100 protein-coding genes, 1 tRNA gene, 1 pseudogene and 1 riboswitch are annotated in these 109917 nt (G+C 40.4%); of the genes and pseudogenes, 63 read left to right on the forward strand and 39 right to left on the reverse strand.

The genetic code is table 11. From position 1 onward, the window contains the following. Positions 1-265: 265 nt before the first annotated feature. On the reverse strand, positions 266-1651 hold the full coding sequence (locus FHQ08_RS02360; protein ID WP_230912880.1) for a hemolysin family protein: 1386 nt from the start codon (positions 1649-1651) through the stop codon (positions 266-268). 23 nt (positions 1652-1674) lie between these two features. Then, positions 1675-3231, reverse strand: coding sequence for a CAP domain-containing protein (locus FHQ08_RS02365; protein ID WP_230912786.1), 1557 nt, complete (start codon positions 3229-3231; stop codon positions 1675-1677). A 228-nt stretch (positions 3232-3459) separates the two neighbouring features. Here FHQ08_RS02365 and FHQ08_RS02370 point away from each other — a divergent pair, with 228 nt between their 5' ends. The 5 genes from FHQ08_RS02370 to FHQ08_RS02390 all read left to right on the forward strand — a co-directional run bounded on the left by FHQ08_RS02370 (position 3460) and on the right by FHQ08_RS02390 (position 10427). Then, positions 3460-4191: a MerR family transcriptional regulator gene (locus tag FHQ08_RS02370; protein WP_230912787.1), complete on the forward strand. Its 732-nt coding sequence runs from the start codon at positions 3460-3462 to the stop codon at positions 4189-4191. 97 nt (positions 4192-4288) lie between these two features. Further along, complete coding sequence (locus tag FHQ08_RS02375) at positions 4289-6016, forward strand: alpha-glucosyltransferase N-terminal domain-containing protein (protein WP_230912788.1); 1728 nt, start codon at positions 4289-4291, stop codon at positions 6014-6016. A 44-nt stretch (positions 6017-6060) separates the two neighbouring features. Further along, the gene (locus FHQ08_RS02380) at positions 6061-6852 is read left to right on the forward strand and encodes a carbon-nitrogen family hydrolase (RefSeq protein ID WP_230912789.1); all 792 of its coding nucleotides are present in this window, start codon (positions 6061-6063) and stop codon (positions 6850-6852) included. A 372-nt stretch (positions 6853-7224) separates the two neighbouring features. Then, complete coding sequence (locus FHQ08_RS02385; protein ID WP_230912790.1) at positions 7225-7947, forward strand: GntR family transcriptional regulator; 723 nt, start codon at positions 7225-7227, stop codon at positions 7945-7947. 98 nt (positions 7948-8045) lie between these two features. Continuing rightward, entirely contained in the window at positions 8046-10427 is a 2382-nt protein-coding gene (locus tag FHQ08_RS02390) for a phosphoketolase family protein (RefSeq protein WP_230912791.1), read from the forward strand. 121 nt (positions 10428-10548) lie between these two features. On the opposite strand, the gene FHQ08_RS02395 is transcribed toward FHQ08_RS02390, so the two are convergent. Next, the gene (locus FHQ08_RS02395) at positions 10549-11343 is read right to left on the reverse strand and encodes a class II aldolase/adducin family protein (protein ID WP_230912792.1); all 795 of its coding nucleotides are present in this window, start codon (positions 11341-11343) and stop codon (positions 10549-10551) included. Between the two features lie 181 nt (positions 11344-11524). Here FHQ08_RS02395 and FHQ08_RS02400 point away from each other — a divergent pair, with 181 nt between their 5' ends. The 5 genes from FHQ08_RS02400 (at position 11525) to FHQ08_RS02420 (ending at position 17618) form a co-directional block, all read left to right on the forward strand. After that, positions 11525-12280 (forward strand): DeoR/GlpR family DNA-binding transcription regulator, encoded by a 756-nt coding sequence (locus FHQ08_RS02400; RefSeq protein WP_230912793.1) that lies wholly within the window; start codon positions 11525-11527, stop codon positions 12278-12280. Positions 12281-12453: 173 nt separating this feature from the next. Further along, positions 12454-14241 carry an L-fucose isomerase gene (locus FHQ08_RS02405; RefSeq protein WP_230912794.1) on the forward strand — a complete coding sequence of 596 codons (1788 nt, stop codon included), beginning with the start codon at positions 12454-12456 and terminating at the stop codon, positions 14239-14241. A gap of 24 nt (positions 14242-14265) precedes the next feature. Next, positions 14266-15765 (forward strand): rhamnulokinase, encoded by a 1500-nt coding sequence (locus FHQ08_RS02410; RefSeq protein WP_230912795.1) that lies wholly within the window; start codon positions 14266-14268, stop codon positions 15763-15765. A gap of 21 nt (positions 15766-15786) precedes the next feature. After that, entirely contained in the window at positions 15787-17163 is a 1377-nt protein-coding gene (locus FHQ08_RS02415) for a sugar porter family MFS transporter (protein WP_230912796.1), read from the forward strand. Positions 17164-17180: 17 nt separating this feature from the next. Continuing rightward, positions 17181-17618: an RbsD/FucU family protein gene (locus FHQ08_RS02420; protein ID WP_230912797.1), complete on the forward strand. Its 438-nt coding sequence runs from the start codon at positions 17181-17183 to the stop codon at positions 17616-17618. A gap of 71 nt (positions 17619-17689) precedes the next feature. Here the strand turns inward: FHQ08_RS02420 and FHQ08_RS02425 are convergent, their stop codons facing one another. Further along, the gene (locus FHQ08_RS02425; RefSeq protein WP_230912798.1) at positions 17690-18805 is read right to left on the reverse strand and encodes a DUF4097 family beta strand repeat-containing protein; all 1116 of its coding nucleotides are present in this window, start codon (positions 18803-18805) and stop codon (positions 17690-17692) included. Next, on the reverse strand, positions 18783-19145 hold the full coding sequence (locus tag FHQ08_RS02430; RefSeq protein WP_230912799.1) for a PadR family transcriptional regulator: 363 nt from the start codon (positions 19143-19145) through the stop codon (positions 18783-18785). Before FHQ08_RS02430 ends, FHQ08_RS02425 begins: the two co-directional genes overlap by 23 nt. A 161-nt stretch (positions 19146-19306) precedes the next feature. Between FHQ08_RS02430 and FHQ08_RS02435 the strand changes: the two genes are divergently transcribed. Next, on the forward strand, positions 19307-20104 hold the full coding sequence (locus FHQ08_RS02435) for an alpha/beta hydrolase (protein ID WP_230912800.1): 798 nt from the start codon (positions 19307-19309) through the stop codon (positions 20102-20104). 107 nt (positions 20105-20211) lie between these two features. Here FHQ08_RS02435 and FHQ08_RS02440 read toward each other — a convergent pair whose 3' ends face one another. After that, positions 20212-20577, reverse strand: coding sequence for a hypothetical protein (locus FHQ08_RS02440; protein WP_230912801.1), 366 nt, complete (start codon positions 20575-20577; stop codon positions 20212-20214). A 72-nt stretch (positions 20578-20649) separates the two neighbouring features. After that, on the reverse strand, positions 20650-21444 hold the full coding sequence (locus tag FHQ08_RS02445; protein WP_230912802.1) for a tyrosine-protein phosphatase: 795 nt from the start codon (positions 21442-21444) through the stop codon (positions 20650-20652). A 169-nt stretch (positions 21445-21613) separates the two neighbouring features. Here FHQ08_RS02445 and FHQ08_RS02450 point away from each other — a divergent pair, with 169 nt between their 5' ends. The 3 genes from FHQ08_RS02450 to FHQ08_RS02460 all read left to right on the forward strand — a co-directional run bounded on the left by FHQ08_RS02450 (position 21614) and on the right by FHQ08_RS02460 (position 23967). After that, complete coding sequence (locus FHQ08_RS02450) at positions 21614-22756, forward strand: glycerate kinase family protein (RefSeq protein WP_230912803.1); 1143 nt, start codon at positions 21614-21616, stop codon at positions 22754-22756. Between the two features lie 78 nt (positions 22757-22834). After that, positions 22835-23314: a universal stress protein gene (locus FHQ08_RS02455; RefSeq protein WP_230912881.1), complete on the forward strand. Its 480-nt coding sequence runs from the start codon at positions 22835-22837 to the stop codon at positions 23312-23314. 77 nt (positions 23315-23391) lie between these two features. After that, complete coding sequence (locus FHQ08_RS02460) at positions 23392-23967, forward strand: DNA-3-methyladenine glycosylase I (protein ID WP_230912804.1); 576 nt, start codon at positions 23392-23394, stop codon at positions 23965-23967. Positions 23968-24144: 177 nt separating this feature from the next. Here FHQ08_RS02460 and FHQ08_RS02465 read toward each other — a convergent pair whose 3' ends face one another. Beyond that, positions 24145-24324: a hypothetical protein gene (locus tag FHQ08_RS02465; RefSeq protein ID WP_230912805.1), complete on the reverse strand. Its 180-nt coding sequence runs from the start codon at positions 24322-24324 to the stop codon at positions 24145-24147. A gap of 183 nt (positions 24325-24507) precedes the next feature. Here FHQ08_RS02465 and FHQ08_RS02470 point away from each other — a divergent pair, with 183 nt between their 5' ends. Further along, a complete protein-coding gene (locus FHQ08_RS02470) occupies positions 24508-25005 on the forward strand; it encodes a hypothetical protein (protein ID WP_230912806.1) in 498 nt (165 codons plus the stop codon). On the opposite strand, the gene FHQ08_RS02475 is transcribed toward FHQ08_RS02470, so the two are convergent. The 3 genes from FHQ08_RS02475 to add all read right to left on the reverse strand — a co-directional run bounded on the left by FHQ08_RS02475 (position 25002) and on the right by add (position 26940). Beyond that, entirely contained in the window at positions 25002-25235 is a 234-nt protein-coding gene (locus FHQ08_RS02475) for a hypothetical protein (protein WP_230912807.1), read from the reverse strand. The genes FHQ08_RS02470 and FHQ08_RS02475 overlap by 4 nt on opposite strands. A 156-nt stretch (positions 25236-25391) precedes the next feature. Continuing rightward, a complete protein-coding gene (locus FHQ08_RS02480) occupies positions 25392-25877 on the reverse strand; it encodes a glutathione peroxidase (protein WP_230912808.1) in 486 nt (161 codons plus the stop codon). A gap of 43 nt (positions 25878-25920) precedes the next feature. Then, a complete protein-coding gene (gene add / locus FHQ08_RS02485; protein WP_230912809.1) occupies positions 25921-26940 on the reverse strand; it encodes an adenosine deaminase in 1020 nt (339 codons plus the stop codon). Positions 26941-27073: 133 nt separating this feature from the next. Here add and FHQ08_RS02490 point away from each other — a divergent pair, with 133 nt between their 5' ends. From FHQ08_RS02490 to FHQ08_RS02500, 3 genes are all read left to right on the forward strand, one after another. Then, positions 27074-28369, forward strand: coding sequence for a thymidine phosphorylase (locus tag FHQ08_RS02490; protein WP_330166063.1), 1296 nt, complete (start codon positions 27074-27076; stop codon positions 28367-28369). 73 nt (positions 28370-28442) lie between these two features. After that, the gene (locus FHQ08_RS02495; RefSeq protein WP_230912811.1) at positions 28443-29606 is read left to right on the forward strand and encodes a baeRF6 domain-containing protein; all 1164 of its coding nucleotides are present in this window, start codon (positions 28443-28445) and stop codon (positions 29604-29606) included. A gap of 141 nt (positions 29607-29747) precedes the next feature. Continuing rightward, positions 29748-30338 carry a type 1 glutamine amidotransferase family protein gene (locus FHQ08_RS02500; RefSeq protein ID WP_230912812.1) on the forward strand — a complete coding sequence of 197 codons (591 nt, stop codon included), beginning with the start codon at positions 29748-29750 and terminating at the stop codon, positions 30336-30338. Positions 30339-30358: 20 nt separating this feature from the next. Here FHQ08_RS02500 and FHQ08_RS02505 read toward each other — a convergent pair whose 3' ends face one another. Continuing rightward, on the reverse strand, positions 30359-31624 hold the full coding sequence (locus tag FHQ08_RS02505) for an MFS transporter (RefSeq protein WP_230912813.1): 1266 nt from the start codon (positions 31622-31624) through the stop codon (positions 30359-30361). Between the two features lie 97 nt (positions 31625-31721). Between FHQ08_RS02505 and FHQ08_RS02510 the strand changes: the two genes are divergently transcribed. After that, positions 31722-32546, forward strand: coding sequence for an Rgg family transcriptional regulator (locus FHQ08_RS02510; protein WP_230912814.1), 825 nt, complete (start codon positions 31722-31724; stop codon positions 32544-32546). 185 nt (positions 32547-32731) lie between these two features. Here FHQ08_RS02510 and FHQ08_RS02515 read toward each other — a convergent pair whose 3' ends face one another. Then, entirely contained in the window at positions 32732-32917 is a 186-nt protein-coding gene (locus FHQ08_RS02515) for a hypothetical protein (RefSeq protein ID WP_230912815.1), read from the reverse strand. Positions 32918-32971: 54 nt separating this feature from the next. Here FHQ08_RS02515 and FHQ08_RS02520 point away from each other — a divergent pair, with 54 nt between their 5' ends. The 3 genes from FHQ08_RS02520 (at position 32972) to FHQ08_RS02530 (ending at position 37100) form a co-directional block, all read left to right on the forward strand. After that, positions 32972-34315 (forward strand): metallophosphoesterase family protein, encoded by a 1344-nt coding sequence (locus FHQ08_RS02520; RefSeq protein WP_230912816.1) that lies wholly within the window; start codon positions 32972-32974, stop codon positions 34313-34315. 186 nt (positions 34316-34501) lie between these two features. Then, the gene (asnB, locus tag FHQ08_RS02525; protein ID WP_230912817.1) at positions 34502-36412 is read left to right on the forward strand and encodes an asparagine synthase (glutamine-hydrolyzing); all 1911 of its coding nucleotides are present in this window, start codon (positions 34502-34504) and stop codon (positions 36410-36412) included. A gap of 73 nt (positions 36413-36485) precedes the next feature. After that, positions 36486-37100 carry an SAP domain-containing protein gene (locus tag FHQ08_RS02530; protein ID WP_230912818.1) on the forward strand — a complete coding sequence of 205 codons (615 nt, stop codon included), beginning with the start codon at positions 36486-36488 and terminating at the stop codon, positions 37098-37100. On the opposite strand, the gene FHQ08_RS02535 is transcribed toward FHQ08_RS02530, so the two are convergent. After that, positions 37060-37470, reverse strand: a complete 411-nt coding sequence (locus FHQ08_RS02535) for a winged helix-turn-helix transcriptional regulator (protein ID WP_230912819.1) — start codon at positions 37468-37470, stop codon at positions 37060-37062. The genes FHQ08_RS02530 and FHQ08_RS02535 overlap by 41 nt on opposite strands. A gap of 94 nt (positions 37471-37564) precedes the next feature. On the opposite strand from FHQ08_RS02535, the gene FHQ08_RS02540 reads away from it, so the two are divergent. The 7 genes from FHQ08_RS02540 (at position 37565) to FHQ08_RS02570 (ending at position 44583) form a co-directional block, all read left to right on the forward strand. After that, on the forward strand, positions 37565-38593 hold the full coding sequence (locus tag FHQ08_RS02540) for a zinc-binding alcohol dehydrogenase family protein (RefSeq protein ID WP_230912820.1): 1029 nt from the start codon (positions 37565-37567) through the stop codon (positions 38591-38593). Positions 38594-39257: 664 nt separating this feature from the next. Beyond that, the gene (locus FHQ08_RS13280) at positions 39258-39437 is read left to right on the forward strand and encodes a hypothetical protein (RefSeq protein WP_230912821.1); all 180 of its coding nucleotides are present in this window, start codon (positions 39258-39260) and stop codon (positions 39435-39437) included. Continuing rightward, positions 39431-39802, forward strand: a complete 372-nt coding sequence (locus FHQ08_RS02550) for an NUDIX hydrolase (protein ID WP_230912822.1) — start codon at positions 39431-39433, stop codon at positions 39800-39802. The genes FHQ08_RS13280 and FHQ08_RS02550 overlap by 7 nt, the downstream gene beginning before the upstream one ends. Positions 39803-39946: 144 nt before the next feature. Further along, positions 39947-41215 (forward strand): carboxylate--amine ligase, encoded by a 1269-nt coding sequence (locus tag FHQ08_RS02555; protein WP_230912823.1) that lies wholly within the window; start codon positions 39947-39949, stop codon positions 41213-41215. Positions 41216-41231: 16 nt separating this feature from the next. Next, the gene (locus FHQ08_RS02560) at positions 41232-41696 is read left to right on the forward strand and encodes a universal stress protein (RefSeq protein WP_230912824.1); all 465 of its coding nucleotides are present in this window, start codon (positions 41232-41234) and stop codon (positions 41694-41696) included. A gap of 25 nt (positions 41697-41721) precedes the next feature. Beyond that, the gene (locus tag FHQ08_RS02565; RefSeq protein WP_230912825.1) at positions 41722-43617 is read left to right on the forward strand and encodes a M13 family metallopeptidase; all 1896 of its coding nucleotides are present in this window, start codon (positions 41722-41724) and stop codon (positions 43615-43617) included. Positions 43618-43683: 66 nt separating this feature from the next. Continuing rightward, complete coding sequence (locus FHQ08_RS02570) at positions 43684-44583, forward strand: alpha/beta hydrolase (protein WP_230912826.1); 900 nt, start codon at positions 43684-43686, stop codon at positions 44581-44583. A gap of 153 nt (positions 44584-44736) precedes the next feature. Here the strand turns inward: FHQ08_RS02570 and FHQ08_RS02575 are convergent, their stop codons facing one another. Next, positions 44737-45117: an iron-sulfur cluster biosynthesis family protein gene (locus tag FHQ08_RS02575; protein WP_230912827.1), complete on the reverse strand. Its 381-nt coding sequence runs from the start codon at positions 45115-45117 to the stop codon at positions 44737-44739. 106 nt (positions 45118-45223) lie between these two features. Here FHQ08_RS02575 and FHQ08_RS02580 point away from each other — a divergent pair, with 106 nt between their 5' ends. After that, the gene (locus tag FHQ08_RS02580) at positions 45224-45868 is read left to right on the forward strand and encodes an endonuclease III domain-containing protein (RefSeq protein WP_230912828.1); all 645 of its coding nucleotides are present in this window, start codon (positions 45224-45226) and stop codon (positions 45866-45868) included. Between the two features lie 2 nt (positions 45869-45870). Here FHQ08_RS02580 and FHQ08_RS02585 read toward each other — a convergent pair whose 3' ends face one another. Then, on the reverse strand, positions 45871-47022 hold the full coding sequence (locus tag FHQ08_RS02585) for a VanZ family protein (protein ID WP_230912829.1): 1152 nt from the start codon (positions 47020-47022) through the stop codon (positions 45871-45873). Positions 47023-47182: 160 nt separating this feature from the next. Between FHQ08_RS02585 and FHQ08_RS02590 the strand changes: the two genes are divergently transcribed. Both FHQ08_RS02590 and FHQ08_RS02595 read left to right on the forward strand, forming a co-directional pair. After that, positions 47183-48400, forward strand: a complete 1218-nt coding sequence (locus FHQ08_RS02590; RefSeq protein ID WP_230912830.1) for an MFS transporter — start codon at positions 47183-47185, stop codon at positions 48398-48400. Between the two features lie 25 nt (positions 48401-48425). Then, on the forward strand, positions 48426-50417 hold the full coding sequence (locus FHQ08_RS02595; protein WP_230912831.1) for a cation:proton antiporter: 1992 nt from the start codon (positions 48426-48428) through the stop codon (positions 50415-50417). A gap of 114 nt (positions 50418-50531) precedes the next feature. Here the strand turns inward: FHQ08_RS02595 and FHQ08_RS02600 are convergent, their stop codons facing one another. The 3 genes from FHQ08_RS02600 to FHQ08_RS02610 all read right to left on the reverse strand — a co-directional run bounded on the left by FHQ08_RS02600 (position 50532) and on the right by FHQ08_RS02610 (position 54151). Further along, the gene (locus tag FHQ08_RS02600) at positions 50532-51149 is read right to left on the reverse strand and encodes a DPBB and LysM peptidoglycan-binding domain-containing protein (RefSeq protein WP_230912832.1); all 618 of its coding nucleotides are present in this window, start codon (positions 51147-51149) and stop codon (positions 50532-50534) included. Positions 51150-51464: 315 nt separating this feature from the next. Then, positions 51465-53105, reverse strand: a complete 1641-nt coding sequence (locus tag FHQ08_RS02605) for a peptide ABC transporter substrate-binding protein (RefSeq protein ID WP_230912833.1) — start codon at positions 53103-53105, stop codon at positions 51465-51467. Positions 53106-53578: 473 nt separating this feature from the next. Then, positions 53579-54151, reverse strand: a complete 573-nt coding sequence (locus FHQ08_RS02610) for a MarR family winged helix-turn-helix transcriptional regulator (RefSeq protein ID WP_230912834.1) — start codon at positions 54149-54151, stop codon at positions 53579-53581. Positions 54152-54302: 151 nt separating this feature from the next. Here FHQ08_RS02610 and FHQ08_RS02615 point away from each other — a divergent pair, with 151 nt between their 5' ends. Together FHQ08_RS02615 and FHQ08_RS02620 are read left to right on the forward strand one after the other, a co-directional pair. After that, entirely contained in the window at positions 54303-54971 is a 669-nt protein-coding gene (locus FHQ08_RS02615; protein WP_230912835.1) for a histidine phosphatase family protein, read from the forward strand. Positions 54972-54992: 21 nt separating this feature from the next. Continuing rightward, entirely contained in the window at positions 54993-55487 is a 495-nt protein-coding gene (locus tag FHQ08_RS02620; RefSeq protein WP_230912836.1) for a methylated-DNA--[protein]-cysteine S-methyltransferase, read from the forward strand. Between the two features lie 249 nt (positions 55488-55736). On the opposite strand, the gene FHQ08_RS02625 is transcribed toward FHQ08_RS02620, so the two are convergent. The 5 genes from FHQ08_RS02625 to FHQ08_RS02645 all read right to left on the reverse strand — a co-directional run bounded on the left by FHQ08_RS02625 (position 55737) and on the right by FHQ08_RS02645 (position 60655). Continuing rightward, the gene (locus FHQ08_RS02625) at positions 55737-57041 is read right to left on the reverse strand and encodes an MFS transporter (RefSeq protein WP_230912837.1); all 1305 of its coding nucleotides are present in this window, start codon (positions 57039-57041) and stop codon (positions 55737-55739) included. Continuing rightward, positions 57013-57810 (reverse strand): glycerophosphodiester phosphodiesterase family protein, encoded by a 798-nt coding sequence (locus FHQ08_RS02630; protein ID WP_230912838.1) that lies wholly within the window; start codon positions 57808-57810, stop codon positions 57013-57015. The genes FHQ08_RS02625 and FHQ08_RS02630 overlap by 29 nt, the downstream gene beginning before the upstream one ends. Before the next feature lie 287 nt (positions 57811-58097). Beyond that, complete coding sequence (locus FHQ08_RS02635) at positions 58098-59402, reverse strand: MFS transporter (RefSeq protein WP_230912839.1); 1305 nt, start codon at positions 59400-59402, stop codon at positions 58098-58100. 457 nt (positions 59403-59859) lie between these two features. Next, positions 59860-60306: a GNAT family N-acetyltransferase gene (locus tag FHQ08_RS02640; RefSeq protein ID WP_230912840.1), complete on the reverse strand. Its 447-nt coding sequence runs from the start codon at positions 60304-60306 to the stop codon at positions 59860-59862. Continuing rightward, positions 60257-60655, reverse strand: a complete 399-nt coding sequence (locus FHQ08_RS02645; RefSeq protein WP_230912882.1) for a GNAT family N-acetyltransferase — start codon at positions 60653-60655, stop codon at positions 60257-60259. Before FHQ08_RS02645 ends, FHQ08_RS02640 begins: the two co-directional genes overlap by 50 nt. 190 nt (positions 60656-60845) lie before the next feature. Between FHQ08_RS02645 and FHQ08_RS02650 the strand changes: the two genes are divergently transcribed. After that, positions 60846-61712, forward strand: a complete 867-nt coding sequence (locus FHQ08_RS02650; RefSeq protein WP_230912841.1) for an NAD(P)-dependent oxidoreductase — start codon at positions 60846-60848, stop codon at positions 61710-61712. On the opposite strand, the gene FHQ08_RS02655 is transcribed toward FHQ08_RS02650, so the two are convergent. Continuing rightward, positions 61709-62554: an endonuclease/exonuclease/phosphatase family protein gene (locus FHQ08_RS02655; RefSeq protein WP_230912842.1), complete on the reverse strand. Its 846-nt coding sequence runs from the start codon at positions 62552-62554 to the stop codon at positions 61709-61711. The two genes, FHQ08_RS02650 and FHQ08_RS02655, sit on opposite strands and share 4 nt — an antisense overlap. A 237-nt stretch (positions 62555-62791) precedes the next feature. After that, a tRNA-Lys gene (locus FHQ08_RS02660) sits at positions 62792-62864 on the reverse strand. Positions 62865-63048: 184 nt separating this feature from the next. Between FHQ08_RS02660 and yycF the strand changes: the two genes are divergently transcribed. The 14 genes from yycF to FHQ08_RS02730 all read left to right on the forward strand — a co-directional run bounded on the left by yycF (position 63049) and on the right by FHQ08_RS02730 (position 79224). Continuing rightward, on the forward strand, positions 63049-63762 hold the full coding sequence (yycF, locus tag FHQ08_RS02665) for a response regulator YycF (RefSeq protein WP_230912843.1): 714 nt from the start codon (positions 63049-63051) through the stop codon (positions 63760-63762). 19 nt (positions 63763-63781) lie between these two features. Beyond that, a complete protein-coding gene (gene walK, locus FHQ08_RS02670; protein ID WP_230912844.1) occupies positions 63782-65665 on the forward strand; it encodes a cell wall metabolism sensor histidine kinase WalK in 1884 nt (627 codons plus the stop codon). Next, on the forward strand, positions 65656-66960 hold the full coding sequence (locus tag FHQ08_RS02675; RefSeq protein ID WP_230912845.1) for a YycH family regulatory protein: 1305 nt from the start codon (positions 65656-65658) through the stop codon (positions 66958-66960). Before walK ends, FHQ08_RS02675 begins: the two co-directional genes overlap by 10 nt. A 13-nt stretch (positions 66961-66973) precedes the next feature. Further along, entirely contained in the window at positions 66974-67798 is an 825-nt protein-coding gene (locus FHQ08_RS02680) for a two-component system regulatory protein YycI (protein ID WP_230912846.1), read from the forward strand. Between the two features lie 61 nt (positions 67799-67859). After that, positions 67860-68669: an MBL fold metallo-hydrolase gene (locus tag FHQ08_RS02685; RefSeq protein ID WP_230912847.1), complete on the forward strand. Its 810-nt coding sequence runs from the start codon at positions 67860-67862 to the stop codon at positions 68667-68669. A gap of 238 nt (positions 68670-68907) precedes the next feature. Then, positions 68908-70218, forward strand: a complete 1311-nt coding sequence (locus tag FHQ08_RS02690; protein ID WP_230912848.1) for a S1C family serine protease — start codon at positions 68908-68910, stop codon at positions 70216-70218. A 612-nt stretch (positions 70219-70830) separates the two neighbouring features. Then, positions 70831-71310, forward strand: coding sequence for a 23S rRNA (pseudouridine(1915)-N(3))-methyltransferase RlmH (gene rlmH / locus FHQ08_RS02695; protein ID WP_230912849.1), 480 nt, complete (start codon positions 70831-70833; stop codon positions 71308-71310). A 114-nt stretch (positions 71311-71424) separates the two neighbouring features. After that, complete coding sequence (locus FHQ08_RS02700) at positions 71425-71760, forward strand: ASCH domain-containing protein (RefSeq protein WP_230912850.1); 336 nt, start codon at positions 71425-71427, stop codon at positions 71758-71760. Between the two features lie 225 nt (positions 71761-71985). Further along, positions 71986-72552 carry a helix-turn-helix domain-containing protein gene (locus tag FHQ08_RS02705; RefSeq protein WP_230912851.1) on the forward strand — a complete coding sequence of 189 codons (567 nt, stop codon included), beginning with the start codon at positions 71986-71988 and terminating at the stop codon, positions 72550-72552. A gap of 235 nt (positions 72553-72787) precedes the next feature. After that, positions 72788-73525, forward strand: a complete 738-nt coding sequence (locus FHQ08_RS02710; protein ID WP_230912852.1) for a helix-turn-helix domain-containing protein — start codon at positions 72788-72790, stop codon at positions 73523-73525. Between the two features lie 194 nt (positions 73526-73719). After that, a complete protein-coding gene (locus FHQ08_RS02715) occupies positions 73720-75282 on the forward strand; it encodes an ATP-binding protein (protein WP_230912853.1) in 1563 nt (520 codons plus the stop codon). 129 nt (positions 75283-75411) lie between these two features. Next, the gene (locus FHQ08_RS02720) at positions 75412-76854 is read left to right on the forward strand and encodes an amino acid permease (protein ID WP_230912854.1); all 1443 of its coding nucleotides are present in this window, start codon (positions 75412-75414) and stop codon (positions 76852-76854) included. A 51-nt stretch (positions 76855-76905) separates the two neighbouring features. Beyond that, positions 76906-78258, forward strand: coding sequence for an Nramp family divalent metal transporter (locus FHQ08_RS02725; RefSeq protein WP_230912855.1), 1353 nt, complete (start codon positions 76906-76908; stop codon positions 78256-78258). 120 nt (positions 78259-78378) lie between these two features. Further along, entirely contained in the window at positions 78379-79224 is an 846-nt protein-coding gene (locus tag FHQ08_RS02730; protein ID WP_230912856.1) for a CPBP family intramembrane glutamic endopeptidase, read from the forward strand. Here the strand turns inward: FHQ08_RS02730 and FHQ08_RS02735 are convergent. Together FHQ08_RS02735 and FHQ08_RS02740 are read right to left on the reverse strand one after the other, a co-directional pair. Beyond that, positions 79221-80327 (reverse strand): SLC13 family permease, encoded by a 1107-nt coding sequence (locus FHQ08_RS02735; protein WP_230912857.1) that lies wholly within the window; start codon positions 80325-80327, stop codon positions 79221-79223. The genes FHQ08_RS02730 and FHQ08_RS02735 overlap by 4 nt on opposite strands. Before the next feature lie 218 nt (positions 80328-80545). After that, a complete protein-coding gene (locus tag FHQ08_RS02740) occupies positions 80546-81424 on the reverse strand; it encodes a LysR family transcriptional regulator (protein WP_230912858.1) in 879 nt (292 codons plus the stop codon). Positions 81425-81532: 108 nt separating this feature from the next. Between FHQ08_RS02740 and FHQ08_RS02745 the strand changes: the two genes are divergently transcribed. Both FHQ08_RS02745 and FHQ08_RS02750 read left to right on the forward strand, forming a co-directional pair. Further along, complete coding sequence (locus FHQ08_RS02745; protein WP_230912859.1) at positions 81533-82096, forward strand: DapH/DapD/GlmU-related protein; 564 nt, start codon at positions 81533-81535, stop codon at positions 82094-82096. Positions 82097-82111: 15 nt separating this feature from the next. Beyond that, positions 82112-82863: pseudogene (locus FHQ08_RS02750) on the forward strand (SDR family oxidoreductase). 67 nt (positions 82864-82930) lie between these two features. On the opposite strand, the gene FHQ08_RS02755 reads toward FHQ08_RS02750, so the two are convergent. Continuing rightward, the gene (locus FHQ08_RS02755) at positions 82931-84292 is read right to left on the reverse strand and encodes an amino acid permease (RefSeq protein ID WP_230912860.1); all 1362 of its coding nucleotides are present in this window, start codon (positions 84290-84292) and stop codon (positions 82931-82933) included. 356 nt (positions 84293-84648) lie between these two features. Here FHQ08_RS02755 and FHQ08_RS02760 point away from each other — a divergent pair, with 356 nt between their 5' ends. Further along, positions 84649-86526 (forward strand): FAD/NAD(P)-binding protein, encoded by a 1878-nt coding sequence (locus FHQ08_RS02760; RefSeq protein WP_230912861.1) that lies wholly within the window; start codon positions 84649-84651, stop codon positions 86524-86526. Between the two features lie 107 nt (positions 86527-86633). On the opposite strand, the gene FHQ08_RS02765 is transcribed toward FHQ08_RS02760, so the two are convergent. From FHQ08_RS02765 to FHQ08_RS02795, 7 genes are all read right to left on the reverse strand, one after another. Then, complete coding sequence (locus tag FHQ08_RS02765) at positions 86634-87899, reverse strand: ABC transporter permease (protein WP_230912862.1); 1266 nt, start codon at positions 87897-87899, stop codon at positions 86634-86636. After that, positions 87892-88788, reverse strand: coding sequence for an ABC transporter ATP-binding protein (locus tag FHQ08_RS02770; RefSeq protein WP_230912863.1), 897 nt, complete (start codon positions 88786-88788; stop codon positions 87892-87894). The genes FHQ08_RS02765 and FHQ08_RS02770 overlap by 8 nt, the downstream gene beginning before the upstream one ends. A 598-nt stretch (positions 88789-89386) precedes the next feature. Further along, entirely contained in the window at positions 89387-89842 is a 456-nt protein-coding gene (locus FHQ08_RS02775) for an Asp23/Gls24 family envelope stress response protein (protein ID WP_230912864.1), read from the reverse strand. Between the two features lie 51 nt (positions 89843-89893). Continuing rightward, positions 89894-90316, reverse strand: a complete 423-nt coding sequence (locus FHQ08_RS02780) for an Asp23/Gls24 family envelope stress response protein (protein ID WP_230912865.1) — start codon at positions 90314-90316, stop codon at positions 89894-89896. A gap of 14 nt (positions 90317-90330) precedes the next feature. Continuing rightward, positions 90331-90513, reverse strand: a complete 183-nt coding sequence (locus FHQ08_RS02785) for a DUF2273 domain-containing protein (protein ID WP_230912866.1) — start codon at positions 90511-90513, stop codon at positions 90331-90333. A gap of 17 nt (positions 90514-90530) precedes the next feature. After that, entirely contained in the window at positions 90531-91076 is a 546-nt protein-coding gene (gene amaP, locus FHQ08_RS02790) for an alkaline shock response membrane anchor protein AmaP (RefSeq protein ID WP_230912867.1), read from the reverse strand. Positions 91077-91091: 15 nt separating this feature from the next. Beyond that, a complete protein-coding gene (locus FHQ08_RS02795; RefSeq protein ID WP_230912883.1) occupies positions 91092-91349 on the reverse strand; it encodes a GlsB/YeaQ/YmgE family stress response membrane protein in 258 nt (85 codons plus the stop codon). A 232-nt stretch (positions 91350-91581) separates the two neighbouring features. On the opposite strand from FHQ08_RS02795, the gene FHQ08_RS02800 reads away from it, so the two are divergent. Continuing rightward, entirely contained in the window at positions 91582-92367 is a 786-nt protein-coding gene (locus FHQ08_RS02800; RefSeq protein ID WP_230912868.1) for a glucose-1-dehydrogenase, read from the forward strand. Between the two features lies 1 nt (position 92368). On the opposite strand, the gene greA is transcribed toward FHQ08_RS02800, so the two are convergent. Next, positions 92369-92842 (reverse strand): transcription elongation factor GreA, encoded by a 474-nt coding sequence (gene greA, locus FHQ08_RS02805; RefSeq protein ID WP_230912869.1) that lies wholly within the window; start codon positions 92840-92842, stop codon positions 92369-92371. Between the two features lie 288 nt (positions 92843-93130). On the opposite strand from greA, the gene FHQ08_RS02810 reads away from it, so the two are divergent. Further along, entirely contained in the window at positions 93131-93952 is an 822-nt protein-coding gene (locus FHQ08_RS02810; protein ID WP_230912870.1) for a metallophosphoesterase, read from the forward strand. 102 nt (positions 93953-94054) lie between these two features. On the opposite strand, the gene FHQ08_RS02815 is transcribed toward FHQ08_RS02810, so the two are convergent. Further along, positions 94055-94981: an NADP-dependent oxidoreductase gene (locus FHQ08_RS02815; RefSeq protein WP_230912871.1), complete on the reverse strand. Its 927-nt coding sequence runs from the start codon at positions 94979-94981 to the stop codon at positions 94055-94057. Positions 94982-95473: 492 nt separating this feature from the next. Here FHQ08_RS02815 and FHQ08_RS02820 point away from each other — a divergent pair, with 492 nt between their 5' ends. Further along, complete coding sequence (locus tag FHQ08_RS02820; RefSeq protein WP_230912872.1) at positions 95474-96772, forward strand: MFS transporter; 1299 nt, start codon at positions 95474-95476, stop codon at positions 96770-96772. A gap of 6 nt (positions 96773-96778) precedes the next feature. On the opposite strand, the gene FHQ08_RS02825 is transcribed toward FHQ08_RS02820, so the two are convergent. Beyond that, complete coding sequence (locus FHQ08_RS02825) at positions 96779-98122, reverse strand: hypothetical protein (RefSeq protein WP_230912873.1); 1344 nt, start codon at positions 98120-98122, stop codon at positions 96779-96781. Between the two features lie 98 nt (positions 98123-98220). On the opposite strand from FHQ08_RS02825, the gene FHQ08_RS02830 reads away from it, so the two are divergent. From FHQ08_RS02830 to FHQ08_RS02865, 8 genes are all read left to right on the forward strand, one after another. After that, entirely contained in the window at positions 98221-100437 is a 2217-nt protein-coding gene (locus FHQ08_RS02830) for a beta-glucosidase family protein (RefSeq protein WP_230912874.1), read from the forward strand. A 224-nt stretch (positions 100438-100661) separates the two neighbouring features. Next, positions 100662-100751: riboswitch (TPP riboswitch) on the forward strand. 170 nt (positions 100752-100921) lie between these two features. Continuing rightward, positions 100922-101485, forward strand: coding sequence for an ECF transporter S component (locus tag FHQ08_RS02835; protein ID WP_230912884.1), 564 nt, complete (start codon positions 100922-100924; stop codon positions 101483-101485). Between the two features lie 12 nt (positions 101486-101497). After that, a complete protein-coding gene (locus FHQ08_RS02840; RefSeq protein WP_230912875.1) occupies positions 101498-102919 on the forward strand; it encodes an ABC transporter ATP-binding protein in 1422 nt (473 codons plus the stop codon). Then, positions 102916-103581 (forward strand): energy-coupling factor transporter transmembrane component T family protein, encoded by a 666-nt coding sequence (locus FHQ08_RS02845; protein ID WP_230912876.1) that lies wholly within the window; start codon positions 102916-102918, stop codon positions 103579-103581. Before FHQ08_RS02840 ends, FHQ08_RS02845 begins: the two co-directional genes overlap by 4 nt. Positions 103582-103678: 97 nt before the next feature. Continuing rightward, positions 103679-104581 (forward strand): phosphogluconate dehydrogenase (NAD(+)-dependent, decarboxylating), encoded by a 903-nt coding sequence (gene gnd / locus FHQ08_RS02850; protein ID WP_230912877.1) that lies wholly within the window; start codon positions 103679-103681, stop codon positions 104579-104581. Between the two features lie 296 nt (positions 104582-104877). Then, entirely contained in the window at positions 104878-105510 is a 633-nt protein-coding gene (locus FHQ08_RS02855) for a hypothetical protein (RefSeq protein ID WP_230912885.1), read from the forward strand. A gap of 371 nt (positions 105511-105881) precedes the next feature. Next, positions 105882-108659, forward strand: a complete 2778-nt coding sequence (locus FHQ08_RS02860) for a cation-translocating P-type ATPase (protein ID WP_230912878.1) — start codon at positions 105882-105884, stop codon at positions 108657-108659. Positions 108660-108768: 109 nt separating this feature from the next. Further along, a complete protein-coding gene (locus FHQ08_RS02865; protein ID WP_230912879.1) occupies positions 108769-109731 on the forward strand; it encodes a D-2-hydroxyacid dehydrogenase in 963 nt (320 codons plus the stop codon). Positions 109732-109917 lie beyond the last annotated feature (186 nt).

Consider the following 109917-nt stretch of genomic DNA (forward strand, 5'->3'; position numbering starts at 1 on the left):
TTTTGTCGCTTATAGAATAACATTGGAAGGCACTTCGTGCCTACATAAAAGCAAAAAATTCCTTGAGATCAGATCTCAAGGAATTTTTTACTTTAGGCTGTATAAAAAGACTTATGTCCCAGCCTCACCTATCTGTTTTGCGAACAATTTTATCTTAAACGTGTTCCAAAAGGCAGCACCCTCACCTAACAATGAATGGCTCAAATGGAAAGCACACCATTTTTCGCAATTCTTGTTAGTGCTCAGGTACTGAGCGCCTTTTGTCTCACTCTCCTTGATGGTCACTGTCATCTTCTTTAAGTTGAAGGGCACCTTCATCATGAAAGGGCTCATCGGCAACTTTGACTTGAAACCAATTGACGTAGGCATGTTCATATTCTAAAACTTTGAATTGAAAGCGGCCAATGTCAATAATGCTGTTTTGGTCTAAGTTTTGATAATTATCAATAATATAGCCGGCAACGGTCGTCACGTCTGAGGTTTGAAATTCAGGGATGCGACTGTGGAAGTAACGTTCAAAGTCGTACAGAGTGGTTTTTCCACTGACTTTAAAGGCGCCGTCGTGTTGTTTGACAATATATTCGTCAGAGACATCGTCGATTTCATCTTTAACAGTGCCAAATAATTCTTCATAGATGTCTTTATCTGTGACGATGCCACTAGTGCCGCCATATTCATCAACAACCACAACGATCGGCGTTTGTCGCTTGATCATTTGATTGAGAATGTCTTGAATTGGCATACTTTCAGGTACCGTAATGATCGAACGTAATAACCGACTAATGCCAATGTGACCGTCCACTTGGTCTTGGCGTACCAAATCATAGGCATAAACATAACCCAAGATGCGGTCCTTATCGTTATCAGCGACAACAGGAAAACGGCTATAACCCTGCTGCAGGTAGTCCTTAATCACATCATCAACCGTATCGGTAATGTCCACGACGTACAAGCTCGTTCGATCCACCATGATATCTTTCGCAACTTTATCGTTCAAGTCAAAGGCCCGCTGCATGTAAAGATAATCATTTTGATCCATTTCACCACTGGTAACGGATAGTTGCGTTAAACGTAAAATCTCAGATTGGGAAAAAACTTCATTTTCTTCGTCTGCTGGCTTGAAGCCGATCAGTTTAACAATATTCAAGGCTGATTTATTCAATAACCAAACAAAGGGATAAAATACCGTATGGAAAATTCTAAGTGGTGTTACAACAAGCATTAACACGCGAATTGGCATATCAATACTAATATTTTTTGGTACGATTTCGGTTAAGACCACTTCTAGATAAGTCAATAAAGCGACACCCAAAATAGCACCGACAAAATTCAAGCTACGGCCACTGAGCAGATGCGTCCAGCCGAAAAGCTCTACGAGTAGTGTACGCAAGGTATCTTCACCGATCCAACCAAGGATGATTCCCGTCATACTGGTACCAACTTGAGTGGTTGATAAGTACTCATTTAGATTACGCACCATGTGTAATGCATTTTTTAATTTACGACCATTACCATTTTTATTCTTGATACGATCTTCAAGCTGACTGACACGCGTTTGTACCAGTGCAAACTCAGCTGCCACGAAAAAAGCAGCGATGATAAAGGTGACTAGAATAATAATGATATTGTTGATTAGCTGGCCATCGTCCACAGTATGTCTCACTTCCAAGTTTATTAATTGATGATGTTTACGTCAGCAGCCGAAAGCCACTGACCGCCACCTAAATTATACCAGTTGATGCCACCAACATTAACAACTTGTGTGTATTTCCAAGTAGAGGCATTCGCGAAGGTCCGACCAGTCGGTTGTTGGTCATAATAAGGTGAGCTGTAGCCAATGACTTGACTATTAGGTGCTGTATCAATGGCTAGCGTACCCTGCTTAGGGCTATTACTGATTTCAGTAAAGCGGCCATTGACCCATTCATTATTACCCAAGTCATAAAAGTATTGGCCGTTAATGAATGTTTTACCAAAATAGCGCCAACTTGTGCCATTCTTGACGTATTTATTAAGGCCACGATAGTAAATCGGTGCACTTAATAACTGGGTTTGACCATCCGGTGCTGACTTAATTGTAAGGGCGCCCGTTTCAGGAACATCAATTTGTTTGAGCGCTTTAGTACTTTTTTGAGGGGTCTGATCACGAATACTGAATAGCTTGACGGTATAGCTGTAACCCTCAGGATAATTTGCTAAACCAGTAATCTTCACGGTATATTGATGATTCTTGACTAGTGCCAACCCATTAGGTGTAAATGTATAAATCGATGCATAATTTCCATATTGACTTGAGCTAGCATCCATCACATCAGAGGCTGTCACAGACTTATTGGCGGTATCATCTTGGATCGTAATGGTTGGGGTCCCTGAGGTCTGTTGGGCATCGGCAAAATAGATCGACCAAGGAATTTGCTTACTATGGGCAGTGTCCTGCTCACTTTGTAGTTCTTCAATTGGGAATACACCGGCACTTGGATAAGTCACGACATCTTTTTCAGCTCGATTCGTTAGTTGCCCAGGATCAGCCACAAGCATATCCATATATTTCCAGTCATTTTGTCCATAAGCAGCACCAATACCAATAGTTTGTAAATAAGGTGATAAGACCCAAGCCCGGTGACCAGTATCATTGCCATCAATGTTGTTGTTATCCGCAATCAATCCCGTGATCGCGTCGCCAGCCGTCTCCTCACCAGCACGGAAGTATAGATTACTGATGTTTGTAATATATTGCGCTTTTTGCCAAGTCTTAGTGGGTATAAAAGCCGGTTTGAGTGAATTAGCTAAACTGTGTTGGGATAGCATTGGGTTGGCACTGATACCAGCCATAACACTTGCCCCTAATTGAGCAGAGGCGTTGTCCCCATTTGTTGCTGTGACCTTTGGCAGACCCACGAGTTCCCGATAATAATTGATCCACTGGGTTGATGATTGGACATAATTACTTTTGATCGTCCCCACTCGAAAAGGATAGTTATATAAGTTTGTCGGTGAACCATAAATCGTTTCCGTACTATATGGGGTTTGATCAAGTTGCTGATATTGTTCCCGTAGTGTATTGATTTTTTGTTGTTCCGCTGTTGTGTAGTTACTAGCTGGTTCAGCTGGTTGTGTAGTGCTATCAGCCGGACTGTCAGTCGCCGCATTTACTGGTACAGTGGCACTTAAAGTTATTCCAAGCATGCTTAAAATCGCAATCGAATATAGATAAGGTTTATGTACTGACATTTTCCTGCACTCCCTTTTAAAAGCATTAACTAGTTTAATTATAACGAAGTTTGGTGATAAAAAGTATTATTTAAGTAGGTAATCAGGTAATAGTTGATAGAAAAAAGAATTATTGTTTATAATACAATAAAATTTATTATTTAGCCATGAGATTTGAGGTTCACGCTTGAAGCACGTTATAACGCCGATTATAATGGCAGTATAACGGTAATCCTAGGAGGAAATCAGATGTCTCAAGATTTAGATTTTGAGGAGTACAAGACGCCCGGACAGGCTGCAAAAATAATTGGTGTTAGTGTCCCAACATTACGCAAATATTCACTTTTGATTGAAAACGCAACTAAGGCGACTTATTTTGAACGCAACCAACAAAATATGCGCTTATATCGTGAGACCGATATTAAACAATTAAAACAATTGATCAAATTAAGCAAACATCCAGATTTAACTTTAAAAGATGCAGTCAATCAACTTTATGCAATTTCTTCGACTGATAAACCCGGTAAAGCTGCTGAAAAAGCGGCAGTTATTACCAAGAAGACTGAGCAAACAGAAGCAGCACCAATTGCCCAGTTTGTACATATGATGCAAAGCATGCAAGAGACGATCACGACTCAAAAGGCGTCGATCGAGGCACTGCAAAAGCAGCTCGAAACGATTCAAGCGCAAAATGCGGAAATTCTAAAACAGCTGCCTGTTGGTCAAGATGCGTATGACTATGAGACACCACTTGCTTCAAGTTATAAGCAGCACGACCCACAAAAAGTGAAAATTGACAATTCAAATACATCTGTTTCTAATCAGACAGCCGGAAACAGTGAATGGCAGGCTGATCCATTGCAGGCAGCCGAAAAAGCAGATGAGGCGATCGAACAGCAGCCAAAACAGCCGCGAACCTTAGCTGATATGCAATTACCTGCCGAGAAAAAACGGCATTGGTGGCAACGATTGCTAAATTAGAAAGTTTTTCTTACTAAAATGAAAAACATATATCTTAAAAGTTTGTTAAAATTAACCTAGCGCAAACTTAAGAATGAATTCATGGGAGACGACAGCTATGGCACTTTTCGGGAATACAAACAGCAATCAACCGCAACAAGATGGTCGTGGATCACAGAATAAACGTAATGTAGCACCGCTACAGCCAAATCAGCCGGCAACACAAAATTATAATCAAACCAATCAACAATCAACAAATACAGCAACCAAATCTGGTGGTTTATTTGGCAGTCGCCAGTTTGATGCATCAACGACCAATGCGCCACAGACATCGGCTAATTCAACGCAAATGAATCGTTACCCTAATTATTATGAAGATGCCGATTCAGAAAGGCCGAGGGTAGCTTTACCACAGCAAACACCACGCGTGGATAATAACGCCCAAGCTTACGATACTACGGCATCTAACTTGAATGAATCACCAAATATGGCTCAGTCGCGGTCGATGCCAGCAGCAACGCAAAATTCAGATGCAGCAGTGAAACCAAGCGCAAATACAGTAACCAACGATAACCGCACACCAATTGAAACAGCGGCTGAGACACAGTCAATCGGTAATTATAGTGACGGTCAAGCGCGCTCACCGTGGAAACAAACACAACGTAATTTGGTTGATCTACAAGGACAGGAGAGCCGCTTAAAGGACCAATTGAAACAGGAGCTATTAGATCAACGCAGTTTCTTGAAGCACGACTTGCGTCAACAAGGTTTAACAGTGATCAATAGTCCAGCAAATACAGGGGACCCGGCACAAAAGATTCAATCACAGATCGATGAAGTTAATGATGGCTTGATCAAATGGTTTGGAACCAAAAAAATTGCCAACCATGTCTTCTTTAATAAGCGGCGTTCCTATTTCTTGCTAGATGATAGTTTGAATTTAAACACGGATACGATTCAAAAAGGCGTTTTGATGCAATTGCGCAAATTATTCGATGATATGCAGATGCCACTGGGGCATATCTCAACCGACTATAATGACCAATTGAGCAGTGTCGTCAAGCAATTGAACACCCAGGGATTAATGACGCGCAGCACCAAAGTAATCAACAAATATCAAGATCTGCAAGAATTTAACCGAAATTTAGCAAAACAGGCAAAAGTGGACGTTCCAATGACCGCAAATATGAGTACGGTGCATGATCCAGAAAATAATGCAGATAAGGTCTACGATCAAGATCAACAATTATTGATGGCCATTTATTATCAAAATGACCACCAGATTCATGTGATCGAGCATTTTCGTGATAATACCGTTATTAGTCGGGATATTTTTGATGCTAATGGGGCCATTTCCGCAACGCAATATTTTGATCAAGTCAATAGCAAGCGCGTCATTCGTGAAAACTTCTATCGAACAGATGGCTCGTTAGTTTTGATCAAGAGTTATCAAGATAATGAACCTTATATTCAGCTGCTGAGTCGTTCGAATGTTCTAGTTTCAGTATTTAATTCTGAACTTGAGCTGACTTTATGGTGGTTAACGAACAAAGTATTCAATGGCAATACCACCATTCTGATTTCAGTAGATTCACCGCTGTATCAGCCTTTATTGGCTTTGAAAAATTTAACGGTAGAAGTTATACCTGTACTTTCCAACTACGAAGAACACACAGAGATCGTGGATCAATTAATGAATGTTCAAACGCCTGTAGATAGTATTTTGACAACTCAAAATGAAGCTAAAGCTTATATCGAGAAAAATACCCAACATGATGTGGATATTTCGGTATTACCTAAGGTTGATGAAGATACTAATGTCACTAGTGGGCAAACGCGTTTTTAGATTTATTGCTGCTTGGTAGTCGGACGCAATGTTGGAAGGATGGTATGCCAATGCCTAAATTAACGATTGCAATTGCGCAAATGGCGATTGCTTTTGGTCAGCCTGCGTATAATCGGGCAAAAGTCAAAAAGTTTGTGACACAAGCTGCAAAACAGCAGGCAGACATTGTGGTGTTCCCAGAACTCTGGGATACAGGATATGATTTGATACGTTTTAATGAGATTGCTGATTTGGAAGGGACAACCGCACAGCAATTGTTGGCTCAGTTAGCACAACAGTACCATATCTATATTCTTGGCGGATCGGTAGCTGTTGCCCATGATGGTCGGTTTTATAACACGACCTATGTTTTTGATGACCAAGGGCAGCTGTTAAGTACTTATCGAAAAGTACATTTATTTGGTTTAATGCACGAAGACCAGTACTTACAAGCGGGCAACCAAATGAGTCATTTTACAGTCAAGACGGTACCGGCTACCAATGTGATTTGTTATGATATTCGTTTTCCTGAATGGTTACGCAAATTAAGTGCAGCTGGCAGCAAATTGATTTTCGTACCAGCTGAGTGGCCTGAACAACGCACCCAGCAGTGGTTACAGTTGTTGGCTGCCCGAGCCATCGAAAACCAAAGTTTTGTCGTTGGTGTGAATCGTGTCGGCGATGATCCCGACAATCATTTTGCCGGGCATTCAGTAATTTATGATCCATTAGGTAATGTACTTTCTGAACTTGATGACACTGAAGCTCTAAAGACCGTAACGATTGATTTAAACCAAATTACTCGTATTCGGGGCGAAATCCCAGTATTTGCGGATAGACGACCAGACTTATATTAAACTAGCTTAAGTAAAGCACGGCGCAAGTAGTACCATTTGTTGCCGGGCTTTTTTTAATACATCAGCCTTGTTGGTGTTCAGTGACTGGGACAGCCTTTGCTATGCTGAAAAGGTGTGCCGAGCATCAATTTTCTCATATTTAAATTTTCAAATATGTTTAAAAATAAAAACAAATTAGAAGAAAAGTCGAAATTATATTAAAAAGGAAAAAGGCATGGTACCATTAGTGAAAGCGCTAAGTTATAGTGCAAGAAAGATGGTGATGGCTAGCTTAAAGCTTGCAGTACCCGAATAAACTGAATATTATTAGGCAGAAATAATTTTTTGTTTTGTGGTTTAATAATATTATGACTTTGCTTAGAGGAGGGCACTGTGGCTGACTTAGTTTATCAACGTGTGATCAATAAGTTACAGAAAAGTATTGATGCTAATGAATACGCTGATTTGAAATTACCGAATGAACGTATTCTGGCAGAAGAATTCAACGTAAGTCGAAGTAGTATCAAAAAGGCAATGAACGTTTTAATTCAACGTGGGGTGGTTTTTCAAAAACAAGGATCGGGCACATTTGTGAATCCGCTATACTTAAAGAATCGGCCATTGTTTAATTTTTCTGGCGATAACGTCGGTGTGACTGATACTTTTCAAAAAGATGGCGAGCGCCCAGATATTCGAGTGTTGGATTTGAATGTGGTCAAAGCGACTGAAGAAGTACAACAGGCACTATTTTTAGAACCAGGCGAATTTGTTTACGAGATCAAGCGTTTGCGGTCTTTTGGCACCCAGCCGTTCATGATTGAAGATGGTTTTGTTCCAGTGAAACTCGTCCCAGACTTGACGGAAGATATTGTCTCAGGGTCGCTGTACAATTACTTGCAAGAATCACGCAATATTGCAGTGACACGTTCATTTTTGACAATTTCGGCGGATGTTTCTACGGCTCAAGATCAAAAACTTTTGCAATTAAAACCCAATGAACCAGTGGGTACGATGGAGGGCATTTTCTTCATGGATCGGGGCACACCAATTGAATTTTCACACATGCGACTGCACTACAAATTCATGCGGTACAACACTTTTACCGTGCTTAACTAGAAAAGGTACGTACCTTTAAATTAAATGGTTGACATTCTCTTTTTTTTTCGATACACTATGTTTGAAATTTGTAAGTGATTTGTTAGGAGGATACCTAGATGGTAGATACAAAATCAAAAGTTGATTATTCTTCCCAAGAGTACTTTGACTTGATGGACAAGTACTGGCGTGCAGCTAACTATATTTCAGTTGGTCAGTTGTATTTGAAAGATAACCCACTTCTCAGAAGACCTTTAAAAGATACAGATGTTAAAGTGCATCCAATTGGTCACTGGGGTACTATTTCTGGTCAGAACTTTATTTATACTCACTTAAACCGTGCCATTAAAAAATACGATTTGAACATGTTTTATATTGAAGGCCCAGGTCATGGTGGCCAAGTTATGGTTTCCAACTCGTACTTAGACGGTAGCTATTCCGAAATCTATCCAAGAATTACTCAAGACGAACAAGGTATGCAACGCTTGTTCAAACAATTCTCTTTCCCTGGTGGGGTTGCTTCTCATGCTGCGGCTGAGACACCTGGCTCTATCCATGAAGGTGGGGAATTAGGTTACTCCTTATCACACGCTGTTGGCGCAATCTTTGATAACCCTGATGTTATCGCTGTGCCTGTTATTGGTGATGGTGAATCTGAAACTGGGCCATTAGCTGGTTCATGGTTCTCAAATGTATTTATCAACCCAGTAACAGATGGGGCTGTGTTGCCAATCGTTGATATCAACGGTTTCAAGATTGCTAACCCAACAATTTTATCTCGTAAGAGTGACGAAGATTTACGTAAATATTATGAAGGCCTTGGCTGGGAACCAATTTTTGTTGAAGGTGACGATTCCAAGAAATTACACCCAGAAATGGCTAAAGCTGTTGATACAGCCGTTGAAAAGATCCGTGAAATTCAAGCTAAGGCTCGTCAAAAGTCTGCTGACGACGCTACAATGCCAGTTTGGCCAATGATTGTCTTACGGACACCTAAAGGCTGGACTGGTCCTAAGAGTTGGGACGGCGAACCAATTGAAGATTCATTCCGTGCCCATCAGATTCCAATTCCAGTTGACCAAAATGATATGGAACATGCCGATTCCTTAGAAAAATGGTTGAAGTCATACGGTCCAGATAAATTGTTTGACGAAAATGGTAAATTATTACCAGAATTACGTGCTACAGCACCAGACGGCGATCAACGGATGGCTGCTAATCCAATCACAAATGGTGGGATCGAACCAAAACAATTGAACTTACCAGATTGGCGCGATTATGCTCTGGATAACACGAAGCATGGTGAGAACGTAGCCCAAGATATGGTTGAATTGGGTAAATTCTATCGTGATGTGATCAAGAACAATCCAGACAACTTCCGTATTTTTGGCCCAGATGAAACTGTATCTAACCGTTTACAAGAAGTCTTTGAAGTTACAGAACGTCAATGGATGGAACAAATTCGTCCTGGCAATGATCAATGGATGGATGCTTCTGGTCGTGTCATTGATTCACAACTTTCTGAACATCAAGATGAAGGTTGGCTTGAAGGTTATACTTTGACTGGTCGTCATGGTATCTTTGCAAGTTACGAAGCCTTCTTACGCGTCGTTGACTCTATGTTGACACAACACTTCAAGTGGATTCGTAAGGCTGACGAATTAGAATGGCGTAACAAGTATCCTTCATTGAATGTCATTTCTGCTTCTACATCCTTCCAACAAGATCATAATGGGTATACCCATCAAGATCCAGGTGTCCTAACGCATTTAGCTGAAAAGAAACCGAAGTATATTCGTGAATACTTGCCAGCTGATGCAAATACCTTACTTGCTGTTATGCATAAAGCATTGAATATGAAGCAAACCTTGAACTTAACGGTTACTTCAAAACATCCACGGCCACAATTCTACACAGTTCAAGAAGCTGAACAGTTAGTAGATAATGGTTTGAAGGTTATTGATTGGGCAAGCACGACACACGGTGAAGAACCTGACGTTGTTATTGCTGCTGCTGGTACAGAACCAAACTTAGAAAGTTTAGCTGCTATCAGTATTTTGCACAAACAATTCCCTGATTTGAAGATTCGTTTCATCAACGTTGTTGATTTGTTGAAGTTACGTCATCCTTCTGAAGACCCTCGTGGTTTAACAGATGAAGAGTTTGATAATTACTTTACAACTGACAAGCCAGTCATCTTTGCATTCCACGGTTATGAAGATTTAGTTCAAAGTATCTTCTTCCGTCGTCATAACCATAACTTATTCGTTCATGGTTATCGTGAAGATGGGGATATCACAACACCATTTGATATCCGTGTGATGAACGAACTAGATCGTTTCCACTTGTCTAAAGAGGTCGCAACTCAAGTATTCGGCACAAAAGCTGCTGAATTCAACTCACAAATGGACGATATTTTACAAAAACATCACGATTACATTCGTGCTGAAGGTACCGATTTACCAGAAGTTAACGACTGGAAATGGGAACCATTGAACTAAAAATATAATTACTGAACAAGTAAATCATCTCAAAGTCGCATAGTTGATCATCTCAAAAGAGTCACACTAGACCATAAGTCGCAATGGTTTAGCGTGACTCTTTTTTTGTTAGCAATAAATTTTATTTGCCCAAGGTTATATCTGGAATCATTTCTTTCTCTGGACGCTGGATCTTTTCAGGAAATGGTTGTGCTTGACTCTTCAGGGGTTCTTCTGGTAGAGGAATTGGGAAAATATCTTGGGGCGGTAGAGGTTTATCAGCATCTTGACCGCAAGATTTAAAAGTATCTAGGAGACCAAGTTTAATAAAGATAGCTTGCTGATAAGCAATCCGCGCGTTCCACTCTAGTGTTTCCATGATACGAGCAGCAATATGCAGACTTGTTGCGGTGATTAAGATACCGTGGCTGTTCAGTAAGAAGACGTTCTCCATGGCTTTATCACCGATTTTTTCTAGATTATCGCGAACAATATCTGCCAATGCTTTAGAAGTTGCTGGTGCATAAGGTAATACACGGATCTGACCCAATTCACGCGTGGCTTCAGTAACGTTGGGCATATCTAGCCCGGAGGTTGCCCAAAACATAGATTCTTTGGCATGGGAATGGTAAACACAGCGTATCCCTGGGTGCGTATTATAAGCTTCAAAGTGCATATTGATTTCGCGAGTGATATCACCCACACCATCGACTTTTTCGCGTGTTTGGGCATCTACGACTAAGATTTGAGCTGGATCTAATTCGGCGTAATAAGTTTCCGACATAAAAGTTGGCGTGATCAAAATATAAGTTCGGCCATCTTGCCCTAACACTTTAATGGACATGTTGCCACCAGCAATATTGGTGTCTAGTCGATCAAACGTCTTTTGGACGGTGTGCGCTAAATCCTTGCGCTCTGCATAAAACATCATTTCCATATGAAAAACCTCACTTTATAGATATACTTAATTTATGGCTTCAGTATAAAGCTTAAAAATGTAAGGGTTAACATTATCAGTTACTTTTGGGTTAAGTCCAGTTCAAATGGTAAATGGTGTTCATGTTTATTCATAAAAGTTCATAAAGTGAGCAAGCCGTATCGGTTGGGGGTAAAAAAGTATGTATAAAAATGATCGGTTAAATTTGATTTTAGAAGTATTGGGTCGCCGCAAAAAGATGTCAGTTAAAGAACTCCAAAGTATAACTTATGCGAGTACGTCAACCTTGCGTAGGGACATCATAACTTTAGAAAATGATCATAAAATCATTCGTAAATATGGTCAGGTTGAGTTAGTGAAATCTAAAAATATTGAGTTCCCCTATCTATTTCGAAAACAGGAAAATGAGCAGGCAAAAAAGCAGATTGCTGATTTAGCGGTGGATTTTGTCGGCGATAATATGGCGCTGTTTTTGGATTCGAGTACAACAGTAACCCAAATGATTCCATTTCTAGCGAAATATAAACACTTAATTGTAATTACAAATGGGATTTATGATGCCATTCAGCTTAATAATATGCCAAATATTAAGACGATGGTTACGAGTGGCCGCTTGGAACCAGGATCGGGCTCAATTTTGGGTAATGTTGCGGTGGAATATTTGAATAACTTTCGCGCCGATTTGTGTTTTATCTCATGCAGTAGTGTCGATAATCAGAGTATTTATATGTCTAACGAAGAGCAGGCAAGTGTTAAACGGCGCATGCAAGAATCATCCAAACAAACGATTTTATTGTGTGATGCCAGTAAAATTGGACGCACTGATTATTTCAGATTAAATGATTTTTCAACAATTAGTGCTTTTGTAACTGATGCTAAACCTGACCAATCGTTGATCACGTCGCTGGCAGAAAGTGACGTAGAATTGGTCTACTAATTTTCAAAAATGAACGATTGTTCATAAAAAAAGTGGGCTTTGTTCAAAAAAGCGAGAAGCCATTTATTTTCAAGTGAAAACGCTTAATATAATATCCGTGAAGTAATTATTAAGTTGCTATAACTACTTACTAATTACTCGGAAAATATTTTAGTTTTTAAGGAGGATGTAACATGTTAGATGTCAAATTTCCTAAAATTGGTATTCGTCCAACGATCGATGGTCGGCGTAAGGGTGTACGGGAATCACTAGAAGCACAAACAATGAATATGGCAAAATCAGTTGCTGAATTGATCCACAAAACATTGAAATATCCTGATGGGTCACCAGTTGAAACAGTCATTGCCGATACAACGATTGGTGGCGTTCATGAAGCAGCGATGGCTAAAGAGAAGTTCGATCGTGAAGGCATCTGTGGCACGATCACAGTTACCCCTTGCTGGTGTTATGGCACGGAAACAATGGATATGTCTAAGGACTTGCCACATGCCATTTGGGGATTTAATGGGACTGAACGCCCAGGAGCTGTTTACTTAGCAGCAGTTTTGGCAGCGCATATACAAAAAGGTATTCCAGCTTTTGGTATTTATGGTCATGATGTACAAGACGCTGATGACACTTCTATTCCTGCTGATGTTAAAGAAAAGCTGATCCGTTATGCGAAAGGCGCTTTGGCAACTGGTTTGATGCGCAATAAAGCTTATCTTTCTATCGGTAGTGTGGCCATGGGTATTGGAGGCTCAACAGTTGATCCTGACTTCTTCCAAGACTTCTTAGGCATGCGCAATGAATATGTGGATATGAGTGAAATTGTGCGCCGTTGGGATGAAGGTATTTATGATAAAGAAGAATTCAAAAAAGCGTTAGCTTGGGCTAAGGAGAACATGAAGATCGGTCCCGATATTTATAACAATAGCAAACCAATTCAATTTGATGATGCAGCTAAAGCAGCGCAATTTGAAGACTGCATCAAAATGATCATGATTGCCCGCGATTTGATGGAAGGCAACGAAAAATTAGCCGATGCTGGATTCAAAGAAGAAGCAGAGGGACACTTTGCAATTGCCGCCGGATTCCAAGGACAGCGACAGTGGACGGACCATTTCCCTAATGGCGATGTTATGGAAGCTATGTTGAATTCACAATTCGATTGGAATGGCAAACGTGCCCCCCACATATTTGCAACTGAAAATGATAGTCTAAATGGTGTTTCCATGTTGTTTAATTACTTATTAACAAATACCCCTCAAATTTTTGCCGATGTTCGGACTTATTGGAGCCCTGAAGCGGTAGAACGGGTTACTGGCACAAAATTAACTGGGTTAGCTGAAAATGGCTTTTTACATCTAAGTAATTCTGGCGCCCAAACACTGGATGCAACCGGTGCGGAGAAAATTGACGGGCAGCCAGCAATGAAGCCTTTCTGGGAGCTAACGGATGCAGAAGTACAAGCTAATCTTGATCAAACCGATTGGATTCCAGCAAATGTTGAATACTTCCGTGGTGGTGGTTTCTCAAGTCATTATTTGACCAAAGGTGGACCTAAGGGCATGCCAGTTACCATGACACGGATCAATTTGGTAAAGGGTGTTGGGCCAGTCCTGCAACTCGCAGAAGGCTATGCAATCGATTTGCCTGATAATGTGTTTGATATCATCAATAAACGAACTGATCCAGGCTGGCCATCCACATTCTTTACGCCAATTTTAACGGGTCACGGAGCTTTCAAATCCGTCTATGACGTGATGAACAATTGGGGTGCTAATCACGGTGCGATTTCTTATGGACATATTGGGGCTGATTTAATTACTTTGGCATCAATCTTGCGAATCCCAGTGAATATGCATAATGTACCAGAAGATAAGATTTTCCGGCCACGTGCTTGGGCTTCAATCGGGACTGAAAATCTGGAGGCCGCTGACTTTAACGCTTGTAAGAATTTTGGCCCACTATACAAATAGTTTTGGTAGAAAAGGTGTTAGAGCATGAAACTAACAAATGCGATTGCTGTTGACTTGGGTGCCAGTTCTGGCCGTTTGATTTCTGGAACCTATGACGGTAACAAGATAGATTTGAAAGAGCAATTTCGGTTTTCAAATTTGCCAGTACAGGTCATCAATGACTTACATTGGGACTACATGAAAATTTTTCAAGAAATAAAATATGGCTTAAACATGGCCAAACGTGATTTACCTTCAATTGATAGTATCAGTATTGATACTTGGGGCGTTGATTACGGGCTGATCAATCGGCACGGGCAATTATTGTTTGCGCCGCATAGTTATCGCGATGCGCGAGTCGATGACTATGAAGCGTTACTATATGACAAAATCAATAAGTTCGAGCTATTTCAATTGACGGGTAATCAGCCGGCAAAAATCAATACGGTTCTACAATTATTTGCGGACCTACAACTGAATCCATTCCTAACAAATGAAATCAAACATATTTTGTTTATGCCCAATCTCATTGGCTACTTTTTAAGCGGCAAAGCTATCAATGAATTTACGATCAGTAGTACCAGTGGTTTATTGGACGCAGTGAGTCGAAAGCTTTCTTCAGAAGTATTTGAAAGATTGGGATTTAAGCAAGAATGGTTCGCTGACTTAAATAAAGGTGGTAAAGTTTTAGGCCAATTATTACCACAAGTTAGTACAGAAATTAATTTAACAGATCTAGTCCAAGTTATTACCGGTGTTGGCCACGATACGGCTTCGGCACTATTGGCTTTACCAGTTGCACCTGAAGATCGCGAAGATATTGCTTTTATTAGCAGTGGCACTTGGTCGATCATTGGGCAACAAACGGCTGAGCCAATCGTAACTAAGGCAGCGTTCGATGCTGGGTTAACCAATGAGGGTTGTTTTGATGGCAGTAACCGTTTGTTAGCCAATTTGACAGGTCTCTGGATCATTCAAGAATTGCAACGCGAATGGTCATATAAAGGCGAATTAGTTGAATTTGGACAAATGGTTGAGGAAGCCTTAAATGAAACGGCCATTGGTAGCTATATCGATCCAAATAATGAAATTTTTGCAGCTCCAAATCAAATGGAAGAAAAGATCATGGCATATTTAAAGGCGACACAACAGAAGTTGCCAGAAAACCGCGGTCAATTGATTTTATTGGTGTTGGAAAGTTTGGCATTTTCGTACAAACGAATTATTGAGGATCTTGCTAGAGTAACGGGGAAAGATGTTCCGGTTATCTATATGTTTGGGGGCGGCATTCAAAACAGTTTATTAGTTCAGTTAACTGCTGATTTTACTGAAAAAGAAGTCATTACTGGTCCCGTTGAAGCCAGCGTTATGGGCAATATTGTGTCACAATTGCAGGTGCAAAATTTACTATCGACTGCTGATACCAAGGATGTGATGGTACACTCATACACTGTTGATCGTATTGAACCAACCCATGTGCCTGATTTAAATGCTAAATTCAAAAAGTTTCAGAGTGTTCGACTACAACATAAGGTTGATTTCTAGACAGTGTTAGGAGGTAATGAGATGGCTATAAATGCGAATCAATCAGAAATGCCAAATCAGAATGTGCCCGTAGAACCAAACCATGATTATAAAGTTAAACCAATTGTGTACCTGTTCGCAATATTGGGCGGTCTAGCCGGACTTTTGTATGGCTATGATTCTGGTGCAATATCGTTAGCACTACCCGGAGTTACCAGCTCATTTGGACTGAATGCCGCACAAAAGGGGTTAGTCGTTAGTTTCCTGCTATTTGGAGCCTTACCATCAATAGTTGTATTTACCGCACTAGAGAAAAAATTAGAGCGTCGTAATACGTTGATCATCGGTGGTATTATCTTCATTGTTGGTAGTATTTTAAGTGCGGTCGCCACCGGCATGTATTATATGATGGCTGCTAGATTCATCTTAGGCATCGCTGCTGGCATTGCCAACATGTTTGGGCTAATCTATCTTTCAGAATTAGCACCAGCGAAAATCAGAGGTCTGATGTCATCTCTTTATCAGTTGAGTGTCAATATTGGTATTTTGGTGGCTTATGCTATTGGGGCGGCTAACCAAGCACCGGGTATGTGGCGCTGGACTTTGGGAATCGGCGTGGTTCCAGCAGCAATTTTTACGATCGGTATGTTTTTAAGTCCACAAAGCCCCCGTTGGTTGATTCGCGATGGTAAATCGGAAAAGGCACGGAAAGTGCTGAACCGGGTGAGAAGTACTCAAGTAGAGATTGACCGTGAAGTTTCTGATATTGAACATAGTTTAAGTACACAAGAAGCCGGACTGCATGAATTATTTACAAGATTTCGACCAGTCTTATTGATGCTGATTATTTTGACGATTTTTCAAGTATTTACGGGTATCAACGCGGCGGTTTATTATGCACCAGAGATCTTTCACAATTTAGGACTGGCACATGCGTCGATCATTGCTGACTTTGGGGTTGGCTCGGCTTTAGTCATTTCGACTTTTATCTCGCTTCCGTTTATCGATCGTCTAGGTCGGAAAAAACTATTAGAAATCAGCCTTGGCGGACAAGTCATTCCAGCAATCACGTTATGTATTTGGTCTAATAATGCTGTGATTGCGGTTGCTTCGATCTTCGTGTATGTATTCATGTTTGGCTTTGGGCTGGGACCTGTATTTTGGTCATATGTTCCTGAGATTTTACCTTTAAAAGCTAGAGCTTTAGGCATGGGCGTGATCACTTTCACGCAATATCTACTTAACGCCGTCTTTTCATTGATCTTCCCAATTTTACTTGAAGCAGTTGGTATCAATGTATTTTATTTCTTTGCAGCGCTATCCGCATTTGCAGTTTGGTACATTCATAAGTATGTCTTGGAAACAAAAGGTAAGAGTTTGGAAGAAATTGAGCATTATTGGGAAACAAAGAACGCGTAAAGAGGGGGCAAACTTAAATGTTAAAAAAGATACCTAAGCGTCTGTCACCTGAATTAGTGAAAACATTAATGGAAATGGGACATGGCGATGAGATTCTTTTGGCAGATGCCAACTATCCAGCTGCGACCAATAATAAGCGTGTGTTGCGTACAGATGGTATCTTAATGCCTGAACTATTAAAAGATATTCTAGAGTTATTGCCGTTAGACACTTATTCTGATTATCAAGCTTGTTTGATGGCCGTTGTTCCAGGTGATCAGGCAGTACCTAATGGGCGCCCGCCAATTTGGGATAATTATGAGAGCGCTATTAAGGCGGCCTTTCCAGATTACAAACTGAAGCTGATTGAACGACAAGCATTTTATCAGTATTCACATGATTGTTTTGCAATTGTTCAAACTGGTGAAACAGCGCTATATGGTAACTTGATTTTGAAGAAAGGCGTTGTGCAATAATACGGCAATCAAAAACGTTTAGCCAACCTTGGTGGATCTAAGGCAGCTAAACGTTTTTTTATTTAAAAATTTTAATTCACACGGACAGAACCAGATTTTGCCTTAGCCGTTATGGTCGGGCTCGTTTCAGTTGCCTGATTAGTTCTGCCGATAGCAACGCCTTGAGCTTCAACTTGGTATTGAGCAGGACGTGAAACTTTAACCGTGCCGGCTGCAGTTTGCAAATTAAAGTTAAAGGCATCAGTTATTGGCGTCTGCATTTTAATTGACCCAGAGTGGGCCGACAGGTTGATGTTACCCATAAGCGCCGCCCAATCTAATCTGATTGAGCCAGAGTGCGCGGCAAAATCACCTGAACCAGTCAATTGACTGCCTCGGATACTCCCCGAATGAGCGCCAATGTAGAAATGGCTTTTGACCGCTTTTAATTGAACACTACCAGATTTGGCATTGAGAACAAGTTCCCCGATAGCAGCCTGAGTGATCGCCACACTACCAGAAGCAGCCTGAGCGTTAAGTCCACTTAATTGCGTTTGATCGATTTGCAGCCGGCCTGACTTGACCTGAGTTTTGATGGCCGTGTCTGGTGTTTGCAATTGGTCAAGATATAACAGGCCTGAACTTAGGTCTAATTGCAGCGTACCAGCGAATGTTTTGGGAAGTTGAATAACAACTTTAGAATGGGGGTAGCGAAAAGAAGTAATGATTTTTAACCAATTTGGTGTTGGTACTTGTAATGCCAATGTTTTATCAGTTTGTGCTATCTGTAATTGATAGGATTTTAATTTTGGGGTTTGAAAATGCTGGATGTGAATCGCCGCATCGGGGCTCGTTTCTAGAAGCGCATTGCCGAATTTAGCAGTTAATGTGATCCGATCAATCGCCGCTGTGGTGAAAGTTTCATTGACCGTTTGATCAGTGGTCATGGCATCAGCGGCAACTGAATTTGAAGTTGACTGTGATTGACCTGCAATCATCTGGAGCACTTCGGTCAAATCACCCAATTCTTTGACCGCTTGAGTTACAGCTAACTTGGGATCTTTTATTTGTTGGCTGGTCAGTAAATCTTCCGCTCGTTCCCGCACATCAGCTTTAACCTCGATGTAAAAATCCAAAACTTCGGGCGTACGTGGATAACCCGAGAAGATTGTTTGTAATGCATCATCAATAATTATTCCATTGATCATTTTTAAGCGCCCCCGTCACTAATTCCGTAATGATTTTTTTAGCAAAATCCCATTCTTGACGAAAGCGGTCAAGTTCCGCTACGCCTGATGGTGTGATGCGATAATACTTCCGTCGGCCGCCTTGAGTCTCGCTTCCATAATAGCTTTCAATTAAGTTATTTTTAACCAGCCGTCGAAAGACAGTATACAAAGTTGCTTCATTCACATCATATGCCCCATGGGATAACTGCTGAACTTGCTGGACCATCTGATAACCATAAGAATCGCCCTGAGATAAAATATTGAGTACGATGCCATCAGTAGCACCGCGAATCATTTCTTTAGAAATATCTTTAGCCATTTTGCCACCTGCTTTACTGTCCATATTACTGTTTCACAAATAGTAGTGTAAAACATATTACTGTGTGTGTCAAAGTAATTTTAAAAGAAGTGAGCATTTTTAGCACCTATTTAGTTCGTTTCTGCTAGAATGCAGATATCAATATGGGGAGACGATGAGACATGGATAAAATTGAAGTTTCAAAAGATATTAGTTACGTTGCTGCCCTAAACTTGAAATTAGATGTTTATCAAGATCCAACCAGCGATCCTAAGGGGGCTATTATTGACATCCATGGCGGTGGCTGGTTTCGAGGTGATAAATCTAAAGACGCAGACATTGCTCGTCAATTTGCTGCAGCAGGGTATCTCGTACTTGTGCCTAATTACCGTCTGGCACCGAAAGACTTATATCCTGCTGCCGTAGACGATATTGAAAGTGTCTTAAACTGGCTGGAAGCTTCTGATTATGAGTTTAGTCATCAAAAAGTTGGTGTTTTTGGGTCATCAGCAGGCGGAAATTTAGCTGCTGAAATGGCGATACGAACGCACCTACCAGCCGTATCTTGGTCAGGTGTCTTTGATATTGAAGATTGGTTAAAAGCACATACTGAGGTTGTGCCAGCAATGGATACAACGCAAGATTTTAATCAAGCAAGTGCTAAAATCGATCAGGGTGGGGCTAATGATGCCTTTTATAAATGGTTTATTTTAAACTATACGACTCAAGACCCGCAAAAAATTAAAGACGCTTCGCTAATTAGGCGCGTGACTTCAAGCACAGCACCCATGCTTTTGATCAATGCCTTGAATGAATTGATTCCTGTGAGTGGCGTTTTGAAAATGCAAGCAGCTTTATTAAAATACCAAGTACCTGTTTGGACGCAATTTGTATTAGGTTCGCAACATGCTAAAGGCTATATGGCGCAAGCACTGGCACCGACTTTAGCATTTTTTGATGCTTTTGTAGCTCAAGACTAACTTTAAATGTATAACGCTTAAACTAAAAAATCGTAAATAAAATAGCAGATAGAGACAAAACAAAAGTTTTATTTCCATCCGCTATTTTGTTTTAAAGATGTGTTAAGTTAATCGGTAAATTGAAGTTGACATGTTTTTGAGGAAAAATCAATATTAACGCTCAGATGTCGATTTAAATCGGCAACAACTTTTTGACTAAAGGCAACCTTATCTTCAAAAGTGGTTATATCCGCTGTTAAAGCATTAGACTGAAAGTCATAATTACTGCTAATAAAAGAAGGATCCGTTACAAACCTCAAATTATTTTCCATGTGAAAAGACCCTGGTGCTAAAACAGAATTGATGTAAGTAAATAGTTGCTTTGGTGTGTAATTTAATGGTTGCTTTAATAGAGCTTGTACTTTGAAATCTGTATAAGCGTCAATTAGGGCGCCATTGATCGTAACTTGGGTTAATGCCTGATATAATTTCATCGACTTTTCCCCCCTAAATCATATATTTTAGGTTAAACATGTTCCAATTGGCGACACGTTTTGGAACCCGCTTTAATCTAAATAAATTTTCTGCAAATCTTGCAAGTCTGAATCATTTAAACCTAAAACTTCTTTGAGATAATTTATAGGTGTTCCAGCAATTTGTTCAATTTGCGTTTCGGCAGCATGAATAAAATCGATATTTACGGAAACTAAATTATGGACACTTTCGATCATTTCTGGTGTGGCATGGTTCGCTCTAAGCTCTGCCAGAACAGCATCAATTTGCTTCTTATAGGTTTGATTGGTCAATAAATAGTCTTGTTCGATCGTCTTTTGATCGACACCCAAGGCACTTAATAAATAAAAGGCGCCCATACCTGTACGATCTTTACCAGCAGTACAATGAAAAAGCAGCGCATGATTTTCTTGGTCGTTAGCCAGTAATTCTGCAAAGAATTGACGATAAGCAGCTTGTGATCCGGCTTGGCGCACCATGTTTTGGTAGACACGTATCATCCGCTTGTAGCCGGTATTCGGCTCATAGCGCAGCTCATCTTCTAATTCTTGCGGTGTTTTGGAATTTTCAGTTTCATCAACGGCAAAAACAGGGATGTGTTTATAAGTTGCTCCTGTTGGTAATTTGTCAGGTTCTTTTACTTTTTCATCATTAGAACGGAAATCAACATCAGTGATCAAGCCATAATCATGTAGATAGGCGAGGTCATTGTTATCTAGTTCATTTAGCTTTGCGGAACGTAAGATTTTATGGTATTTTACATGCCGGCCATCCTTGGTCGTATAGCCACCAAGCTCGCGAAAATTAATGCCAGATTCTAAAGGCAAAACGCGCTGGTTGTTTAACATGAAATCAATCCTCTCACTAGAAATTTTAATTGGCATAATATGAGTTTGACGCACATGTTACCATATTATAGAATAACCGATTTTTATAAAATATAAAAATAATTTCCATCTTTTTGTAAAGGGACTAAGCTCAATACTATAAGGTGGATCTTAAATTTAAGAGGTACTTATGAATATCGTCATTGCAATGGATAGTTTTAAAAATTGTTTGCCTTCAGAAGCCGCCGGTGAAGCTGTTGCTCAAGGGATACATGCATTCAACCCGGAAATCGTGACCTCAGTCTTTACGATGGCCGATGGCGGGGAAGGTACTTTAGCGACGATTCAGGAGAACATTGGTGGAACTGTTCATGTCAAACCAATTGTTGACGACTTTAATCGTAATCGGACAGCACAATATCTGGAAACTGAAATTGATGGCGTTGCGACAGCGGTTATTGAATCGGCTCAAGCCGTTGCCTTAGCTTTTTCAGAGCATATGAATAATCAGGCACGCTATGAGGCAACAAGTTTTGGCTTAGGCCAGTTGATCTTGGATGCGATCGTTAATGGCAATCGCCGGGTTATTGTCACTCTAGGCGGTAGTGGGACTACGGATGCTGGGTTAGGCATGTTACAAGCATTAGGCGCTGTGATTTATGACGATCAAGATCATATCATTCCAAATGGTGTCAACCCGTTAATTGATTTTGGGCACATCGATCTTACCAAGGCACAAGAACTTGTTAGTGAGATTGATCTAGAGATTGCACCAGATGTTTCGGCTCCGTTGACTGGCAAGCAGGGGGCCGCCTTATTGTTTGGCAAACAGAAGGGCTTAAATGAACAACAAGTTCGTTTTTTGAATCAAAAATCGATTTTATTTGCCAACCAATTGAAACAAGATTCCGGTCAGGATGCCGCGGCACTACCAGGTGCTGGCGCGGCTGGTGGTATTGGAACGGGGCTATATGCTTTGGGGGCAATCTATAAGCAAAGTGGCTTTATGACATTAGCCGAATTAACAGGCGTTGGGGCGGCCATCCAACAAAGTGATCTGGTTATTACTGGTGAAGGCCGCTTAGATCAACAGACACAGTTAGGCAAGGTGCCAGCAGGGATGGCTGAATTAGCTCATAAATATCAAAAGCCGATCATTGCGCTTGTGGGACAGCGGCAAGCTGATTTAGGCGAATTAGAGAAACAGTTTGATGGTATTTTGACCATTCAATTAGGACCGCTTCCTTTACAAAGTGCTTTAACAACCGAAAATGCGACGAAAGGATTACAAACAACTGCTAAGGAAGTATTAAAAATTTTCACACTTCGGTAAACTTCATAGGGTCTTTGCTTGAATTGCAACGGGCAGTAGCTTATTCTTATATTGTAGGAAGAAAGCGAGATGATCACGATGTTGCAAGAATACAACAATATTTTGGTTCCCGTCGATGGCTCTAAAGAAGCGGAATTAGCCCTTCAAAAGGCTGTCCAAGTAGCTAAATTAAATAAAGCACATGTAGATATCTTAAATGTACTAGATACCAAACAATTTATTGGCGGTTATGGTGGTATGCTTTCTGGAGATGCCATTTACCAGATTTCTGAGGATGCTCAAGACTACTTGAGTAATCTGGCTGACGAGATCAGAAGTAAGAACGATTTATCCGAAGATGATTTATCGATCCACGTTCGTTTCGGCAATCCTAAAACGGTTATTTCTGTTGATTTCCCTAGAGATCATAAGAATGATTTAATTATGATCGGAGCGACTGGCTTAAATGCTGTTGAGCGAGTCCTCGTAGGTTCTGTAACAGAATATGTCAACCAGCATGCGTTATGTGACGTTTTGATTGTTAAGACGGACATTGATAACAAAACGCCAAAGAAATAGGTAATGGTTATAAAAAATAAGGTTCGATCACAGAGTGTTTTTCTGCATCGGATCTTATTTTTTTGGAGGGATTTTAAATGAATTCAAAGTTTGATCCGCGAACGATTCCATGGCCCTTGGACACGCCAGAAATTTTGGCATATTCTCGAGACGAGTGGGGGCAGCCCCTGCATGGAGATCAGAAATTATTTGAACTATTGACCTTAGAGATCTTTCAAGCAGGGTTACGCTGGCAGTTAATTTTAGAAAAACGGTCTATTTTAAATGCGGCCTTTCATCACTTTGATGTTAAAAAAGTTGGAAAAATGACAGTGGCTGATGTAACCGAATTAATGACTTGGCCTAAAATGATCAAGAATCGGCGTAAAATTATGGCGACAATTGATAATGCGAAAGTCATCCAACGCATACAAAAACAAGGGAGCAGCTTAGATGCCTATCTTTGGAATTTTGTGGGTCATGAACCAGTACGCACCAAGCCTCGCGTGGTGGCAGATGTGACACCAACCAATCATTTGTCAGTGCTGGTCGCCAAGCACATGAAAAAAGCCGGCTTCAAATTTGTTGGGCCGACGATCATTTATTCATTCATACAGGCAGCGGGTCTAGTTGATAATCACTTAGTCGTAGGTGCCGCAAAAGATGGTCAATAGGACGGTTAAGACTTGAAAATAATACGCCATGTTAGATTGGTGCTCGAAAACTAACCGATGATTCTCACGCTCTAAACGCGTTCCAAGGGTAACGACTTCACCTAACCTTAATTATTTGCTGAAGCTGGCGCTTCATCGGCATAATTCGGTTAGTGCTCCAAAGCTAAACAGCTTCACTCACGCTCTGCGTCGTTGTAATTTTAAGAGGTTAGGGACATTGGTAATGTGTTGTCCAGGGCGCAAAGCTAAAATGTAGCCATCTTTTAAGGTCATTTTATAAGTGATTTCATAGGTTAGTTTTAGTGGTTTACCACGGTAATCATAGATTGGTAAATTTTTATAGTTGGTGGTTAGCATTTTCTCACGTCCTTTCAAACAATTAATGGTAAATGTTTCATTAAGTTAAGTATAAGTTTTTCAAAAGAAGATAGCCATGATTTTGTCTAAAAGATTCTTTTCTAAAATGACATGAGGCTCAACTTTTGCTAGAAAAGCAATAATGGTATGATGAATATATTGAATAATAGGCGGAGGACAATCATGCAACAAGAAAATATCGCTCAATTAGCGGACTGGCTAGAAGCTCATAAAGACGGGATTGCCGATCGTAGTACAAAATTAGATGTTACGGAAGTTTTTGCGGTGATCGATAGCTTGGCTGTATTAAATCAGCCGGTGACCGATTATTTAGCAATGACAGAAGATGCGTATGACGAAAAAGAATCCGATCACAAATTCACGCTGGATACTGGAGACACTATACTAGCGGAATTGAAGGACCGGATTCTCATTAATCATGTGGATGGTGTGACTGATGAAGGTGAGTTAAACTTCAATTATAATCACGAAGATGCCTTTAAAAGCGGCTATCAAGTCAAAACCGATTTAAATATTTTGACTTATGGATTTGAAGTTGTGGGGGCAGCCGCAATCTTAGTTGATCCGGCAACCTTAAAACAAAATCTTTCTAAAGATGCTGTTGTCAGTCTTGGTATTGCGGCTAACAGTATTGACCGTTGGCAGCAGCGAAAAAATTAAACGACTGACAGCCAATCATCTTCAAGTAATTGATGTTTCGTTTTAGATACAGGGATCCAGATTTTGGCGTTTTTGATTTTTTCAAGGATGCGCCAGAAGAGCGGATCCTTTTTTTGTTTTGCGGTGGGTTTCACTTGGACAACATGTCCGGTTTCAGTTAGTGCGTATATATTTGGGTAATTAATATCAAATAGCTGAGTTGTAATAATACCTTTTAAGTCTGATGTCATATTGCATCGCTCCTTATGATTACTACAATACAGTTTAGATGTTATTTAATTCGGTTAAAAGCGTGAAAAGTATGAGATAAAAATCAGTCTTTATGTTGAATTTAAAGGCTGATTGTGAAGAAAAATTAGGTTATTGTTTTCAGAAAATAGAGTAGCCTATCTGGCGGCCGTTTCATTTAAAAGCTTTGTTAATACCGGTTCAATTGCTTCGGGTGTTTCTTTGGGTTCAAAGCGCTGCACGATGTTACCTTCAGGGTCGATCAAGAATTTTGTGAAATTCCATTTGATGGCCTTGCCAGTTGAGTTGTTGATCAAATAATCATAAAGCGGGTCTTTTTCTTTGCCACGGACTTTGATCTTAGCAAACATTGGGAAAGAAACGCCATAATTCATTTGACAAAATTCTAAAATTTCATTATTTGAACCGGGATCTTGGCGCAAAAATTGATTACAAGGAAAGCCCAAGATCTCAAAATTTTGAGCTTGATGATTTTGATATAATTTTTCTAGACCTTCGAATTGAGGCGTGAAACCACATTTACTAGCTGTGTTAACAATCAATAGTGTTTTACCACGATAATCTGCGAGCTTTTCCTGTTTACCATCGATGCGTGTTTCTTCAAAGTCATAAATTGATGTCATCTAGATAGCCCCTTTCACAAATAAAGTTGTTGTCAATTTAATTTTACGCGTAAGCTTGTTTAAAAGCCATGGTTAATGCTGTTTTTTCTTTTGAATCACAGAAAGCAGCGGCAATACCAGCCAAATTAAACGCTAGAAATTGTGCCTTATCCGTGCCAAAATGGTCTTGGAAGCGACTGTATTCTTTAGTCAGAGTCGTGTTAGAAACAGTGCGGTTGTCAGTATTTATGCAAGCGCTTAACTTGTTCTTGATAATCAAATCATAAGGGAATTCAGAAATGGCATTGATTGCCTTTGTCTGTAAATTGCTAGTCAAACATAATTCCAGACAAGTGTGATTGGCTTTAATAAATGTGGCCAGTTCAGGCTCTTGGTAAAGGGCTGTCCCGTGACCAATGCGTTTAGCACCAAGTTTGATGGCTTCATAAATATTATGGGCGCAATGACATTCTCCGGCGTGAAGGGTCATTGCCAAACCGTGTTGGTTCGCAAACTCAATTGCTGGTTTTAAAACATCTGGGGGAAAGTCAGCTTCATTGCCGGCAAAGTCGATCCCAGCTAAGTGGTGACTGCTTTGAAAGGGCAAAGCGGCTTGAAAGGCATCAATATTTGCTTGATTTGTTAGTTGCCGCATCCCACAAATTAATAATCGACCCTTGATAGGCAGCGATGACTCGGCTTTAGCGATCCCAGTGAGGACGGCTTGAATAGCGGTACTCAAGGTCAAGTCTTTTTCGATTGAAAAAGCAGGCGCAAAGCGAATTTCTATGTAACGGACATTTTCCGCAGCTGCTTGGCGCATGACATCGTAGGCTGCTAGCTCCAAGGCCGGTGCTGTTTGTAGTAACGGCGCAACAAAATCGAATTTTTCTAAATATTCTACGAGACTCGTGATTTGGTCATCAACTTGCGTCAGTTTGGTTAGCGCTTGATCATCGGCGGGGACCGTAATACCAGCCATTTGGGCTAACGTTCGAATCGTGTGCAAAGATAGGGAACCGTCTAAGTGACAATGAAGTTCGATTTTTGGCAGTTGTTTGAGTGTTTCGATAGATAAGGACATGTATTCGCCTCCGTTAGCATAAAATATAAAATAACCTTACAATTAATTCAACTATATCATTTAAGTTACAACGATTGTTCAAAACCAACCATTCCGATAAAAACTGAAGGATGTGCGACTTATGTCAGTATCAATGTTAGAAATTATCGCTAAGAAACGAGATCACGGCGAGCTTACAGCAGATGAAATCAATGACTTTATTGAGGGCTATACTAGTGGACGGATTCCAGATTATCAGGCTAGTGCCTTATTAATGAGTATTTATTTGAATGGGATGAACTTTAACGAGGCGAGCCATTTAGCCATGGCTATGCGTGATTCAGGTGAGCGCTTAAATTGGCCTGCTGAATTGGGTCCCTTGATTGATAAACATTCGACTGGGGGTGTGGGCGATAAGATCAGTTTAATTTTGGCGCCAGTAGTGGCAGCTTGCGGCTTGACTGATCCAATGATCGCGGGGCGTGGTTTGGGCCATACTGGCGGTACATTGGACAAGCTGGAAAGCATTCCTGGTTTTCGGGTGGATCTGACTGCTACAGAGTTACATGCGGCCCTACTTAAATCAAAAATAGTAATCAACGGTGCAACTGGCAGTTTAGCACCCGCAGACAAAAAGCTGTATGCATTGCGTGACGTGACTGGGACGGTTGCATCTATCCCATTAATTGCAAGTTCGATCATGAGTAAGAAACTTGCGGCTGGAATCAATGGCTTAGTAATGGACGTGAAGTGTGGACAAGGTGCCTTTATGAAACAGTTGCCTGCTGCCCAAGAATTGGCTCGAACATTGGTACGCATTGGTCAAAATGCCGGCGTCAAAATGACAGCTGTTATTACAAATATGGATGCGCCGTTAGGTTTAGCAATCGGGAATAGTCTGGAAGTTAAAGAGGCATTAGCTGTTTTACACGGACAAGGGCCTAAAGATATTCGGCAGTTGACACTGGCTTTAGCAGCGCACATGTTAGTGCTAGGAAACAAAGCGAAAACTTTTAAGCAAGCCTACCAGCGAGCAGGGCAAACTTTAAATGACGGCTCAGCCTTTGCTGCTTTCCGACAAATGGTAACAGTACAAGGCGGTGATACGCGTTATGTAGACCGGCCGGAACTTTTCCCAGTAAGTCAGCAGCAAGTGACGATTACTGCAGCTAAGCCAGGCTATTTAGCGGCGATCGACAGTTATCAGCTGGGGATGGCTGTAGTTAAAATGGGTGGTGGCCGCTTAATAAAAGGAACCCCAATCAAACATCAAGTCGGTATTGTTTTAGCCAAGAAAGTAAGTACCACTATACAAAAAGGCGATTTATTAGCCACCGTTCATTGTGAGGGTATAGATGATGATTTATTAATAGAGATTCAAAATGCTTTTCAGATAACGGCTGCACCAGTGACAGCAGAACCTTTGATTTTAGATACGATCAATTCTTAAAGCCTTTTCATTTCGAAAGTGGGTTGAGAATGATAGAATTATATTAGGAAATAAATAATTGGAGGTAAAGTTTATGGCATTAAATGATGATCTGAAACGTTTGGTTCAAGATGCAACGCGCTCTGAGGAAAGTCCATACGTTTCCATTTTTATGGCGATCCACCCCAATGATACGAACATTCAAAAAGATAAATCTCAGTTTAAGAACTTAGTAGCTGAGGCTGAAAAGAAATTTACTGAGCAGTATCCTAAAAAAGACTGGGCTGTTTATCAAGAAGAATTTGATTTGATTAGTTCTGAACGAACATTAGGCCGTAATGGGTACGAGGGGATGGCGGTAATTGCCAGCAAAGACCATGTCTTTCGTTACTTTTTGACTTTTGAACCAGGCAATTCCAGTTTTGTTTCCGATAATTTATATATTTTACCAATTATTAAGGATACCCACTTTAGCTTGGACTATGACTTGTTACACATTGATCGTGAAGGCTTTGGTCTATATCAAGTACGTGATGGTCTGCTGACGACAGTTGAGTTGCCAGAAACGGCACCGGCAGATTTCAAAGAAGCTATTAAAGACCCACTGTTAGTTGGAGATAATGCTCAGATACATCCAGAGCACTCCACTGAAGATCAATGGGAAGAAACTAATCGTGGCCGCGGTGGCTTAGATGCGACCGTGGACGATAACTTGGCACGTTACTACAAAATCGTAGATCAATATGTACGTCAGAATTATACCCTGCGTGAACATGTACCATTAGTTTTGCTGGGTAACGAAGAAGTCCAACATGTGTTCCGGACGATCTCAAAAAATGGGATGTTGGAAAAACATATTCACATTACCAAAGTGCCACCAAAGCTAGATCAGGCTTCATTGATGAAGCTCAAAGCGGAGATTGGCTCACAATTTAATCAGCAGACGAATGATCGTGTTTTACAAGCCCTAGATGATGCGCGCTCTGGTGGTCGTGAAGTATCTGGAACTGATAATGTGATTCAGGCTGCAATTGAAGGCCGAATTTATCAGTTATTGATTCGTGATGACACTTTTGAACCAGGAATCATCAATTTAGACATGCAAGTTGATACGATTAGCAGTCAAGCGACTGAGCATAATTTGCTCAATGATATTGCCGTAATCGTTTTAGCCTTTGGCGGTCGGGTTGATATCTTAGCTGATGAAGATATGCCATTGGGTCAAAGTGTGATCGGTTTGTTACGTGGAAAAGCTTAATTGTTTCACGTGAAACAGTAATGATCATTAATCGAATTTCTATATTTAAAAAGCAGCCTTTTGATATGTGGCTGCTTTTTATTTTGGCTTGGTGAAGCGTGTATAATTAAAAACAAACGATTAATTGAGGAGAAAGTTATTTTGAAAAATGCGTTGTTTATTATGTTAGACGAATATGCTGATTGGGAAGGTGCCTATCTTGCTAGTACTTTGAATCAACTGAGTGATTGGCAAGTTGCCACGGCTTCTCTGAAAAGTACCGTGACATCAATTGGTGGATTTAAAACTAAAGTAGATTATTTAATCCCAGAAGTCCCTCAGAATTTGAGTTTATTGGTTTTGATTGGCGGCAATTCGTGGCAGGTAAAAAGTCCAGAATTGGTACAATTGATTAAACAACAATTAATATCACAAACACCGGTCGCAGCGATTTGCGGGGCAGTAGATTTCTTAGCCCAAAACGGTTTGCTAACTGGGTATAGGCATACGGGGAATGCCCAATATCTATGGCAAGACTTTTCTAACTATACGAATGCGAATGACTTTCGTGAAGTTCAAGCAATTAGTGATAAGAACCTTGTGACTGCCAATGGGACCGCAGCTTTGGCGTTTACAAAACTGGTCTTAGAACAATTACATTTCTCACCCGAGACAATTAAACAAAGTGTAGAACTGCATCAGCTGGGATTTTATGCTTATACTGCAAAATATGGCAATCCGTATTTAAATTAAAAAGGTTTGATAGTTCATAACTAGTTCAGTGTAGTCGAGTTCGTTTGTCTATGTAAAATCAAATAGCTCAGCGATAGTAACATTAGCCCATAAACGCCCAAACAGTAGTATGAAAACGTCAGACCGAAGTTTGCTAGTACTGGAAAAATAAAACTTGTCAGTGGTGGGGTTAAGACTAATAGTGAGTTGACGGTTGTCACAATACCCCCTAGACGTTCAGCGGGATAGTGATTGATGATCATTGTGGAAAATCGAGGGGAAACAATACCGAGTAACAAAGCGGTTAAGCTTGAACCTAATAGAATAATATAAAGCTGATTCAAGATGAACCCTAAACTTGTGACGACAATGAGTAAATTTGCATAATGACAAAGGACATGAGTGGTAATATTACGCCAGATTTTTAAACTAAGGGCACTGCTGATAATCAGGCCTAGTGTGATCAGACTAGATAATAAAGAAATCGTAATGGCTCTTGAGAAAATAATTACTTTTGTCTTTTGCAAGAATAAGACAAAAATGGGTGTTATTCCACCAAAGAAACCATTGATTAAAGCAAGCTGACAAAGATCGTTCAAAGCTTTCTTATTTGTAACCAATGTTTGTAAGTTTTCGACAACGAGCCGCCAGACGGGTCTTTTGGAAGTATGGTCAATTATTTTGTTTTCTGTCGTCGCAAAGTGGGTACTTAGTAAGCCAAAGAAAACACTAACTAATAAAAAAACACCGGCATTGATTACTGCAATGGTTTTAGCAAGGAAAATAGTTAAAAGTAACGAGCCGCCTAAAGTAGCTAAAACGTTAACTAATTGTGAAGTTATGCTAACTAGGCCTTGAGCTTGAGTCATATCATCAGCTGAAACAAGTATTTTGGTGAAGGGCGCTGATAAGGCTGAACTATAGTTGCCAAATAAGTCGGAAATAAAGTTAAGCGTGGCAATAATGACTATAAGTGATAAAGTCGAGCGATAGTTTAAAAGTAAGCCAATGCTTAGGTACAAGAGTGCCCTAGTCAGTGAACTTTGAATCATCCCGCGAAATTTGCGAGGCTGTTTATCAGCTAAATTACCTAGAATGATACCCATAAGAATTGGCACTGTTTCAGAAATTGAAATGATCATTACAGCAATATTTGCTTGAGGTAACGCAGCTGCTAGTGTCAACATTGTTGTGTAGAATAAACGATCACCAATTTTAGAAAAAAGATTAATACTCGTTAGCTGAGTAAATTGCTTGTTTCTTTTGATGAAGCCGAATTTTGAGCGCTTAATCAAGAACTTTTGCATACAGAAAACCACTCCTTTTAGGCTAAGTTTGCTATATAATAAGAACAATAAATGCTATAGCAAACTTTTGTTTACCTAATTTATAGGAGTGGTATTCATGTATGGGCCAATAATCAAGCAGATTCGACAGGACAAGGATTTACCGCTTAAAGCAGTTTATACAAACGTTTGTTCAAAGACGAATGCAATTAAATTTGAAAATGGTGATCGTGTCCTAGCAGCGGATAAGTTTACCCAAGTATTAAAAAATTTATTCATCAGTATGGCAGAGTTCTTATGGATAGCAAATGGTTATAAGCCTAAAAATGAGGCGTATCAACACTATCTAATTCGTCAATCGTGGAACGCTGATAAAAAGCGTATTTTTGAAACGCAGGTGGCTAACTTAGAACTATCTGATGTGAAGATCCAAAGAATTCAGTTAGCAAGTTATTGCTTATTGAAAAACCATGAGCAAAATATTCCGTTAGATCAATCTGAACTGGAACTTGTTGTGAATTATTTTACCAATTTATCATCTTGGACATTAAGTGATGTTAAGTTTTTTGCAAATAATGGCTATGTGCTGCCTTACCCGTTGATGGTAACGCTATTGGGAGAAGTTCTTAAAGTTCAACAATGGTATCGTTTTTTTGAGAATAGCGAGGCAATATTTGCGGCAGTTTTGGTGAATTGTGTTGATCGAATGATTAGCGCAGAAGATTTTGATAAAGCAAAAGCAACACTTAAGATGTTACAAGAATTAACGGTCGGCATTCCAATGGCTGGCTACAGACTTCTTTCAAAGTATTATCGTGCTAAAATCGAGTTTTTAAATGGTGATGCAGCAGTGGGCAGAAATTCATTGATTGAAATTAGAAAAGCATCAGAATTTCTTGGTATAAAGCAAATTGTAGATGAAATAACTAGCTTGTTGCTATAGTAGACCGTTAATAAATCAAACTTACGTTTAAGGGTAGTAAGTAATATGAATATTTTAAATATCAATAAAATCAGGCCAAACTAAAAGGCCAGCGACTAATATCGCTGGCCTTTTAGTAGGTACTTATAAGTTTAAAGAAAAGTAATTTGATTCGCCGATTGTTTTTACTTTGATAAGCACAATATTCAACTGAAAAATAAGTCTCGAAGTCCGAGAGCTGCTAAAATAAAAACTAGGATACCTAATTTAGCCACCCGGACTGGTCCAATACCAAAAATACCATGGCTAAACTCGAGAAAAATCACGAAAGCACTCAACGCCGCACCAATTAAAAGTAGGATGCCGCGTAAGAAATGTTGCGAACGGCGCATAGGATCACCTGCCTAACGTTATTATAGGTAAGAAGTCATAAAGGAGTGTCTGCAATGGGGTTATTCACGAAATTGTTCCATAAAACGCAAATCGATGTGACCCAACTTGATCGAATCAAACAAGTTGGGACTTATCAAGTTAAAATCGCACAAACGAATTTAGGTGTGACGCCCGGACCATATCTATTGGAAGTTAAACCTGGGCCCATACAATTATTATACCCGATTCAACTAGCTGATGATCTGACAGGGACGCGTTATTTTCGCAGCTACAGCCACCAATTTAAACGCTATAATAGTTTTATTGATCTTAGCGATCAACAGCGCGCTTGGGTCAAGCAGTATCTGACCAAGTTAGGCTTGTCCTGGCTGGCGCAATGCACGCCGGATCAATTAAATATTGGGGTAGTCACGGATACCCATGATAAAGCCGACCAAAATAAAACTTATTACGGCACAAATGGGTTACGCCACGTTCAAGAGCTGAATATTTTAGCTGATCTAGGTTTGCTGGATTATAAAGCGCATTTGGGCGATATGATCGATGGTAGTGACGCGCCGGCAATTGCGCAACAACGATTAGTCTTGATCACTACCGCCTTAGCGCAAGGACCAACGCCGTTCTTAGTAGCAGAAGGTAATCATGACGCTAACGATAAATACGATGAGCACACCGACCATCACCGGGCCAGTTTTGAGGCAGACACGTTTGCTAATATCGTGAACCGCCGCTTATTTGCCCAGCCACAAGTACACCGGCCAAATGAAAAGGCCGATGTTTATTATATTGACAAGGGGCCTATACGGGTAATTATGATCAATACAAGTGATGTGCCTTATCAGTTGAAAGCCGACGGGACTAAAGTTTATGATTTTAAGTTAACCAAAGCGATTCGGCAGCAACAATTTCAAGATATCATCGCTATTCTAGCACACAGTCAACACAAAACAATTATTTTCATGGGCCATGCGGATCTGTTGGATCCTAAAGGTCGCAATGGACTAGCTTATAATGGTAAGACATTGCACGAGCTTTTTCGGGCATTCAATGCTCATCAAAAAGGCAAGATTCATACCCGGCATAAAAAAACTGATTTTCAAGTAAATGCGGCTTTTGATTTTACCAATAACGACAGTCACATCAGCGCTTACATCTGTGGTCATCGGCATAAAGAAGCAACTTATAATTATGATGGCATTCAATATATCCTATTGAATTGCTCGGCACTAATGGGTCGATATCATGGTCTCACAACGAAGTACAATCAGCATTGGCACCGCAAACAAGGAAAAATCACTGAATTTGCGGGGTACGTCTTGAATATTGACGGGGATCAGCGCCAATTACGGGTGTTTGGTTATGGTGCTGCTTCGCCTTTGCAAAAATTTAAGGTTTAAAGTCTTGTAAATCGTTATGAAAACAAGCGTGGTTGATTGACATGTTGCGCCAGTCTTATATAATACAGGAGTGACTGTAAAAGTATAAAATTTGTATGAAATTAAGTTGTTTGTGAATAAGCAGAGGTCGGCCACAAAACGTTCATTTTGTCCCGACCTCAAGTATAGATAGGGGATTTACTTGATATGTGTGGAATTGTCGGATTCGTTGATAAGACAATGCTCGATAAGAAACCGGTCATCAATGACATGATGGATATGATCAAACACCGGGGTCCCAATAGTTCTGGTGAATATGTGAATGACGATGTTGCATTGGGTTTTCGACGCCTAAGTATTATTGATCTTAAGGGCGGCAGTCAACCTATCTTAAATGAAGATAAAACCAAAGCCATCATTTTTAATGGCGAAATTTATAATTTCCAACCGATCCGCGAAGAATTAATCAAGGCGGGCCACGTATTCACAACTCATGCCGATACTGAAGTTTTACTCCATGGCTACGAGGAATATGGCATCGAAGGTCTGCTTAAGAAGATTCGAGGGATGTTTGCCTTTTTGATCTGGGATGATACGAAAAAGGAATTAGTCGGGGCTCGTGATTTCTTTGGGATCAAACCCATGTATTATTACCATCAAGATGGTACTTTTATGGTAGGTTCTGAGATCAAGTCTTTCCTTAAAAACCCTAAATTCAAAAAAGAATTAAATAAAGAGGCATTGCGGCCTTATTTAACTTTCCAATATTCGGCTTTAGACGAGACTTTCTTTAAGAATGTCTATCGGGTACCTGAAGGTCATTATTTCACGTTGAAAGATGACAAGTTGACGATCAAAAAATATTGGGATATTGATTTCAAAGCCAACCATCTATCGTTAGAAGATACGATCAATGCCATCGATGCCTCTATCAAAGATTCTGTGAATGCCCATCGCATCAGTGATGTAGAAGTCGGTTCACTCCTATCTAGTGGGGTGGATTCTAGTTATGTCACTTCCGTTTTACGGCCAGAGCACACCTTCTCCATTGGTTTTGATGATAAGAAATACCATGAAGGAGTTGCTGCTAAAGAATTAGCAGATCATTTAGGCTTAGAAAATAAGAGTGATGTGGTTACGGCTAAAGAAGCCTTCAAGAACTTCCCATTGATCCAGTATCATTTGGATGAACCTGATAGTAATCCATCTTGTGTCCCACTTTATTTCTTAACGAAATTGGCTAGTAAAGATGTGACTGTTATTTTGTCTGGTGAAGGCGCCGATGAATTGTTTGCTGGCTATGCAAACTACGGCTGGCACTCTCATTCTAAAGCGATCCGTGTCTTTGCCCAAGGTTTGAAAAAATTACCAAGAGGGGCTCGGGCTAAGATTTCGCATGGCTTACGCAAAATGCCGAACTTCCATGGCCGCTTACATCTATATGAAGCTACGGCACCGGCTGAAGAATTCTTTATTGGGGAAGCACGTATTTTCCATGAAGGTGAAGCAGCTCAGATCTTAAAACAAGATTACAAGCAAAGTGCTACTGTTGAAGAGATCGTGGCTAAGAGCTATAAAAAAGTACGGCATTATGACGATGAAGTTAAAAAGATGCAGTATCTTGATATTCATCAATTTATGCCAAAAGATATTTTACTTAAGGCTGATAAGTTGAGTATGGCTAACTCAATGGAATTACGGGTTCCGTTCTTAGATAAAGAAGTTGCGCAAGTTGCAGAAGGTATTCCAACGAAGTATTTATTAAATTCTAAGGATAGTAAGTATGCATTGCGCATGGCTGCTAACCGTCATTTACCAGAAGCTTGGGCACGCCGTGAAAAACTTGGTTTCCCTGTGCCAGTTAGTGCTTGGTTACATGATGAAACCATCTATAATGAAGTACGCGACATGTTTGCGGCTGACTTTGCGGCTGAATTCTTTGATCAAACCGCCATCTTGAAGATGCTTGATGATTACTATAATGATCAAGGGGCCAATGATGATCGGCGCAAGATCTGGACAATTTATACATTCTTAGTATGGTATAAAGTCTATTTCTTAGATACTGAGAAGCCTGAATTCATCCCTGATGAAGATAAAGTTGTAGCTGCTAATTAGGTAAATACAAAAAAATAACCGCCTAGCATTTTAGTCTAGTAGCGGTTATTTTTTATGAAACGAGATGAATCCTATGCAACGACCAAAATTCGAAACACTGAAAAATTATCAAGAATTTCAAAAATACTATTGGTATCGCCAAGAGTTAGTCACGATTTGTAAAAAATTAGGGATTGAGTATCAAGGCACCAAAGCTGAATTGAATCATTATGTTCAGCAGTATTTTAGTGGCAATATCATAAAACATCACCCTAAAGCAGCAACACAACTAGAACACCCGCAAACATTAAGCTTGGCACTGCCATTACTGGCTTGTGGATTTGCTTTTAATCAGCGTTTTAGGAACTTCTTTGCGCAACAAACGCAACAAGAAAATTTTCACTTCACAGCTGATATGGCAACGGCTTGGCGGCGGGTCAAACAGCAAAAAGATCGAACTTTTACCTTGCAGAATATGCTTGACATTTACCAAGGCAAAACCACGAATGATCATTATGATCATCGCATTTGCCAATGGAATAACTTTGTTAAAGCATTTTGTGCAGATCAGGCCAATCAAAAATTTCACCCGAAACTAAAGGTAGCTGCTATTCTTTGGCAAGTCGTGAAACAATCGGAACAACCCAAAGTTTATTCGCGAGACCTGATTAAAGCAAATTGGGCTTTGGTAAAGGCATATCAAGCTTAGACTTTTTATCCTCGTTAGTGTCTAGCTGTTGAGCTTCTTTTGTCATATGTGCATTATAGTAATCCCCCCAAGTTGCCATGGCCGTAATCACTGGCTTTAACGTTTTACCAAATTCAGTTAGAACGTAAATTGGCCGATTGGCTGTATTCGTGGGGATCTTAGCAATAACCTGATCGTGTTCTAATTCTGCAAGTTGAATCGCTAACATACGATGGGAACAATCTTTAATCTTTCGTTCTAAATCGCTAAAGTGACAATTGTGATCAACGAAAAGATGATATAAGATCACACTTTTCCACTTGCCTGCAATGATCTGTAAGGTACTCTCCACAGGACAGCCTGCTTGGCAATCATAAATATGTCGTTTCATCATGCCATCTCCAAATGATTAAGTTGGTAACTTTTACTTCACTATTATTCTAGCCGTATTTGTTTTAGATTAACAGTGAAGGGAGTTTTGAACGATGAAAGCAATTGGGTTTATCGAACACTTACCGATTGAAGATCCAAAAAGTTTACAAAGTTTTGAAGTGGCAACGCCAAAGATACTGCCCCACGATTTATTGGTGGCGGTCAAAGGTGTCTCTGTGAATCCAGTGGATGTGGGTGTTCGCCGTGGCGGTCACGGCACTTTGAAGCAGCCGAAAATTATTGGCTGGGATGCTATTGGGACAGTCAAGGCTTTAGGTAGCGCTGTACAAAATTTTCAGGTGGGTGATACCGTTTATTATGCGGGGAGTTTTAAGCGCCAAGGCAGCGATGCCCAGTATCAAGCTGTTGATTCAAGATTGGTTGGGCATGCCCCTAAACAATTGACGGCTGCAGAAGCAGTGACCATGCCGCTAACAAGTTTGACGGCTTGGGAGGCTTTGTTTGAAAAGTTAAATATTGATTTAAAGGCTAAAACTGAAAATCAGCAACATATCATTTTGATTATCAATGGCAGCGGTGGGGTTGGCTCTGTGGCGATCCAATTAGCAAAGCTGGCTGGTTTAAAAGTAATTGCGACAGCTTCACGGCCAGAAGCGATTAAATGGGTCAAAACTTTGGGTGCAGATCGCGTCATTGACCACCATGCAGATCTTGTCGCTCAAGTTCACAAGCTAGGTATCCAATATGTAGATTATATTTTGGGCCTTGCTAAACTAGAAGCCCATTGGCAAGAAATCGCGACTTTGATCAAACCAGATGGACAAATTGCATCGATTACTGAAAATCGCAAATTGATCGACTTACAAGCTTTAACTAAGAAGCGGGCAACTTTTGCTTGGGAATGGATGTTTAGTAAATCCTGGTTTCAAACCGATAATATGGCTACCCAAGGGGCGATATTAGATCATGCGGCAGCGTTGTTAGATACAGGTAAATTAAAGTCAACGGTCACGAAAACTTATACTGGCTTGTCTGCTAAAAACTTACGGCAAGCGACAAAAGCTGTTGAGTCTGGACACATGACTGGGAAGGTCGTTGTGACAGGAGATTGGGTGGATTAATCAGGTGGGATGTGAGACAAAAGACTGTTTTCCCGTTTGAGCGATTCATCGTTAGGCGAGGCCCTTTTCTTCTGGCACACATTTAAAATTAAATTATTCGTAACAGAACAGAGAGCCGAAACAAAATAGTCATCTTGTTTCGGCTCTTACTAGTTATTCAATTATTTTAATATGGGGCTATTTTGATGCCCATTCAACGCCATTTAAACCACCAGATCAATCCCAAAATAACAATTGTCGCCGCAATAGAAGTTATGGTCTCTCGACGTGTTGATTTACGAACACTAATCGTCACATGTCCCTTTTTTGATTTGTATAATATCATAAGTTAATTTTCCCCCCAAGAGATATATTGAATTATTGTCGATTTTGCTATTCATTGCTATGGCCGCCAAAAGGCATTGATGACAGTCATAATTAAATTAAATACTGATAAAACTAAGGCTACAATCATAATCTTACTGGTTTTTTCTTTACTTTTATGATGCCGCATAACATGACCTCCCGATATTGTAAGGACTGATATATTCAGCTAAATTATATCATGAGACCAGGCTAGCTGTGTCGTTTATTTACTTACCAAGTATTTCCAGCTGGATTATTGGTTTTTAGGGTTAATGCGCGTATATTAAGGCTATTCATTTAGTAATCGGAGGTGGCTTGGATGTGTCAAAAGTTTCATCGTGCTTTTGGTGTCTACGGCATCGTTTCTAAAAAAGAGCAACTACTAGTTATCAAGAAAAATGCTGGGCCTTACATCCTCTTTTCAATCGGAAATATCCTCGGTCTAAACGTGTTCCAAAAGGCAACGACCTCACTTAACGACGAATCACTCAAATGGTAAGTCCACCATTTGTCGTGATTCTCGTTAATGCTCAGTCGCTAAACGCCTTTTGTCTCACTCTTGCCCAACAGCTGGGCACAACTAGCTTCCGCTATCCTTGGCATTATCAGCGCTGGCACTACAATCAGCATATCTGTGTTTTTTATCAGATTTTAAAATACCAAGGGCAAGTGGCGGCACGGGTTGCTAATTTCACAGGACAAGATTCTTTAGGTGCTGGCTTTTTGCCGTTAACTGAATTGTCCTTAGATAATGCCTCACCACTTGTTCTCAAGGCGAAAGATTTTGTTCAACAAGGTTTAACGTTTGATGCTACTGATTGGACTTACCAGCATTGGCCGATCTTGTCCCAGCCTGTCTTTTGAAATCTATTTTCGGTTATGGCGTTAGGTGTGTTTTGATTACGAATATTTTTGGCACATCCTCATAACTAAACGCCTTACCTCGGGTATGTTATAATTTGTATCGTGAAATTAACAAAATATATTTTTTAAGAATAGTGGAGAGTTATGAAACAAATACCGAAATTTACACCGATTATATTAGGTAGTGACATTAATGCTTATGGTTTTGCACGTTCATTCAATGAAATTTACGGCATTAAAGTAAAAGCTTTTGCTGCTTTGCCATTGGCCCCAACGCGATACTCTAAAATTATTGATGTTGAACTGCATGATGGCTTTGAAGAAGATCCAGTATTCATCAATGTGATGACCGAAGTGGCGCAGCGCTACGCCGACCACAAAGAACCAGTGATCTTGATTGCCATGGGCGATGGTTACGCGGAACTAATTGCGAAACATAAAGACTTTTTGCAGCAGACATTTGTTTGCCCCTATATTGACTATGACTTACTCAAAAAATTAAATAATAAAGAAAACTTTTACAAGATCTGTGAGACTTATAATTTACCATATCCAAAAACCAAAATTATCACAAAAGCGATGTATAAAAATCAAACGGATTTGGATGTGCCGTTTGAATACCCCGTAGCCTTGAAACCGGCAAACAGTGTTGAGTGGCTGGATATTCATTTCGAAGGTCGTAAAAAGGCTTTTATCATTCATTCAGAGGCTGAGTACACCGATGTTGTCGCTAAAATATATGATAATGGCTATACATCTGATTTGATCTTACAAGATTTTGTGCCTGGTGATGATTCTAATATGCGGGTCTTGAATGCTTATGTGGATCAAAATCATCAAGTGAAAATGATGTGTTTAGGGCATCCATTATTGGAAGATCCCACGCCAGCTGCCATCGGTAATTATGTGGCGATCTTGCCGGAATATAACCAAGAAATTTATGAAACAGTGCAAAAGTTCTTGGAAGATATCAAATATACTGGTTTTGCAAATTTTGATATGAAATATGACCGCCGGGATAATACATATAAGATTTTTGAAATCAATTTGCGGCAAGGGCGTAGTAGCTATTTTGTGACGTTAACGGGTTACAATTTGGCTAGTTACCTTGTCAATGATTATGTAACTGGCGATTTAGCTAATCAGCCAACTGTTTATGGGAATCAGAATAAAGCAAAACATGTACTTTGGCTTGGGGTGCCTACGAAGGTATTTAAGCGCTATGCGGCCGATAATGCGGCCAAACGCGAGGCACTGAATTTGATTCATGCCGGTCGTTATGGAACGACAGTGTTTTATAAAAATGACATGTCTCTTAAGCGTTGGGTCTTATTAAAGTATATGTTCCATAATTATGTGCCCCGTTATAAGCAATACTTTGCTGAGAATAAGGGCCAAGCTGACGAACAATAAGAGGAGATGGGCTTAATTGACAACTTTAGATGATTTTACAGTACAGATTCATCGTTATAATCGGATTTTGGTCACCATTGATAGTGATGATTTTATTTCGTCTAAACCAGCTTTTGAATATGCTTGTACGACGGCAAAGATGTATCAGATTCCACTAGGTATCGTTTCAATTTTAGAAACAGGTGATTTGAATATCTTTCAGACCTTATCACCGGATGTTTTGAGTCAGCAGCGGGCAGACGTGGCTAATTTGGTAGATACTTATGCGGATAAAGCTCGGGAATTTGGGGTTTTAGACGTGACCCCTTATGTCAGTGAAGGAAAGCCAGGCCGCACGGTTGTCGATCAAGTGATTCCAGAATTCAAACCAGATCTATTGGTCGTTGGTTCTGAAAGAAAAGCCAATGCCAACGCGATCGGCTCCCAAGCGTCATACATGGTTCGTTATGCGCCATGTTCTGTAATCGTCGTTAGAAACTAATTTGTAGTATCGGAGGCAGGTAGCAATGGATAATAATGCTTATCGTCAAGATCTATATCAAGCTGTAAATGGTGCGTGGGAGAAAACAGCCGTTATTCCCAGTGATAAACCAACAACAGGCGGCTTTGCGGATCTAGCAGATGGTGTTGAAAAACAACTGATGCAAGATTTCGCGGATGCCCAAGCAGGCAAGAAAAAGTTTGAAAATCCGTTAATGAGTGAAGTCATGAAACTATATCGAGTTGCCCAAGACTTTGATAAACGTGACCAGTTAGGAGCAAAACCAGTTTTGCCAGACTTAGCTAAGATAGAACAATTGACGCAGCTGAGTGATTTGCAGGCCCAATTGACTGCTTGGTATCGCGAATTTCCAACACCATTTGGCATTCAGGTAGATGCCGATATGAAAGATACGGCTGTTAACGTTGTTTATGCCTTTGCACCAAGTTTATTTCTACCTGACAAACCTTACTATGATGCCGATAATGAAAATGGTAAGCAGCTATTAACAATTTTCAAAGATATGAGTCTGAAGTTATTAACCATGGTGGGGAAAACTGAAGCCGAAGCTAAAACAATTTTAGACCATGCCTTAGCTTTTGATCGTAGTTTAGTGCCTTATGTGAAGAGTGCTGAGGAATGGGCTGACTATACAAGCATGTATAATCCTGAAACTTTCACGACTTTTAGCCACTATTCTAGTAATTTAGCGCTGGGTCAGTTAGTTCAGGACTTGGTTGCAGATACGCCGGAACGTGTGATCGTTGCTGAGCTACGTTTCTTCGAAAATTTTGATAAAATTGTGAATCCAGCGGCTTTTGCAGATCTTAAAGCTTGGCTGTATTTGAATAAACTATTAAGCAGCGCCAATGTCTTGTCTGAAGATTTCCGTCAAGTAGGTGGCACATACAATCGGGCACTATCTGGCAGTAAGGAAGCCATGTCACAAATCAAGAGTGCTTATTATTTAGCTAGCAACCGTTTCAGCCAAGTGGTCGGCGATTATTATGGTAAAACTTATTTTGGGGATGCTGCCCGACAAGATGTGAAGCAGATGGTCGAAAAAATGATCGACGTCTACAAAAAACGGCTGCATGCTAATAATTGGTTAAGTCAGGCGACTAAAGAAAAAGCTATTTTGAAATTAAATAAAATTGTGATCAAAGTAGGCTACCCAGATCAAATTAAACCGATCTATGAAAAGATGCATGTGGATGATACTAAATCTCTGTATGAGATCGTAAAAGCTTTGAATGCGGTTGTCTTACAGGATAACTTAGACAAATATCATCGCCCAGTTGACCGTACCGAATGGGGCATGCCAGCGCAGATGGTTAATGCGATGTATGATCCTTCACGCAATGACATCACTTTTCCAGCGGCGATTTTGCAGGCGCCATTTTACAGCTTGGCACAATCGGATAGTCAAAACTATGGCGGGATTGGTGCGGTTATTGCCCATGAAATCTCCCATGCGTTTGATAACAACGGTGCTAAATTTGATGAATTCGGCAATATGAATAACTGGTGGACTGATGAGGACTATCAAATCTTTAAACAATTGACTCAAGCAATGATTGATGAATTTGATGGGATTGAATTTGCTGGCGGTAAAGTTAATGGTAAGTTGGTCGTTTCTGAAAATGTAGCAGATGCCGGTGGGCTAAGTTGCGCTTTAGAAGCGACTAAAGCTGAAGCTGATGCTGATTTGCGGGCTTTTTTCATTAATTGGGCGCGTATTTGGCGAATGAAAGCAACGGAACAGTACAAGCAATTACGTTTAGCAACTGATGTTCATGCACCGAATGTCTTACGGGCAAACGTTCAGCCTAAGAATTTAGATGATTTTTATGCGACCTTTGATGTTCAGCCGGGTGATGGCATGTATTTGGATCCAGACAAACGGGTCAAAATCTGGTAGAACAGCACCTACTATAAGTCTGACTGGTCGGTTGGCTTTCTCTTCTTAACAAGGGGTTTCCGAAAAATGAAATATTGGCAGCGTTTATGGCGTGTTGGCTTACTCTTAGTGATCCTATTGATTAGCGTGACTGCTTGCAGTAAGCATACTGATCCTCAGGCGAGCAGTCGTTCCAGTAAGTCCAAAACCACTAAAATCAAATATCAAAAAGTAGGCCCTAATGTGACACCAGTGATTTATTTACATGGTTTTGGCAGTTCACCTAAGGCAATGGCTTACTTGGTAGATCAAGCACGGCTAGCAAATAATAATACGAGTGACATCATCGCCACAGTTCAAGATAATGGGGATTTTCAATTGTCGCAAAATATTATTAAGGGTGTCCAGTATCCGCTGATTCGAGTCCAATTAGCCTCTAGCCGCTATCCTTCTGACAAAACTGCCAGAATCATGAGTCGCTTTTTGCGTAAGCTCAAGCAGACATATGGCATTCAACAATTTGACGCTGTGGGTCACTCCGCGGGTGCTGGAGCTTGGATCGATTATGCCATTAATTATGCCCATGAGTCGACACAGCCGCACTTGCAAAAAGTAGCAACGTTGGCAGTTACCGTTAATGGCTGGATCGGTAGTGGTGCCAAAGGAACAAAACCTAATACCAATCAAGTTGCTGAAAACGGCCGGCCAGCAGTGATGACGCCGGGATACAAGCAATTATGGCAACGGCGAAAGCAAATGCCGAATCAGATTCAATTTTTGAATGTTTTTGGTAATTTAGAGGACGGCTCGAATTCAGATGGTCGAGTAACTGTGGCCTCTGCGCGCTCACTCAAGTATTTGGTCAGTTCGCGAGCTCAGCACTATGAAGAAGTTGAAGTCCAGAAAACTAAAGCTCAACACAGCCAGCTTCGAGAAAATCCGGATGTGGCTAAAGTGGTCAATCAATTTTTATTTAATAAAAAATAGTAGATTGAATGATTGCTGTTTCGGTGCTAGTTCTTAACTGATGTTATAGGTTGAAAATATAATCAAACGGAATCGATAGTAATATAAAAACAGAGCTTAGAACAAAACTAATGTTTTGGTTCAAGCTCTGTTTATTTACTAAGCTTTTTTAGTTCAACGTGCAGGATTCTTTTTGATTGAAGCGGGGTCTGTAAAATCAATAAAGCCAACGTTATCATCGATGACACCAACATCACCGGACAACTGCATGGTGTCATAAGTTTTTTTGTACTTGACCGTCATATGTTCGTCTAGACTATCTGCCGAATAACCTTTAATATATACGGGGCCTAAATTGGAATCAATGGTTTGATCATAAGTGTCTAAGGACATATCGGAACCAATAATGTTAATCGAAAATTGGACCTGCATGTGAATCATGGCATGTTGTGAATAAGGCCCAACACCATCTTCAAATGTTAAAAGTAACCGATCGCCATCTTGCCAGTTTGCTTTGATTTTTGCAACAACATTTTCATCAAAATCAACACGCATTTCTAGGACCTCCCTAATCACCATTTTAAGTTCAAATTTATTGTAATTGAATATCTTAAAAAAACAATTATTTTGTCTTTAAATATCATTGAAGTAGGTGAATGCTTTGCAGACACTAACATTAGTTGAACTCTATACCAAACTAGCACAACAGATTCCCGAACAACATTGGCCAGCAGAAACGCCCTTTGAAATTGCATTGGGGGCTATTTTAGTTCAAAATACAGCCTGGCAAAACGTACCGCCGGCCATTGCCAACTTAAAGCAAGTAACCAACTTGAAACCTCAGAAACTACTTGATTTGGATCGAGCCACTTTGATGACGCTAATTCGACCGAGTGGCTTTTTTAAAAATAAAAGTTTGGCTATTGTCAATCTATTAACTTGGTATCAAAAGTATGACTTTGATTTAACTAAAGCTAAGCTAAGAACGAGTACGCAATTACGACAGGAATTATTAGATTTACATGGTATTGGTGCGGAAACAGCGGACGTGATATTGCTGTATGTTTTAGACAAACCGCAATTTATTGCTGATAGTTATGCCCGCCGATTGTTTCTAGCTTTAGGTGTTACGGAAGCTCAGAAATATGACACGTTAAAATCATTTGTTGAAGCAAAACACTTAACGCTCACTTTACGGCAATGGCAGGCTTTTCATGGCTATATTGATGAATTTGGTAAGCAATTTTTACGACGCAACCAATCTTTTGCGGCTAGTTACTTAGCTGGCTATCGGCTAAAAAGATAAGACTATTTAGCTGACTTAAAGGTACTGATTAAAGTGGTATGGGCGATATTATCGTAATAAAAGTCTGGATTTTTGCGGATTAAGTTGACGAGAAAATGAATCAGTAGAATCACAGCGAATAAGGCACCTAAACCAAACAGAAGTAGTAACCGATCTAAGTCGCTTTGAGAAATAGTCCCATGCTCTAAAATCATTAGCATTGCAATGCCTAGTGTTGTAAAAATGGGGATGGGAATGAAATATTGCCAAAAAGCACGCCAAAAAAGATTTGCGGCATGGGCAGGGGTCCCATCTTGGCGGACGATACGTAAGTGCACGATTCTTTTACCCAAAGTGGCACCTTGCATGAGTACGGGTACAATAAAGAATAAAACTATTAATAGTAGTGCAGGCACTAAAATGATGTCATTTTGCGGCGATACGAAATGTGGGAAAAAGTCTACTAGTACTAAAACAATAGGCATTGCAACAAAAAAGATCAGCCAATCCAGCAAGAAGGCAACGAAGCGTCGGGGGAAAGTAACAGTTTGACCCAAACGCTTTTCCTGAGCTTGAATTGCTTCATGATCGGGAAATAGATGTAAAACAATTGGCGCGATTGCCCAACCTAACATGCCGCCTGAAGTATTTAATAAGAGATCATCGACATCAAATAATCGGTAAGGCCGCACATAGATACCATATAAGCCACTCAATTGTGTCAACTCAAAAAATAACGACAGCACAAAACTGAAAATAAGGATTTTACGCCAATTAAAACCAAAGTATTTTAAATAAATCCCAAATGGAATGGTTAGAAAAATATTAAATAGGGGCTGAATAATAGCTGGTTCAAGTAAGCCCGTTCGGTAAGTATGAATATTTAATGGGTCAAAGGTATTTGTCTTGATAAATTCCTGAACAAACATCAGCGGCTGTAAATTGTATTTCGGTGTGGTTAGCTGGGCTACCAAAGCGCGACTTGGTAGGGGCAGAATAATCAAGAAATAAGCTGTCAGTAAATAAAATATGAACGTATAGATCACAAATGCCCGAAAACGAACAAAGGAACCCCGACGGTGATATTCATAAGCAAAAATCGGTAGTGAAATTAATAGAGCCAGAAACGGGAAAATTAAAATTGCCATTTTGATAGGATATAAATAAGCTGTCATAATATGTCGACCAAGAAGTCTAGGCGCCTCCCAATAATTTAATAAGTGCATTTCTAGCATACTGATAATGTGCATTGAATACAATGTTAATGCTTTGCTATTCTGACTTAGTTATGTAAGAATAGCGGCATAAGTTCAATATTATAGTGGGGGACATGAGATGGTTACAGCACGACAACATCAGCTGAATAAAGTCTATTATTTAGCTGGGCAAAATTTTTTCGTTTTTGGTTCTTCAGCAGTTTACTTTGCCATTCTTTGGTATATCGCGCTTAAAACATCATCGGGTACTTGGATGATGTTGGCAACGTTATCTACCTCATTGCCACAAATTCTGATCTCATTGTGGGCCGGCGTTTGGGCCGATCGATCTGATCGACGTAAATTGATCATGTTGGCAAGCGGTTTAGTCACTGGATTAACATTGATCATCGCAGTGATTTTTTTGTTTGGCTACCGTGATTTATGGTTATTACTTTGCATTTCTGCCGTTCGTTCCATTGGCAGTGGGATCTCAACACCTGCTGGTAATGCATTGTTACCAGACTTAGCCGACCCTGACGAACTGACCCGATTAAATGGGCTGAATCAAATGATTGCCGCCATATTATTATTGATCACACCGCTGGTCAGCGGTTATATTTTAGGCTCTTTGGGCATTTTATTCATTTTTGTTGTTGATTTGTTCACAGCAATCTTTGGCATTACGGCAATTGGCTTAATTAAAATACCAAAGTCACAGATTGAGACATCTGATCAAATCAAAGAAGGGCAACGCAAAACTTGGCAGGAAATTATGAGCGGGCTGAAATATATTCGACAAAGTTCTTTTTTGACCGCATTTATGTTACTGACTTGTTTGGCCTTTGTCTTGGTAGCCCCCTCATCGCAGCTGTCTACATTATATGTCAAACGCACTTTTGGTACGGGTGTTTGGCGGTTAACGTTAAATGAACTGTTATGGACAATTGGGGCAACGATGGGCGGCCTTTATTTGACCACGCATAAAAAAATTAAACGGCCGGTGGCTCTGATTGCTGGTGCCATTAGTGTGTCCGGCGTGGCCTTTGCAGTTATGGGACTGCCAGAGCCATTTTGGGTTTACTTGGCTTTCATGCTGATATCTGGCATCTGCATGCCGTTGATTCAAGGGGTCAGCAATATTTTGATTCAACAGAATGTAGCTAAAGCCACAATGGGGCGGGTATTTTCGGTACTTCAGATTGTTTCAACAGGCATTTACCCAGTAGCAATGCTATTCTTTGGACCACTGGCAGATCATGTGCCGATTGCTATGATTTTAGTAGTAACCGGCGTATTAGAGATTGGCGTGGGGCTTTTGTTTTATCAAACAATGCGGCGTAAACTTCAAATTTAGGACTGACGGTTAGGGGTGAATCGGGATGGATCAAGTTTTTTTAATTACGATTATTTTAGCGGCTGTCGTTGGGGCTAACATTTTGGCACGACATGTTGCAGCCGTGCCACTACCATTTTTTTTAATTGGTTTTGGCGTTATTTTATCTGCGTTACCCGTTTATCGAAATTTTCGTTTAGATCCCTCAACGTTTGCTTTTGCGATTATTGCACCGTTACTTTATAACGAAGCTCAGAATAGTTCCCGATTATGGATCGGACGATCGATTTTGAATATTCTCTCTTTAGCAGTTGGCCTGGTCCTGGTGACTGTTTTGATTGTAGGGACAGGTCTGCACTGGTTTTTTGCCATATTACCTTTGAGTTTAAGTTTTGCATTATTAGCCATTGTCACGCCAACGGATGCTTCAGCTGTGAACTCGATTTTTGAAGCTAATCCTATTGCCCGGGAACAAATGGGTATTTTAAAAAACGAATCGTTGTTCAACGATGCCGCCGGGATCGTTATTTTTGACGTTGCTTTGACAGCCTATATTTCGGGCACATTTTCGCTGCAAATTGCGATTGGTGAATTTCTTTGGGAATTCTTGGGTGGTTTAATTTTTGGGGCTGTAATTGGTATTTTGATTGTCAGTATTCGGTTATTTCTCATTCGTTACCATGATGATACACCCCTGATCATGGTCTCAATTCAACTATTATCGCCATTTTTAGTTTACTTATTAGCTGAAAGGCTTGCTCTATCTGGAATTCTAGCTGTAGTAGCAGCTGGTTTGGCACAGGGATCTGAGCGTAGTCGCTTACGGCTGACCTCCGCGCGAATGCAAATCGTGACCAGCAATGTTTGGGAAGTTATTGCGGGCATTTTATCTGGGAGTGTTTTTGTCTTATTAGGGTTATCACTGCCACTTGTCATTCAAACAAGACACCATTCAACCAATCCAGATTTTGCACTATATAAGTTATTGTTGTTGGCACTTTTGATTTATTTTGTTAAAACGCTAGTCCGATTGGTTTGGAGCAAATATTTTGTACGCCTACAAAATAAACAGGCGCGTTCCTGGCGGGATAGTTTAGTCATGGCACTGAGTGGGGCTCATGGGACCATTACTTTATCTTTGGCCTTCTCTATGCCCAATGCGATTAATGGGCAGCCGTTTGCTTTCCGGGGGCCGTTGATTTTTATGGCAGCTGTAATTATTTTGATCAGTATGATTATGCCGACCATTTTTATTCCAATTATTCTACCAGCACAAAAATCAACCCAGCCGCGTTACCAGTGGGTTAGGCGTATGTTACAAGCTGGTATTCGTGCTTTGACAGATGAGTCTGATCATCCAGCGGAAGCACAGATTGTGATTGATACGATTCAACAGCAGCTGATTTTAGATAATACACCTAAAATACGATTGCAACGTCAATTGATGAAGGCCAGTCAAGAAGTCGAAAAAAAAGCAGTAAAGCAATTATATGATGCTAAAAAGATTACAGCAGATGAGTTGACTTATTACTATAAATTTATTCAGTTAAATAATTTTTCTGCGGACGATAAAGCTTGGAAAAATGTGCTTTTAAGGATTCGCTTTTCTTTGCACATTGGAACGATGAATCGTAATCTGCGCCAAGCACAGGAAGCCTTTTTGACTGCGCCGGTAGCTTTGGAAGAGGTTTATTGGCGGCGGCAGTTTGAAAACCATGGGGAGAATCTTTTACCAATTGAACAAGCAGGCTTTGAGGCAGTGATGGCTTTCTTAAAAACACAGCCTAAAGCTCATGAAGTTGAAGTAAATATTGTGCGGCGCTTCTATCGGACACGTCACCGGCGCGTTCATATGGGCCGTGTGGATGCTGATATTGTTTACCAGATGTTTATGCGTGCTTTTCATGCAGAGTACACATTGATTCAAGATGCAGTGATGAGTGGGCAGATCCCATCCGAATTAGCTGAAAGGCTGCAACAGCGCATCTCCTTTGATGAAATTACTTATATTCAAAATATTGAAGTCTTTCAAAGGTAAAAATTGTCCTTGGTACATGTTCAAAATCAAATTGTGCGCAAAAAAGCTCGGCAACAAAACATTCGTCTTGTCCCGAGCTTTTACAATACATATCATATTAATTTATAGCTATAATTAACCAATTACTTGAACAGAAGCTGTTGTGACACCATAGCTTGGAATAGAGCTGTTAGGCATAGCAACATCTAATTGTTGTGGGTTACTATAAGCAAATGTACCAGTATCGTTAACGACACGGTCTAAGACAGTTCCGTCGGATAAAGTAATTCGTAAATGTGTGCCTTTAGGGAAGACAGAAAGGTTTGCAGCAACACCGTTGTAACCCATATTAGAACCTAAAACAGCTGGGTCATAGAAAGAAATCTTATAAGTACCAGCATTTTGGCCAGTTGTTGCCGTTGTATTTGTAGTTTGAGCTGTTTGTGCTGTCCCTTGAGGTGCCTGAGCAACAGCATTTGTCTGCGTTGTTTGTTGTGTTGCTGTACCGTTCACTTTAACAAGGTCGCCAGGATAGATGATATCAAATCCACCAACTTCACGGTTGTTTAATTGTTCTAAACTAGCAACGTCCATATTATATTTTGCAGCGATGCTCATGAAGCTATCGCCAGATTGAACTGTGACAGTACCATTTCCGTTATCAGTAGCAGCTTGGGCTTTGTTAGGACCGAATGTTGTAATAGTTGCGACAAAACCAGCAACCAATAAACCAAACAATGCAATTTTCTTCATTATATAAAAAACTCCTTTAACATTAAAACCTAGTGACTATTTCGACATCTATGTGCCTCACTTGAGCACGTGCAATAGAATAACCTTTAAATGTTGCACTAGTATTTCAGGAGCTTTAATGTTTCAAGACAGTAATAGTATTTTTGTCATAAAGATTAATTTTTTTGTTTTTGAAAATGGTCCAAAGCCTATTAGATTAAAAAGTAATTGGCCTTTTTGAAATATTACAAAAGAGCTCAAAAATATTTAAACTTTTTGGCTAAAAAAGTATAAAAAATTTAAATTTAGGGGTTTACAAAGCAAAAATTGGTCAATTTACTTGATTGAAGCATATTTATAACTCCATTGAGCGCCAGCGGTATTATGAATAATGCCTTTGACTTTTGCATTTTGCAAATAGGAAGCATTATTTTGATAAAGTGGTGTCATACCTTGATCTTTGCTGAATAATTGACTGGCTTGGATAAGATCTTGCCATCTAGCATTTGGATCATTGGCATCTTCGTTTTGTGCTTTGTGGATTAAAGCGTCATAATCTTTATTACTATATTTACCCATGTTATAGGAAGTATCAGACTCAGGAATTTGCAAGAACGTGATTGGATCGTTAAAGTCAGCGCCCCAAGCGGACAAACTGATGTCAAATTGACCCTTTTGCTGGAATTGATTCGCAGCAGTAGAAGGCATCTGGCGGATATTAAGTGTCAAGCCAGGTAGCTTTTTCTCCAACTGATCTTTGAGGTACTCGGTGACTGTTTTACTAGAGGCGTCATCGTTGGAAGCAATTAGTGTCAAACTTAGCTTCTTAAGTCCAGTTTCTTGTAAGCCTTGTTGCCAAAGAGCTTTAGCTTTGGTTTTATTATAAGTTACAGTATCAGGCACGCCTTGTTCGGCCGCAAAGTCTTTTTTATTTTGGGGATCTTTAGCTAATCCTTTAGGTACAAAACCATTTGGAATCAAAGAGCCATCACCCAGTGCCTTTTGGGTCAACTGGTTTCGGTTGATAGCCAATGAGATGGCTAAGCGAATATTTTGATTGTTAAGTGCTTTTTGCTTCTGCTTATTAGTATTGTGGAAATTATATTTTAGATAGTAGATCATAGCGTAAGGATAATTTTTAAAGTCTTTGTCATGTTTTAATTCACGCACTTGTTCAGGTGCTAAAGGGGTAAGGTCAAGTTTGCCATCTTGGAATAGATCTAAGCTAGTTGAAGTCGAAGGCACCACTTCATAATTGATCTGTTGTAGTTTTACGGCTGATTTATCCCAGTATTGATCATTTTTGACAAAACGCCATTTATTGCTTGTACCATTCCAATTCTCAATTTTAAACGGGCCAGAGTAAACCGTATTTTGTGATTTTGTGGCATATTTCTTGCCATATTTTTGGGCTACTTTTTCGTTTTGGGGCGCAAATAAAGGATAAGCCATCAAAATTTTGAAATAGGCAATCGGTTTTTCTAAAGTAACCACAACCGTTTTGTCATCTTGCGCTTTAATACCGAGTTGCTCGGGTTTTAGTTTACCAGCACTAATGGCTTGTGCATTTTTGATGCCTTCAAATAAGTAACTATATTGAGACTTAGTTTTAGGGTTGACTGTCCGTTGCCAAGAGTAAACGAAATCCTGGGCTGTGATGGGGTCACCGTTGCTCCATTTGGCGTCACGCAAAGTGAAGGTCCAAGTTAAACCATCTGCTGAAACTTTGGTGTCTTTTGCTAGGCCGGGGGTGATACTCCCATGTTTACCTAACCGATAAAAGCTTTCATAAACATTACCAGTTTGCCCGTAACCGGTGGCTTTTGAGATATCGATTGTATCTAGTGGGGCGGTAGCACTTAAGTGTAGGACTTGTTTGGCTGCTGCTTGACTTGTTCCGTGAAAAAGAATGGGGCCTATAATGAAACCAACTAATAAAGTAGCTAATAATAAAGTGAATCGGCGCTGTTGCTTCATGATTTTCCTCCTAAGATTAATGTTTTTACAGTAGACTATGTACGCGTAAACTTGCCGCGGCACCTCCTATAATTAGATACAAAAAGCCCGCTAACTATTTATCAAAGAAATAGATAGCGGGCATCTAATTAGCGTTTTAAGTTAAACGAACGTTAAAAGATGATACACGAAAGCGCCGCTATCGATGAAGGACAGCAGCACATACAGTTATTCATTTGTACCAATTTAACACATAACATCGATAGGACACCTTCTTTGTTCGTTATGACTACATAATATTTGAAAAAGATAGCGTTGTCAATCAAAATGGATATAATGTACAGTATCGAAAATAAGTTTTTAGAAGTGGGTGAGCTAATGCCGTCGATTTACTTAAAAAGATTAGACCTATTGATACGAATCAAAAATATTACCGGGTGCTTCAGGAAATTGAACGTAATAAAACCACTCTTTGGTGCAATTCGTGTAACCTGTTACCAGCCCATGAACATTGGATGATCTGGGTGGTGGCCGCGATGATCATAACCGCCGCGGTCGTTGCCAAAACCACCAAAGGGACCATGGCTGTGTCTTGGGCCGTGACCATGAAAATCAGGCTGATCCATAAATTCGGTGTCGGAAAGCTGGCTTTTTAGATCTTCTGTGAGTTTAGCCAAAATCTGCCGTAACTGAGTGCGCTCTTCATCAGTCAAACTGGCAAAAATTTGATCGGTTAAACCCTCGGTAGCATCTTCGTCAGCAGCTAACTGTTTACGTCCGGCTTTGGTAATAGAAACACGAGTCACACGACCATCGGCTTCGTCTGGATGACGTTCAATTAATTGTTTATGTTCTAACTTCCCAAGCATCTCAGAAACAGATGAAGGTCGGATATCTAGCAGCTCTACGATACGTGATTGCGGTAAATTATCTTCATTAACTAAAGCTTTTAAAATACGTGATTGACCTTGGAAATGTGGTCGCGTCGCTTCTTGCCAACTGTAACGGCGCACAAATTGCATAAATTTGCGGAAGTCATGGAATAAAGCATCGGTTTCTTGAGTCATATAATGAAACTCCTTTCAAAAAACAATTATATCAATAACATTAGGTACCTAACAATTGTATTATAGTTAGGTACCTAATATATGTCAACCTTTAAAGCTAAGGCTGTGAAATTTTGGTATGATAAGGTTATCAATTAAGTTGAGGTAAGTTATGTTAAGAATATATTTGGGCCGACATGGTCAAACAGAAAATAATTTAAAACATCTTTTTAACGGTGGCAGTGTTGATACACCGTTAACGGCTAAGGGCGTGGCCGATGCGCAAGCGATGGGCCGCATGCTAGCTAATATTAATTTTGCTAAAGTTGTCACGTCAGCAATGCCCAGAGCAATCACGACTGCCAAACTTGCGCTAGCTGAGAGTCACTTTAATTCAGCCAATGATATTGTCACCGACCCGCGCTTGAATGAAATGAATTTGGGTGATTGGGATGGCGTAGCGATCGATGCGTTGACGGATGCCACTCAGATGGATAATTACGCCCATCACCCCGATAAATTTGATGGCAAAGCTATTCACGGGGAGAGTTATTATGATATTGTCAAGCGTTCAACTCAAGCAATGGCGGAAATGACAGCAGGCATGACGACGGGCAATATTTTGATCGTGAGTCATGGTATTTTGTTGACTTTCATGGCAAATGCATTGCTAGGTAATGACATTAGTGTTGGGCGGCAACGTCACTTGTTGAAGAATGCCAGTGTTAGTGTTTTGACCAAAGAAAACGATCAGTATACGGAATTAGCTTTTAGTGTTCTACCGGAAACTTTGGCAAATGATCCTGAATTAGCACAGCAGGTGTTTAGACAGGCAAGATAAGTATAAAAAGAGATGATTTTAATGCAACTTTATTATGCGGCGGCTGATTATCGGGGACAAAAGATGTATGTTTTTGGCAATCAGAGCGGGGTTGTATTTGTTGGTACACCAGGAGCTTCGCCTGAAGAGGTTAAAATCCAGCTAAAGCATTGTGATATTTCGCCCAGTTCTAGTTGTTTGGTCAGCCCGATCCAGCAGCTCACTGAATATTTTCAAGGTGAGCGCAGAACTTTTGATATTTCCCGGGAAATAATTACAGGGACCGCTTTGCAAAAACAAGTTTGGCATGAGTTGAACACGATTCCCTATGGTGAAACCATTAGTTATAGCGATCTGGCAGCACGTGTTGGTAAACCTAAGGCTATTCGCGCCGTGGCAACAGCCGTGGCTAAAAATCCGTTGATGATTTTTAACCCATGTCATCGGGTCATTCGTCAATCTGGCGCAATCGGTAATTATCGTGGCGGTGTCCAAATGAAGCGGACACTGCTGTCGTTGGAGCGAGGGCATCAGTAACAAGCAACGTAGATATTATTTGAAGGACATCGTACAAATTATTTCCAAAATTAAAAGAAGACTAAAGTGCAAAACATTGTTGGTTTTGACTTAGTCTTCTTTTTTGGGAGGAAGAAAATGAAGTATATTCTTCATTATAAATCAGGTAAATAAATTTTGGGAGGAAGTATTTACTTGATGTTTATATCATATCCAGAAAATGTGAAGAAATCATGATGAAATCATTGTGAAAATAATATACTTCATATTTTAACTGGCTGTACCAACTTGTTTATGGTTGATAATTGTAAGCAATAATGAAGTCGCAACGCCAACGGCTACAACGATGGTGCCAATCAAGAAAATAGTTTGATAAGCGGCAATTGGATTTTTGTGGGCATCAATAATATGGCCATTTAAACCGTAAGTCCAAAAAATTGGTGCATAAGCGACAAAAGAACCAACACTCATGGAAGAACCCACATAGTTTTTAGGCACATTAGCTTCTGTAATCGGTGCTAACATGATGCTTTTAGCGAGGAAAATAGCAAATGAAAAAACCATCAATAGACCAATGCTCCAGCCCAACGTATGACTATTTTTAGGTAATAGTAAAACTGCGGTTAAGGCAACCAGCGTCAAAATCAAAGCACCAAACATAGTTTTTGCGGAAGATTTGAAGACATAATCTGAAAGTGAGCCCGAGATGATGCCAGCAACAACACCCATACCGCCAGTGTTGATAATACCGAAAATAGAAGCTTGAGTTTGCGAGATATGGTAAACCGCCTGTAAATAAGGAACCGTATAAATTAAATTGATGTAAGACCAGTAAATTGTTAGGGCCGTGATTGAAGCTAACCAAACTTTTGGCATCAAAATAACTTTAATTAGTCCTTTAAATGCTTTACCAGCCTTTTGAGTTTGTGAAACCTCATGCTCTTTCGCAATACCGTTTTTAGGTACCAATTTAATGATAGCAAACACTAAAGGGATAATTAGTAGGTTGTAGACTAACATTCCAGTTTTGAAGATACTGATACCACCAAAAAGAGCCATTGCTCCGACTAATAGCAGGTTCATGCTCATTTCAACTGTACGGCGGATCGATTCTAACATACCAAATGCTAAGCCACTGTGTTTCTTGCTGGATAGCATGGCTACTCCGTTGAGGACAGCTGGCCAGAAGAAAGCATCTGTTAAGCCCCAAATGATAGCGATCAAACGCAGAATAGTAAAAGTTGGTTGAAAGAAAACGATGATAAAGACTGTTAACATACGAATCAGTAGGCCGGTGATTATCAATGACTTCACTGAAAAGCGGTTATTAAGCCAACCACCAGGAATATAAAAGAACATTGAAATACCGATCAGGCTAAAGATGATACCCAATTGGGCATTAGAAACGCCGAGTACTTTTAATAGTAGATTATAAAAAGTACCCTTAAAGGCTTCAAAAGATGAATAAATTAATTGGCCAGATAAGACAACAGCTAGAAATCCCCACAGCTGATTGTTAGTCCGCAACCGCTTATGCGCCTTGGCTTTAATACCATGTTGTGAGGAAGTGTCCATAATTTCGCCCAACCTTTCCACTTTGCTTTTGCATCCCAGGAAAGGCATCGGCAATATTGGTAAAAATGCCATCAACGCCCCAGTTAAACAATTGATTAGCTTTATCGATCTTATCTACAGTCCAAACATTGATTTCATAGCCATGATCTTTCATCATAGTGACTTTAGCCTTGGTGAGGCCGTGATCTTCGGGGTGGATAATTTTAGCATCGAGCGCTTGCATGATCAACAGCCAGTCATCATAGAATGTGTGTTGTTCAAATAAAACAGCTGTTTCTACATCAGCTTTACGACTTTTTAACTTATATAGCATAACTGGGCTAAATGAAGACACGATGACGCGGATACTTGGGTCGATCTGGTCCAGTGCAGCCACAAACTGAGCTACCAAACTATCAGCTAGTTCATTGGCGTGGTCACCTGTTACGGCTTTAAGTTCAATATTTACATTAATTTTAGTCCGATTTAGAAATGTAATTAATTGTTCAAGTGTTGGCACCGTCTCTTGGGCGTATTCAGAACCAAACCAAGCGCCAGCGGAAGCTTTTGCCAAATTCGGATAGGTCGTTTCAGTTAAAGCACCACTCAATGAAGTGGTACGGTCAAGGTCATCATCGTGTAAAACAACAACGCGGCGATCTTTCGTAATACCCAAATCAGTTTCTAACCAGTTGATATTGAAATCTGTTAGTTTCTCAAAAGCGGCCATGGTATTCTCAGGTGCCAGAGTCGGAACACCGCGATGCGCGATGATTTTTTTCGAATGCATAAATTTCCTCCAAATAATAAATAATTGGTATATGTAAGATAAATACAGGTTTTACCCTAAAACTTTTGTTAGACCATTGCAAGGTATTTTCGCAATAAAAAAGGACACGCACTTGGGGGATGCGTGTCCTTTAAGGGAGGAAGGAAAATGAAGAATGAATTTTCTATTGTTAATCAAATAAATAAATTTTTGGGAGGAAGTATTTATTTGATATTTATATAGTATCGAGAGAATGTGAATAAATAATGACTGTTTCGTTATGAAAATAAACTGTTTTTGTTAATAAGTTATGCTGTTTTCTGTTTACGATTGCTTAATGTTAAAAAGAATGCTGTTATGACGCCAATACCAGCAACAACAACACTGATTAGAAAGATTTGTTGGTAAGCAGCAATGGCATCTTTATGTGTGTCGATGATATGGCCATTCGTACTGTAAGCCCAGAAAACGGGGGCATAGGCGGCAAATGACCCCACACTCATAGAAGAGCCAGAATATTTTTCGGGAATACCAGATTCGGCTATCGGTGCTAAAATAATACTTTTTGCTAGAAAAATGGCAAAGGAGAACAACATCAGTAAGATAATACTTGGCCAAAGTGTCTGTTGATTTTTAGGTAATAATAAGACCGCAATTAACGCGATAAATGTTAAGATCAACGCAACAAACATCATTCGTGATGAAGACTTAAAGACATAATCTGATAAACTGCCGGAAATGATACCAGCTACCACACCCATAGCGCCAGTATTAATGATACCAAAAATCGAGGCTTGCGTTTGACTAATATGATAAACAGCCTGTAAATACGGCACCGTGTAAATCAGATTGATGTAAGACCAATAAATTGTTAGGGCTGTGATAGAGGCTAGCCAAACCTTAGGCATGAGCAAAACCTTTAACAGACCCTTTAAAGCTTCGCTGGCCTTCTTTGTTTGTGAGGCACCAGTTTCAGCTGCAATTCCATTGCTCGGCACAAACTTAATAATAGCAATAACGAGCGGGATGATCAGTAGGTTATAAACCAACATACCGGTTTTAAAAATACTGATGCCACCAAATAGAGCCATTGCCCCTACAAGTAATAAGTTCATTAACATTTCAGCGGCTCGCCGAATAGATTCCAACAAACCAAATGCTAATCCAGAATGGTTTTTGTCGGATAATAATGAGACACCGTTTAGGACGGCCGGCCAGAAGAAGGCGTCTGTAAGGCCCCAAATAATGGCTATGATACGTAATAAAGTAAACGATGGCTGCAAGAAAACAATAATAAAGACAGTCAACATACGAATCAGTAAACCGGTGATCAAAATTGATTTCACGGAGAAGCGATTGTTAATCCAACCACCAGGAATGTAAAAGAATACCGAAATGCCAATTAGACTGAAAATAACCCCAAGTTGTGCGTTAGAGACGCCAAGGACTTTTAATAAAAGATCGTAAAATGTCCCTTTAAAAGCTTCAAATGCAGAATAAATAATTTGGCCGGCCATCACAACAGACAAGAATCCCCATAATTGGTTATTGGAATTAAAGCCAAATTTATTCAAGGCACGTTGTTTGATACCAGACCGTGAGGGAGTCGCCATAATTTTTGTCCGCCTCGCTTTCTTGATCATTCGTGGCTGAGGGATATTTGTACCAATAGTTATTTACATCAAGGTCAGAATAGCACTGCTTTAGCAACTATGTAAACGATTTAACACCAAGTGTGAAATTAAAAGTCATAAGTATTTTGAGAACCATATCCTTTAAACCGATGTGGTAAAAGTAAGCAGTTTGCACATAAAAAAAGACACGCACTTGGGGGATGCGTGTCCTTTAAGGGAGGAAGGAAAATGAAGAATAAATTTTCTATTGTTAATCAAATAAATAAATTTTTGGGAGGAAGTATTTATTTGATATTTATATAGTATCTACTAAATGTGAAATAATTGTGAAGATAGTGCCATGAAACTGTCAACAAATCGTGGCTAAATATATTTTCGACCCGCTAACGTTGATATGGCAAGGATTTATAGGCTAATCGGACTTTAGACTGAACTTTTAGTAGTCCCTTTGCTGTTTAAAAGCCGTTGGCACACTTTGAAAACCCAGTTTTGGATAATAAGTCATGGCAGAGGGGGCTGCCAGCAAAACAAGGGAAATATTCGGGCCTAAATCTTGATGAATTGTTGCGATAAGCTGACGACCGATACCTTGCCGCTGATATTGTTTGATGACAGCCAAATCAGAAAGATAACAGCAGTAAGATTGATCGCTAAAACCTCGAGCGACACCAATGAGCTCATCATCAGCCCATGCCGTATATAAAATATTAGCATTGTGAATCATGCGATCAATACGTGCAACGTCATCTACTGGCCGATGAATGCCGGAATTTTCGAAAACACGACTTAACTGTGCCGCAGTGATTGCTGCATTAGCTTTAATTGTAACCGTACTACGCCTCCCGATGAATGCGAAACATATTATTGACAGATTGGAAGCCACATTTTTGATAAAAACCAGTGGCACTAGGTTCAGCTCTTAAAGCAATCGTGACACGTGAGCCCAGAAAACGTTGCAGCTCCGAAATTAACTTTTGACCTAAACCAAGGTGCTGATAATTCGGGTCAATGACGATATCACTTAGATAACAACTATATTCATAATCAGTTAAGCAGCGGGCAAAGCCGATGAGTTGGTGATCATGCCAGGCACTTAGGGTAAGCGGCGTATGATCCAACATGATTTTAAGCCGTTGAATGTCATCAATGGCCTTATCAAAATTGGTTATTTGATAGAGGCGAGCGATTTCACTAGGTGTTACTTTGGCATTTACTTTGATTTCAATCTGCACATTGTCACCCATCTTTCCAATAAATAATTAATACGTTGAGTTTTAGTTTAGCCTATTTTGACATAAAAAAATATAACTGATAGACGAAAAAGAGGAGAAGTTTAATTTCTAGACAATTTTATGAGATGTTGCTAGGCTAGCCCTGAATATATTTCAAATCTATATTTGCTTACAGCAAGGAGATCATAAAATGAAAGTTACATTTATTGGCATTGGCGATATGGGGACACAAATGGTGCCACATTTAGCGGCCAATGGCTATGAAGTTAAGGTTTGGGATAAGGACCAAGAAAAGATGCAAAATGTCCAAGATGCCCATATTCAGATTGCCCATTCTTTAGAAGAAGCCGTTACATTTTCGAAACTCGTAATAACTTCCGTCATGTCTGAAGATGTTTTGGCACTGCATCTCGGTGAACCAGGAAACCCTGGCATTCTCAGTTTCTTACAGCCAGGTAGTAAATTAATCATAACTTCGACGCTAGATCCCAATAAAATAGCTGAAATCAATCAAAAAATGCCGGCGCAAACGCAGGTATTAGATGTACCGATGATTGGTGGTGTTAAGTATGCCCGAGAAGCCAAACTAGTTCTAATGGCTGCTGGCGATGAGGCAATCGTCCGAGAGCTAAAGCCAGTGCTATCTGTATTTGGTACAGTTAAATATGTTGGTGCGTTAGGCAATGGGGCAAAGCTCAAGCTGATTACGAATGTTGCGATCATGGCAGCAGAGGCAGGGATCCGAGAGACACTGGATTTAGCCGATGCATATCAGATCGATTACAAAAAAGTTTTAGAGTTACTACAATTAGGCCCACTAAAACCAGTTGTACTTAGAGCACTTGATGAAAGCAATCCGCGGCCGTTAAAAGCATCTGTAGCCGATGAGGACGAATTACTAGCCGCTACGAAAGATATGTTGAAATTACCACTTGCTGAAGGCTCAAGAGATCGACTGAAATTAGCCGTTGAACAAATAGAAGGTGAAGCCAAGTTTATTGATATTACAAATAAAAACACCTCGCTACCGAAGTATCGAGATGTTCAAAATAATTAATTTTGTGTATCAATGACGTTTTTTAAAGTAACCTCAGCAATCACCGGATAATGATCTGAAAGCCATGGCCATAAAGGAACTTCAAAATGGTTGATTTCAATATTTTTTGAAGTCAAAATATTGTCAATGGCGTAAAGTTTCATAGTTTTGTCATAAGTATTGAAAGTGTCTGTCCAATGGCCATCTTTACCATTGGCAAAATTCATCATATCCGCAAGTGGGGCCCATTCTTGATAAGTTTGATCCGTATTGAAATCACCGACCACAATTTTGTATGGGATAGGATCCTTTAATATGGCGTCTTTCAACTTGTTGATCTCGGCAGTTCGAATTTGTGCGTTTTCATAAGCCATGTGGGTGTTGTAAAAGGCAATTTTAACCCCTTTTACATTTAAAACCGTTCGCTGATAGATATAATCTTCAGTTTGACCTAAGTTTTCTTGATTAGGATAGGTTACTTGAGATACATCTGTCAAAGGTATTTTTGAGGCAATACCGGTACCATATTTACCGCCCTGAAAATCTAATGTTTTACCAAAGCTAGCATAAGGCATTTTGGCGAACTGGGTGAAGCGATTGAGCATGTCATAATTATGGCGTTTCGTATATTGATCTACTTCAGAGAGACCAATCACGTCGATATCTTTGGCAGCAATGGCTTGCGCTTGTGCCACCGTATTGATTTTCATTGGTGCACCAGCCGCAATATTGTAGTCGGCTACACGTAATGTCAAATCATGACCTTCCATTTGATAGGCTTGTACCTTAGATATGTTAGTCAGTAAGGCTAAACCGCTAATAAACACCAGCGCTAATCCAAGGGCAAACTTATTTTTAAACATTTTGTTTCCTCCATCTTTTTGCAGTGTATCTACTAGTTTAAAGAAGCAGTTTAAAAATTTGATGGCGGTTATGTAAAATAGGCGTAAATTTAATTCTAACTAGAATGGGAGACGGAATATATTCGTGCGTATTTTTATACACATCGCTTAATATCAGATCACTGACATTTCAAAAAAATAAAAAACCAGTAACAACGGCGTTTTAAGCCTCGTTGCTACTGGTTAATGTCAGTATGATGGGTTGTCAGGGGATCGAACCCTGGACCCACGGATTAAGAGTCCGTTGCTCTGCCAGCTGAGCTAACAACCCAATTCATCATTTGACGACTTAAATATATTAGCATACCCTATAAGTGGTTGCAATACTATTTACTGTAAAAATTCAAAAAAATCAAATTTCTTTGAGACCTAACGTACAATCTCAGTCTGATTTTGTAATACATCCTATATTTAGCTATAATAATTCTATGGCTCATGCCAAGGAGGAAACATACATGGCTAAGAAGATTCTCGTCGTGGACGATGAAAAACCAATCTCTGATATCGTGAAATTTAATCTTGAAAAAGAAGGCTATGACGTTGTCACAGCTTATGACGGTGAAGAGGCCGTAGAAAAAGTTGAATCTGAAGATCCAGATTTAATTCTGCTAGATCTTATGCTGCCGAAAATTGATGGTCTTGAAGTCGCTCGACAAGTACGAAAGACTCATGATACGCCGATCATCATGTTAACGGCTAAAGATTCGGAAATTGATAAGGTATTGGGTTTGGAATTAGGCGCAGACGATTACGTGACCAAACCGTTCTCAAATCGGGAACTCGTTGCTCGAGTAAAAGCTAATTTGCGGCGGCAGGTTAGTAATGCCCAGGCACAAGCACAAGAAGAGGGCGCTAATACTGAAATTACCGTGGGTGATTTGATTATTGAACCAGATGCCTATATGGTTTCTAAGCGCGATGAGAAAATTGAATTAACACATCGTGAATTTGAATTACTCTATTATTTGGCACGGCACATTGGACAAGTGATGACCCGGGAACATTTGCTTCAAACTGTTTGGGGTTATGATTATTTCGGTGATGTCCGGACCGTCGATGTTACTGTCCGTCGCTTACGCGAAAAAATTGAAGATGATGCCAGTCATCCAGAATGGCTGGTTACGCGGCGTGGCGTAGGTTACTATTTGCGTAATCCAGAGAATGATTAGCAATTGTGAAGGGTAATTCATGAATAAGAAGATAAATTTCTTTCAATCAATTCACTTCAAAATTGCAATGGCGTTCGTGTTACTATTGTTGATTACTTTAGAGATCATTGGGGCTTTTTTCATTAAAAGTCTCGAACGTCAGAATATTCGTGATTTTGAAGATTCTATTCAGATTCAACCTTATGTTGACAATCAACTGGCAACTGAATTATTGAAATCCAATGAGAGTGAATCTAACAAAAATATCAAAAACATTATCACCTCTGATATCAACAACAGCTCGATTACGGAGTTGCAGGTTGTTGATAACAAAGGTGTTATTCGTGGTACAACAAATGTGAATAACCAAGCGATTGTCGGACACCGAACAACGAGTACGCAAGTGAAGCAAGTGCTTTATAACGGGCGCAAGCAGACGCGGATTTCTTATGATAATAATCAAGGCAGCTACTATATTTCAATATTGCCCTTGATCAATCCTAATAGCGAAAATAACGCAACTGTCGGGGCAATTTATATTCGGGCTAGTATGGAAAAAGTGTATCGGGACATTAATACGATCACAGTCATTTTCTTGACGGCTTCATTGGTTGCTGGGTTGCTGGGTACGCTGATCGCAATTTTTATTTCCCGGGCAATAACTCGGCCAATTGACGAAATGAAAAAACAAGCGATTCGCATGGCTCGCGGAGATTACTCCGGGCAAGTTCGCGTTTATGGGCAAGACGAGCTGGGCCAATTAGCGGTTGCGGTCAATAACCTGTCCGTACGTGTGGAAGAAGCACAAGAAGCTTCAGAAGCGGAGCGACGCCGATTAGACAGTGTCTTAACCAATATGACCGATGGTGTCATTGCGACGGATCGTCGTGGCAACATCAGCATCTTAAATGATATGGCAGAAGAGTTTATTGGTATGGAAAGTAAAGATGCCATTGGACGGTCCATTTTACAAGTATTAGGCATTGAAAATGAATATAGTTTTCGCGATTTGTTAGAAGATAACCAACAAAGTATGATGCTGGACTTTTCAGATCGTAGTGATCATGATTTGATTCTACATACAACTTTTTCGCTGATTCAGCGAGAAACTGGCTTCGTAAGTGGGTTAGTCTGTGTGCTGCACGATGTTACTGAACAACAGAAAATCGATCAAGAACGGCGTGAGTTCGTCTCCAATGTCTCGCATGAATTGCGGACACCGCTGACCAGTATGCGCAGTTATATCGAAGCATTGAATGATGGGGCTTGGCAAGATCCTAAGGTTGCCCCAGAATTTTTGAAGGTGACCCAAGAAGAAACTGACCGCATGATTCGAATGGTTACGGACCTATTGAGTCTATCGCGGATGGACCAAGGCACAGCTAAGATGGAAACAGAATTCGTTAACATCAATGAATTTTTCAATTATATCTTAGATCGCTTTGATATGATGCTGAAAAATGACAAAACGGACGCCACGTTGACTTTAAAACCTCAAGAAGAAAAGAATTATAAAATCAAACGAGAATTTACCAATCGTGATCTATGGGTCGAAATTGATACCGATAAGATGACGCAAGTATTGGATAATATCATGAATAATGCCATTAAATACTCACCAGATGGGGGCACCATTACTTGTCGACTAATTGAAATGCATAATAACGTCATTATCAGTATTTCTGATCAAGGCTTGGGCATTCCGCGCAAGGATTTGAACAAAATCTTTGATCGCTTCTATCGCGTGGACAAAGCACGCTCCCGTAAGCAGGGCGGCACAGGTTTAGGCTTGGCAATATCTAAAGAAGTCATTGAAGCTCACCATGGTCGTATTTGGGCCGATAGTGTTGAAGGTAAAGGCTCCACATTCTATATTTCGCTACCTTACCATGATTATGAGGAGAGTGAAGACGAATGGGGATAAAACTCTCTGATGTATTATTAAAAGTCACTTTGTTCGTTACGATTGCCGTTAGTATTTTGTTCTCATTTTTGATTTGGACGAATAATGCGCGTTACGAACGTAATACCGATCCGAAACTATCTAATAGTCAAAGTACTATGCGCTCTAATAAAGCACTGGCGGATATTTATTTACCAACTCGGATCTTGGCACGCAAAGAACAGCAAGGCTATATGGTTTACAATCGAACCGCCAACCCAGTTTTGAGTTTTCAAAAAGAATTAAGCAGCTGGCGCATTCAGCACATCAGTCAGGCAAAAACTTATAATGATGATGATTATTTAAAACTGATCAATGGCAAAAATCGCATTCAACTCACCTATCCAGATTCTATTACTTGGCGCTTGCTCCGTGAAGTTTATGGATTTAAAGGTGAAACCAGTAAGCAAGACTTCAAATTGTCACGAATAATTTTTATGACCAAAAACACTAAGAAAGTTTACCTAGCTGATGATAGTAGCAAACGGGTCTATGCTGTTTCATTAGTGAATAATGGGATTAAAAAGTTAGATCAGCTGTTGACACATGCGGATTTACGGCTGCCAGTAGATGAACAACTCTTTAACAATAAGATTACGCTGTTTTATACCCATTCAGTCAACATGATGCCTTATAGTTACTTGATCTCTAAAGAGAATATCAATAATTATATTTCTACGTTACTTTCAAACGATGATGATGGCAGCATTGAAGCTCGGGAAAATGGCCCTGTAACGACTTATTATCGTGGCTTGTATAAGAAGCTTTCCACTGATGCCTCTACGGATCAGATCCAATATGAGGATTATACGGATATTGCGGCAATTGGATCGACAACAAGACTGCTAGAGAGTGGCTTTGATCGTCTTTCAAACGTAGGTAATAATCTGGCCAATGCCCGTTACTTCTCATTGGATACTAAGACACAGACCATCACATATCGGAGCTACGTTGAAGGTTTCCCAATTTTTCAGCAAAGTGATTTTGGCGTGGCCAGCGTGCAGATCAATCAAAATGGTGAAATCTTACGCTTTTCTAGCCGATCATTGCAAGTTCCAGTTCCAGCGGATGAAAAGCAAGTTAAAGTACCGGCAACCAAAGATGTATTGGCGCAGTTAACAGCTGCTGGTCAGGACATATCGACAATCAAAGATATTCGGCTAGGTTATCGGTGGGTTCAAAAGACTTCGGATCAGCAAGTCATTGATTTGACACCGACCTATTATGTTCATGTGGACGGTACGTGGAAAGATTATCATGATTTATTACAACAGTAAGGTGGTGTGATGTTTGGATTTTAAAAGACTCGAAATGATTTTCGTGGCTGTTTTTATAGCATTGGATATTTTTCTGTTTGTCTCTTATCGCCAAAATCAAAACGTCTATTCAAGTACAAATTCGAGCCAAACACCGACCCAACTGGTGAGACAAGATATGAAAGATGACAATATTACCGTTGGTCAACTTTCTAATAAGACACAAGATGGTTACTATTTAGCGAGTCGTGCAAATACCAAACTCAGCGAACGTGCGAATCGATTAACTGGGCAACAGATTTCTTTTGATCAAGATGATGAATTGACGAGTCGCTTTTATCAACCAGTCAATTATCGTAAGGGGCACGCGGTCACAACAGCTGAGAATTTATTAAAAGAGCGGTCAAAGGTTTTATTCGGCCGTGAATATACTTACTCGGATGAACTATCTTCTAATAGCCATCTAGTCTTTGTCCAAAGTCATAATAATATTCCTGTATATGACAGCAAAGCTTATTTAACTTTTGAATTGGATGATGGCGCGATTACAGGCTATACGCAGCGTTACATTGATGATTTCATTGTGCTGCGAGAAAAAAATACGGTGATCAGTGCTAAAGAAGCTGTAACAAATCTATATACTGATTCTGAGATTCCGACAAATTCTACCGTAGTTTGGCAGCGATTAGCTTATTATGGATTTGTGGATGCAAAAGGTAGTACGATTTATATTCCCACTTGGTATATTGGTATTAAAGACAATAGCACTAAGAACATTTCTACAAAACAAATCAATGGCTTTACAGGCGCCCTCATTAAAAACAAGAGCGCTGAATCAGCTGTGATCAATAGCAACTGATGAATTATCGTGAAATATATGCTATATTGAGAACTAGATTGTAGAGGAAGGGACCACTTTCATGGATAGAATTGATTCACATATGAAAATTAGTGTCTTAGCAAGTAGCAGTTCAGGGAACGTTACTTATATTGAGACACCTAAACGTAAGGTTTTGGTAGATGCCGGCTTGTCAGGAAAGAAGATCGCCAACTTGATGGCTAGCATCAACCGACGTTTAGAAGATGTGGATTCCTTGTTTGTGACACATGAACATACTGACCATGTCAAAGGGGTTGGCATACTAGCACGAAAATACCATATGGATGTTTATGCTAATGAACCAACTTGGGCTGCGATGGCGCATAAAATTGGGAAAGTACCTGTTGAGCAGCAGCACATCTTCGAAATGGGCAAGACCATGTCTTTTGGTGACTTAGATGTAGAAAGTTTCGGTGTTTCTCATGATGCAGCTGCCCCACAATTTTATCAATTTCATCATGACGGTCATGCTTTCGTAATTTTGACGGATACGGGCTATGTATCCGATCAAGTTGCGGGTGTGATCAAAGATGCAGATGGGTATTTGTTTGAATGCAATCATGATCTAGAAATGTTGCGGGCCGGTCGCTATCCTTGGCCATTGAAGCAGCGTATTTTAGGGGATAAAGGCCATTTATCTAATGAGGACGGTGGCAATGCACTGATGGATGTCATCGGCAACCATACTAAGGCCATTTATCTTGGGCACTTGAGTCAAGAAAATAATGTCAAAGAATTGGCACACCTAACTGTGACTCAAATGTTAGCCAATCATGATTTTGGGGTGGGTCATGATTTTCAAATTTACGATACTGATCCAGCAATTGCAGATCCATTAGCTGTGATTTAATAAATAAGAGCATCAATAAACAGTCATTATGAAACAGGTGTTTTGTTCTGACTGTTTTTTCATAAGTACATTTAGACATGGATATTTCCATTTTTTTCAAGAAAGCCTTAGAATATCAGTAGTTCAGCCTTTAGTCTGATTTATGTTTTATAGCGGTTTTTTCATAAATAATTCAAAAAACACTGCTAGTATATAGGCTGAAAGTAATGAACGACAAAAAAATTGAGGGTGATAGTTTATGGCAAGCAGGGAAAATAAGAACAATAGTGGCCTGTGGAAAACAGCAATTGTAGCTGTTATTTCGGCTGTAATTGGTGGTGGCGTGGCTTATGGGGGCTTCTCTTTAGCCAACCGGAATTCTGGTTCTACGACCGATTCGTCTTCATTGGTAACACAAAAGCAAAAAGGGTCGGGGACCACGCAAGTTAGTAATGTCACTGTTAACGCTAATAATCAGATGACCAAGTCATTTAATAAAGTTAAGGACAGTGTGGTTTCAGTTATTAACTTGCAAAAGGAAAGTGATTCGCAAAGTGAGGATCCGTTCGCTGGTTTATTTGGCGATCAGTATGGTAGTAATGGTAGTTCTAACCAGAAATCTGATAAGAGCGGGTCATTAGAAGAGTACGGTGAAGGTTCTGGTCTGATTTATGCGAAACAAGATGGCAAGGCTTATATTGTGACCAATAATCACGTGGTTTCTGGTTCAGACTCATTACAAGTTATTTTGAGTAATGGGACCAAAATGGAAGCAAAACTCGTTGGGACGGATGAGTTGACCGATCTAGCCGTTTTATCTATTGACGGCAGTAAGATTAATTCAACTGCTAGCTTCGGTAATTCGGATAGTATTAACCCAGGCGAACCTGTTATCGCCATTGGGTCACCACTCGGCAGTAAATATGCAACTTCTGTCACACAAGGTATCGTTTCAGCCAAGAGTCGAACGATGCCGATTACAGATGAACAATCTGGACAAGAAACTGGTGAAGCAACCGTTATTCAAACCGATGCCGCTATTAACCCTGGTAATTCCGGTGGACCGTTAGTTAATTCAGCTGGTCAAGTCATTGGGATCAACTCAATGAAGTTGGCACAAAGTAATAACGGTGTGTCTGTAGAAGGGATGGGCTTCGCCATTCCAAGTAATGAAGTGGTCGAGATCATTAACCAATTAGTCAAAAACGGGAAAGTCACTCGGCCAGCACTAGGTGTTTCGGTTGTCGATCTTTCACAGATATCCACAAGTCAGCAAAGCTCTGTGCTTAAATTACCAGATGATGTGAAGAGCGGTGCTGTGATTGCGACGGTAGAAAACGGGTCCGCTGCAGCTAAAGGTGGTCTGAAGAAATATGACGTCATTACCGCATTAGGAGATACCAAGGTTGAAAGTATTGCCCAGTTACACACGGCTTTGTACAATTATAAAGTCGGTGATCAAGTCAAAATTACTTACTACCGTGATGGCAAGCAACAAACAGCTAATGTTACTTTAGAGAAAGCTAGCACACAAACGCAAGCTCAAAATAAGAGTAACAATGCTGGCTAAGTAGCTAAGAACAAGACATTTTCGAAAAAAGAGTTGTGATTAAGCACAGCTCTTTTTTTAAGCATAAAAAATGATTTTGTAAAGCGAACGTACGTTTTAAGCACAAATATTTTTTGTAAATACTAATAAATAAGCACTTTTTAAACTAATAACGAACTTTTAAGTGGAAAATATGAAGCAAAATTCGTATTATATCTTGTCAAGTATTCACAGCAATGTGTATTTAAAATCAGTCAACCTGTGGATAAGTCTGTGGATTGTGTGTATAACAATAAAAATAAGGTCTGTTAGTTTTGCACAGAACTGTGGATAAGCTGTGTATAAGTCGAATTATTTTAACACAATTTATCCCTTAATACTAATAGCATCAACAATTGAAAGCCCTGTAATGCTATTTTCGAACATTAACTATTTTTGTGTATAACTCACATAAAAAAAGTTTTTTAAATTTTTTGAAATCCAATATTTAGTAAACAGGTGTTTTCTTGATACAATATATTGCGATGGTAAATAATGACCTGTGAATAAAATCGGTGGATAACTTGTGCGTTACTGTGAATGATCTAAATTACGCGTTTAAGCCATTAAATTATCTATAAAGGAACTGAAAAGATGAACATAAAAATTGTAGCAGTAGGAAAACTTAAGGAGAAATATTTTAAACAAGGTATCGCGGAGTATGCCAAACGTTTGTCTCGTTTTACCAAATTCACCATTGTGGAAGTGCCTGATGAAAAAGCTCCAGAAACGTTGAGTACCGCTGAAATAAGCCAAGTAAAAACTAAAGAGGGCGATCGTATTTTAAGTAAAATTCAGCCTAAAGAATATGTTTACGCGTTGGCAATTGAAGGCAAGCAACGGCCATCTGAGGTTTTTGCCAAAGAATTAAGTCAGCTGACAACTTATGGGCATAGTGACATTACTTTTGTGATCGGTGGTTCTCTAGGCTTGAGCCCTGAAGTGATGCAGCGCGCAGATGATACGTTATCTTTTGGTAAATTGACTTTGCCCCATCAACTCATACGATTGGTATTGACTGAGCAGATATATCGGGCATTTATGATCAACAGTGGCAGTCCGTATCATAAGTGATGCTGTTTAGTACATTGTTGTACTCTGAATTGTACGCATAAAGACTTTTTATCAGACCGATTATAGCTAGGAATTTATCCAAGATTTGAATAATTGAAAGGTGGTTGGCTATTAATGGAAATGGCAATTACACATGATCAGTTCATGTTGATTCAAGACCATATCAAGACGATTGAAGTTAGACTGAATGACGCCAAGAGGCAGAAGCTAAAAATTGGAAGCCACGTAACGCTTGTTGATTTGAATGATAGGCAAACTCTAACAGTAGAAGTAACCGATATTATAAAGTTTTCAAATTTCAAAGCGTTATACACTAGATTTGGCGGGCTATGTGTCGGAGCTGGGAAAAATGATAGTGTTACGAAAATGACTAATGATACATATAAGTACTATACGCCTGATCAAGAATTGGAAAATGGCGTACTTGCAATTCAAATCAAGTTGACTTGAAAGGAAAATAAATTAAAATTATATATTTTTTTATCAGCACATACGGTTGATATGAATCGAGCAAATTTATTTGGTATTTATGATCAATAATGACAGTCCGTATCATAAGTGGTGTTGTTTGGACGATGATAAAACATTTTGACATCGATTTTTTGATGGTTGTCGAAGAATTTTGGTAGTCATTCCTGGGTTAAATGACTAAGGTGAAGTCAAGGAGCGATGAATATGAACTTACCAAAACAAATTAGAAAATATCGAGAACAGCTTGGACTATCTCAGGAAGGACTAGCTGAGAAAATTTTCGTTTCCCGGCAGACAATTTCAAATTGGGAAACTGAACGTAGTTATCCAGATATCAATAGTTTACTTTTGTTAAGTGTCTTATTTGATGTTTCCTTAGACGAATTAGTTAAAGGAGATCTGGAAATGATGAAAAAAGAACTGCAAAATCAAGAACTGAACAAATGGACGTATGTCATGCTAACGTTTATGCTGTTAGCTTTTATCGCTGGTATTCCGATGATATTTATCTTTAAAACTTTCGGCTGGATTCTATTTATTGGTTTAATTAGTATAAATTTGATTGCTAGCATAAAAATTGAAATACTCAAAAAGCGGTTAAACTTAAAAACATATCGAGAAATTTTAGCTTTTTCTGAAGGCAGATCTTTGAACGATAAAAAAACAAATGCTGAGCGTAAATACTACTGGAAAGAAAGAGTAATCAAGTTTGTTGGTGGTGGTGTGTTAGCGCTGATTATAATTGGGATTATGAAGGCTTTGGTTTTTTAATATTGTAGCGTTTTTTCAAGAAACACTTGTCGTGGTCGATTCTTCTTTTTTAGAAGTATCGGCTATTTTTTTGTAATTACTTTTTTTCTTTAATTTTTAAAAGTATCAAGTTTTTGATGAATGAAATGTCGGATTAGGTACCTTTTTAAATGATTTAGGGTGTAAATTAACTTCCATCTTGTTCAAACTCAAGGAGTATGGTTATCTTTTACTTATAATAAAAGGAGATTTGAAATTGAAAAAAACATTATACTTAAAACCATACAACACGTTAGATCAAGTTATGCAGATTGCTAATATTTCAATATCAAAATTAGCTGAATTCTCAGGTGTAGCTCGTCAGACTGTTGCTCAAATCAAAGAGAATCGTGGAGCTAATCCGACACAAATGACTCAAGCTAAGATTGCTAATGCACTTGATAAAAACCCAAATGAGATTTTTAAATTTGCATACGACTATAATCAAGTGAAGAACAATGGTTTTACTAAAGTACATTTACAAATTCTAGAAAATTTATTTTATGAAGCTGGATTCAAAGTATATTTAAGAGCTTATAGCAGATTGAGAAATGTAATGATTACCACAAAAAATGGTTCGCGCAAGAAGATCGATTTCGAAGGGAATCTCAGATTTTATTTTTTTAATGAACCAGGTCTTCAGATCATTGATTTCGATTTATCAATCAATAGACCTGTTCCAATGAAAGAAGTTAGAAATCAGTACATTAACCTCTTTGCCGTTCTTAGAAAATATGCCAATTTAGTCGGAATCACCGTAATTACACATCAAATCAGTCCATTTAGCTTAGATGAAATAATGTCAGATGATAGTTACGTTTATCATGACAATCAATTAAAGTGGGTTTCAAAAATAAATCATATTAAATTTGATGTAGCAACTAAGCTATTTGGCTATGTTGAAACCGAGAATCGTGCTGGTTATAGAACGATTTCATGTAGGATTAAACGATAAACACTCATATAATAGTTAGTTTTTAACAGAATAGGTCATTTATTTTTTTGCACGTGAAAGACAAAAAAGCATAGGTTAGTAAGTAATTTATTTACGCGTTAACTTTTAATGCGATAAAAGTTTCGTTCAACTACGTTAAATCACTGGAACTTGTTTATAATGGGGGCAAAGGGCATTTAACGGAGGATGAGATTATGGTAGAAACGACAATTACGATTGAAGCAAAAGATGAATTATATAAAGAAGTGGGCAATACCTCTTACGATTTGATCGAGCTATTAGGGGAATTGATTGACAATGCCATTGGTGCCCGTACAGAAGCGCAGTTGACTGGGCAAGAGCAGTTGCAGATTCAAATCAAAATCAGCAAGGTCACAGTTGATCAGCGTACGTTGACCGTCACTGACAATGGCGCCGGTATTTCACTACAACATTTAGGGGATGCGGTTTCTTTGTCTGGGACGTCGGGCGGTAGTGGCATCAATGAGCATGGCATGGGTATGAAACAAGCTGTTGCGGCCCTAGGTAAGTTGATTTATTTACGGACAAAAACAGCAGGAGCCCCTGCCTATGAAATCAATACTTTTCGTTTTGGCCAAGTACCGGTCAAGGAATTAGACACTTTTGAAGCAGCAGACCATTTAACGGAAATTGCGATTGCCGATGAACATCAAATGTTGGAACTGACGCCACGGAAGGTCACTCAGGCTGTTGTGCCGTTTCTCGGTGCTAAATATCGCCGTTATCTGACGGGGTCAGCACCAATCACGATCAGTGTGGCACTTGTAGACGAGACTAAGGTAACAACGAAAAAGTGGTCGGTAACGCCGATCGTGATTCATTATTTTAATCCCACAACGGGAAAGGATGAGCCAATTTTGAAATCGATCCCTTTTCAAGGCGCAGGCTGGCTCGCCCATTTAACTTTTGGATATGCCCCGACGAAAGATCAGTACACTGAACTGAATGTGCCAATACCTAAGATGTACGAGCCTTATAATGTGGCGGTTAAAAAGCAAGGCATTGATATTATTAAAGATGATCGAGTCATTAATTTTACGCAATTAGAACAAATTGGCCTGGTGCCTAAAGCGGACAAAAAATATAACTTGATTCGTGGTGAATTGGAATTAGACCAGGGCTTTCCCACGTCAACGACGAAGAATTATATTATGCGTCAAGAACATTGGCAGGCTATGATCGAACAGGTTAAAAATTATTTGGATGAGAACTATTTGTTAGATCCCGATCAAAATGATAATATCGATGGTTTGCCCCGAGAGAGTTACAAGAATCAGTTGAGTAAGTATTTTCAGACCCGGTTTCAAAATGTGCAATTAGATGCTTCGCTAAGTAAATTATCAGGTAAAGTAGATATCGTGACCGACAATATTGCTTGGCTGGTCGTTGATAAACGGGCTACAGATACTGATGTCTTAAGATTATTTAGTTATTTAATGGCTAGTAATGGCCGTTTGAGCACGGGCCAAGTTTTAAGTAGTAATTTTGCAGCGTCTAGTCAAGAGATGGTCCATTTATTACGCGCTAAATATGGTGTGGATATTCGTTTGCAAAATACGAAAGATTTGGAGAAACCGTTACAACGATTTTTGGCTAGTCAGCCGATGACGCGTATGGCTCGGTATGCCCAACAGAAATTGCACCCTGATCAAGCGCCCGATACCCAAGCAAAACCGGCTGAGCAAGGGAAAACAACCAATAATGATTCAGTCAGCCATGATGTCGTGCGCTTTTAAGCAACTGGCAAATAATTAACTGTCAGCAAGAACGATTAGACTGCCAAATAGTGAACGATTTACGATTCTTTTTCTGCTACAATAAAAGACGGCGTTTATCGCTTTAATAAAAGTTAGGGAGTTTGTAAGATGAGTAAGGAAGTAAAGAAGTTACGTTGGTATAACGTTGCTTTAATTGCGTTCGTGGCTGTTTGGGGCTTGAATAACGTCATGAACAACTATGCCCAACAAGGGTTAACTGTGATCACATCTTGGATTTTGATCATGGTATTATATTTTGTGCCGTATGCTTTAATTGTTGGACAGCTAGGTTCTACGTTTAAAGATCTTAATGGTGGCGTTTCTTCATGGATCAAAGCAACCGGGACGAAGCGGCTGGCTTATTTTGCGGCGTGGACGTACTGGGTCGTACATGTGCCCTACTTGGCGCAAAAGCCACAAACCATTGTGATTGCCTTGAGTTGGTTATTTAAGGGCAATGGTTCTTTCATTAAGACCGTTTCATCATTAACGGTTTCGTTGATTTGTTTAGCGCTATTTTTACTGTTTCTTTGGTTGGCTTCTCGGGGCTTAACGACTCTAAATAGAATCGGTAGTGTTGCTGGGACAGCGATGTTTATCATGTCATTATTATTTATTATTCTTGCGGTGACGGCGCCTTTTATTGCTAAAAATACGGTCATTGCAACACCCCATATGGATCAGTTAAAGACCTACTTGCCCAACTTCAACGTTAATTACTTTACAACGATTTCGATGCTGGTTTTTGCTGTTGGTGGGGCTGAAAAGATTTCACCATACGTTAACAATACTAAAAATGCGGCCAGAGAATTTCCCTTGGGAATGTTATTATTGGCAGGCATGGTGGCGTTATGTGCTATTTTAGGCTCGTTTGCAATGGGCATGTTATTTGATGCCAATCATATTCCGGCAGATTTGATGGCTAATGGGGCCTACGATGCCTTTGCTAAATTAGGCGGATATTATCATGTGGGTTCATTGTTTGTAATTCTATATGCTTTAGCAAATACATTGGCCCAAATATCAGCGTTAGCCTTTTCCATCGATGCCCCACTGAAAATCTTACTCGGTGATGCTGATCCCGAATTTATTCCTAAGAAACTATCACAATTGAATAAACGGGGCACCCCCATCAATGGTTATTATATGACTGGTATTTTAGTCAGTTTATTGATTATCGTACCGGCTTTAGGCATCGGCGATATGAATGAACTCTATAAATGGTTGATGAATTTAAATTCAGTCGTGATGCCAATGCGTTATCTTTGGGTATTTTTAGCCTTTATGCTGCTAAATAAACATTTGGAACGTTACCATTCTGACTATATGTTTATTAAAAATAGAACTTTAGGCATGGTTGTTGGAACTTGGTGTTTTGTTTTTACAGCTTTTGCCTGCATTATGGGCATGCTGCCTAAATTGGATATTAATGCTGATCCAGCCACTTGGTGGTTCCAATTAAGTTTGAATATTATCACGCCAATTATTTTCTTAGCTTTAGGGTTGATCTTACCAGCACTAGCCCGGCGTCAAACTAAAGATGTTGCTTAATGATCCACTTAAATCGAATGAATTCAAGACAAATTAGGAGGAAGTGTTGCTATGGCGGAACACAATGAAGATCCAAAGAGTAATCAAAGTTTGGAAGAAGTCAATGGTAGTATTGAGGTCCCGGAGGACGCTGGTTTCTGGAAGACATTGGGGGTCTATGTTGGGCCTGGTGCTTTAATTGCTGTTGGCTACATGGATCCTGGGAATTGGCTAACTTCTATTGCCGGCGGTTCGCAATTTAAGTATGTCCTATTGTCCGTAATTTTACTGTCAAGTTTGATTGCCATGCTATTACAGGCTATGGCAGCACGGTTAGGCATTGTGACAGGTAAGGATCTAGCCCAATTGACCCGTGAACGGACGTCGAAGGGTATGGGGATTTTTCTATGGATCGTGACGGAATTAGCCATTATGGCGACAGATATTGCGGAAATCATTGGTTCTGGGATTGCTTTGAAGCTTCTGTTCGGCTTTCCTTTGATTGTTGGCATTATGATCACCGCCGCCGATGTCTTGCTATTATTGGTCTTAATGAAATTGGGTTTCCGCAAGATTGAAGCTATTGTGGCCACACTTGTAGCCGTCATTTTATTTGTTTTCTTGTATGAAGTGATTTTGTCGCAACCGAATATACCGGATGTGTTTAAGGGCTATGTCCCGTCATCAAAGATCTTAACGGATAAATCGATGCTGTATCTTTCCTTAGGTATCGTTGGGGCTACGGTAATGCCGCATAATCTTTATTTAGGCTCATCGATTTCACAGACACGAAAAGTTAACCGGAAAGATAAAAAGTCGCTGAAACAGGCCATTCGCTTTACGACGATTGATTCGAACACACAGTTAACGATCGCTTTTGTCGTCAACAGTTTGCTTTTGATCTTGGGAGCGGCTTTGTTTTATGGGACGACCTCTGACTTGGGGCGTTTTGTAGACTTATATGATGCTTTAAGTAATAGTAAGATCGTTGGCGCAATTGCGAGCCCAATTTTAAGTATGTTATTTGCGATCGCTTTGCTAGCTTCGGGGCAAAGTTCGACGATTACTGGGACGCTTTCTGGACAAATCATCATGGAAGGTTTTATCCGACTGAAGATGCCGCTATGGGCACAGCGGTTGTTAACGCGGTTGATTTCAGTAACCCCAGTGTTAATTTTTGCAATTTACTATCATGGTAATGAAGCGAAAATTGAAGAGTTACTGACGTTTTCACAAGTATTTCTAAGTATCGCCTTGCCATTCGCAATGATTCCCTTAGTTGCCTATACAAGCAATAAAAAATTAATGGGTGAATTTCGCAATAGTCCCCTTGTGAAATGGCTAGCGTGGCTGATTACAGCCGTGTTGATCATATTGAATGTCTACTTAATTTTACAGACATTAGGGTTAGTCGCAACGGCATGATGTTGTAATAAACCCACTGGTAATGGCCTGGATTGAAGCGTGAGTTTTGATCTAGGCTTTTTCTAGCACTGAATTCGAAATTGGTATAGCTTTTCGTCTTTATTTCAATGGAGGATAAAAATGACACTAAGTAAATCAATTATTAAAGTGAGTGCAATTGCGATCTTCTGGACACTTTTGGCCCAGCTATTAAGCGGTGTGATTGGTGATTGGTTCAAAAGGGCAGCATTTAATGCAGAGGCTGAACTGTTTATTGAGCTGATCTTGACGGGTATTCTAATCATCATTGTGCTCGCTTATTATGGACACAAGCGGCAGTTGCAGTTATTTGCTTTAAGTAAAAATAAACTTGGTAGTTTATATCTTAAAGGGCTCGTATTTGGATTAGGCACATTTGCCTTAATTTGGGTCATTGCGGTTGCCTTAAGGGCGGTCAAAGTACAAGTGCCAACAAATGGCCAAGGGCTCATCTGGTTTGTACCTATGTTATTGGGGTTTGGTATTCAAGGCTTTAGTGAGGAGCTGTTAACACGCGGTTATGTGTTAAGCAAACTGACCGCGATCGGGGCCCCATTAGCCGGTATTTGGACCAATGCGGTAATTTTTGCGTTGCTGCACGCCATGAACCCCGGAATCAATCTATTTGCAGTGATTGAATTAGTGATGACTGGCGTACTTTTATCATTATTACGTTTGCGGTTCGATAGTTTATGGCTCAGTGCAGCATTTCATACAGCTTGGAACTTCGCAGAAGGCCCGATATTTGGCGTTTATGTCTCTGGTAATCATTTTTCAGCTGCTTTACTGCAAACAAAAACCAATCCAGGCTTGGATTGGTTGAATGGTGGTCTATTTGGTTTAGAGGGTGGCTTGATAGCTCTAGCTGTGATCACTGCTGTAACGATCATTTTGATCAGCTGGTATCGCCGTCACCCAGATCCGCGCACAGCGCAGTTATTTCACTAGTCTAGTAGGTTGATCAAACCCCAGCCCAGACTCCCTAAAACGATTAGGCCGATAATATTCAGGCTAAAGAAGCCAGTTAGATAGGTACTACGTTTACGAGTTCCATAATGGGTGTATTGTTTGAATAATAGCAAATTAGCCATAGATGCCACAAAAGTACCCAATCCACCAATATTAGAGCCAAAGAACAAAGCGATGGCATGGTGTGTAAAACGGGCTAATAAAATTGTGGAAGGCACATTGCTGATTAATTGACTGACACCTAAGCTACTCAAATAAACGGAGAGTTTGCTATGTTCTAACAGGCTAAGTAGCGCGACTAAAGGCTGAATCTGACCAAGGTTACTCACAATAATGAAGAAGCCAACAAAAGTCAAAATCAAGGCATAATCTACTTTGGCCATAATGTGGCGATCTAAACCCAAAGCAAGGGCTACAGCAGCAATCGCACTGATCCAAGAAGGAATGATCTTGAAAACACTTAAGAAAACCAGTAAGACGACACAGCCAGCCAATAAAGTCGGTCGTTTTTGAATTTTGATATCATAGACCATTACTGCTGGAACTTCTTTGCGGCGAATGAGTAAACTAAAGATACCGACCATCAAAATGCCACAAACAGCTAATGGCATCGACCATTTGAAGAAAGTTGGAATCGGAACATCATAATGCGAAAGCAAAAAAATATTATGTGGGTTCCCAAACGGTGTTAAAGCACTGCCAATGTTGGCGGTCATGCCAATTAAAGTGACGGGCACGACTTCAGGCAAATCATAGCGTTTGGCAACTTTTAAATATAATGGAACGAGTGTTAAAACTGTCATGTCATTGGTTAAAAACATGGCGCTAATAAATGCTAATATCAAAAATAAGCGTGTTAATTGCTGGGCGTTGTTGGAACGTGTGGTTAAACGATAGGCCCAAAAATCCAAAATATGTAGGTATTCAAAGATTTGAATCACCGTCATCATAGCTAATAGCGAGAATAAGGTTGAAAAGTTAATATCTTGAATATGCGGGCGGGCAAAAAATAAACTGATCAGTGCGATCACAACGGTGATTTGAAGCACGCGATCCTTTGAGATATGTTTCAAAATAGCCATCAGATGAATTTCCCCTTAAAAGACTCAACCCTACTATTTTGCGCCGAAATTTCAATTATCACAATAGATTTTTCAAAAATAGCTACTTTTATTAATATCAAAATAACGATTTAATGATATTAAGGCTTTTAAAAGGGGATTAGGCGCCAATATTATGTTAACCGAATCCAATCAAAATCAAAATTATTAGTCTGACACTTGCATTAGCTTGAGCCTATCTATGCTTGGCCTAACTGTGCTTGCAGTATTGCTAAAAACGCCTGTGCTGCTGGAGATAGTGTTAAACCTTGTTTCCAAATCAAACTTAAGTTAGCAGTTAAATTTGGGTGCAATCGCTTAAACGTTAATGGTGTACCTTGAGTTTGATAGATATCTGCCAAACACAAGGCGTAACCAATGTCTTGTTGGACCAGTAGTGCGGCATTGTAAAGTAAGTTGTAAGTAGCGACAATATTAAGCTCTGCGACATTCTGACCGAACCAAGTTCCAAATTGAGAATTAACGGTAGATTGCCCAGAAATAATCAAAGGCCGTTGTTTTAACATAGACGGTGTGATTGCTGAATGGTTCGCTAGGACATCGTCTTTTTTCATTAATATACCCCAAGAATCCTTACTAGGCAGATCAATAAAATTATATCTATCTTTGACAATAGGGCCAATGATCAAACCAAAGTCAATGAGACCGTTATCGATTCTTTGTAAAACAGTATCTGCATCGGCACTATAAAGATGTAGCTTAATTTTGGGATAGTGCTGAGTTAGCTCCTTGAATGCTTTGGCTAGCGTCAGCATGCCGCTGGTTTCATCAGCACCAATCGTTAAATCACCAGTGATCATTTGGTCGGTACCGAGATTAGCTGTTGTTTTAGCTACTAGATCTAGAATCTGTTGACTTTGTTCAACTAGATAAGTACCAGCCTGTGTGAGTGTAATATGCCGGTTACCTCGAATAAAGAGTTTGGTATGTAATTCACTTTCGAGGTCACGCAATTGTCTGGATAAAGTGGGTTGTGACAGGTGAAGTATTTTTGCAGCACCACTAATTGTCTGCTCTTGAGCAACGGCTAATAGATAGCCTAAGACGCGAAGTTCCATCAGGAAGTACCTCCCATAGGTCATAGTTATAAGTAACTATCAATTATAGGTATTAGACAGTTCTCACTTTTAATTTTACACTTAAATTTAAGGAGGGCTGGCCTAAAAATGAAAATTTTGAAACGTGCGTTACAGGGTGATTTATTAAAGTTTGCGGATCCAGAGTTTCGTAAAATTGATCAAATTGTAGCAATGAATGGTCAACGCTTGCAAAGTTTAAATTGCCAAGTACGAACTGCGTCTGACCAGCGGCAGTTGTTAGGCCAAATTATGGCCCAGCCTTTACCAGCTTCCAGCTCGATTCAGTTACCATTTTACACAGACTTTGGGCCGCATATTTTTGTAGGTGAGGCTGTTTTCATTAATCGGGATTGTTTATTTGTTGATCTAGGTGGTATCTATTTGGCAGATGGTGTCCTGATAGGTCCAAGAACCACAATTCTAACGGTAAATCATTCTGAAAGTAAGATCACGAGGCGAGATATTCAATGCCGGCCAGTGCATATTGCGGAAAATGCTTGGATCGGTGCTAATGTGACGATCCTGCCGGGAGTCACGATTCATGAAAATGCTATCGTTGGCGCTGGCAGCGTTGTTACCAAAGACATACCAGCAGATAGTGTCGTCGTTGGTACACCAGCCAAAGTAATTCGTAAGATAGCGGAATCATAATAGGAGGTTAACTCAATGATCAAAGGTAAAGTTGTCGTTATTACAGGTGCTTCTTCAGGCATTGGGGCTGCTACAGCCAAACTATTAGCCCAAAATGGCGCTAAAGTGGTCCTTGGTGCGCGCCGAGAAGTGCGGTTACAAGAATTAAAGCAAGCAATTGAAGCTGAAGGTGGTGTGGCTGCTTATCAGGTAACTGACGTGACCGAACAAAGTCAAGTTCAAAGTTTGGTGGATTTAGCCAAAGCAAAATTTGGTCGGGTAGATGTCTTATATAACAATGCCGGAATCATGCCCCAAGGCAATTTAAGTGACCGAGAATATGCTGTGTGGCAAAAAATGATCAATGTGAATATCATGGGTGTTTTAAATGGTATCGGGGCTGTACTACCGATTATGCAAGCGCAACAAGATGGTCTGATCATAACGACTGACTCGGTTGCCGGCCATATAGTTTATCCTGCTTCAGCAGTTTATAATGGTACCAAATATGCCGTTCGGGCAATTATGGAAGGCCTACGCCAAGAGGAAAAAGATTATGGTATTCGCTCAACTATCGTTTCGCCTGGTGCTGTGGCAACAGAATTGATCAACTCAGTGGGAAATCAAACCATTACGAAGAATTTAGAACCCTTATTCCATGCTGCAAAAGATTCGGGTTTGACGCTCTATCCTGAAGATGTGGCCCAAACGGTACTATATGTCATTGATCAGCTAAAACACGTGGCTGTCAGCGAGTTCTGATTAGACCCTCAAAACAAGAAGTATAAAATGTAAGACATAAAAAATGCAATTTCCACTGTCAATGTCAGACGGAAATTGCGTTTTTTTAATGACTCAATTTTGAGTTGTATTTTTATGAAACTTTCGGAAATAAATCACAGTCATCATAGCTAAGAAGAGGACACCAATAATAATCGAAACCCGAGTCTCAGGATTGAAGAACATGAAGACTAGTGTCACGACTAAAAAGGCTAAAGTAATGTAATTAGAAATTGGGGACAACGGCATTTTGAAAGGATGTTGTGCCATCTTATCTTGATGTAGTTTACGAAACTTGATCTGACTGATCAAGATAACAAACCAAGGTACCATGCCAGGCAGCACACTAGAACTATAGACCATAACGAAGACATTGCTGGCAGCTGGTAAAAGTATTGGCAGGACAGCATTCAAAACGACACCTAATAGGATCCCAGCTGAAACACTGATTACTGCGTAAAAGGGCACACCATGACGATTTAACAGTAAGAAACGGTGGGGTAATTGTTTGTTGTTAGCTAGGGTGTAAGCCATCCGACTTGCACTATAAATCCCAGAGTTAGAGCCAGATAGAGCTGCCGTGATCACAACAAAGTTCACAATTGAAGCGGCAGCGGTAATGCCGATTTTCGCAAAAGTCTGGACAAAAGGAGACCCGATTTGTGAAAGTTTGTCCCATGGGTAGATACTAACGATCACAAAGATTGCGCCGATATAGAAAATCAAGATTCGAGCAACTGTAGAACGAATGGCTTCGACCAAGGTTTCGCGAGGATTCTCAGCCTCACCAGCGGTAATGCCAACTAATTCGATCCCTTGATAAGAAGCTAAAACAATTGCCAAAGAATAAATGAAGCCCTTAAAGCCACCCGTAAAGAAGCCGCCGTGAGACCACAAGTTGCTGATGCCAATCGGCCGACCGTGATTACCCAGTCCAAAAATGATTAAACCTAGGCCAGCAATGATCATCAAAATAATTGTCACAACTTTGATCAAAGCAAACCAGAATTCTAGCTCACCAAACATCTTCACCGAAATCAGATTAGCAATACATAAAAAAGTCACGGCAATTAGTCCAGGCAACCAGTTAGGCAAGTGAGGCCACCAAAATTCCAAATAACCACCAATCGCGATCACTTCACTCATGCCCACCACGATATACTGAAAAACGTTACTCCAGGCTGTGAGATAGCCAAAAACAGGGTGCATATATTCTGAGGCAAACTTGGCGAAAGATCCCGTATCTGGATCGACATAGAGCATTTCTCCCAGCGCGCGCATGATCATGTACAAAAAGATGCCTGCCACGCCATAAGAAATCAAAACGGACGGCCCTGTCCATCTGATGGTTGAACTGGATCCCATAAATAGACCAACGCCAATCGTACCACCCAGTGCGATCATACGGACTTGGCGGGCACTTAATTTTCGCTGCATGATGATTCCCCTTTAAATTCCTAAAATTTGATGATAAAAATTTAATTTTACCTTCATATGCTACTCGAAAAAACGTAAATGAGCAAGCGGGTGCATGGATATCTTAAGTTTAGTCAAAGTTTTTTGTAGGCGAAGAGATAAAATAACGCCTATTTTATTTACTGAAGTAAGTCATGGATTGCCTCTGTGGCGTATTTAAATTAAATACTCGCAACCATGATAAAATTAATCATAATGTATTGATAATTTGATTTTATATAGCGAAGCTGATAGACGTCATTTGATAAGTTCAAATCTCTGGTAAAAATGTTATAAAAACATATAATATAACCATATTCGAAAGGGTGGGGAGATATTTGCATATCGGCATTGTCGGCGCTGGGCCACGAGGCTTATTGATCTTAGAACGATTGATTGCCTGGTCACGGGAGCGTCAAGAAAAAATGGCAATTCATTTATTTGATTTGAACGGTATTGGGGGTGTCGTTTGGCAGCCAAACCAGTCGTATACATTGATTATGAATACGCCAAGTAATATGATTTCTTTATTTGAAGATGAAACGGTTACGCCACTTGCTGGGCCATTAACAACAGGTCCCAATATTTATGATTGGACAAAGACAGAGGCCGCTGAATACATTCAAAAGAATAACCAGCGCTTCGAACATGCCAACGCCTTTTTAGCTGAGATCAAGCGTCTACAAGCAAATGATTATCCGACGCGAGCATTGTATGGTGTTTATTTGAATTGGTATTATGAACGTTTAACGACCCAGTTGCCCGCCAATGTGACCTTAGAATTTCAGTTACACAATATCATTATGGTACAAAGAATGGCAACGGGGCAGTTTACGGCGCAAACACTTAAACAGAAATACACGTTCGATAGTCTGATCATGGCATTAGGTTACAGTGAAAATAATCGTAATGAAGAAGAAGCACTGCTCGAGGACTATGCTAATGAGCATGAATTAGTTTATATTCCACCCCGCAATCCTGCAAGTGCCGATTTGACTGGTATTTTACCACATAGTACGGTTATTTCTCGGGGGTTAGGGTTAAGCTTCTTTGATTATGTGACCTTATTAACGGCTGGTCGTGGGGGAACTTTTACCAAAAATGCAGACCAAACGTTGACCTATCATCCGTCGGGAACAGAACCCAAGATTGTGGGCATGTCTCGGCGTGGTTGGCCTTATCACGCTAAAGGTATTAACCAAAAAGCTTATGGCGAACAGTTTCCGGCGCAGTATTTGACGCGAGATTTCTTACAGCGATATGATAAAGCTCATCCGTTGCCATATGAGTTTTTCTGGCAGCGGCTGCAACTGGAATTAAATTGGGTTTATTATACATTTTGGCTGTCTGCACATCAGCCGGAACAAGTATCGGCTTTTCAACAGGCAATGAAGCCATTGATACAGGTCGCGCAGTTGGCGTTGATTTTAGACACCTTTAAGATTCCGCAAGCAGAGCGTTTAGATATTGCTGAACAGATGAATCCGGCTGTGGCATTTACAGAGAACCAGATCCAGCAATTTACAACTGCGGTGGCGAGTTATTTAGCTACTGATGCTGTTGCCGCTGAAGCCGGGACTAAGACTGGACCATTAACGAGTGCTTTAGAGATGCTTCGGGACGTGCGTGATTCGATTCGTTATGTGATTGAGCACGAATTATTAACTGAAGATGAGTATATTAATCGTTTTGCACGTCACTTCAATGGTGTGAATAATTTCTTATCGATTGGACCACCTGTACAGCGAACGCGGGAACTTCAAGCACTTGTTGCTGCTGGCATTGTTGAGTTTGCCGGGCCAAATGCGCGCTTTTCGACGGACCGCGGTCAGTTCAGATTAGACAGTGATTTGAAACCGGGACAATTTTGGCTGGCAGATACGATCCTAGAGAGTCGCTTGCCACCAGCAACCGTGTTAAAAACGACCAATCCGTTGTTGACCACGTTATTAGCGAACAAAGACGCTCGCAGTTATCAACTGCAAGAAGCTAATGGCAATTGGGTAGACACGGGGGCTATCGAAGTGGACCGCCAAACCGACCAGTTGAAAGATGCTGATGGGAACGTCATTAAGAATTTATTTATGTGGGGCGTCCCAACAGAAGGTCTACACTGGTTGACGACTATGTCACCGCGCCCGGGTGTCAATGATTTCTTCTTACAGGAAGCTGACCGCATCGTAGCGACCTTATTCCAAAATCAGACTAATTCATAATTATACAAAAAATAACCTTAATCTAAAAGACTACATTAACAAAGTCTTATGGATCAAGGTTATTTTTATTTAAGCTCTGCAAACTAATGTCGGTGACAGCATACTAGTTAAGCGCGTTTTTGTTTGCGTTCAGACCGCATAATCGACCAACTGGTTTTGAATGATTTGAAAAAGCCGGAGTCGGAATATACTAAGACATTGGAGCGATAGAAAGTTACGGCAACTGCTGTTAAAAGAATCAAGAAAATAACTGTAATACCAAGGCTTAGCCAAGCATTCAGCGTGGTTGCATCTCCAGCTGCCAAGCGAATCGGCATAATACTCTGACCAATAAAAGGGATGTAGGAGCCGATGTTGATCACTGATGATTTTGTACCACCCATGACCAAAATACCACCATAATAGCCTAGTAATCCAAGCATCATGATCGGTGTCACTGCTTGTGAAGTCTGTTCTTGGCGTGAAACGACTGATGCTAGCATTGCGGCCGCAATGACGTAAAGCAAGATGGCAATGAACCCAAAAACGAAGGCATAGATAATTTCTGGCGCTGTGAGAATCGAAAGGTCCACTGATTTCATAATGCTGGTTACTGTTTGATTATCCTTAAAGACTTGGTAGGCAATCCCACCAATAATTAAGTAGAAGAGTACCTGAGTGAACATCAGCATTAGCATCGCAATAATTTTACCAAGAAAGTGGGTAGTAGCACTGATACTAGATAAAATAATTTCCATAATGCGGCTGCCTTTTTCTGAAGCAATTTCTTGAGCGATGATTTGACTGTAATAGGCTAAAAAAATAAAAATGGCAATCGTGATCACATTAATAGCGATGATGATGGCTTGTTGACGGTCATTACGATTACTGGCTTGATGGCCGTCTTTAAATACGAGTGTTTTTTGCTTGAGATTAATGGGCTGCATTAATGCTCGCGTTTGCTGGGGCGTTAACTTCAGCTTAGCAGCCATGACGTTTGTCTTTAATGCCGTCAACTGTGTCTTTAAAGTCGTGCTGCTGACGGTGTTGCCACCTTGACGCTGAATCAAGCTAGCCTGAGGAGTCGCTTGTTGCAGGTTGAGGGTGAGATAACCATCAATCTTTTTCGAGCGTAGTGCCTTTTCAGCAGCAGCCGCGGTCGTGATATTTTGGGTCACTTTGAAGTCGGATTTATTCTTAGCTAAGATTTGCTGGGCTGCTGGGGTGTCAGTAATTACAGCAATATTTGGGGTTGTTTGACTATGCATGACTAGATAGCCAATGCCTAAGCCCACGAGGCCAAAAATGATAGGAGAGAGTACGAGAAAAATAAAACTGCCGCTTTTAATATTTTTTAAGTAGACTTGTTTAATGATGACCCATAATTTATTCATTAGCAGCACCCGCTTTCAAACGGAAGATTTCGTCCAATGTTGGCGGCTGTTGGCTAAATTCACGAATATAGCCTTGTTTCGTAGCTGCGGTGAAAATCGTTTTGCCTGCCTCAGGATCTGAGAGCGTGATTGTCAAGCGTTGACCTTTACGCGTAACAGCTTGAACACCCGGGATGGCTTGGACTTCAGCTTCAGTCAGTGGCGATTGTAAAAAGACTCTGGTTTGGCCAAATGACTCACGAATCGTATCTACAGCACCGTTTAAGACAACTTGGCCCTGCTTGAGCATCACAATGTCATCGCTAATGGCAGAGACATTGCCCATATCATGACTAGAATAAATGATAGCCGCGCCTCGGTCACGCATTCCTTTGATGCCTTGTTCTAACAAACTAGCATTAACTGGATCTAAGCCGCTGAAGGGTTCATCTAAAATAATTAAATCAGGTTCATGAATCAAGGTCGCAATGAGCTGAACTTTTTGTTGATTCCCCTTAGAGAGCGATTTAACTTTATCTGTCCGTTTACCTTTAACTTGAAAGCGGTCCATCCATGCATCAATTTTGGGACGAATATCTTTACGTTTTTTACCCTTTAATTCTGCGAAGAATAGAATCTGATCTTCAATTGACATTTTTGGATAAAGGCCACGTTCTTCCGGCAAATAGCCAATAATATCTGCCTCTTTACGTGTTAAAGGCTGGCCCTGCCAGGTAATCGTTCCAGTATCAGGTGTTAAAAAATTCAAAATCATTCTAAAAGTAGTTGTTTTTCCCGCACCATTTTGACCAATAAGCCCCAAAATGTGGCCCTGTTCCACGTGAAACGACTCGTTGGTCACAGCTTTTAGGCTGCCAAAAGTTTTGGTTAGATTGTTAATCTCAAGCATTGACTCACTTCTTTCTGTATAAGTATAGCCTAATCATAGCAAAGTTATTGAATAAATTGAATGCTGAGGTTGGAACTTTACGTGCCCAATTTAGGTTAGGGCTTGAAAACTACCCGATGATGCTCAAGCTCTAAACGTGTTCATACCATCAACTTTTTTACCCAACTACAACTGCTTTGAGGGAAAACGCACCCTCGGCGTCAGTCTAGGTTGGTGCTCAAAAAGTTACCCGATGGTATTCACGCTCTAAACGCGTTCGTAAAGCTAACTTTGTCACCTAACCTTAATTATTTGCTGAAGCTGACGCTTCATCGGCATAATTCGGTTAGTGCTCCAAAGCTGACCAGCTTTACTCACGCTCTGGTTTTAAACGCGTTCCAAAGGGTAACGACTTCACCTAACATCGAATCACTCAAATGGGGAAACCACCATTTATCGTGCTTCTTGTTAGTGCGCAGTCGCTGACCACCCTTTGTCACGCTCTGGTTTTAAACCATACGAAAAAACGGACCTGGCCAAACATCAAGTTTGTAAGGTCCGTTTTTAAGTGGGGGAAGGTAAGAATCTTGAAGGTGTGAAGTGGGGATACGTTAGTTGATTAGTTAGCGTTGTTGTTATCTTCTTTGTTCTTGTTGTTTTGTTCTTCCCATTCCCGTTTTGTCATCATATCTTTGACGGTCATTTTAATGGAAGCAACATTGTAGCCAGTCATAGAGTGAACGGCTTCTTGAATTTTATTTGTAGCTTCATCAAAGATTTTTGGTGCGTTTTTACCATATTCCAGCGTTGTATCCATTTCTAAATTGGCTGTATTGTCATCGTTGTTCAAATCAACTTTGATACCCTTCGTAGGATCATCATTGTTAGAGAAACGATCAGAAATATTTTCAATGACATTACCTTTAACGGATAAAACGCCAGGAATATCACAAATTGTTTTACCAGTGATCTTAGCAATTACGTTTTCATCGTAAGCCAAGTCTTTGTTCACACGATCGTTTGAAGCTTTGTTATCAGCTGATCTGTTATTTGTTCTTACTGGAGCATCTACCATAATTTAATCATCCTTTCAAAATGAGTGATTCAAAGTAAATTATTTTTAAGCTTAAGATACGCGATCTTTAGCGTCATCTTCGTTATTTTTTTGCGCCCATTCCCGTTTGGTCATGATGTCATTGACATGTAAATTCAATTCAACCAAATCTAAGCCAGTCATGGATTTAATTGCCTGGTGCACCTTTGTACAGAGTTCATCAAAGATTGTCTGGGCATTGCTACCATATTCTAAAGTCGTTTCGATATCTAAAGCCACTTGTTTTTCGCCGACTTCAGCATCGATCCCCTTTGTTGGGTCAGTGTTATTTCTAAATCTATCCGCAAAATCGCTCAAAAAACTACCGTTCATGGATAAGATGCCATCAATATCGTTAGCAACTGTTCCGGCGATTTTTTTGATCACATTATCATCAAACGTTAATTTACGATTTGCGACTTTATTCGGCGTAGGCCGTTCTAATGTGCGGTCCATAAAGACACTCCTTTCTACGAATCACGATTCAAGACTTCGCCTAACCAAGACTTGGCACCACTAAAATCAACAAATTTTGCGATTGCAAATCCGATTAAGGCGAATAAGGCGACTGCAAACATTTTCCAAAATCCTAATGTAACTAGAATTAAGCCGGCAATGGCGCCCATAACTAAGCCCATCATTGTTTTTGACATCCTATCCCTCCGTTCTTTTAAATGACACGGGCAACACGTTTATTTTCACTGGCAAGGTGTAAGTTCACTGTTACCTTTTTGGCTGGAATACCCAATGCTTCCTTAAGTTGTCGCTGAACAGATTTCTTGATTGCCGCGCTGGTATCTACCATATCGTTTGGATCAGTAACATAGGCAGTTACCTCAGATATTGCAGCTTGTTTGTTCTTAGCCAACTGCACATTAACGTCCACATCACGAACAGGATATTCGGTCGCTACTGTGTGTTTGATCGTTTTAGCAACAGCCTGCTTATCGATATTCAACTGACCTTTATTGGTCTGAAATGATAGCTTATTGGTCGTCCGACGACGGAAAATAGCTATCAATAGAATACCTAAGAATACTAGAGCACTTAGGATCGCAAATCCCAAGCCAATATAGCCAATGATCGCTACTTCACGAAACGGTAGGATATACCGTGTGAAATTCGGAATTGGATAAACAAGTGCGGCGAACCAAACAGTCTGAATCAAGCCTAAAAGAGCGACGATAATGAGGAAAACTTTAGTACCCATTCGCATATCGACAGCCCTCCTTTAAGCTTTCTGTTTGTTTCGCGAACCTACAATTAGTGAAACAATCAGAACTAAAACGATGGCACCAATCAGCGATGGAATCAGCGACATACCTGCTAAACTTGGCCCCCAGCTACCTAAAACGGCTTCACCTAACCAAGAACCAACTAAACCTGCGATAATATTACCGATCCATCCCATTGGCATTCCGCGACTTGTGATTGCACCGGCAATCGCACCGACAACGGCACCAATAATTAATACCCAAATCATATGCAACATGGTAATCACTCCTTTTTGTTTTTTTGGTACACATTAAGCATAGAAGATTGCTGACGGGTTTTAAAAACTCTGGGTTTTGCGTACGTGAAAGGGTGGGGGGAAACCTTGATATATCAATATATTTATATCTTAAGATTTTTGCAGCTCATACATAACAAGTGTTTTTGGGCCCAAAATTTTATGTAAAATGTTACGATAACCATGAACGCAACTATGGGAGGTTGATGAAATGTATCAAGATCTGGAGCATAAAGTAGCTGTTATCACTGGTGGGTCCAAGGGTATTGGGGCTGCAATCGCCAAACGATTTGGCCAAGAAAAAATGGCGGTGGTCATTAATTACAATTCTGATGCGGCAGGTGCTGAAGAAGTCGTGGCCCAAGTTAAAGCCGCTGGTGGTCAAGCAATTGCAATTCAAGCAGATGTGGCGACAGAAGCAGGTATTAAGGCGCTCGTAACGGCAGCAGTCACGCACTTTTCTGATTTAGACGTTTGGATCAATAATGCTGGGATGGAGAACCAGGCACCCACCCATGAGTTGACCTTAAAAGATTGGCAGCGGGTGTTGGATGTAAATTTGACGGGGACTTTTTTAGGCGCTAAAGCAGCCATTAATTACTTTTTAGAGCACAAAAAAACCGGTAACATCATTAATATGTCATCGGTTCATGAACAAATTCCTTGGCCAACTTTTGCCCATTATGCGGCTAGTAAAGGTGGGACTAAGTTATTTACAGAGAGCATCGCCATGGAGTATGCCAAAGATCATATTCGAGTTAATGCTATCGGCCCTGGTGCGATTGAAACACCGATCAATGCCCAAAAGTTTGCTGAGGAAAAACAGCTACAAGAAACTTTAGCGATGATTCCCGCCAAGCGGTTGGGGCAACCAGAAGATGTGGCTGCGGCAGCTGCTTGGCTGGCGTCAAAAGAATCAAGCTACGTAACGGGCATTACCTTGTTCGTTGATGGCGGCATGACCTTATATCCTGCTTTTCAAGGTGGCAAAGGTTAAATTACTGAGTTAAAGTTACAGCTTTCACTTTGACCAAGTAGCTGCCATTGGGACTTTCTACGGTTACAGTGTCACCAACCGTTTGATTGATCAGCGCTTTGCCTAAAGGGGAAGCTTCGGATATTTTATTTTGACTTACATCAGCTTCAGGGCGACCCACGATTTCATAATTTTCAGTGTCATGGTCATCCAAAAACTCGATGGTAACTTGTTTACCAATTTCGATAGTTTGATCTGCTTTTGGCGTGACGATTTGAGCGTAGCGTAGTTGCTTACTTAAATAACGTAGACGACTTTCTAAATGCCGCAAATCACGCTTGGCGGCACTATATTCAGCGTTTTCAGATAAGTCGCCCAAAGCACGCGCCGCTTGTAATGCTTTGATCCGTGCAGGCCGAGTTTGTTTTAAATGTTCGATTTCTTTTTCAATATCATGGTAACCAACTGCAGTGATTTTATTAAAATAATCAGCCATTGCAATTACCTGCCTTGTATCAGATTATGAATCTTGTTACAGTGGAAATACGATCAGAGTGTGACAAAAAGCGGTCAGCGGCCGAGCACTAACAAGAATGACGATAAATGGTGGTTTTGCCATTTGAGTCATTCACAGTTAGGAGAGGGCGTTGCTTTTTGGAACACGTTTAAGAAGCAGAATACAAAAAGTGGTCAGCGGCCGAGCACTAACAAGAATGGCGATAAATGGTGGTTTTGTTTCAGCCACGAAATACACACAGGGACGTCACAAAAAGGGTAGATGTTTATGACGAATACAACAACTGATCTCATTGTTTCAGATATTCATGGCTTTTTCAATCCTTTGCAAAAAATCGCTCATATTCCTGAATTCAATCAGATGAGACTAGTCTTTTTGGGGGACTTTATTGATCGTGGTCAAGATAGTCTGGCAGTTTTACAGTATATTCAAAATGCGGTCAAAACAAGTAATGCACTAGCGATTCGCGGCGATCATGAAGATCTACTGTTAGGGTATCTTTTTGGTGATCGAAGTGACCAAAAGTTGTATCTGCAAAATGGCGGTGAGACGACGTTGATCAATTTATTAGGGGCGGCCTATGATGTGCAAAATATTAAACAAAACCAAACTCTGATCAAAGACCGTTATTCTGACTTGATCCAGTTTATTGAGTCGCTACCCTATTTCTACCAAGATGAGCATCGCTTATATGTTCATGGTGGTATCTATCCGCAAGGTTTAGCAGCGACAAGTGATTTTGATAAAACCTGGTTACGAGAGGACTATTGGTTTCAGACGCATCATTGGAATGAACGACATAGTCTTGGATATTTAACACGTCGAGAAGTTCCAAACTTTGGACATAATCCAGTTGCGCAGACAATTGTTACCGGGCACACAATTACGACGATGATTTATGGTAAAGTGCCAGAATCTCAAGGGAAAATCAAGACTTATGGTCAGCAAAAAGCCCCTGTTTTAGCCATTGAATACGAAAATGAAGCACCGCGTATCTTTATTGATGGCGGCAGTTATATTTATAGTAATCTGAATTTTTTGAAACTTGACCCATTAGGTAAGGTGCAAAACGTTTATCAGTTAGATTAACACACAAAAAAGTGGCTATTTCAGCCACTTTTTTTGTGTGTTAATAACAACTGAGTACACTGCATTGGGTGAAGTGTTGTCCTTTAGCCCAAGCTCCGAGTATTAAGCCCGTTTCAAAATGGCACGACCGTCGTGTGGATTTTCTAAATAATTGTGACCAGCGATGATGCCCTCTAGCGTAAACGGCAACTCTTGCCCAATATCAACGGTTAAATGGCCCTGGGCAACCTGATCTAGTAAGAACGCTAGTGCTTCATGATCACTGATCGTGTTGGTCGGATGGATGTGATTGAATGTGATTGTTTTATGGCTTGCTGGTGTATCATGGGCGACCGAGGCAATTGTGCCGCCAGCTTTGACCATGGCGACATCATCGGCCCCACCAACGCCGTTCATAGCCAGATTAAAGACAACATCGCCACGTTCTGCTAGGGTTTGGCTCACGTCAACTTGATCATAAGCCACAAATTCATCGACACCAGCAGCCTTTACCAGCCCTTCTTTTTTGCTGGAGGCAATGCCAATAACGTGAGCTTGAAGATTTTTAAGTAGTTGAACAGCAATTAAGCCGACACCACCAGAAGCTCCCTTAACGATCACGGTATCGCCAGCGTGAATCTGGGCAAATAAATGAATCGCTTTATAAGCAGTAATGCCAGGGGTAATGAGACCTGCTGCTGTCATTGGAGTAACGTTTTCTGGGATTAAAGCACTGTTATCTGGTTCGGCCAAAACTTGGGCGGCATAAGCATGTTCTGTGTGCGTAGCCACTAACATACCTTTACGAAAATCCGTGGTTAGATTAGTACCAACACCAATAATACGGCCGACTGCGTCACGTCCAGAAATTATCAAACCGCTGGTATGGCCGCCGTAGCCAGTGCCGGCACGCTCCGCACGTTCGCGATTGTTCAAACCAACAGCAAGCACATCAAGTAAAAGCTCATTTTTTTTAGGTTGGGGTTCAGGAATGTCTATTACTTCAAACACCTCGGGGCCACCATAACGACGATAACCAAAAGCAAGCATAATTTTGCCTCCCTCGTATTTGTTATGTGCATTTTAACGAGGAAGCTAAGCGCTTGCAAGAAAAATGCCTTAGAACAAGCCTTGACTATTTACATTATGAGAGTAAGATGATTTAAAAATTAAATAAATTATAAAACAATGAAAGACCGAGTAAATAGGATAAACAACTTTTAGAGAGCACTGTTGCTGGAAAGGTGTAGTTGTGCCTATTGAATTAAGTCTGGAGTTTTTGAATTAATATTCATGGTATTTCGACCATTATCTCGAGATGCGTCAGAGTGAGACAAAATTCAAGTTTTGTTTTCAGGCAACGGTTGATTATGTCTATTTATGGTCTAAACACGTAGGCTCAAAGGCAATGTATTCACTCTCGCGCACTAAGGCTAGTTACTTTACTAGTAAAAATAGGTGGTACCACGTTACGGGCGTCCTTGGATTTTCCAAGGACGTTTTTGTTTTGGTTGGTAAAAGTATTGAGTAGGAGGGTACTAGATGACAGATGCAATAACACTACAACAACGGCTGGATCAAACGAAAGAAACCCCACTTTTTTATAAAGTTTTTGGGTTAATTGCTGGTGGGATGATTTTAGATGCTGGCGATGTTTATATGGCAAGTGCAGTGAATGCAAATTTGACCGGTACAAACTTCGCCACGTTAAATCAAGGCTCTATGTTTTTATCGGCCGGCTTTTTAGGCTTGTTTGTAGGCTCGATCATGGCTGGAATCATCGGTGATTTTTATGGCCGTAAACGTGCGTATCAATTTAATCTATTGCTATTTGGTTTTTTTACGCTGATAGGTGGGCTGGCACCCAACATTATCTTTTTAACGGTCGTCCGTTTTATTGCCGCTTGTGGTTTAGGCGCCGAAATTGTCACGGGCTATGCTTTGATCAACGAATTCGCGCCAGTCAAAACGAGGGGCCGCTGGTGTGGTGCAACCGCAATTATTGCTAATTTAGGGGCACTAATCGCATTATTATTGGCAACACTATTGATTCCTAGATTTACTTGGCGGGCGATGTTTGTATTATTCGGTATTTTAGCTTTAATTTTATGGGTGCTGCGTCGGCATTTTCCCGAATCACCCCGCTGGCTGATTGCAAAAGGTCGAAATGATGCGGCTGAAACCATCATTCAAAGGCTGGAGATTAATGGTGCCTATCAAAACACTGAGTTTTTCACACCAAAGAGTCCAAAAGAAGTTTCAGTTCACAAGCAGCAAAAACGGAATTTATTGGTGGCGATCATGACTGTTTCGGCAGTTCTCGTCGCTCAGTATACTTTTACATCCTGGATGCCGACGTTATTGATCAAAAAGGGGGTCAATGTTGTGCACTCATTGACATTTTCCACCACCATGATGTTTGGGGCTCCCTTTGGCGCTTTGATTGGGGCGACACTGGTTGACTGGGTCGGACGGAAAAAGATTATCGTGACTACCTTTAGTTTAACTGCCGGATTGGGTCTTTGGTATAGTCACCAAACGACGAATATCGGCGTACTAGTCAATGGCTTTCTACTGACAACCTGCTTCTATGTTTTAATGGCTGTGGCGGTGGGAACCTATACATCGGAATTATTTACAACGCAATTTCGCTTTCGAGGTGCTGGTATTGCCAATGGCGTTGCCAAATTACTGACCGTAGTGACACCTTATTTAGCTGCTTGGGCGATCAGTCAAACAAATGTTAATATGATTTTTTATTTTATCGCGGGTCTAACGCTTGCTGCTGCTGTCGTCGTAGGTTGCTTTGGTCCAGAAACCAAACAAAGCATCATCGAATGACCGATGTTACTTTGCCCTGGTCGGTTTTTGAACGGACAGTAAGGCAATACTAAAAGTCGCTACAAACAAAAGCAATACTAAGATCAATTGTGTTGTCTGTAAAATCTGCTGGTAATTTGCGTTGGGCTTTTGCCAAGCATAAGCACGTAACAAGGCAGTTACACCTGTATGATGGCTCAGTGAGACGATGTTTAGGCAAAGGATCAAGATTAATTGAATCAGAAGGTTGCCGATGGAAGAAAGACGAAAATAAATAATGTTCTTTGTGTCTAGTGGGACAGTTTCTAAAGCTTGGATCTCTTGATTGACTGTCCGACCGTAAGCGATAATAAAAATATCTAAGATGAATAAGCCAAGATAGAAGATGGCGGGAATCAAAGTAAGCAATAAACCAAATAAGATGCCAAGCAAGCTCAAATACTCGGGCTTCATTGGTATTTTTTTATGTAGTGTGTTCATTACTAGATGACTTAAGATATTCGCAAATAAGTAAATTGCGATGATATAGCCATAGCTGCGCGCGCTTTTTAAAATACCCAGGTAAAGGGCACTAAAAACCCAGAAATAACTGATGAAAGCACCATAAAGTAAATTTTTGGCTTGCAGCGGCCAAGCTAGCTGACGTGTAAAAGTGGTATTATGCTGCCAAAGATAAAAGGCAAGTAAAATGAAAGCTAATAGAAAAAGTGATTCGGAGATTAAAATATCTTGACCATTACCCGTATTACGGCCTAATCGTGTGAATAATAAGGATAAAAATAGGGCTAAGATCAAGCCGAATTTTAGCCACCAAATTGGTTTTGGACGGTGCAAAATAAATTTGAAGTCAGCCGGCTGACTGAGATATAGATAATTACAAAATAATGGATCAATGACTAGAAACAGGATCAGAAAGCTGCTTTCAATACTATGATTCGCAGTTAAAGCAAGCGTCAGGACTAAAATTAAAGAAATGGCTAATCTAAGAAGGACGCCATGAGCCACTTCTTTAGCCCCGGCAGATTGCCAGCGCTGGGTAACGGTACGGGTCGCTGCCGGCAGCCAAGCGGCACCTAGTCCGATGAATAAGGCAGCCAAGTCCCAGAAAAGATGATCAAACAAACCAAATAGACCCAAAAAGCTACCGATCATACCGGAGCCTAATCCCAACAGTACCAATAATTCACTTCTAGGCTCAAGGCCGTGAAGGAAGAAAAGACCTGTACGCCGTGCAGTATAGTAAAGTGCAAAAGGCAGCGCATTCAAAACACTATGATTCTGGTGGATGATCATGGCCAGAAAAATGACATACGGCAAAAGGTTGATCGTGAAATTACTAAGTCGGTAGACCGTAAATGGTAAATGCTTCAATTGTGTAAGCTCCTTTTAAATTTTTTGCAAATGCTTGCATTCATCTAGTAGCTGGGAGAGGATTGATTAAGATGAATGATTAGTGAGGAGGTATCGTGATGGCATCGATTGCAAATGTAATTCACGATTTAACATTAGAGCAAAAAGCTGGGTTAGTTTCCGGTGAAGATTTTTGGTATACCAAGGCCGTTAAAGATGCTGCTTTGCCAAGAATGATGTTAACCGATGGCCCTTCAGGACTACGAAAACAATCTGAAGATGCTGATGCTTTAGGATTGGGACAATCTGTACCGGCCGTTTCATTCCCGGTTTCAGCTTTAACGGCTTGCACGTTTGATCGGCAAGCCTTGTTTGAACTTGGCCGTAATTTAGGCGTAGCGGCTCATGCCAACAATGTAGGGGTATTGCTAGGCCCTGGCGTGAATATTAAGCGTAATCCTTTAGCTGGTCGTAATTTCGAATACTTTTCTGAGGATCCATATTTAGCTGGTGAACTAGGGGCTCAATATGTCAAAGGCGTTCAGAGCGAAAATGTTGGCGTCAGTGTAAAGCATTTTGCAGCCAATAATCGTGAGAATCAACGCTTTACCAATTCTGCCAATATGGATCAACGAACGTTGCGAGAAATCTATTTAACCGCGTTTGAACGCATCGTGAAACAAGCACAGCCAGCTTCGGTCATGTGTGCCTATAATAAAATTAATGGTATCACAAGTTCTGAGAATAAGTATCTACTAACAGATATTTTGCGCGATGAATGGAATTTTTCAGGTGTCGTGCTATCGGATTGGGGTGCGGTAAGTGATCATGTGGCCGCTTTAAAAGCCGGTTTGGATCTGGAAATGCCAGGTAAAGGTGACCTATCTACTAATGAAATCGTAACGGCAGTCCGTTCAGGGGCGTTGGATGAAGCAACCTTGGATCGAGCCGTAAACCGAATATTGACTATGATCATGACGTATCTGCCTGAAAATTCAGCAGCAGATTACTATGATAAGGATCAGCAACATCAATTTGCGCGTAAACTGGCTAGTGAAAGTATGGTTTTATTAAAGAATGATCATGCCATTCTGCCACTTAAACCTAAAGAAAAGGTTCTATTGGTAGGTGAACTTGCGCAAAAGCCGCGCTTTCAAGGTGGCGGAAGTTCACATGTAGCACCTTATAAGGTCACGACGCTAACGATGGCAGCTCGACAAATCGACAATGCGGTCACTTACTTACCTGGCTACCATTTGGTTGATGATCAAGTTGATGCTAAATTGGAGAAAGCTGTCTTGGAAGCTGCTAAAGACGCTGACAAGATTGTGGTTGTCGTGGGTCTACCAGAACAGATGGAGTCGGAAGGCTTTGATAAAACACGCAACACGTTACCAATGAATCAAAACCATTTACTAGATACTTTAATTGCTCAAGGATTAGACGTGATCGTGGTTTTACAAAATGGGGCACCAATTGCGATGCCTTGGGTCAACCGCGTGTCCGCTATTCTAGAAACTTATCTTGCTGGTGAAGCTGTTGGGGAAGCTACATTTGATGTGTTGACGGGTAAAGTAAACCCTTCAGGCAAATTAGCTGAGACTTTTCCAATTCGATTACAAGATACGCCCAATTATTTAACGTTTGATCGTAACGCAGATGATGAGAACTATCGCGAAGGTATCTTTGTGGGCTATCGTTATTATGATACGAAGCATGTGGCCGCCTTATTTCCGTTTGGCTACGGACTAAGTTACACCACGTTTATCTATCAAAACTTGGCTGTTAAGGTTGGCGTTGATACAGTCACTGTTAGTTTTACCATCAAAAATTCTGGTGAAGTCGCTGGTCAAGAAGTTGCGCAAATCTATGTTAGTAATCAGACGAGCCCAATTGAAAAACCAGCTAAAGAATTGAAACAATTCATTAAAGTCAGTCTAGAACCGGGTCAGCAAAAAGCCGTGAGTGTGGAATTGGATCGCCGAGCATTCAGCTGGTTTAACGAACGTACAAATCATTTCCAAGTTGATAATGGTCATTATGAAATCATCGTCGCTGCTTCCAGTGTGGAACCACGATTACGTAAAACAATTCAGTTAACCTGGGCACCACAACCAGCCGCACCATTGACAGAGAATACGTATCTATCGACCTTACTGGCCCGAGATGACGGCGCTGACCTATTAAAACAAAGTGGCTTAAATACAATTGTTGATCAATTGACAAAAGCAGGTAATAATCAAGCCTTGTTTGATAATATGCCACTACGCGCGCTGATCATGATGGGAGCCAAACAAGAACAACTCAAACAACTATTTAAATTAGCCAGAGCGTGACAAAGGGTGGTCAGCGATTGAGCACTAACAAGAAGCGCGATAAATGGTGGTTTTCCCATTTGAGCGATTCGATGTTAGGCGAAATCGTTACCCTTTGGAACGCGTTTAGAGCGTGAAAATCATCGGGTAGTTTTCGAGCACCAATCGACAATCACAAAACTATTTCCTGGGAAATATTTATGAGAGGCTTGATTTTTTCACAACTATCCAGTAGACTTGTGCCATACAAATATCTGGGGTGCCCCATGGCTGAGAAAAACCCATTGAACCTGATCTGGATAATGCCAGCGCAGGAAGTATATTAGACAGTGACACGGTCTAATGCATTTGTCATCCGATGACATAATGTTAAGATACGTGCCAATCGGACTGATTAATATCAATTACAATGAATGGGCGGGGCAAACTTATTTTGAAGTTTGCGCCGCTTTTTGTATTTCTTGAAGTGTGGGGCCCCTTATAGGAGGCACTTATTGTGAGTTTTTTGAAACAATGGCACTTACGTGAAATTATTATGTTGACTTTATTGTCAATTTTTCTTGGGGTTATTTTTTGGGTTACTGGGCCAATTTATAATGTTCTAGCGGCCGCTTTGACACCATTTGGCCTGGCACCAGCAGCTAATGATTTGTTATTAGGTTTATGGGTCATGGCCGGGCCGTTGGCAGGTTTTATGATTCGCATTCCTGGTTCAGCCACATTGGGCGAATTTTTAGGTGCCGTGGTTGAAATGTTTTTAGGCGGTCAATGGGGCGCAGCAACGATGATCTCTGGAATTGTGCAAGGGGTTGCCTCAGAAGCTGGGTTTGCTTTAGTGGGGTACAAAAAATATAACTGGCTGAGCTTATCATTAAGTGTTTTGACCACCACCGTTTTGACATTTGTTTGGGATCTTTTCCGCAGTGGTTATGGGGCATATAAGCCAGGAATGTTAGTGATGCTGTTCTTCTTACGCCTACTTTCAATTTTTGTTTTTGGTGGTATTTTAACCAAATTGATTGTCAGCCTATTAGAAAGAAGCCATATGATTCAAGCACGGCAAGCATAAACGGAGGAGCTCATGGCTTTTTTAACCATTGATCACTTAAGTTTTACGTATACCACACCACAAGCAGCTACTTTACAAGATGTCCAGTTGAATTTTCAACGGGGGACACTCAATCTGTTGACAGGTGCTTCGGGGTCTGGGAAATCAACCCTCTTAAAAATTATGGCTGGGTTATATCCTAAACACGCTGGCCAGTTATTGAGCGGTCAGATTTTGGTCCATGGTCAGCCAGCAACTTTACCAGATGCGTCTTTAGTAGCCTTGATGTTTCAAAATCCAGATAATCAATTTGTCATGGATACCGTGTATGAAGAATTGATTTTCACTTTAGAAAATTTACAAATCGATCCTGCAGAATTTGATGATAAAGTGACAGCAGCACTCGACTTTGTAGGTATTAGTGCGTTACGCAATCGCCATTTGGCAACTTTATCTGGTGGGGAGAAACAAAAAGTGGCTTTGGCGATCATTGTAGCGATGGACAGTCAAGTTATTTTATTAGATGAACCTTTTGCAAGCATTGATCCTCAGGCCCGAACAGATATTTTAGCCAAATTGATGCTGCTCAAATCGGAACAGCATAAAACAATTATCATCGCGGATCATGATTTAAGTGACTATCAAGGCCGGATCGATCAGTTGTTGTATGATGATCAGCAAACACGTCAGGTCAAAGTTGCCAATGAAGCACAACAGACAGCGTTATTTCGGCCCTTTCTTCGGAAAATCAAATCATCTGATTATCCTTTGCCAGCAACAGGGCGAGAGTCGGCCGTCGTCAACTTGGATCATGTGACTATCAAGCAGTTTGCGCGCGAGATCTTAAATCAACCACAATTAGATTTTTTTGCAAATAAAGTGACGTTAATCACGGGACCCAATGGTATTGGTAAGTCGACATTGTTCAATGCACTGGTCAAATTGAAGCCATGCCAAGGTACGATCAGCTATGCCGGTAGAGATATCAAACGAATTCATCAACGCCAATATTCTCGAGATATCGGCCTAGTATTTCAAAACGCCGATCGACAGTTTGTTGCCGTGACGGTAAAAGAAGAATTAGAGGCGTCACAAAAACATAGTCTATTACCACAAATCTATACGCCAGGAAAAGTGGCTGCTTTATTTGCACAATTGGGTCTAGAAGGGTTAGAAGAACGTATCGTGTACTCTCTGAGTGAAGGCCAAAAAAAACGGTTACAAGTTTTGTTAATGTTGATCATGGGGACACCAGTTCTGTTATTAGATGAACCTTTCAAAGGTTTAGATCTTGAATCCATGCAACATTTAATCGACTTACTACAACAAACAGCAGCCGAGCAGCAACGGACGATCATTTTGATCAGCCATCAGTTGCAAGGCTTAACGAAGTTCGTGGATTATCATTTAACCTTTGAGCAGCAGCACTTGCAATATGTGGGGGTGGCCCAATGAATCCAAGTTTTAAATTTATTGTAGCAATCATTTTAGCGTTAGAAATTTCTTTTACGAACAATTATTGGGTTAATTTGATTCTAATTTTAGGTAGCTTGCTTTATATCGTGCGTCAGAAAGTCCCTCTGCGAAAAATCGTTTGGTTGTTCATTGTGCCCCTTTTACCTGCAGTAGGCTTAACCGTTTCGATGATATTGAAAGCTGATCAGAACTTTGCGTTTGTATTTAATTTATTTACGCGCTTATATGCATTCATTTTTATTGGGTCCGCAGCGACTTTGACTACAGAGATATATGATTTAATTTTGTCATTACAGCAGAATCTGCACTTACCAACGAAGTTTGCTTATGGTTTCTTAGCCGCTTTCAATCTATTCCCAAAAGTAAAGCATGAGGTACAGGTCATTAAAACAGCCAGTATGATGCGAGGCATTACATTGCGTCTCTGGTCGCCACAGCTCTATTTCAAAGCGATTTTATCAGCCTTTAGTTGGTCTGAGAACCTAGCTGAAGCTATGGTTTCCCATGGTTTTACTGAAGACCAAACTAGGACTTATGCACGGACAATTCCATTGACACGGCGTGATTGGCTGCTTAGTGGCGGTATTTTGCTTAGTATTCAATTGTTACTGGTGGGAACGCCGTATATCATTAATTTCTAATGAAGCCTAATTATTTGCATATTCATAACCCGCTCGATATAATCGTTAAAGCAAGCGTGTGTATGCGTTTAACCTTGGATAGAGAAGGAGTTTGACTATGCAACTTGGAATGGTTGGATTAGGTAAAATGGGATTAAATTTGGTCAAAAATATGTTACGTCATGACCATGAAGTTGTGGGGTTTGACCTAAATGAAGCAAACGTTACAGCAGCTAAGGCGGCTGGCGCTAAGGGTGCAAGCTCTTTGGCAGATATGGTCGATCAATTAGATAGTCCTAAAACAGTCTGGGTCATGGTACCTGCTGGTGGCCCGACTGATAGTACACTAAGCCAGTTAGTTGATTTGCTGTCAGCAGGTGATTATTTGATTGATGGTGGGAATTCTTTTTATAAAGATTCCATTCGTCATAGCGAATTAGCAGCTGGCAAAGGGATCAATTTCTTTGATAGTGGGACTTCTGGTGGTCAAAATGGGGCCTTAAATGCTGGTAACTTTATGATTGGCGGTCCTAGTGCAGAAGCTTTTGAGCATTTGAAACCATTGTATGAGGATATTTCTGAAAAAGATGGTTATTTATATACTGGTCGGCCTGGATCCGGACATTACTTGAAGATGGTGCATAATGGCATCGAATACGGTATGATGGAAGCCATCGCTGAAGGTTTTGAAGTATTACAAAATGGTCAATTCGATTATGATAACGAAGCGGTGGCCAAAGTTTGGAGTCATGGGTCTGTGATTCGTAGTTGGCTGATGGAATTAGCTGAAGAAGCTTTTGCTAAAGATGCCAACCTTGATGAAATCTCTGGGCGGATGCATTCTTCCGGTGAAGGTAAGTGGACTTTAGAAGAAGCTTTGAATCAACAAACACCGACACCTGTAATGGCTGCTGCTTTAATGAACCGTTATCGTTCCATGCAAGACGATACCTTTACTGGTAAAGTTGTTGCGGCCTTGCGTCATGGCTTTGGCGGTCATGAAGTAGATAAAGCCAAGTAATTATTTATTGAACTGATCAGTTATATGAGATAGGAAGCACATAAGACAAAACAGCAATGTTAGTCTTGTGGACTTCCTATTTTTTGTTGCTAATAAAGTTAAATTAGTGCAGACAGCTGTGCAATCTAGTTGGCGGGCGGCGCGAATAATGCTTAGTCGTCTAGGCACAGTACTTTTCGGTTCAGGGGAATTGAACTAAGCACCATTAAGATATTTCCGTTATAATAAAAAGTAATTTATTTTTTGGAGATGAGCTTATTAAAGGAAACACGTTAACAACCCGTATTTTTGCATTGATCATTGGTCTAGTAATCAATGCTTTTGGTAATGGGTTATGTGTTGTTGCTGGTGTAGGGTCCGGTTTATGGACAGCGGCGGCTGTGAATTTAAATGCACTAAGTGGCTTAAGTGTCGGGGTCTTTTTATTTATTTTCGGCATGGTTAATACGATCACAAATCAGTTTTTGATTCGACGCGTTGATGTTCCGCGATTTATTGGTGAAGTTGTTTTTGTGCTGTTTTTTAGTTATTTTGTAAACATCTTTGTTAATATTTTTACTTTTTTTGGCGTTAATACTTGGCCTTGGTTGATTCGTGCGATACTATCCGTTCTGGGCGTGGTCATTTTTTGCATTGCGATTTCAATTTATCAACGGGCAAATATTTTTATGCATCCGAATGATGATACGACGAATATTTTACGGTTTATGTATTTGCGGGGGAACGCTACTAAATCACAATTACTTGATTTTATTCCGCCAATTACCATAATTATCGTTTGCGTGATTTTAACACGGCAAATTTATGCCATTAATATAGCGACCGTTTTTTCTTTTTTGTTTAATGGTACGTTGATTGAACATGCTGATCAGTGGGTTATGCCTAAGTTGGTACATAATTTTAAGATCAAAACAGGTGAATCTGATTAAATTTAGATATAATTATTTTGTTCGGATGACAATAAGTTTTTTATATGATAAAATTAATTTATAGTAATTGCTACTATCTAAATATTTAATTATGATGAGTGCGAGACACAAGGCGCTCAGCACCTGGGCACTAACAAGAATTGCGAAAAATGGGGGGCTTTCCATTTGAGCCATTCGTAGTTAGGTGAGGGTGTTGTTTTTTGGAACACGGTTAAAATTTAATTGTTCGCAAACAAATAGCGGCTAAAAACAAAACGTTAGTTTTGTCCCAGCCGCCTTTTTAGACTAAAGCGTACTTTGAGAATTCTAGTAGATATTTAGAACCCAAAACGTGGCGAAGTTGTAGAAATCCATTTGAAGAGGTGATGTGTATGAAATATTTTGACAAGTCGACGAAAGAAGTTTTACACCATTTGAAAGTTGAGCGTACTGAAGGCCTAAGTACGAAAGCAGCCAAACGGCGATTAGAAAAGGTTGGACCAAATCAATTAAGACAAGCTGAACCAGTCTCTAAGGTCAAACTGTTCTTTTCAAGCTTTAAGGAACCAATCATTATTGTATTAATGGTTGCAATTGTTTTGGCCTTGTTGAGTGCCTTATATGATTTTAGAGTAACTCAAGATTATAATCATGGGATGGCAGCTATCTATGAGGCGATCGCCATCATGATCCTGATCTTCGTGAATGCTTTTATTAGTTTCTATCAAGCGAATAGTGCTCAAAAGTCACTCGACGCCTTACAAGAAATGGCCCATCATCACATTCATACGTTGCGGGACGGCAATTGGGAAGATTTGGATACGAGTAAGCTTGTGCCTGGCGATATTATTAGTGTTAAAATGGGCGATTTCATTGAAGGCGATGTGCGCTGGCTAAAAGTTTCTGAACTGCAGGTTAATGAATCCCACCTGACTGGTGAAGCAGATGGGATCAGTAAAGCAACCGAGGTATTGGCATCAGATACAGACCTAGGTGATCGAACCAATATGGGTTTTTCTGGATCCACTGTGGTCAATGGTAGCGGTATTGGGGTGGTTGTTGCCACGGGTATGCAAACGGAACTAGGTAAAATTGCGGACCTGTTGCAAGGTGAAAAGCAGCAAAAAACGCCGATCGAACGCAATGTTAACGCCTTGACTAAAAAGTTGATGTATGTAGCGGGGGCCATTGTACTCTTTACGATCTTATTTGATATTGGTAAGGAGTTTTTCCGAACCGGGACGATCAATATTGGTAAATTGCCGGAAATTCTTTCGGGTGCAATTGCCCTAGCAGTTGCTTCGATTCCTGATGCTATGCCGGTGGTCTTATCCATTGTTCTGACGATCGGCGCCACGATTTTAGCCCGTAATAATGGCTTGATCAAAAATTTGAGTAGTGTGGAAACTTTAGGTGCGACTTCTTATATTGCTTCGGATAAAACCGGGACTTTGACTAAAAATCAAATGACGGTAACCCGTTTTTGGGCGAATAATGCCACGTTCCAAGTCGAGGGTAATGGCTACGAACCACTGGGGGATATTATTCCAGTAACCAATGATGCCGATTATCGGGCCTTTCTAGAAGCAGCGGTTTTAGATAATGAAGCCGAGATCATGCGTGATGAAGATCAGAAGTGGCAGCCTTATGGTAACCCAACAGATGTGTCCTTGGTCGTTTTGGCTGCTAAAGCAGGCATCACGCGTAGTGACCTTTTAGAAAAAAATGATGATCGCGACATTGATGTGGTTCGGGTACTGCCTTTTGACAGTACGCGTAAGATGATGAGTGTCGTGATCCAAGAACAGGACCGCTACTTTGTGATCACTAAAGGGGCACCTGATGTGATCTTAGCTAAATCTGAAAAGATCCAACTAGATGATGAATACCGTGATATTGCGCGTTATCGTAAAAAGGTAGACAGTAAAGTTCTAGAATTTGCCAATAATGCGCTGCGAACTTTGGCAGTGAGTAAGCGTGAAGTTGATGCACAAACCGCCCACAAGGCAACTGTTGCCGAACTAGAACAACAACTGACCTTCTTAGGTATCGCTGGTATCATTGATCCGCCAAGAGAAGAGGTACAAGACTCAGTTGAAATTTTACATGATGCTGGGGTACAGGTCGTGATGATTACTGGCGATCATGCAGCCACGGCACGAGCAATTGCTTATCAATTAGGTATTGTTGATGATAAACATGCGAGTGTGATCGAAGGTAAAGAAATTGAAGCCATGACCAACGATGAGCTTTTTGAGGAAGTCCAGCAGACCTACGTTTATGCCCGGGTCTCACCAGAACATAAGCAGCGTATTATCAAGCAGCTGCAACGTCATGGTGAAGTTGTAGCTATGACGGGGGATGGTATCAACGATGCACCGGCGTTACGGGCAGCAGATATCGGTGTAGCGATGGGCATTAATGGCACCGAAGTAACCAAAGATGCAGCTGATTTAGTCTTATTAGATGATAAATTCACGACGATTGAAAAATCGGTGCAGGCCGGTCGCCGTATTTTTGCCAATATTCGTAATTTTATTCGCCAAGAGCTCATCACGAATGTGGCCGAAGTACTTGCTTTGGTATTGAGTGTTGTCCTGATTTCCGCGCCAATTGGTAATATTCAAGAAACAACGCCAACTTTGACCGCGCTAATGGTCTTATGGGTCAATATGATCAGTGATTCGTTGCCTTCTTTTGCCCTAGGCTTTGATGAACCAGAGGCTGACCTTATGCGGCAAAAACCACGGAATACCAAGGCTTCGATTTTAGATGGCATGCTCATGCGTATCTTTATTCGTGGGGCCATCATGGGAATCATGGTCTTCTTAGCGTTCGTTTGGGCGGCACGCAACGGTATGAGTATTCCTGAAGCACAGACGATTGCTTTTCTAACGTTGGTCTTTGGCCAACTGTGGCATGTCTTTGATGCCCGGACAGAAAACACACTATTCTCACGACCACCGTTTGAAAATGGCCGCTTAAATTTGGCCGTTGCTTTTGCGGCAGTCAGCTCGATTTTTGTCACACTACTGCCGTTTTTCAACAACGTTATGGGGACAGCACCACTCTCAATGAATTTATATTTAGCCGTCATCTTCTTACCAGCTATCCCAACTTTCCTCCTATCAGGAATAAAAGTTATCTTTAAGATTAAAAATGCCTTATAATAGCACCTAGGCAAGTAACCATTGAGACACGATAAACGTGACACACTGGCCTTACTTTCCAGATAAAATACAAGTAGATTTTGAAGCTACTGAGAAATGGTGGTAAAGAATGAAGATTGTGGTTTTAGATGGACATGCTTTGAATCCCGGTGACTTAAGCTGGTCTGGTTTGGAAGCATTAGGTGACGTAACGGTTTATGATCGTACCGATAACGCCGATCAAGCAGAAATCTTGCAGCGAATCGGTACTGCTGAGATCGTTCTGGTCAACAAGACGCCATTAGATGCTACTGTGATCCAACAAGCGCCAAATTTACAGTATATTGGGGTCCTCGCTACCGGGTATAACGTCGTGGATGTGGCTGCTGCTCAAGCTGCCAATATTCCCGTGACCAATATTCCCACATATGGTACCGAAACAATCGCCCAATATGCTTTCGCGCTATTATTGGAGATCACTAGTCAAGTTGGGCCGCATAGTCAAGCTGTTCATGATGGCGAATGGGCTCAGAGTCCAGATTTTACTTTTTGGAAGAAGCCATTGATCGAGCTGATGGGTAAGACGATCGGTTTGATTGGGTATGGGCGCATTGCTGCCGCTACGGCTAAAATTGCGCATGCATTTGGGATGCGTGTCATTTTTTATAACCATAAGCCGAAAACAGTCTCTGAACCTTGGCTAACGCAAGTAGAGCTGACAACGCTGTATCATGAAGCTGATATTATCAGTTTACACGTACCGCAAACGCCAGAAACAACCAAAATGATTGATGCTGTCGCCATTGCACAGATGAAATCTGGGGTTATCCTGATCAATACGGCTAGAGGTGGCTTACTGGATGAACCTGTAGTTGCCCAAGCTCTGAATGACGGTAAAATCTATGCGGCTGGGTTGGACGTGGTGGCTGAAGAACCGATCCGTGCCGATAATCCTTTATTAACAGCTAAAAATACCTTTATTACACCACATGTTGCCTGGGCACCAACTGAGACCCGAGCACGTCTGTTGAGTATTGGGGTCGATAATGTGAAACAATTCTTGGCCGGCCATTTGCAACATAACGTTTGGTGAAAACGTCTGTTAAAATAATCAAAATTAGTCTAATTAAAAAGGCTGAGCCGTAATTTGGCGGCTATACTCCTACTTAAGTAGACAGGTAAATAATTAAAACCTGTTTGCTTAGGAAGGAGTATTTTTTATGGGCCGAAAAGGTTCCAGATATTCTATTGATGAGAAACTTCATTTCATTGGCCTACT

Source organism: Agrilactobacillus fermenti, from assembly GCF_021030645.1.
In the GTDB taxonomy this organism is placed as follows: domain Bacteria; phylum Bacillota; class Bacilli; order Lactobacillales; family Lactobacillaceae; genus Agrilactobacillus; species Agrilactobacillus fermenti.

Bases quoted from the DNA above. Each gene is read 5' to 3' on its own strand.
- FHQ08_RS02830 (WP_230912874.1), top strand. From the start codon at position 98,221: ATGGCATCGATTGCAAATGTAATTCACGATTTAACATTAGAGCAAAAA.
- FHQ08_RS02565 (WP_230912825.1), top strand. From the start codon at position 41,722: ATGGATAATAATGCTTATCGTCAAGATCTATATCAAGCTGTAAATGGT.
- FHQ08_RS02460 (WP_230912804.1), top strand. From the start codon at position 23,392: ATGAATTCAAAGTTTGATCCGCGAACGATTCCATGGCCCTTGGACACG.
- FHQ08_RS02650 (WP_230912841.1), top strand. From the start codon at position 60,846: ATGAAAGTTACATTTATTGGCATTGGCGATATGGGGACACAAATGGTG.
- FHQ08_RS02860 (WP_230912878.1), top strand. From the start codon at position 105,882: ATGAAATATTTTGACAAGTCGACGAAAGAAGTTTTACACCATTTGAAA.
- FHQ08_RS02675 (WP_230912845.1), top strand. From the start codon at position 65,656: ATGGGGATAAAACTCTCTGATGTATTATTAAAAGTCACTTTGTTCGTT.
- FHQ08_RS02425 (WP_230912798.1), bottom strand. From the start codon at position 18,805: ATGATCAATGGAATAATTATTGATGATGCATTACAAACAATCTTCTCG.
- FHQ08_RS02445 (WP_230912802.1), bottom strand. From the start codon at position 21,444: ATGTTAAACAACCAGCGCGTTTTGCCTTTAGAATCTGGCATTAATTTT.
- FHQ08_RS02775 (WP_230912864.1), bottom strand. From the start codon at position 89,842: ATGGTAGATGCTCCAGTAAGAACAAATAACAGATCAGCTGATAACAAA.
- FHQ08_RS02490 (WP_330166063.1), top strand. From the start codon at position 27,074: ATGTTAGAAATTATCGCTAAGAAACGAGATCACGGCGAGCTTACAGCA.
- FHQ08_RS02600 (WP_230912832.1), bottom strand. From the start codon at position 51,149: ATGAAGAAAATTGCATTGTTTGGTTTATTGGTTGCTGGTTTTGTCGCA.
- FHQ08_RS02410 (WP_230912795.1), top strand. From the start codon at position 14,266: ATGAAACTAACAAATGCGATTGCTGTTGACTTGGGTGCCAGTTCTGGC.
- FHQ08_RS02515 (WP_230912815.1), bottom strand. From the start codon at position 32,917: ATGCGCCGTTCGCAACATTTCTTACGCGGCATCCTACTTTTAATTGGT.
- FHQ08_RS02630 (WP_230912838.1), bottom strand. From the start codon at position 57,810: ATGCATTCGAAAAAAATCATCGCGCATCGCGGTGTTCCGACTCTGGCA.
- FHQ08_RS02595 (WP_230912831.1), top strand. From the start codon at position 48,426: ATGGATCAAGTTTTTTTAATTACGATTATTTTAGCGGCTGTCGTTGGG.
- FHQ08_RS02690 (WP_230912848.1), top strand. From the start codon at position 68,908: ATGGCAAGCAGGGAAAATAAGAACAATAGTGGCCTGTGGAAAACAGCA.
- FHQ08_RS02655 (WP_230912842.1), bottom strand. From the start codon at position 62,554: ATGTTTAAAAATAAGTTTGCCCTTGGATTAGCGCTGGTGTTTATTAGC.
- FHQ08_RS02605 (WP_230912833.1), bottom strand. From the start codon at position 53,105: ATGAAGCAACAGCGCCGATTCACTTTATTATTAGCTACTTTATTAGTT.
- greA (WP_230912869.1), bottom strand. From the start codon at position 92,842: ATGGCTGATTATTTTAATAAAATCACTGCAGTTGGTTACCATGATATT.
- FHQ08_RS02730 (WP_230912856.1), top strand. From the start codon at position 78,379: ATGACACTAAGTAAATCAATTATTAAAGTGAGTGCAATTGCGATCTTC.
- FHQ08_RS02770 (WP_230912863.1), bottom strand. From the start codon at position 88,788: ATGCTTGAGATTAACAATCTAACCAAAACTTTTGGCAGCCTAAAAGCT.
- FHQ08_RS02390 (WP_230912791.1), top strand. From the start codon at position 8,046: ATGGTAGATACAAAATCAAAAGTTGATTATTCTTCCCAAGAGTACTTT.
- FHQ08_RS02705 (WP_230912851.1), top strand. From the start codon at position 71,986: ATGAACTTACCAAAACAAATTAGAAAATATCGAGAACAGCTTGGACTA.
- FHQ08_RS02810 (WP_230912870.1), top strand. From the start codon at position 93,131: ATGACGAATACAACAACTGATCTCATTGTTTCAGATATTCATGGCTTT.
- FHQ08_RS02840 (WP_230912875.1), top strand. From the start codon at position 101,498: ATGGCTTTTTTAACCATTGATCACTTAAGTTTTACGTATACCACACCA.
- FHQ08_RS02745 (WP_230912859.1), top strand. From the start codon at position 81,533: ATGAAAATTTTGAAACGTGCGTTACAGGGTGATTTATTAAAGTTTGCG.
- FHQ08_RS02755 (WP_230912860.1), bottom strand. From the start codon at position 84,292: ATGCAGCGAAAATTAAGTGCCCGCCAAGTCCGTATGATCGCACTGGGT.
- yycF (WP_230912843.1), top strand. From the start codon at position 63,049: ATGGCTAAGAAGATTCTCGTCGTGGACGATGAAAAACCAATCTCTGAT.
- FHQ08_RS02590 (WP_230912830.1), top strand. From the start codon at position 47,183: ATGGTTACAGCACGACAACATCAGCTGAATAAAGTCTATTATTTAGCT.
- FHQ08_RS02555 (WP_230912823.1), top strand. From the start codon at position 39,947: ATGAAACAAATACCGAAATTTACACCGATTATATTAGGTAGTGACATT.
- FHQ08_RS02625 (WP_230912837.1), bottom strand. From the start codon at position 57,041: ATGGACACTTCCTCACAACATGGTATTAAAGCCAAGGCGCATAAGCGG.
- FHQ08_RS02535 (WP_230912819.1), bottom strand. From the start codon at position 37,470: ATGAAACGACATATTTATGATTGCCAAGCAGGCTGTCCTGTGGAGAGT.
- FHQ08_RS02720 (WP_230912854.1), top strand. From the start codon at position 75,412: ATGAGTAAGGAAGTAAAGAAGTTACGTTGGTATAACGTTGCTTTAATT.
- FHQ08_RS02470 (WP_230912806.1), top strand. From the start codon at position 24,508: ATGCAACAAGAAAATATCGCTCAATTAGCGGACTGGCTAGAAGCTCAT.
- FHQ08_RS02585 (WP_230912829.1), bottom strand. From the start codon at position 47,022: ATGACAGCTTATTTATATCCTATCAAAATGGCAATTTTAATTTTCCCG.
- FHQ08_RS02415 (WP_230912796.1), top strand. From the start codon at position 15,787: ATGGCTATAAATGCGAATCAATCAGAAATGCCAAATCAGAATGTGCCC.
- FHQ08_RS02765 (WP_230912862.1), bottom strand. From the start codon at position 87,899: ATGAATAAATTATGGGTCATCATTAAACAAGTCTACTTAAAAAATATT.
- gnd (WP_230912877.1), top strand. From the start codon at position 103,679: ATGCAACTTGGAATGGTTGGATTAGGTAAAATGGGATTAAATTTGGTC.
- FHQ08_RS02520 (WP_230912816.1), top strand. From the start codon at position 32,972: ATGGGGTTATTCACGAAATTGTTCCATAAAACGCAAATCGATGTGACC.
- FHQ08_RS02475 (WP_230912807.1), bottom strand. From the start codon at position 25,235: ATGACATCAGACTTAAAAGGTATTATTACAACTCAGCTATTTGATATT.
- walK (WP_230912844.1), top strand. From the start codon at position 63,782: ATGAATAAGAAGATAAATTTCTTTCAATCAATTCACTTCAAAATTGCA.
- FHQ08_RS02785 (WP_230912866.1), bottom strand. From the start codon at position 90,513: ATGTCAAAAACAATGATGGGCTTAGTTATGGGCGCCATTGCCGGCTTA.
- FHQ08_RS02635 (WP_230912839.1), bottom strand. From the start codon at position 59,402: ATGGCGACTCCCTCACGGTCTGGTATCAAACAACGTGCCTTGAATAAA.
- FHQ08_RS02365 (WP_230912786.1), bottom strand. From the start codon at position 3,231: ATGTCAGTACATAAACCTTATCTATATTCGATTGCGATTTTAAGCATG.
- FHQ08_RS02780 (WP_230912865.1), bottom strand. From the start codon at position 90,316: ATGGACCGCACATTAGAACGGCCTACGCCGAATAAAGTCGCAAATCGT.
- FHQ08_RS02435 (WP_230912800.1), top strand. From the start codon at position 19,307: ATGGATAAAATTGAAGTTTCAAAAGATATTAGTTACGTTGCTGCCCTA.
- FHQ08_RS02405 (WP_230912794.1), top strand. From the start codon at position 12,454: ATGTTAGATGTCAAATTTCCTAAAATTGGTATTCGTCCAACGATCGAT.
- FHQ08_RS02455 (WP_230912881.1), top strand. From the start codon at position 22,835: ATGTTGCAAGAATACAACAATATTTTGGTTCCCGTCGATGGCTCTAAA.
- FHQ08_RS02370 (WP_230912787.1), top strand. From the start codon at position 3,460: ATGTCTCAAGATTTAGATTTTGAGGAGTACAAGACGCCCGGACAGGCT.
- FHQ08_RS13280 (WP_230912821.1), top strand. From the start codon at position 39,258: ATGTGTCAAAAGTTTCATCGTGCTTTTGGTGTCTACGGCATCGTTTCT.
- FHQ08_RS02815 (WP_230912871.1), bottom strand. From the start codon at position 94,981: ATGCTTGCTTTTGGTTATCGTCGTTATGGTGGCCCCGAGGTGTTTGAA.
- FHQ08_RS02430 (WP_230912799.1), bottom strand. From the start codon at position 19,145: ATGGCTAAAGATATTTCTAAAGAAATGATTCGCGGTGCTACTGATGGC.
- FHQ08_RS02550 (WP_230912822.1), top strand. From the start codon at position 39,431: ATGGTAAGTCCACCATTTGTCGTGATTCTCGTTAATGCTCAGTCGCTA.
- FHQ08_RS02620 (WP_230912836.1), top strand. From the start codon at position 54,993: ATGCAACTTTATTATGCGGCGGCTGATTATCGGGGACAAAAGATGTAT.
- amaP (WP_230912867.1), bottom strand. From the start codon at position 91,076: ATGCGAATGGGTACTAAAGTTTTCCTCATTATCGTCGCTCTTTTAGGC.
- FHQ08_RS02800 (WP_230912868.1), top strand. From the start codon at position 91,582: ATGTATCAAGATCTGGAGCATAAAGTAGCTGTTATCACTGGTGGGTCC.
- FHQ08_RS02700 (WP_230912850.1), top strand. From the start codon at position 71,425: ATGGAAATGGCAATTACACATGATCAGTTCATGTTGATTCAAGACCAT.
- FHQ08_RS02530 (WP_230912818.1), top strand. From the start codon at position 36,486: ATGCAACGACCAAAATTCGAAACACTGAAAAATTATCAAGAATTTCAA.
- FHQ08_RS02575 (WP_230912827.1), bottom strand. From the start codon at position 45,117: ATGCGTGTTGATTTTGATGAAAATGTTGTTGCAAAAATCAAAGCAAAC.
- FHQ08_RS02380 (WP_230912789.1), top strand. From the start codon at position 6,061: ATGCCAATGCCTAAATTAACGATTGCAATTGCGCAAATGGCGATTGCT.
- FHQ08_RS02540 (WP_230912820.1), top strand. From the start codon at position 37,565: ATGAAAGCAATTGGGTTTATCGAACACTTACCGATTGAAGATCCAAAA.
- FHQ08_RS02480 (WP_230912808.1), bottom strand. From the start codon at position 25,877: ATGACATCAATTTATGACTTTGAAGAAACACGCATCGATGGTAAACAG.
- asnB (WP_230912817.1), top strand. From the start codon at position 34,502: ATGTGTGGAATTGTCGGATTCGTTGATAAGACAATGCTCGATAAGAAA.
- FHQ08_RS02495 (WP_230912811.1), top strand. From the start codon at position 28,443: ATGGCATTAAATGATGATCTGAAACGTTTGGTTCAAGATGCAACGCGC.
- FHQ08_RS02440 (WP_230912801.1), bottom strand. From the start codon at position 20,577: ATGAAATTATATCAGGCATTAACCCAAGTTACGATCAATGGCGCCCTA.
- FHQ08_RS02570 (WP_230912826.1), top strand. From the start codon at position 43,684: ATGAAATATTGGCAGCGTTTATGGCGTGTTGGCTTACTCTTAGTGATC.
- FHQ08_RS02420 (WP_230912797.1), top strand. From the start codon at position 17,181: ATGTTAAAAAAGATACCTAAGCGTCTGTCACCTGAATTAGTGAAAACA.
- add (WP_230912809.1), bottom strand. From the start codon at position 26,940: ATGTCCTTATCTATCGAAACACTCAAACAACTGCCAAAAATCGAACTT.
- FHQ08_RS02820 (WP_230912872.1), top strand. From the start codon at position 95,474: ATGACAGATGCAATAACACTACAACAACGGCTGGATCAAACGAAAGAA.
- rlmH (WP_230912849.1), top strand. From the start codon at position 70,831: ATGAACATAAAAATTGTAGCAGTAGGAAAACTTAAGGAGAAATATTTT.
- FHQ08_RS02715 (WP_230912853.1), top strand. From the start codon at position 73,720: ATGGTAGAAACGACAATTACGATTGAAGCAAAAGATGAATTATATAAA.
- FHQ08_RS02465 (WP_230912805.1), bottom strand. From the start codon at position 24,324: ATGCTAACCACCAACTATAAAAATTTACCAATCTATGATTACCGTGGT.
- FHQ08_RS02505 (WP_230912813.1), bottom strand. From the start codon at position 31,624: ATGCAAAAGTTCTTGATTAAGCGCTCAAAATTCGGCTTCATCAAAAGA.
- FHQ08_RS02450 (WP_230912803.1), top strand. From the start codon at position 21,614: ATGAATATCGTCATTGCAATGGATAGTTTTAAAAATTGTTTGCCTTCA.
- FHQ08_RS02375 (WP_230912788.1), top strand. From the start codon at position 4,289: ATGGCACTTTTCGGGAATACAAACAGCAATCAACCGCAACAAGATGGT.
- FHQ08_RS02740 (WP_230912858.1), bottom strand. From the start codon at position 81,424: ATGGAACTTCGCGTCTTAGGCTATCTATTAGCCGTTGCTCAAGAGCAG.
- FHQ08_RS02610 (WP_230912834.1), bottom strand. From the start codon at position 54,151: ATGACTCAAGAAACCGATGCTTTATTCCATGACTTCCGCAAATTTATG.
- FHQ08_RS02400 (WP_230912793.1), top strand. From the start codon at position 11,525: ATGTATAAAAATGATCGGTTAAATTTGATTTTAGAAGTATTGGGTCGC.
- FHQ08_RS02725 (WP_230912855.1), top strand. From the start codon at position 76,906: ATGGCGGAACACAATGAAGATCCAAAGAGTAATCAAAGTTTGGAAGAA.
- FHQ08_RS02735 (WP_230912857.1), bottom strand. From the start codon at position 80,327: ATGGCTATTTTGAAACATATCTCAAAGGATCGCGTGCTTCAAATCACC.
- FHQ08_RS02510 (WP_230912814.1), top strand. From the start codon at position 31,722: ATGTATGGGCCAATAATCAAGCAGATTCGACAGGACAAGGATTTACCG.
- FHQ08_RS02685 (WP_230912847.1), top strand. From the start codon at position 67,860: ATGGATAGAATTGATTCACATATGAAAATTAGTGTCTTAGCAAGTAGC.
- FHQ08_RS02865 (WP_230912879.1), top strand. From the start codon at position 108,769: ATGAAGATTGTGGTTTTAGATGGACATGCTTTGAATCCCGGTGACTTA.
- FHQ08_RS02845 (WP_230912876.1), top strand. From the start codon at position 102,916: ATGAATCCAAGTTTTAAATTTATTGTAGCAATCATTTTAGCGTTAGAA.
- FHQ08_RS02615 (WP_230912835.1), top strand. From the start codon at position 54,303: ATGTTAAGAATATATTTGGGCCGACATGGTCAAACAGAAAATAATTTA.
- FHQ08_RS02395 (WP_230912792.1), bottom strand. From the start codon at position 11,343: ATGGAAATGATGTTTTATGCAGAGCGCAAGGATTTAGCGCACACCGTC.